Genomic DNA, 86,857 nt, shown 5'->3' on the forward strand with positions numbered 1-86,857 from the left:
CCGCTGCCTGCGCGTGGTGCGCCTGCACCTGGGCATGGACGTGGCGTTCCTGTCGCGCTTCCGGGAAACCGACCGCGTACTGGATCACGTGGACGGGCCGCCCGATGGCCCCATCCACGAAGGCCAGATCCTGCCGTTCGCCGATGGCTACTGCATGGGCGTGGTCCGCGGCGAGTTGCCGCAGCTCATTCCGGACACCTCGTTGGTGCCGGCCGCGCGCTGCATTCCGGCGACGTGGCAGATCCCGATCGGCTCGCATATGAGCGTGCCGATCCAGGTGAATGGCCGGGTCTACGGCACGCTGTGCTGTTTCAGCTTTCTGCCCAGGCACGACCTGGGCGAGCGCGACATCGGCATGCTGCGTGCCTTCGCGGAAATCTTCGCGTTGCGCCTGCACGAGGTGGAGGCGCACAAGCTGGAACGGCAGGCGATGATCGACGAGATCGACGGTGCGCTGGCGGCAGGCGCGCCACGCATCGTGTTCCAGCCGATGTTCGCGCTGCAGGGACTGCGCCTGCATGGATTCGAGTGCCTGTCGCGCTTCGATGTCACGCCGCAGCGCGGGCCTGCACAGTGGTTCCAGCAGGCCGAACTGGCCGGCGTCGGCATCCGCCTGGAGTTGCATGTGCTGGCCAAGGCGCTGGCGTATCTGCGGCGGTTTCCCCCGCAGTACCGGCTCAGTGTGAACCTGTCGCCGGAATTGATGACGTCTGCGGCCTTGGCCGGCCTGCTCGGCGACGATACCGAGGTGGCGCGCCTGACCCTGGAGATCACCGAGCACGCCATCGTGCGCAACTACCAGGCACTGGCACAGGCGCTGGCGCCGCTGCGCGAACGCGGTGCGCAGGTGGCGGTGGACGATGCCGGTGCCGGCTACGCCAGCATGCGCCACATCCTGCAGTTGCAGCCGGACGTCATCAAGCTCGACATGAGCATCACCCAGTGCATCCATTCCGACCGCAACCGCCGTGCGCTGGCCAAGGGGCTGACCAACTTCGCCCATGAGATCGGCACGCAGGTGGTGGCCGAGGGCGTGGAGACGGCACAGGAGCTGGACGCGTTGCGCGAGTTGCAGGTCGACTTCGTCCAGGGCTATTTCCTGTCGCGGCCGCTGCACGAGGACGCGGCGCTGGCGCTGGCGTTGAAGGAGGTCGGTTAGCGCCGTTTCGGCGTCGCGCGGGCAGGTGAAGCACGCCTGGCGCGGTGGCGGGCGACGTTGGACTGCAAGCGTGCATACCGATGGGCACGTCCTGGCGCAGTTGCACCAGGGACGTGCGTTACGCCGCAGGATGCGATGGAGCTGACTCAAGGCTCCCGACGGACTGCACGAGGCGCGACCGTTCTGTGCAGGCCGTCGCCGGAGCAGGCGCCGACGCGGTGCCGCGCATCCGCGTGGCGATGCAGCGCGCGTCGATGCGTGATCACGGCCAACCGACGGCGTGCTGCAGGTAGCTCAGGTGGCCCGGCTGCAATTCGGTGACGAACACCGAGGTGAGGATGGGGTGCTGGCCCCAGACATGGCCGCACCGCGTATTGACCGGATTGACGCCCGCATCGCGCTGCGTGTACTGCACGGCCGGATTGCGTGGTGCGTTGAGGTTGTTGGCCAGGCCCAGCGCCCAGTGTTCCCATGTGTACCAATGATCGGAGGCCATGACGATGCTGTAGCGGGTGGGATGGGCGCTGATGGTCAGGCCGGCGGCGGTGATGCAGAGCCTGGCGAAGGCGCCGGTGCAGACGACCTGGGCGTCGTCGTCCAGGTCGATCAGCGCGTCCTGGAAATGCCGCTCGATCAGGTCCGCCTGCGCCGTCGCGGCGGGGATATGGAAGGTGGTGTCGACCCAGTCGCGAAAGCCGGGCCGCAGACCGACCAGCGCGCCGCTGGCATTGAGCTCCAGCGCCTGCTCGAAGATCGTCGGCGGCGTATTGGCGGCGTTGCCACCGTCGCCGCCGAACAGTGCCCACCCCCAGCATGGGGCATCCGGATAAGGGTCGACCCAAGTGGGGTCGAGTTCGGTACCTGCGTCGAGAGCGGGGCTGGCAAGGCCTTGCAGTTGTGCATCGGTCAGCACGGGCATGGGTGACTCCTGAGGAAGAGAAGACGACGGCCGTCTGTCGCGCGCGTCGGGCCGTGCGGCGTCGAGCCAGTCGATTGCCTAGACGTCGCGGGCACGCGTCTGTGAAGTGCATGCCGCCTGCGCGTCGCGCGGCAGGGACGGGCGGCGTTCACACCTCGCGCCGCGCGACGTCCTAGCACTCGGGAACCGTCCGAGGAGCCGATCGCATGCCGTCCACCGCGACCACCCTGCTGATGTTGCTGTCCTCGCTCAAGCCGGCGCGCGCGCCGCCGCGGGGCACGGCGTCCCCCAGCCCGACACACGCCACGCCAGGCGCTGCGGCGCCACCCACCAAGGAGAGCAAGATGCCCAGCGAATTCGATTTCCTGGAGAAGCACTACGACCGCACCGAGATTCCCGAAGTCGCCGCACAGGCGGCCAAGGAACGCTTTGGCAACTATCCTGGTGCACGGACCAGCACGGTGATCTACGGTATTCCCTGGCAGGAGCTGGTGGACAGCATCGTGCAGGCGGTCGACAACTATTCCTACGGCGCGATCTTCGATACGTCCGCGTTCGCGTATCTCAGCGAGTACAAGGGCAGGCCGCAGTGGAACATCGTGCTGACCGGGCTGCAGTACGTCAACGCAACGCTCAAGGTGGTCGGTGCCACGCCCACCTACACGATCGCCAGCTACAACAACGGCACGGTGGTGGTGACGGCCGAGGTCGCCGGCAACAATCCGCCGATGCTGGGCGAGATCGTGCACCTGCAGGCGGCGGTGGGCGGTTACGTGGAGACGCTGCAGTTGAAGAACTGAGTGCCTGCGCGTTCGAGCGGCCTGGGCGTGTCGCGCGGGAGGCCCAGGCCGGGCGCGATCCGGCCGACCGCCCAGGCCATTGCTGCGGCGAGGCGACATCGGCACTGGCTCGCCGCCGCGACGATGCCGCACACTTGCCGGCTCTGGTCGAAGGCAGGAACAGGCGATGGCACGGCGATACGGATGGAGCGCGATGCTGGTGTGGCTGGTGACGTTCGGCGCGGCAGCGGCCGGCCCGACGCCCGGTGAGTACGCCACCAAGGAAGGCTGGGGCAGCATGCGGGTCACCGACAAGGGCGGGGCGCGTCAGTTCGACCTGCTGTCGGTCGGTGCCAACGGCCACACCTGCACGTTGTCGGGCACGCTGCAGGGCGACAAGGCGGAGGTGAACGACGCCGGCGACGTGCCGTGCAAGCTCGCGTTCAAGCCGGTACAAGGCGGCTTCAACGTGGCCGCGCTGACCGAGGAGAGCTGCCGCGACTATTGCGGCATGCGTGCCAGCTTCGAGGGCGACTACCTGCGGCTGCCGGCCGGCTGCACCGCCGCGGCCAGCAGCCGGCGGCGCGAGGGGTATCTGCAGGACTATCGCGGCAAGCGCTATGCCCAGGCGTTGGCCGGCATGCAGGCGTTCGAAGGCGAGTGCGGCGGCTTCCTCAACTGGCTCGATCGCGACCGTTTCGCCAACGACCGTGCCATCACGTTGCTGCGCCTGGGCCGGCCGCAGGAGTGCCTGGCGGCGCTGGACGGCACCATGGCCGGCCGCAGTCACGACGAGGCCTCGTTCCAGGCGGAACTGGAAAAGCAGAGCACCATGCTGCCGCCCAGCGACTGGGACGCGTACCTGCCCATCGCCAAGTCCACCTGGTTCAACCGCAGGCTGTGCGAGGCGGCCAGGCACTGAGCGGGCGCGTGCGGCGGGTGCCGGCCAGGCACGCGCTGCCATGTGCCGCCTGCGTGTGGCGCACTGCGCGGCAGAGCCGGCGCGGGACGCGGCGCGATGGCATTGCCTGCGCCCGGCGTGCGGCGAGTGCGTGCAGCGGGGGCCGCAGGCTGCTGCCCACCGTGCGACCCGTCGCTGGCCACGGCATCGCCGGTTGCCGTCGCCGCGGGCCACTGCGCATACTTCCGGCGACCGACTGTGCATTGGAATGCCCTGGAGCAAGGATGATCGACCGACTGCGACGCCTGTTGTCCCGCACCTCGCCGAGCGGGCTCGATGCCACGCGCGATGCTGCAGGGTCCGAATCCGCGCCCGACACGCAACCGGGCCAGGCACTGCAGCAACTGTTGCTGCAGGTGCTGCAGCGCGAGGGGCATGCGGCAAGCTTGCACGACGATGCCGTCGAGCTCGGCAACGGCCTGCACCTGCTCACCGAACTGGTGGACCTGGCCGAACTGCGCAGCGGCGTGCGCACGGCCAGCTGCATTCGCGTGCATCACCGCAGCCTGTTCCCCGATGGCATCGTTGAGTTCCAGCACTCCATCGGCGAAGACACCGAAGCAAGCCTGGCCTCGGGCTTCACGACCTGGGCGCGCACCGATCTGGTGGCGTTGTCTGAGGCGGTGACGGCACCGGCCGATGCTCGCTGCATGACGCTGCAGATGGAGTTCCCTGCCACGGCCGAGGCGCAGACCGCGGTGCGGCGCACGGTAGTGCTGGGGCCGGTGGCGCACATGAACGGCGATGCGGCCCGGGCTGCGGCCGGCGACGACACGGAGCACGCGTTCTGCCCGTGCTGCCTGTTCACCAACAGCCTGGATGCCTTGATGCCGCTGCTGCAGCGCGATCGGCGCATGCTCGGGATCCGGCTGTTCGCCTCGCGCGATGCCGACGGCGAGGTCGCGGCCGACTGCCGGGTCAACGGCGAGGACTTTCCCGAGGGCGTGGCGTGCCTGCGCCGCTACGCCGAGACCTGGCCGGCGCTCGGCGCCATGGAGTTCCGCAAGCAGTACGCGGTGGTGCGCCTGCCGGAGCCAGTGGTGGCGGATACCACGCACTGAGGTGCCATCGCGCGCTGTCCGAGCGCAAGCCCATTGGTGTGCGGCGCCGGCCTAGGCCGCAGCGGCATCCGCTGGCGATGCCGGCAGCGCCGAGGCCACGATGCGGTGCAACTGTGCCGCCAGCGCCTTGCGGTCGCTGCCCGGCGCCACCGCGATCGGTGCGTGGAAGGTCACCCTGACCACCGCACCGGACAGGCGCAGGAACTGCGCGACGTGTGCGCCGGCCTGCATCTCGCCGTAGAAGGCATAGGCCTCGCGATCGCCACCCCGCGCGATGGGTTGACCGTCCACGCTGCGCACGTCCAGCGTGAATGGTTGCAGGGTCCATTGCCGCGCGCCCGGATCGGCACTGAGGAACAGCGAGAACAGGCTGGACTTGAACGGCGCCACCCACTCGCCGGAGGAGGTAGTGCCTTCGGCGAACAGCACCACGTCGTGATCCGGACGCAGTTGCGCGGCCACCGAGGCGGCCACCGCGGCCGCATCCTGGCGGCGCCGGCTGATGAACACGGTCTGCGCCAGCGCGCCGATGTGGCGCATACCCGGCCAGCGCTCCATGTCGTTCTTGGCGATGAAGCGCGCACGCAGCAGGCTGCCCAGCACCACGATGTCGAAGTGGGAGATGTGGTTGCCGACGAACAGCGTCCCGCCCGCCTCGCGCGGCGCGCCCACCACCTCGACGCGGAGGCCCAGGGCGCGCCGCAGGCAGCCGAACCACAGCCGCGGCAGCACGAACGCGCCGCGGCCGCGGGTGAAGCGCATCAGCAGCCACTGCGGCGGGATCAGCAGCAGGCTGGCGAGCACGCAGACGGCAACGCGGACGATGGTGCGCAGGCGGCCGACGAGGGCGCCTGCAGCGGGGCGGAGCGGAACGGCGGCGGGCATGGGCGAGGGGGGCTGGGGAGACGGTCGGCGCGCGCGGCGGCGCGCCCGCGGCGATGGTAGCCGAGGCCTGCGTCTTCGGCATTCATGACGTCGCGGTGCCGCGGTGCCGCGGTGCCGCGGTGGGGCGCGTGAGGATGCATCAGGGAATGTGCCGTGTCCGCGCACTTCCAGTCCCGATGCCGTTCCGGCGTTCACGTCGCCCCTTCGCCGCCGTCTTGGATCCCTGCCGTACCGGGGCGCCATGCCGGCCGCAGATCAGCCATCGCCCGATGGGCGTGGCGCCGGCGCCTGCGCATCGTGGCAGCGCCCGCCGCGGCGCCGTTCGCCGGTGGCGGCCATCCCGATCACTTCCAAGGAGCACGTCCATGTCCCGTCCGATCCACGCTGTCCTGCTTGCCGCGCTGCTGGTCTCCACCCAGGCGCAGGCGCAGAAGGCGCCGTCCGCCTGCGGCGCATTGCCCACCTACGTGCGCGAGGCCGCTCGTGACATGGCGTACTGCATCACCATGCCCAACCCGATCGCCGCCTGCGGTCCCACCCAGGTGGACGTGCAGGTGTTCGGCAATGCCGAAGGGCGTCTGCCGAAAGCCGGCAAAGGGCAGACCTACTACGAAGGCAAGGCGCGGCGCGACCCGGGCGGCCCGGCCGGCACCTATCGCCTGGTGTTCCTGGTCACCGACGGCAAGACCAAGTCGACGATCGCGCAGCGCTACTACTCGGCCGATCACTACACGACGTTCTGCGCGGTGCAGTGAGGGCGTCCGGCTGGCGCCGCCTGCGAATGGTCGGTGCCAGTCGATGCGGTGCGCCAGCGCGGCGCGTGAGTATGAGCACCGGGCGGCGGCGGTGCTTGTGCTTTGGCGGTGGCCGGTACCGATGGGGGGCGCGGCGTCGTTCGTCGCGGCTTAAGCGGCTCCTGCAAACGCAATGGTTTGCGATGAGTGTGCTGGATAGGTGGTGGAGGACTTCAATCTCGACGAGGGGTGAAGTCGATCGCCACTGGTGCTTCGTTCGTCGCGCTGAAGCGGGCCTCCAACAGCACTGGGAGGCGCATCCTGTAGGAGCGGCTTCAGCCGCGACGAGGCGTTACCGGTAGAGCCTACAAGGCAATGGGTGCCCTTCGATTCGCAGCAAAAGCCAACTGCCTGGGCTATCGGGAAGCCGCGCCCACGGCACGGTGGAGATTGCAGCGTCAGTGCCTGTCATCGGCCTGCTTGCAGTCCTCAGCCTGCGAGGTGGCGAACGACGCCAGGATCCACGCACCTGTGGGGCGTGCCTCGACGCCGTAGCGCCACGACTGGCGCACGCTGTCTGCGCAACTGGTAATGGCGATGCTATCGCCGGTCGAGCCGTTGGCCGGCAGTGGCAGGGGCGCAGGAAGCCGCTCGCTGGCGGGTGGCAGCGCTCGCGCGTAGGTCAGGACGATGGGGCCGAGCTGGTCGAGATTGCCCATGCGCGCGCCATCGCTACGCGTACGGTGCTGCACCAGCCAGTCGCGCACCTGCCGCCACTCCGGCGTGCCTGCGGCGTAGGTGCTGGTGCTCGACACACGCAGGCTATCCGGCGCGTTCGGCGCAGCGTAGGCCGCCAGCGGCAGCAGGGCGAGCAGCAGGGGGGCAATGCCCCATCGCGCATGCCGAGCGCGCGTCCGTCCGTTTCCGACCGCAACATCGCAGCGCCTGTGCATCCGCCCGCTCCCTGTGGTTGCCGATGGCGCGACGATAGCACCATCGGCGGCCACGTTTTCCCGCGTGGTGCGGACATGTCGTCGGCCGCGCTCGCGCTCAGCGCTTGCCGGGGCGATCGGCCAGCGACGCCTGCAGCGCGGTGGCCAATGCGGCATCGCCGCTGACCAGCGCGCTCCAGCGCAGTTCCAGGCCCTTGCGCCGGCCTTTCTCGGTGAGTTTCAGGCCGTCCGGGTCCAAGGTCAGGGTGTAGTGCACGCCGTCGATCTCGAGTTCGCGGCGCAGGGGTTTGTCGAGCGGAGTCATGCGGCGGCTCCCGTTTTCACGATGCGGCGAGGGTAGCCGGGCGAAGGTGATGGCAGGTTCTGCAGGCGCGCCGGATGAAAACGCTCAAGATCGCCACCTACAACGTCAACGGCATCCGCAGCCGCTTGCCGCAGTTGCTGCAGTGGCTGCAGCGCGAGGCGCCGGACATTGTCGGCCTGCAGGAGCTCAAGAGCGTGGATGCGGGTTTTCCGCTCGCCGAGCTGCATGCCGCCGGCTACGGCGCGGTGTGGATGGGGCAGTCGAGCTGGAACGGCGTGGCGCTGCTGGCCAAGGGCTGCGACCCGGTCGAGAGCCGGCGCGGCCTGCCTGGCGATCCGCGCGACACCCAGAGCCGCTACATCGAGGCGATGGCGCACGGCGTGCTGGTCGGCTGCCTGTACCTGCCCAACGGCAATCCGCGCCCGGGTCCCAAATTCGACTACAAGCTGGACTGGTTCGCGCGCCTGCAGCGGCATGCGCAGCAGCTGGTGGCGCTGCCGCATCCGGTGGCCCTGATCGGCGACTTCAACGTGGTGCCCACCGATGCGGACATCTACAACCCGGCCTCGTGGCGACGCGACGCGTTGCTGCAGCCGGAGAGCCGCCAGGCCTATGCCGAACTGCTGGCGCAGGGCTGGACCGACAGCCTGCGCGAGGTGCACGGCGAACGCCGCGTGTACACGTTCTGGGATTATTTTCGCCAGCACTGGCAACGCGATGCCGGGCTGCGCATCGACCACCTACTGCTGAATCCGCCGCTGGCCGCGCGTCTGCGCGACGCCGGCGTGGATCGCTGGGTGCGCGACCTGCCGCATGCCAGCGACCATGCGCCGACCTGGGTCGTGCTGGGCGTGGTGTCGGCCCGCGGTGCAGCCGCGGCGTCGCTCAAGCCGAGGCGCGGCGACGGGGACGTTGGAGGAAAAACGAAGGGCGGTAAGGCGACGAAGACCACACGCCCCTCCGCGTCTGGCACTCCGTCGCGGGCGGCGAAAGCCGCAGTGCGGACCAGGGGCAAGACGACGGCCAGGGCCGCGGCGAAATCGACGACGCCAGCGCAGGCAACGAAGAAGCGAAGCGCAACAAAGACGACGTCGGCGAAGACTCCGAAAGCGAACACGCCGAAAGCGCGCAAGCCGCGCGCTGCGGCCGAGGTGCCGCCGACGCCCCCGCGCGGCAAGGCGCGCCGGAAACCACCCCTTCTCCCGCCGGGAGAAGATGGCGCGTAGCGCCGGATGAGGGTATGGCGGAAGCGTGGAAGGGGCCGATCCCGTGCTGCCGCCGCGTCCCGGTGACTTGTCTTACTTCAACATCTCGGTGAAGGCGCGATCGGCCTCGATCACGTCCGGCAGCGCGTCGAACAGCGCGTCCAGGTCCACATCGTCCATCAGTGGGCCCGTCACCGCCTGCCGCGCCTGGTCGTTGGCGCTGCCGTGGCGCTCCAGCGCGTCGGCGACCAGCGCGGCCTGGGCAACGAGCTTGGGCATCGGCTCGCCTTCCGGCGCCTGCAGCGGCCGCGCCTGGAAGGCGATGGCGGTCTGGATCACCTGCGGCAGCTGCCAGCGCCGCGCCAGCTCGGCGCCCACTTCCGGATAGCCGAAGCCCAGTTGCACGGTCTCGTCGGCGGCGCGGCCGCTGGAGGAGGCGTCCGGGTGCAGTTGCGCGGCGTAGTCGGGCGCGCCGGTCTGGATCAGCAATTCACCGATGTTGTGCATCATGCCGCAGGTGAACGCGGTCTCCGCGTCCAGTCCCTTCTGCCGCGCCAGCAGCCGGCACACGCCGGCCACTTCGAAGCTGTGCAGCCAGAACGCGCGCAGGTCGAAATGCGCCGGGGCATGGAACGCGCCGGTCACCGAGGAGGCCAGCACCAGGGTGCGCAAGGTGTTGAAGCCCAGGCGCAGCGCCGCGTCTTCCACCGTGGTGGAATCGCGCGCGCCACGGAAGCGCGCCGAATTGGCCAGCCGCAGCACCTTGGCCGCGATCACCGGGTCCCGCTCGATGTTGCGCGCCACCGCGTCCAGGCTGGTGCCCGGCGCATCGAACTGCAGGATCAGGTCCTGCGCCACCTGGGGAATGGTCGGCAGGGTGTGCAACTGGTCGAACAGCGCCTCTAGCTTCATGGGGACCCTCGGAACGGAACGGGAGGCGGGCAGGGCCGGCAGCCGGCCGCGCCGCCACGGTGGCGGAATGCGCGCATCCTACCGATTCGCGATGGCCGGCGTGTGGATGGCCGGCGTCGCGGCGACGGCCGCGCCCTGCTGCAGCGGTGCGCGCGGCTCAGCCGGCGGCGCGCACGCGCAGGGTCAGGCCCTTGAGGAAGTTGCGCAGCAACTGGTCGCCGCACAGGCGGAAATTCTTGTGTTCCGGCTGCCGGAACAGCGCCGACAGTTCCGGCTTGGACACCGGGAAACCGGCGGCGTCGAAGATCTGGTGCATGTCCACGTCCTTGAGCTGGAACGCCACGCGCAGCTTCTTCAGCACCACGTTGTTGGTGATGCGCGCTTCCACCGGGCGCGGCGGCAGGCTGTCGTCGCGGCCGCGGTAGTGGAACACCAGCCCGTCCAGCACGTGCGCCAGCACCGCGTCGCTGCATGCGACGAAGCCGTCTTCGTCTTCCTTCTTCAGCCATGCCGGGATCTGCGCCTTGTCGATCGGGAATGCCGGATCGGCGAGGTGCGCCAGATCGACGAGCTTCTGGTCGCTCAGGTCGAGCATGTAGCGGATGGAGCGCAGGATGTCGTTGTTGAGCATGGCAGGTGCGGGAGTGCCGGCAGGCCCGGCGAGGGCGGCTAGTCTAGGGCCTGTCACCCATTCCCGGGTAGGCCGCGTTGGCGCTGCAAGGCCGTCAGGTTTGCGTCGCGTGGCGCAGGCCTGACTGGCCGTCAGGTCAAGCCGCGCGGCGCGAAGATGGCGGCCTTGCAGCGACAACCCGAAGGGCCGCTCTTGCGCATGCCCGGGACTGCGTCATTGCTCGGTCGTGGACGCACGTCCACTCCCTCGCGCTTCTTTGCCCCAGGCACGCGCAAGGGCGGCGCGACCTACCCGGGAATGGGTGACAGGCCCTAGGCGCTGGCCCGCATCGGCGCGTAGACCGCGCAGGCCCGGGTCATGGCTGCGGTTCACCGAGGGTGTGGACGCGGCGCGGTTGCATCCGCCGGCGCATGCGCCATCATCGGCGCATGGACCATCCGATTCCCAAGCCGAGCGCCGTGTCCGCGCTCAATCCGCGCCAGGAGCAGCTGGTGGCGCTGGTGCGCCAGCAGGGCTATGCCGAGGTGGAAGGGCTGGCGGCGCGCTTCGAGGTGACGCCGCAGACCATCCGCCGCGACCTGACCCTGCTGTGCGAGGCCGGCGTGCTGCGCCGCTACCACGGCGGGGTGAGCCTGCCGTCGAGCGTGGAGAACCTGGCGTATGCGGCGCGCAAGTCGCTGCAGGCGCAGGAGAAGCGGCGCATCGCCACGCTGCTGGCGCAGCACATTCCCGATGACGCTTCGTTGTTCATCAACATCGGCACCACCAACGAGGACGTGGCGCGCGCGCTGATGGGCCACAGCGGCCTGCGCGTGATCACCAACAACCTCAACGTCGCGGTGATGATGAGCGCCAATCCCAGCTTCGAGGTGATGGTGGCCGGCGGACGCGTGCGCGGCCGCGACCAGGGCGTCACCGGCGAGGCCACCATCGAGCTGATTCGTCAGTTCAAGGTGGATTTCGGCGTGATCGGCATTTCCGGCATCGACCTCGACGGCACCCTGCTGGATTTCGACTTCCACGAGGTGCGGGTGGCGCAGGCGATCATCGAGCATTCGCGGCAGGTGTTCCTGGCCGCCGACCACAGCAAGCTCGGCCGCAACGCGATGGTGCGGCTGGGGCCGATCGGGCGGGTGCAGGCCTGGTTCACCGACCGCGCGCCGCCGGCCGAACTGGCTGCGGTGCTGGACGCGGCCGGCACCCGGGTGTTCGTCGCCGAGGGTGATGCCGCCGATCCGGGCGTGCCGGAGCTGGGCGCGGCTGCGGATTGAGGGCGCCTGTAACAACGCCGAAGGCAATTCGTAGGAGCGGCTTCAGCCGCGACGGGCATTCCCGGGACGCCCGTCGCGGCTGAAGCCGCCCCTACGATCGAGACAAGACATCCTGCCGCGCCCCGGCAATAGCGTGTTGCTAGAGGTGTCCTTGAGTCGACCCGCCGGCTCTGGCGCCGACGCCAGCGGCGACGAGACTTATGTTCGAATTATTTCGTTAATGTTGCGTGATGTGGCGTGTTTGGCACGCCGCATCGCCGCCGTGTGCGCGTCTGGCTGTCTACATTCTAAGTCAAAGACGGCTTTCGGCCCGTCTTCCAGGGCGCTTTCGACGCCACGCTGCAGTGCAGCGTGATATGTTCGGAAATGTTCGTTTACGATCTTTTCGTCCTCAGTCCTGAACCCGGTCAGTGTGCCGGCGGCAGGACACGACACTTCCGGAGTCGGCTATGCGTGAGACCTACGATGTGCTGGTGGTCGGTGGCGGCATCAACGGCGTGGGCATCGCCCGCGACGCGGTGGGCCGCGGCCTGTCGGTGTGCCTGTGCGAGCGCGACGACCTGGCCGCGCATACCTCCAGCGCCAGCACCAAGCTGATCCACGGCGGCCTGCGCTACCTGGAGCAGTACGAATTCGCCTTGGTCGGCAAGGCCCTGGCCGAGCGCGAGGTGCTGCTGCGGCTGGCCCCGCACATCATCTGGCCGCTGCGCTTCCTGTTGCCGCACCAGCCGCACCTGCGCCCGGCGTGGATGATCCGCACCGGCCTGTTCCTGTACGACCACCTGGGCCGCGGCCGCCGCACCCTGCCGGGGTCGCGACGCCTGGCGCTGCGCACGCATCCGGTGGGCGCGCCGCTGCGCGAGGAGTTCCGCACCGGCTTCGTCTATTCCGATGCCTGGGTGCAGGACGCGCGGCTGGTGGTGCTCAATGCGATGGACGCCGCGCAGCGCGGCGCGCGCATCCTCACCCGCACCCGCTGCGTCGGCGCGCGCCGGGTCGATGGCCTGTGGCAGGTGCAACTGCAGCACGCCGACGGCCGCCGCGAAGAACTGCGCGCGCGGTCGCTGGTCAATGCCGCCGGGCCTTGGGCGGTGCAGTTCCTCGACGAGGTGGCCCATGTCGGTCACGACCACGCGCTGCGCCTGGTCAAGGGCAGCCACATCGTGGTGCCGCGGCTGTTCGAGCACGATCACGCCTACATCTTCCAGCAGCCGGACCGGCGCATCGTCTTCGCCATCCCCTACGAGCAGGACTACACCCTGATCGGCACCACCGACGTCGACTACCACGCCGACCCGGCCGCGCCGCGCATCGACGGCGAGGAGACGCGCTACCTGTGCGAGGCGGCCAATCGCTACTTCCGCAAGCAGATCGCCCCGGACGACGTGGTGTGGAGCTACAGCGGCGTGCGCCCGCTGCTCGACGACGAGGAGGACAACGCCGCCGAGGTCACCCGCGACTATCTGCTGGAACTGGACGCGCGCGACGGCGCGGCCCTGCTCAATGTGTTCGGCGGCAAGCTCACCACCTACCGCAAATTGGCCGAGGAGGCGGTGGACCGGCTGACCGCGCACGCCGGGCGCAAGGCGCCGGCCTGGACCGCGCACGGTGCGCCGCTGCCCGGCGGCGAGCGCAACGACATCGCCACGCTGGCGCGCGAGTTGCGCGCAGCAAGGCCGTGGCTGGCCGAGGCCACTGCACAGCGGCTGGCGCGCAACTACGGCACCCGCGCGGAAACGCTGCTGGGCGATGCCGCCTCGCTGCAGGACCTGGGCCAGCACTTCGGCGCCGACCTGTACCAGGCCGAGGTCGACTACCTGCGCACACACGAGTGGGTGGTGGAGGCCGAAGACCTGCTGTGGCGCCGCAGCAAGCTCGGCCTGCGGGTGGACGCCGCTAGCCGCCAGCGCCTGGTCGCCTACCTGCAACAGGCGCCGGCCACGCTGGCCGCGGCACCTGCTTGACGAAAACGCTGCCGCCGGCCCGGTTCGGGCCGCGGCGGCGCGTGCACAATCGCGCTGCGCCCGGCCCCCGCCGCGGCGCAGGAACCTGGACGCAACCGTGGAGGGTGGCAGGCATGGGTGGATCGACAGCGGCAACGACGGCAGGCCGGGAGGCACGCGCATGAGCCGGCAACTGGTGGGCGAACTGATTTCCGAGGCGATCGCGATGCTGATCATCATCGCCTTCGGCTGCTCGGTGGCGTGCATGTACGTGCTCTACGACCCCAGCCCCTACCAGCACGCCTATTGGGGCGTGTGCATCGCCTGGGGCCTGGCGGTGACCATCGCCATCTACGTCACCGGTTCGGTGTCTGGCACCCACGCCAATCCGGCGGTGACGCTTGCATTGGCGCTGTACCGCGGCTTTCCCTGGCCCAAGGTGCTGCCGTACTGGCTGGCCCAGGTGATCGGCGCGTTCCTCGGTGCGTGGATCGTCTACCTGCTGTTCGCGCCGGTGATCGATCACTACAACCAGGCCCAGCATCTCACCCGCGCCGGCGGCGGTGCGGCCGGGGTGTTCTTCACCGCGCCGGGTCTGGCGATCACGCCGATGCACGCGCTGCGCGACCAGGTGATCCTGACCGCGTTCCTGATCTTCGGCATCTTCGCCATCACCGAGCGCTACAACGAGGCCGCGCCCACCGCCAACTCCGGTGCGCTGATCATCGGCCTGCTGGTGGCCACCATCGGCGCCTCGATGGGCTATCTGGAAGCCTGGGCGATCAATCCGGCCCGCGACTTCGGCCCGCGCCTGTTCGCCTACCTCGCCGGCTGGGGTTCGTCGGCGCTGCCGTCGGCCGACAACTACTGGTGGATCCCGATCGTCGGCCCGCTGATCGGCGGCGTGATCGGTGGTGCCGCCTACCAGCTGCTGATCTATCCGTTCCTGCCGGCACGGGTGAAGGCGCTGGAAGAAGAGCAGGCCGCCGCGCGTCGCACCTAGCCGGCAGCGCGCTCGTTTCCGCGCGCGGCGTGCGCGCCTCCCCATTCCCCGTTGGCGCCGCGCCCATGCGCGCGGCGTGCATCCCGCAGGAGTCTCCGATGGAAAAGCAGTTCATCCTGGCCATCGACCAGGGCACCACCAGTTCGCGCGCGATCCTGTTCGACCGCCAGGGCCGCATCGTCGGCATGGCCCAGCGCGAGTTCTCGCAGATCTTCCCGCAGCCGGGTTGGGTCGAGCACAACCCGCGCGAGATCATGACCAGCGTCTACACCACGATCACCGAGCTGCTCAACAACCACCAGGTGGACGCCAGCGCGATCGCCGGCATCGGCATCACCAACCAGCGCGAGACCGCGGTGGTGTGGGACCGCGCCACCGGCCAGCCGATCTACAACGCCATCGTCTGGCAGTCGCGGCAGACCAAGGACATCTGCGATCAACTCAAGGCCGACGGCCACGAGGACCTGGTGCGGGCCAAGACCGGCCTGCTGATCGATGCGTACTTCTCCGGCACCAAGGTCAAGTGGATCCTCGATCACGTCGACGGCGCGCGCGAACGCGCGCAGCGCGGCGAGCTGGCCTTCGGCACCATCGACAGCTGGCTGATCTGGAACCTCACCGGCGGCAAGGTCCACGTCACCGACTACACCAATGCCTCGCGCACGCTGCTCTACAACATCCACGAACTGCGCTGGGACGAGGAGCTGCTGCAACTGCTCGACATCCCCGCCTCGATGCTGCCGGAGGTGCGCTCGTCCAGCGAGATCTACGGCAACACCCAGGGCCAGTATTTCTATGGCCACGCGGTGCCGATCGCCGGTATCGCCGGCGACCAGCAGGCGGCGCTGTTCGGCCAGGCCTGCTTCGAACCGGGCATGGCCAAGAACACCTACGGCACCGGCTGTTTCATGCTCATGAACACCGGCGAGAAGGCGGTGGCGTCGAAAAACGGCCTGCTCACCACCATCGCCTGGGGCGTGGACGGCAAGGTCGAGTACGCGCTGGAAGGCGCGATCTTCGTCGCCGGTTCGGTGGTGCAGTGGCTGCGCGACGGCCTGCGCATGCTCGGCAAGGCCAGCGACTCGCAGGCCTATGCCGAGCGCGCTGGCGACAACGACGGCGTGTACTTCGTGCCGGCCTTCGTCGGCCTGGGCGCGCCTTACTGGCGCAGCGACATCCGCGGCGCGGTGTTCGGCCTGACCCGCGGCACCACCAAGGAGCATTTCATCCGCGCTGCGATCGAATCGATGGCGTACCAGACACGCGACGTGCTGACCGCGATGCAGGTCGATTCGGGCATCGAATTGAAGGAACTGCGTGCCGACGGCGGCGCCATCGCCAACGACTTCATGGCACAGTTCCAGAGCGACATCCTGGACGTGCCGGTGCTGCGCCCGGAGGTGGCCGAGACCACGGCGCTGGGTGCGGCCTACCTGGCTGGCCTGGCCACCGGCTTCTGGAAGAATCGCGCCGAGATCGCCCAGCAATGGGCGGTGGACCGCCGCTTCGAGCCGGACATGCCGGCCGAGCGTCGCGAAGCGCTGTATGCCGGCTGGCAGCAGGCGGTGGAAGCGACGATGGGGTTCCGGATTCGCTGAGGCGACTGCCGCGCGAAACACGTAGGAGCGGTTTCAACCGCGACCGGGCGTTCCTGGAAGGCCTGGTCGCGGCTGAAGCCGCTCCTACGGCGGTGGATTCTCTTGCGTCCGTCGGCAACACGGCCGCGTCATCGTTCGTGCTGTCGCTACGTGGCAGCCGCTGCATGCATTTCGTAGGAGCGGCTTCAGCCGCGACGCGCGTTCCCGCGAAAGCCGGGTCGCCGTCCGTCAATCGCGAGGGTCGCCAGTCCCGCAACCGTCTCCCGCATTGCAATGCGAGAGACGGCGGTTCAAACGTACTGCGTCGGCCCACGCGGACCCGGCACCGGCGAGTCGACGTCGCCGACCGGGTCCTGGATCGGCGGGATGGTCGGATCGGTCGGCTGGTCGGGGATCGGATCGATCGGACGGTCCGGGGTCGGGTCCACGCCCGGGTTCGGCACCTGGCCCGGCACCTCGTTCGGTGGCTGCTGCGGATCCTGGCCGGGATTGGGACTCTGCATGTGCATGGGCGTCTCCTGCGATGAGGCCTCAGCGTGCACGTTGTGCCGACGCGCGCGGGTGAAGCGTGCGGCAACGGCGGATGAAAGGCGGGCCGATCCGTGCGCCTTGCCGCCGCGATCGGCACGCCTGCCGCTGGCGCGGACTCCGACGCTCCGGCATGCTGCCGCCGCATGCGCCACTACGACCTGGTCATCTTCGATTTCGACGGCACCCTGGCCGACTCCTTCCCCTGGTTCCTCGCGACCATCAACGGCGTCGCCGACGAATTCGGCTTTCGCCGCTTCGACGTGGAGCGGCTGGAGGAGATCCGTAGCCTGAGCGCACGCGAGCTGATGGCGCGCAGCGGCCTGCGCTGGTGGCGGGTGCCGGCGGTGGCGCAGCGCATGCGCACGCTGATGAGCGCGCAGATCGAGCGCATCGCCCTGTTCGACGGCGTCGCCGAGCTGCTCGCGCAGCTGGCGCAGGCCGGCGTGCAGCTGGCGCTGGTGACGTCCAACAGCCGCGCCAACGTCGAGGGTGTGCTCGGCCCTGCGCTGCTCGCGCAGTTTCGCGACGTGCGCTGCGGTGCAGCGGTGCAGCGGTGCTGGGCAAGCGGCGCAAGCTGCGCGCCAGCCTGCGCGCCTGCGGTGTTCCCCCTGCGCGGGCGCTGTGCGTGGGCGACGAGATCCGCGATGCCGAGGCCGCACGCCAGGCAGGTATCGCCTTCGCCGGCGTCGCCTGGGGCTACACCTTGCCGGCCGCGTTGCAGCCGCAGACGCCGCTGCCGCTGCTGCAGCGGCCGGATGCGCTGGCGGCGCTGCTGCTTGGTCCTGATGGCCGCGCGCAGCCGCCTGCGGCGCAGGCAGATGCGTGCGGTACCTGCGCGGCCATGGGCAGCGACGCATGATGTGGCTGCCCTACGCGATCGGGGCGGTGATTGCGGTCGTCTTCCTGGGCAGCGCGGCAATATTGATCGGAGCGTTGCATCGCATGGGGCGCCGCCAGGTGACGGACCTGCTGGAGGCCTCGTTCCGCGAGCAGGCGTTCCCGGGCGAGCATGGCCCGCTGCGCGGCAGCGACCTGACTGTGGTCGAGAAATCCAAGCAGAACATCGAAAGCAGCTACGGCCATGTGTATTCGATCGCGCCGGGTGCCACGCTGCAGACCGCCGATGCGTTCTGGTACTGCGTCGGGCCGGGACCATGCTGGTTCCTGGCCATTCCGGTGGTGATATCGGGCTTCGGCGAGGCGCAGGTGCGCTGGATCGTGCGGCCCATGACCGAAGGACGCGTGCGCGCGGCACTGCAGTTCGACCGCAAGGCGACCCGGCTGGCGTTCGGCGCGCGACCGGCCGCGCGCTGAACCGACCGGCCAGCGCGGCGGCGAGGTGCGCGCGCGGCGCGAAGGAACCCTGCCGCTAGCGACGTCGCTCTGCCCGCGGTCCGTCGCGGCGCACCCCTAGGGCATGCGCCGCGACCGTGGCTATGGGGTCCAGCGTTGTTCATCGGATGTCACCACGCCTTGGTAGCTGCTCGGGCCTGCCGCCGGCTAAAGCCGGAGCGGGCGATTGCTGCACTGCAGGTTGATTGTTCACTTGTGATTGCTATATTCATATGCGAACAGTCGCGGTGCCCATCGCCATCCCGGGCGTGCATGCTGCGGCTTTAACCCATCGCGCCCGATCCCGGGCAGAGGCGTGCCATGCGTAACCCCAGCACCTCCCGTCCCTCGCGCGTCCGTGGGCGATCCGCTGTGGCCGCCATTCCGGGCGTGCGCGCATGGCGCTGAACGCGGTCGCCGCCGATGCCACCCTGGCGTCGCGCGCGCTGGGTCGCAGTGGCGTGCATCTGTCCACGCTGGGCTTCGGCGCCGCGCCGATCGGCAATCTGTATGCCGAGGTCGACGACGCGGTGGCGCTGGCCGCGGTGGCCGATGCCTATGCCGCCGGCATCCGCCATTTCGACACCGCGCCGTACTACGGCTACGGGCTGAGCGAGCAGCGCCTGGGGCGGGGCCTGCGCGGGCTGCCACGCGCCAGCTACACGCTCTCGACCAAGGTCGGGCGCTGCATCTACGACGACGCCGCGGCGGCGCCGGGACGCGACGGCTTCGCCGTGGCCGGGCGCCGCGCCGAATTCGACTACAGCCGCGATGGCGTCCTGCGCGCGTTCGACAGCAGCCTGCAGCGGCTCGGCACCGATCACATCGACGTGCTGCTGCTGCACGACATCGGCCGCCTGACCCACGGCGAGCGCCATCCGGCGATGCTGCGGCAGGCGCTGGACGAAGCGCTGCCGACGATGGCCGCGCTGAAGGCGCAGGGCGCGTGCCGGGCGATCGGCATCGGCGTCAACGAGGAAGACGTGGCCGTGGAGCTGATGCCGCTGTTCCCGCTCGATTGCGTGATGCTGGCCGGCCGCTACACCCTGCTCGAACAGCACGCCGCGCAGCGGATCATGGCGCAGGCGTTGCAGCGCCAGATCGGCATCCTGGTCGCCGGGCCGTACAGCTCGGGCCTGCTGAGCGATCCGCGCGGGCCGGGCGATACCTACAACTACGCGCCCGTGGATGCGGCCACGCTGCAGCACGCGCAGCGCCTGTTCGCGGCCTGCGCGGCGCACGGCGTGGACGTGGGCGCGGCGGCGCTGCAGTTCCCGCTTGCCCATCCGGCGGTGAGCGCGGTGGTCGCCGGCATGCGCACGCCGGCGGAAGTCGCCAGTGCCGCCACGCGCCTGCGCGCGGCGATTCCCGCGTCGCTGTGGCAGCAACTGCGCGACGACGGCCTGCTGCACGCGCCGGTGCCGACGCCGTGAACGTCATCGACGCCCATGTGCATTTCTGGCGCCTGGCGCGTGGCGACTATGCCTGGCTGACCCCGGACCTGGGCGTGCTGTACCGCGATTACCTGCCCGAGGACCTGGCCGCGACGCTCGACGCGCAAGGCGTGACCGCGCTGGTGGCGGTGCAGGCGGCGCAGAGCGAGGAAGAAACGCGCTATCTGCTGCAACTGGCGCGGGCCGAGCCGCGCATCGTCGGTGTGGTTGGCTGGGTCGATTTCGAGGCCGCCGACGTGGCCGCGCGCATCGCCGCGCTGTGTGCCGAAGGCGCCGGCCTGCTCAAGGGGTTGCGGCCGATGGTGCAGGACCTGGCCGATTCGCAGTGGCTGGCGCGGCCGCAACTGGATGCGGCGTTCGACGCGCTGCTGCAGCACGATCTGGCCTTCGACGCGCTGGTGCGTCCGCTGCATTTGCCGGCGCTGCTGGTGCGGCTGCAACGTCATCCGCAACTGCGCGTGGTGCTGGACCATGCCGCCAAGCCCGCCATCGGCGATGCCGACTTCGGGGCCTGGGCCGACGGCGTGGCGCAACTGGCGCAGCATCCCAACGTGGTGTGCAAGCTGTCCGGCCTGCTCACCGAACTGCCGGCCGACGCCGCCATCGACGATCCCGCGCTTGCCCCCTACGTGGCGCACCTGTTCGCCTGCTTCGGCGCGCAGCGGTTGCTATGGGGCAGCGACTGGCCGGTGCTGACCCAGCGTGCCGACTACGCCGCGTGGATGGCGCTGGCGCAGGCCTGGGTCGCGCAGCACGCCGTCGATGACGCCGAGGCGGTGTTCGCCGGCAACGCGCGGCGCGTGTATCGCCTGTCCGATCCGATTGCTTCCTCCCCCACCTGGAGTCCCGCCCCATGACCACGTTCGCGTTCGTTTCCGGGAGCCGCGCATGAGCGGCCGTCTGCAAGGCAAGCGCTGCCTGATCACCGCCGCCGGCGCGGGCATCGGCCGCGAGAGCGCGCTGGCCTGCGCGCGCGAAGGCGCGCAGGTACTGGCCACCGACATCGACGCCGCCGCGCTGCAAGCCCTGGCCGCCGAGTCCGACGGCATCGTCACCCAGACCCTGGACGTCACCGATGCCGCCGCGATCCAGGCGCTGGTGGCGGCGCAGCCGACCTTCGACGTGCTGTTCAACTGCGCCGGCTACGTGCACCAGGGCAACATCCTCGATTGCGACACGCCGGCCTGGAAGCGCTCGTTCGCGATCAACGTCGATGCGATGTACTACCTGTGCCAGGCGGTGTTGCCGGGCATGCTCGCGCAGGGCCGCGGCAGCATCGTCAACATGTCCTCGGTGGCGTCCAGCATCAAGGGCGTGCCCAACCGCTTCGCCTACGGCGTGACCAAGGCGGCGGTGATCGGCTTGAGCAAGGCCATCGCCGCCGACTACGTGGCCAAGGGCATCCGCTGCAACGCGATCTGCCCGGGCACGATCAAGACGCCGTCGCTGGGCGAGCGGGTCAAGGCGCTGGGCGGCGACGAGCAGGCGGTGTGGAAGAGCTTCACCGACCGCCAGCCGATGGGCCGCCTGGGCGACCCGCGCGAGATCGCGCAGCTGGTGGTGTACCTGGCCTCGGACGACTCCTCGTTCACCACCGGCCAGACCCACATCATCGATGGCGGCTGGTCGAACTGACCGCGCCTTCCCACTACGAGAGGATTTCCCCATGAAACTGCTGCGTTACGGCGAACCCGGCCACGAACGCCCGGCCCTGCTCGATGCCGACGGCCACCTGCGCGATCTCTCCGCGGTGATCGACGACGTCGCCGGGGAGCATCTCACCGCTGCCGGCCTGGCCAGGCTGCGCGCGCTCGATCCGGCCACGCTACCGCAGGTGGATGGCGAGGTGCGCTATGGCGCCGCCGTGGGCCGCGTCGGCAAGTTCATCTGCGTCGGGCTGAACTATGCCGACCACGCTGCCGAGTCGGGCATGGCGGTGCCGGAGATGCCGGTGCTGTTCATGAAGGCCACCAGCGCGATCAGCGGCCCCAACGACACGGTGACGATTCCGCGCGGTTCGCTCAAGACCGACTGGGAAGTGGAGCTGGGCGTGGTGATCGGCGATACCGCGCGCGACGTGTCGGTGGACGACGCGCTGGCGCACGTCGCCGGCTATGTGGTGATCAACGACCTGTCCGAGCGCGCGTTCCAGCTCGAGCACGGCGGGCAGTGGGTGAAGGGCAAGAGCTGCGACGGCTTCGGCCCGATCGGCCCCTGGCTGGTCACCGCCGACGAGGTGCCGGACCCGCAGAACCTGTCGATGTGGCTGGAGGTCAACGGCCACCGCTACCAGAACGGCAGCACCCGCACGATGGTGTTCGGCGTGGCCGAGTTGGTCAGCCACATCAGCCGCTACATGACGCTGCTGCCGGGCGACGTGATCAGCACCGGCACGCCGCCGGGCGTGGGCCTGGGGCAGAAGCCGCAGGTGTACCTGAAGCCGGGCGACGTGATGCGGCTGGGCATCGAAGGCCTGGGCGAGCAGCGCCAGGCCGTCGTCGCGCATCCGCGCGACGCGCAGTAAGCAATGCGCGAGATGCAAAGCCCCTCTCCCATCGGGAGAGGGGTTGGGGTGAGGGTACGGGGCGAAGCCACCTCGCCATGCATGCGGATGTGGATTTTCGCTCGCGGGTGCGCGATCTCGCTCCTAGCTTCGTTCCTGTTTTGCAGGGTCGGTGACATCACTGCACCACCGCACCCTCACCCCAACCCCTCTCCCGGGGGGAGAGGGGCTACTTCACTGCTTTTTTGACTTTCTCACCGCTTCACCCACCAGGATCCCCATGAGCAAAATCGTCGCGCTCGAGACCTTCGATGTCCGTTTCCCCACCTCGCGCGAACTCGACGGTTCCGATGCGATGAATCCGGATCCGGATTATTCGGCCGCCTATCTGCGCCTGCGCACCGACGCCGACGACGGCCTCGCCGGCTACGGCCTGGCGTTCACCATCGGCCGCGGCAACGACGTGCAGAGCGCCGCAGTGGCCGCGTTGGCGCACCACGTGGTCGGCCGCGACGTGGAGACGGTGATCGGCGACCTGGGCGGGTTCGCGCGCAGCCTCACCGACGACTCGCAGCTGCGCTGGCTGGGCCCGGAGAAGGGCGTGATGCACATGGCCATCGGTGCCGTGGTCAACGCCGCCTGGGACATGGCCGCGCGCCGCGCCGGCAAGCCGCTGTGGCGCTTCATCGCCGAGCTGTCGCCGGAACAACTGGTGGCCGCGATCGACTTCCGCTACCTCAGCGACGCGCTGACCCCGGACGAGGCGCTGGCCATGTTGCGCGACGCCGAACCGCTGCGCGCCGAACGCATCCAGACGCTGCTCGAACAGGGCTATCCGGCCTACACCACCTCGCCCGGTTGGCTCGGCTATTCCGACGAGAAGCTGGTGCGCCTGGCCAAGGAAGCGGTGGCCGACGGCTTCCGCACGATCAAGCTCAAGGTCGGCGCCAACGTGGAGGACGACATCCGCCGCTGCCGCCTGGCGCGAGCAGCGATCGGTCCGGACATCGCCATGGCGGTGGACGCCAACCAGCGCTGGGACGTGGGCCCGGCGATCGCCTGGATGCGCCAGCTGGCCGAGTTCGACATCGCCTGGATCGAGGAGCCGACCAGCCCCGACGACGTGCTCGGCCACGCCGCGATCCGCCGCGGCATCGCCCCGGTGCCGGTGTCCACCGGCGAACACACCCAGAACCGGGTGGTGTTCAAGCAGTTGCTGCAGGCCGGCGCGGTGGACCTGATCCAGATCGACGCCGCGCGCGTGGGCGGCGTCAACGAGAACCTGGCGATCCTGTTGCTGGCGGCCAAGTTCGGCGTGCGCGTGTTCCCGCATGCCGGCGGCGTGGGCCTGTGCGAACTGGTGCAGCACCTGGCGATGGCCGACTTTGTCGCCATCACCGGCAAGATGGAAGACCGCGCGATCGAGTTCGTCGACCACCTGCATCAACACTTCGCCGATCCGGTGCGGATCGTGCACGGCCGCTATCTGGCGCCGACGGCGCCGGGCTTCTCGGCCGAGATGCATGCGACTTCGGTCAGCGAGTTCCTGTATCCGGACGGTCCGTTCTGGAGCGCGGACCTGGCGGCGCAGGGCGCCTGACGCCAACGGCATTGGTGCGCTCCCTCGAAGGAAGCGCACCGGTTGCGATGGTTGCCAGTGCATCTGTCGCGGCTGAAGCCGCTCCTACGACGGCGGCGGCAGCGGTGCTGGATCGCTCGCTGTGGGAGCGACTTCAGTCGCGACGCATGAATCTGTGAATGCACCGGCTTCGGCAGCAGTCGGGACTGAAGTCCCTCCCACAAAAAACCACATAGCATCCGCCGCACCTGCCGCACTCTCTGCAACCGTAGGAGCGGCTTCAGCCGCGACAAGCGAAGCGACAAACCAACCGGTCTCGCGCGCACTCGGCACCCGCTTTTCAACATGCGCAAACGCGCACGCAACACCTCAGCCCGCGCCCTTGCGCTCCTGTTCCGCCACCGCCGCCTGCAGCGAAAAGATCTGCAGCGCCTCGCGCCATTTCTCGCCGGGCGCCGAGCCGGGCAGCGGCTTCTGGAAACGCCACATCAACTCCTCCCAGGCCTGCACGCGGGGATCGGCGGCGTCGGCGGCGGCCTTGGCCGCCGGCGAGTAATCCTCGTCCACCTCCATCAGCATCACCAGGCGGTCGCCGCAGCGGTGGATGTCCAGCTCGCGGATGCCGGAGGCGCGCAGCGAGGCGACGATCTCCGGCCACACGGTGTCGGGACGGTGCCAGCGTTCGTATTCGGCGATCAGCGCCGGGTCGTCGTGCAGGTCCAGCAGGTAGCAATGGCGCGGCATGGCTCAGGCTCCGCGGGCAGAGGGGAGGGGCGCCACGCCGCGGCGCGCCGCGTGCAGCGCGAAGCCGAGGATCACCGCGAAGCCGAGCGCCGGCACGGTGATCGCCCAGTGGATGCCGGCATGGTCGGACACCGCGCCCATCACCGCGGTCAGCGCGGCGCCGCCGATGATCGCCATGACGATCAGCGACGCGCCCAGCTTGCGCGCGTCGTCGTCCAGCCCGTCCAGGCCCAGGGCGAAGATGGTCGGGAACATCACCGACATGAACAGGCTGCTGGCGACCAGCGCATACAGGCCAATCCAGCCCGGCAGCGCCACCGCCACCGCGCACAGCAGCAGGTTGAGCAGGGCGAACACGCCCAGCAGCCGCGCCGGCGCGAGGAAACGCAGCAGCGCGGTGCCGATGAAGCGGCCGGCCATGAACAACACCAGCGAGACGGTGAGGAAATCGGCGGCGGTCTTCTCCGGCGTGCCGGGTACGCCATCCTGCAGATAGCGGATCAGGTAGCTCCAGATGCCGACCTGCGCGCCGACGTAGAAGAACTGCGCGATCACCGCGAACACGAAGCGGCGGTTGCGCCGCAACTGGCCGAAGCCGCCGGCGCGCGCGCCCTGGCCATCGGCGCGGGTGGCCGGGAAGCGGGTCAGGCCGATCAGCAGCGCCCACAGCAGCACCACTGCGCCGATGATCAGGTACGGCGTCTGCACCGCCAGCGACTCGGTGGCGAAGAACGCCTCGCGCGCGGCCGGCGCCATCGCCGCCAGCTCTTGCGGGGTGTGCTCCACGCCGGACAGGATGAAGTGCTGGCCGACCAGGATGCCGGTGATCGAGCCCAGTGGATTGAACGCCTGCGCCAGGTTCAACCGCCGCGCCGCGCCCTCGGCGGGGCCGAGCACGGTGACCAGTGGATTGGCGGTGGTTTCGAGGAACGCCAGGCCGCTGGCGATGACGAACAGCGCCAGCAGGAACAGCCAATAGGTGTGCACCTGCGCGGCGGGGTAGAACAGGAACGCGCCGACCGCGTACAGCAGCAGGCCCAGCACCACCGCGGCCTTGTAGCTGTAGCGGCGCATGAACATCGCCGCCGGGATCGCGAACACGAAGTAGCCCAGGTAGAACGCGCTCTGCACCAGCCCGGCCTGCAGGTCTGTCAGCGCGAAGGCCTTCTTGAACTGCTTGATCAAGATGTCGTTGAGGTTGTTCGCCATGCCCCAGAGAAAGAACAGGCTGACGATCAGAACCAACGGCGCAAGTGCGGTCCGGGTGAGACTGGCGGACGCCGGTGTGGCGGATTCGCTGCTGTAGTGCATTGCCGCCTACCCCTCCCAAGGTGTGCCGCGTCGCGTTCGGATTGTCGGCGGAGCGTACTGCGCCGGCGAGTGCCATGCAAATATAAAATTTGAGTTCATATGTGGATGTGGCTGCAGTATCGACTTGTGCGTTGCAGGCCGCCAGCAGTGCGAGCCGGTGCGGCGTCCCTGTACCCTAGTCCTCTTCACCTGCTGCCGGGCTCTCGACGGAATGACCACCCCCTTGCCCAAGTACCGTGCGCCCGCCCTGGACAAGGGGCTGGACATCCTCGAGCTGCTGGCGCGCGATGGGCGGCCGATGAGCATGGGCGAGATCTCGCAGGGCATCGGCCGTTCGCGCGGAGAGATCTTCCGCATGCTGCAGGTGCTGGAAGAGCGCGGCTACCTGACCCGGACCGCAGGCGAGGGCGGCTACACGCTGACCAATCGCCTGTTCATGCTCGGCATGCAGCAACCGCGGGTGCAGAACGTCACCGAAGTGGCGCTGCCGGTGATGCGCGCGCTGGCAGACGCGATCCGCCAGCCCTGCCACCTTGTGGCGCCGTCGGACGACCAGATCGTGGTCATCGCGCAGATGGACGTGCCCAGCGACCTCGGTCTGGTGGTGCGTCCCGGCCACCGCCGCCCGTTCGCGCACTCCACCTCGGGCCTGGTGCTGTTCGCGTTCCAGCCGGTCGACGCGCAGGCGCAGTTGCTGCAGCGCCTGGACGCCAGCGAGGTGGTGTACGACCGCGCCGCGTTCCTGGCAGCGGCGCAGGAGGTGCACGCGCTGGGCTACAGCATCCATCCCAGCGAGGCGGTGGTCGGGGTGATCGACCTCACCGCGCCGATCCTGCAGCACGGCATCGCCCGCTACACCCTGACCGTGCCCTTCATCGAACGCCGCCCGCAACCGATCGACGCGCAGGCGGCGATGCGCGCGGTGTGCGATGCCGCGGCGCAGATCAGTGCGGCGCTGGCGTAGTTGCCGTGATCACGATTCGCCGGTGTGCCGCTGTGCCGTGGCGCCCCTCTTCCCGCAGCGAGTGCGTTCGCGTCCCGTGTCGCATGCGGACAACGGCGCGCGAGACCGGCGGTGCATGTTTCGCTGCGCAGCCGTCGTGATGGTCGGGTGACTGAGGGCGAGTGATGGCGAACGCGGTTTTCTATCTGTTCGCCGCGACAGTGGCGCTGGTGACGGTCAGCCTCTATCGGTACAACAGGCGCCGCATCGACACACTGCTGATGGAGTCCTTCCGCCAGCTGTCCTTCAGCAGCGATGGCGTCGCCCTGCGTGGCGTGGACCTGCAGGTGGTGAAGAAGGCGCAACAGTTCATCCGCACGAACGAAAGTTTTTCGCTCTTGCCGGATCGCCCCGTCGTTCATCAGGGTGATGCGTTCTGGTATTGCCGCGGCCCTGGCGCGCGTTGGTTCGTGGCGATTCCCTCGGTGGTGTCGCGTGGTGGCGAACTGGAGGTGAGTTGGGTCGTGCGCCCCCTCACCGAGCAGCGCATGCGTGCCGCGCTGCAGTTCGATCGCAAAGCCTTTCGTCGTGCGTTCGGCGATCAGGATGTTTCCTGACGCATGCGTCGTACTCACGCGGTGCCGATGCGATGCGCTGCCCCGTGCCGTCGTCGCGTGAGTTGAGTGCGCGCACCGTATCCGTGAAGCGATATGAGGAAGTTGCCAGCAGTGAAAGTGGCGTCTGCATGTCGTGAGTAAGCGTGTTGCGCGCGACCACGCTGCAGTTGCGCTGCAAGCGCGCGTCCGCAGCAGACCGCTGGAATGCGCGCCCATGGTGCGCGTGACTCGATCCCCAGCCTGATCACGTAGTCGCAGCGCGTGCGCGCTAAGCGTTGACCGCGGCGTCACCGCTGCGCAGCCTGCACGGAACACGGCGACACGGACACACGGCATGGCGCGGCGGTTTCCCTGGAGTTGGTTGGCGCTGCTGGCGGCCTGCGCGTTGGTGCTGGTGCTGGCCTGGCAGAACCGTAGTCTGCGCGAGGAACGGCGCTGGTTCGTCACCCGCACCACCGAGCCGTATCCGGGCATGTACGTGCCGCGGATCGCCGTCACCACATTGGACGGTACGCCGCTGACACTCGGCGACCCGACGGCCGAGCGCCAGGTGCTGTTCTTCTTCACCACCACCTGCCCGTACTGCAAGCGCTCGGCGCCGCAGATGGTGCAGGCCGCGCAGCGTCTGGCCGCGCAGCAGCCCGACGTGCAGGTGCTGGGGGTGTGCCAGTGCAGTCCCGCGCAGGCGCAGCGCTACGCCGCCGAGCACGGCTTTACGTTTCCGGTGACCACGCTGACCGATCGCCGCGCGGTGATGCTGTTCCGCGCGCGCAACGTGCCGACGCTGTTGGCGCTGGACCACGAGGGACGCGTGCGCTATGCACGCGTCGGCGTCTTCGACACCACGGAGCGGATGCAGGACCTGATGGCCGCAGTGCGCAGCACGGATGTGCCGCCGGCCTTGGCAACCATCGAGGAGTAAGCCATGAAACAGCGTTGGACAGCGTTACGCAACGGGATGCTTGCGGCCGTGTTCCTGGCCAGCATGGGCTTCGGCGCGATGCAGGCGACCGCCGGCGACGGCATCGAGAAGGAGGCGGCCTGCAGCGCCTGGGCCTGCCAGCAGGAGTGCGCACCGTTCGGCGGTGAGCTGGGGCCGGGCGGGCCCGGAAAGCCACTGGTCTGCTACTGCTGCGGCTGAGCAGTGCCGGGGCCGGTCGCGCCAGGCCGGCTCCGGAATCGCGGATGCGATGGCGGCGACCACGGATCGCAGCGAGCGTACGCCGCGTTGCGACGCCGTGATCACCCCGGTCAACCTGCACGGCGCTCCTGGTACGTGCGATCGCGCCCTGCGTCACCGCCAGCCGCCGACGATTCACGCAGGTTTGCGCGGCGGCTGGGCATGGTGGAACGCAGACCAACCAGGAGCGTTCCATGACCTTACCTCTTCATCCCTTCCGCCTGTCCCTGCTCGCCGCGCTCATCGCCGTGGCGCTGAGCGGCTGCGGCAAGCCCGGCGACCAGGCCTCGCGCACTGCACCGGCCACCTCGCCGGAGCCCACCGCCGCGCCGGTCGGTGGCGAAAGCGGGCGCGCACCGATCGGCGGCGACGCCTCGGCCAAGGCGATGCTGCAGGTGCTGGAGGGCAACGTGGTGGCGCTGTCCAAGCAGGCGCTGTCGCGCAACGTCAGCAAGACCGTGGCCGACTTCGCCCGCGAGACCATCGCCGTGCATCATGATGCCGACCCGGCCACGGCCGGGAAGGGTGGCCCCGGCGATGCGCAGAAGATCGACGCGCAGGTAGCCAAGGGCCGTGCGCAGTTGCAGGCACTGGGCGATGAGAAGGACGACTCCGCCTACATGAACGCCTACGCGGCGGCAGTAGTGCGGCAGTACTCCGACGCACTGTCGGTGATCGATGCAGAGCTGGTGCCGGCCGCCAAGGAAGACGCCACCCGCCAGGAACTGCAGCAGGCGCGCAAGCGCATCGCCGAGCAACTGGAGCGCGCGCAGGCGCTGGCCTCGGCCCGCTACTGAGCGCATCGCCCCTCTCCCGTCGGGAGAGGGGTTGGGGTGAGGGTATGGCGCGAAGCGACTCGTAGAATTGAGGCGCACGAGCCTGCGCCAATAGCATCATCCGCCCCTGCGGGGCATTCCCCGAAAATGAGGGCCATGCTCCCGAGGGGGGAAGAACCAGCCGCCAAGGCGTGCCATCACTCCCCGAGCGTGCCGCGCCGCGATTGCGTGCGCTGTGGCGAGTGCATCGCCCCTCTCCCGTCGGGAGAGGGGTTGGGGTGAGGGTACGGCGCGAAGCGACTCGCAGAATTCAGGCGCACGAGGTGACGCCAGTCTCCTCATTCGCCCCCGCGGGGGCACCTTCCCAGAACATGAGGGCCATGCCCCCGAGGGGGGAAGAACCAGCCGCTAAGGCGTGCCATTCGTCCCCGAGCATGCAGCGCTGCGATTGCGCCCACCTGCCAGGCACAACGCAGCATCCTCAGCAATCGGCGACACGCCCTAGCCGTCGGCGGCTATCGCCTGCAACGCCGGCCGCTCTTCGCGCCCATCCGGATGTCGCGCGAAGCGGGTCGGGTCGCTGCCGTGCACCGGCGCCTCGTCCTGCCATGGCCAGCCGCCGAACTGGGTGCGGCGATAGTCGGCCATGTCCTGGGCGATCTCGGCCTGCGTGTTCATCACGAACGGACCGTGTTGCGCCACCGGTTCGGTGATCGGTCGGCCTTGCAGCACCAGGAACTCGCTCGCCTCGCTGTCACCATTGACCAACTCGACTGCCTGATCGGCGCGCAGCTCGATCGCCGCGTGGCAGGTCACCGTACGCCCGCCCACGGTCACCGCTGCGCCCTTGAAGAAGTACAGGCTGCGGCGCGTACCGCGGCCCTGCGCGGCGGGCAGGGTCCAGCGTGCGCCGGGTGCCATGCGGATCGTCCAGATGGCCACATCGGCATCGTCCTGCGCGGCCCACGAATCCGGTGGCGGCGCGAGCGGGCCGCCGACGCTGCCGGGCGCGGCGTCGACCGGGCCGATGCGGCCGGCCACGCAGGCCACCTCGGTGGTGCGGCCGGCGTCGTCGGTGGCAGTGAAGCGCGGCAGGTCTTCCGACCAGAACATGGTGAAGTGCGGTGCGGCCAGCTTGTTGCGCGCCGGCAGGTTGAGCCAGATCTGGAACAGTTCCAGCGGGTTGGGCGCCGCCGTGTCCAGCAGCGGGAACATCTCCGAATGGACGATGCCCGCGCCGGCCGTCACCCATTGCACGTCGCCGGAGCCGAAGCGCGCCGCCGCACCGAGCGAGTCGGCATGGTCGATCAGGCCCTTGCGCACGATGGTCACGGTCTCGAAGCCGCGGTGCGGATGACCGGGAAAGCCGGGAATCTCCTCGCCGTGATACATGCTCCAGCCGTCCTTGCGGCTGAAGTCCTGGCCGATGGCGCGGCCGTGCAGGGACGCCGCCGGCCCCATCGCGCCGTTGCCGGCGGGGTAGGCATCGTCGTGGTAGACGCAGAACAGGAACGGGTCGATCGTGTCCCAAGGGAAGCCAAGCGGCTTGATCTGGACGATGGGGTCGGTCATGGAGAGATCCTTCGTGCGAACGCCGCCCGAGGTTGGACGCGGCAACTTTCACGATATGGGGCGATGCCGATGGAACGGAAGGCCGGCCCGAAGGACATCCTGTCCCGCACGGGAAACGCTGGGACGCGCCGCTGCCGCTTGCAGGGTGCCCCCCATGCCTTGATCGAGCGAATCCGGCAGGCAGCGGCCTGAACTGAATGCTCGCCGGGGCGCAACCGCTCATCCGCGTCCGCACGACCCGCGCGTCATCGGACTGTCATCGCCGAGGACCAGCATCGCAGCCTTTCCGAATCGCCGGCCGCCGATGGCGCCGGCACTGCGAGTGGCTGGTGCGTTCCGAACCCCTGCCGGCGTTGTCGCGGCTGTTCCTGCAATGGCGGCCGTCGCTGAGCCGCTATTTCCGCAAGCGCCGCGCCGCGGCCTGGGATGCCGACGACCTGTTGCAGGAAGTGTGGCTGCGCCTGCAGCGCAGCGAGGCGCATGCGCCGGAGATCGCCAATCCCGAAGCCTACCTGTTCACCATCGCCGCCAACCTGATGCGCGAGCACGCGCTGCTGCATCAGCGCAGCAGCCAGCGCGACACCTGCCTGGACGACGTGCTGGACCGGCTGGCGGTGCCGTGCGAGGCCGATGCGCAGGTGCACCGCGCGCAGCGCCGGCAGCGCCTGGCCGAACTGATGGCGCGGCTGCCGCCGAAATGCCGCGCGGCGATGACGCTGCGCTACCGCGACGAGTTGGGTTACCAGGAGATCGCCGAGCAACTGCAGATCTCCAGCCACATGGTCAAGAAGTACATCATCAAGGGGCTGGCGGTGTGCCGGCAGGGCATGGCGCGCTATGCGTGAGGAGTCGCAACGCAGCGCCGAGGCGGCCGCGGACTGGTACCTGGCGCAGCGCGAGTCTACGCTGCCGCCAGCGCGGCAAGCCGAGTTCCTGGGCTGGCTGCGGCAATCGCCAGCGCACGTGGCCGCCTATCTCGACATCGCGCGGCTGCACGGCGACCTGCCGTCCGCGGCACAGGCGCAGCAGGCCAGTAGCGCGCAGCTGCGCGCGCATGCCTTGCGCAGCGGCGCGGTGGTGGTGCCGCTGCGCCCGGACGTGGAGGCACCGGCAGTGGCATCCAGCTCGCGTCGCGTCGCATCCCGACGCACGCGCTGGCCGTTGGCGGTGGCGGCCGTGCTGGCAGTGGCCGTGGCCGGACTGGCGTTGCGCCTGAGCGCGCCGGACCCGGTGCAGGCGACGGTGTACGCCGCGCCGGCGGACGCGGCGCGTAGCGTCGCATTGGACGACGGCAGCGTGGTGCAACTGGAGCGCGGCGGCGCGATCGCGGTGCGCTACGGCGCGCAGCGTCGCGACATCGCCCTGCTGCGCGGCAAGGCGGTGTTCGATCTCGGCCACGATCCGGCGCGGCCGCTGCGGGTCAGCGTCGGCACGTTGGTGATGCGCGATATCGGCACCGTATTCGGAGTCGACCCGCAGGCCGGCGGTGCGCGCGTCACCGTGCTGCAGGGGCGGGTGCAGGTGTCGCGGAATACGCCCGCATTCTGGCGCCGCAGCGACCTGCCGTCGGAGGGGGCGACGCTGGCCGACCTGGGCGGCGGCCAGCAGGCGCGGGTGGATGCGCAGGGCCGCGTGCTGGCGCGGAGCGACCATGCCGACATCACCGACGCCACCGCCTGGCTGCCGGCGCAGATCGGCGTGCAGGACCGCAGCCTGGGCGAGGTGGCGCGGCTGTTCAACGCCTACACCACGCAGCCGCTGCGCATCGCCGACCCGGCGCTGGCGGCGCGGCGGGTCAGCGGCGTGTTCCACCTGCGCGATCCGGAGGCCTTCGTCGCCTATCTCGGCAGCCTGCCGGACGTGCAGGTGCAGCGCGATGCGCACGCGGTGACCATCCGCCACGCACCGGCACCGCTGTAAGAAAAAATTCATGCAATCGACGGTAGCCGCACGGCGCACCGGGGCACTCCTAGGAGGAATGGCCGTCGCGCAGCACGCGTGAGGCCGCCCTTCCTCCCCTCCGGTGTGACCGTCATGCGCAAGCCTCTCGTCGTCTCCATCGCCCTGCTGCTCGGCAGTGCGTCCTCGCTGCCGGCCTGGTCGGCGCCCGCCGCCACGGCGCAAGCCATCGCGCCCATGCCGCTGGCGCAGGCGGTGGACCAGTTCGCGCGCAGCAGCGGCCTGCAACTGATGTACGACCCGGCGCTGGCCGAAGGCCTGCGCAGCAGCGGTGCCCCGGCCGGCCTGGCGCCGCCGCAGCAACTGCATGCCTTGCTCGCCGGCACCGGCCTGGACTACCGCATGCTGACCCCGGGCTCGGTCGCCATCGTGCGCAGCAGCGTCGCCGCCGCGCCGGCCGCCGCGCCGCGCGCACCCCGCAGTGCCGCCCCGGCCCGCGCCGAGGCCGACGGCGAGCACGACGGCCCGCGCGAACTGGCGCCGATCAACGTCACCGCCAACAGCGTCGACACACTGGCGCCCAGCGCCGCGCCGCTGGAGGCGAGCCAGCCGACCTCGGTGATCGATGAGCGCTTCATCCGCGACGGCCTGCGCCTGAACTCCAACTACGACGACATCATCAAGTACGCGCCCAGCGTGGTCACCACCTCGCCGGAAGGCCCGGGCCTGGGCAAGAACGAGGGCATCAGCATCCGCGGTTTCCAGGACGGCCAGTTCAACATCACCTTCGATGGCATCCCGTTCGGCGATGCCAGCGACCTGCACCACACCACCTCGGCCTACTTCAACAACCACGTGCTCGGCCAGGCCGAGATCGATCGCGGCCCCGGCGGCGGTGCCACCATCGGCAACGCCACCTTCGGCGGCACCCTGGCGCTGCGCACGCGCAATCCCAGCGAAGTGGACGGCGTGACCGTGTACGGCACCGGCGGCAGTTGGAACACCTGGGCCGGCGGCGTCAGCGCCGACGAGCACATCGGCAACACGCGCCTGTTCGCCGACCTGTCCAAGGAAGCCAGCGATACCTACCTCAAGGGCACCGACGATCGCCGCGAGCATGCCTTCGTCAAGACCGTCACCGACCTGGGCGAGGCGACCACGCTGACCTTCGTCAGCAGCTACAACCAGGAGCACCAGAACACCGTGCAGGGCGCCACCCGCGCGCAGATCGCGCAGCACGGCTGGCGCTACGGCCTGGGCAACGATCCGACCCTGCAGAACTACACCGGCTACAACGCCGCGGCCTACTACTCCAGCTTCACCTACCTGGGCCTGAGCACCCGCCTGGGCGACTGGGACGTCGACAACAAGGTCTACTACAACAGCTTCGACCATACGGCTTCCAAGACCAGCATCCCCACCAGCGAGAGCGCCGCCGACAACGGCGTGACCTTCTACGGCGCCACCGGCAAGAAGCTGTCCAAGGCCGCCAAGGACGTGCCGGGCAAACTGTCGGACAACGATTTTCGCGCCTTCGGCGACGTGCTGCGGCTGGCGCGCGATCTCGGCCCGGGCCAGTTGCAGACCGGCGTGTGGGTGGAGCGCAACCTCGACGAGCGCCAGCAGTTGCCGGTGGACATGAGCACCGGCGCGGCCAGCGGCACCAAGTACGGGCCGCTGTACAACTACAACCTGCACGACCGCACCGACACGCTGCAGCCGTACCTGCAGTACGACTGGAAGCTCAGCGACAGCCTCACCCTCAGCCCGGGCCTGCGCTACGCGCGGGTGCAGCGCCAGCTCGATGCCGAGCTCAACAAGAGCACACCGCCGGCGCCGGCGCATAGCGACGCCAGCTACGACGCCACGCTGCCGTCGCTGAGCCTGCACCAGACCTTCAACGAGCACTGGAGCGGCGATGTGCAGGCCGCGCGCGGCTTCCTGGCGCCGCCGATCGATGTGATCGAACTCAACGGCACGCGCGGCCTGCGCCCGGAGCTGACCAGCAACTACCAGTTCGGCACCAGCTACGCCGCGCGCGGCCTGACCTTCGGCGCCGACGTCTACTACATCGACTTCAGCAACTACATCAGCCAGACCCTGGTCACGACCGACAGCGGCACCGAGAGCGCCTTCGTCAACGGCGGCGGCGCGGTGTATCGCGGCGCCGAGGCCGAGGCCACCTACGCGCTCACGCCGATCCTGAGCCTGTACGCCAACGCCAGCTACAACGACGCCACCTACAAGCACAGCAGCACCCAGGTGGCCGGCACGCCGCGAGTGACCGCCGCCCTGGGCCTGCTGTACAACAGCGGTACCGGCTACTTCGGTTCGCTGATGGAGAAGGTGGTGGGCGCCCAGTACGGCGTGGACAACAGCACCGCGGCCAATGGCACCACCGTGTTCGGCAACGACCAGCGCCTGGGCGGCTACGCCAGCCTGGACGCGGCGCTGGGCTACCGCAGCACGCACGGGCCCTACGGTTTGAAGGGATATTCGATCAGCATGGACGTCAACAACCTGCTGAACCGGCATGCGCTGATCGGCTACGCCGGTACCCGCTCCTCCGACAACCAGCCGCTGTACTTCGGCCTGGCCGGACGCGGCGTGTTCCTCGACCTGTCGCTGAAGTTCTGAGGCCTGCCATGTCCCTTTTCAGATTCGCACGCGTGCGCAGCGGATGCTGCCTGGCGGCGGTGCTGTGCGTCGCCAGCGCCGCCTGGCCGGTGGCTGCAGCGCCCAGGGCGGACGCGGCACCGAACGCCGCGCAGGTGCGCCTGACGATCGTGGTGATGCGCCACGGCGTGCGCGCACCGACGCAATCGCCACAGGACCTGGCCAAGTACGCCGCGCAGCCCTGGCCGCAATGGCCGGTGGCGCCCGGCCAACTGACCGCGCACGGGGCGGCCGGCATGCAGGCGCTGGGCGCGCGCTATCGGCAGCGCTGGCTGGCCACGGCGCTGTTGGCGCCGGACTGCGCCGCGCCCGGCGCGGTGGTGATCGCCGACAGCACGCCGCGCAACCACGACAGCGCGGCGGCCTTCACCGAGGGATTGCTGCCCGGGTGTCAGGCACGGTACCTGGCGTTGCCGACGACGCAGAACAATCCGCTGTTCCACTTCGGCAAGGACGAGGACAAGGACGACGATGCGCCGGCGGCACCGCTGCATTTGGACGCGGCCACCCGCGGGCGCCTGCGCGCGTTGCAGCGGGTGTTGTCCACCTGCGCCGGCTCGGCCTGTGCGGCGCAGGGCGCGCAGCGCCTGGACGATCCGCAGCGGCTACAGGATCCGGCACAGGCGGCCAAAGCGTTGAAGACCGCCGGCAGCCTGGCCGAGAACCTGATGCTGGAATACGCGCAGGGCCTGCCGTTGCCGCAGGTGGCGTGGGGGCGCGCCGACGCAGCGGCGTTGCAGCGGCTGATCGGCCTGCACAACGCCTCCTTCGGCTACAGCAAGCGTGCGGTGCCGGCGGCGCGCGCCGGCGGTTCCAACCTGCTCGCGCACCTGCTGGCGACGCTGCAGGCGGCGGCCGGGCAGCCGACGGCGGTGGCGCCGCTGGCGTCGGCGGACACGCGCGCGCTGGTGCTGCTCGGCCACGACACCAACCTGGCGCACCTGGCCGGCTTGTTCGGCATTGATCCGCTGGTGCATGGTCAGCCGGACGCGTATCCGCCGGGTGGCGCGCTGCTGCTGGAACTGGTGCGACAGGATGGCAAGGATTTCCTGCAACTGCGCAGCGTGGTGCCGACCCTGCAGGCACTGCGGGCCAACCGCTTCGATGGCCGTGGCCTGCGCGAGCGGCGCTGGCCGTTGCCCGGCTGCGGTGGCCGCCTGCGCTGCCCGCTGGCGATCGCGCTGCCGGCGTTGCAGGCGCGGCTGGATCCGCAGCGGGTCGAGGCCGAGGTCCCTGCAATGACGCCATGGCCGGCGCAGGCGGCACCGGTGGGCGATTAGCTGGCGCCTGCGCTTGGCGGCACCCCAGGAGCGGCTTCAGCCGCGACCGGGCGTTCCTGAGTCATGCCTGTCGCGGCTGAAGCCGCTCCTACGAGTGCCACGGGGCCGGGGTAAATGCCGCCTGCCGTCACGGACCACTCAGCGCGGAAGGTCGATCATCGCGGTTCCCCCACGCGCCTGCGCCTGCGTGCGCCGCGCTCTTTGCCAGGATCCCGCCATGTCCCCGACCCGTGCCGCCGCGCTGCCCGATACCATGACCGCGATCGAGATCCGCGAGCCCGGTGCGCCCGAGGTCTTGGTGCCGGTGCGCGCGCCGCTGCCGCACCCCGGGCGCGGCGAACTGCTGGTGCGCGTGGCCGCCGCCGGTGTGAACCGGCCCGACGTGATGCAGCGCCAGGGCAGCTATCCGCCGCCGCCCGGCGCCTCGCCGCTGCCGGGGCTGGAGTTCGCCGGCGAGGTGGTGGGTCTGGGCGAGGGCGTGGAGCGCTACCGCCTGGGTGACCAGGTCTGCGCGCTGGTCGCCGGCGGCGGCTATGCCGAGTACGCGGTGGTGCACGAGCGCAACGCCCTGCCGGTGCCGGCGGCGCTGAGCCTGATCGAGGCCGCGGCGGTGCCGGAAACCTTCTTCACCGTCTGGACCAACGTGTTCCAGCGCGGCCGTCTGCAGTCGGGCGAAACCCTGCTGGTGCACGGTGGCACCTCCGGCATCGGCAGCGTCGCCACGCTGCTCGGACGGGCCTTCGGTGCGCGGGTGATCAGCACCGTGGGCTCGGCCGACAAGCGCGCGGCCAGCCTGGCGCTGGGCGCGGAGGCAGCCATCCTGTACCGCGAGGAGGACTTCGTCGCCGAGACCAGGCGCCTGACCGAGGGCCGCGGCGCCGACGTGATCGTGGACCTGATCGGCGGCGACTACCTGGCGCGCAACTACCAGGCCGCGGCGCTGGACGGGCGCATCGTGCAGATCGGCATCCAGCAGGGCAAGGTGCGCGAACTGGACCTGATGCCGTTGCTGGCCAAGCGCCTGACCCATACCGGTTCGACCCTGCGTCCGCGCTCGGTGATGGAGAAGGCCGCGATCGCGCGGGAGCTGGAGGAGCGGGTGTGGCCGCTGCTGGCGCAGGGCAGGATCAAGCCGCAGGTGGACCGCTGCTTCCCGCTGCACGAGGCGGCGCAGGCGCATGCGCTGATGGAATCCAGCGCGCATATCGGCAAGATCGTGCTGACGACGGCTGCGCAGTGAACCCGGGCATCGGTCGCGGCTAGCCGCCTGCTGCCGTAGGAGCGGCTTCAGCCGCGATGGGCATTCCCGGTAGAGCCCATCGCGGCTGAAGCCGCTCCTGCGCGCGATCCCGGTGGTGAAGGGAGGCAACCCTCGTCGGTGGCCATCGTGCGCGCCGGCGTTCCGCGCCTCCGCAACATACCCAGCGCCAACACGCTGGCCCGGTTCAAGCGCCGCGCCGTATAGTGCGCCGCACGCGCGGTGGTCCGCGCTTACCCATGCCGGTCCCTGCGTGCGCCTGCTGCCCCGTTCCGCATCCTCGTCTTCCCTGTTGCGTTACGCCCTGCTGCTGTTGTGGCTGTGTGCGGCGGTGGCTGCGGCCCAGCCGCAGGATGCCGCCGACGCGCCGCCGGACCCGCAGACCCTGCTGGACAGCGCCGCAAAGTCGCTGAAGGACGCGCGTGGCAAGGAGGTGGATGCAGGCAACCAGACCGCCTTCCAGGACCTGGTCACGCAGGTCTCGGACGCCTCCAACGATGCGCAGACCGCGGTCGACGCCCTTGCGCCGCAGCTGGCACAGGTGGAGGCACGCCTACAGCAGCTCGGCCCCGCCGCCACCGGCGATTCGCCCGACATCGCCGCACAGCGCAAGGCGCTGACCAAGCAGCGCGACAGCCTGGACTCGGGAGTCAAGCGCGGCAAGCTGATGGTGGTGGAAGCACGACAACTGGCCGACGAGATCGAACGCGCGCGCGCCGAGCATTTCAGCCAGGAACTGTCGCTGCGCTCGCCCTCGCCGCTGTCGCCGGCGCTGTGGAAGCAGATCGCCGCCGATTTCCCCGACGACCAGGCCAAGCTGCTGGCGCTGTACACCCTCGGCATGCAGTCGCTGCAGGACGCGATCGCCGAGCATGGCAGCGGTGCGCTCGGCGTCGGCATCGCCATCGCGATGATCCTGCTGTTCCCGTTGCGCTACCTGCTGCGTTGGTTGGGCAAGCGCTATGCGGTGTCGCGCGCGCCGGGCAGCCGCTTGCGCCGATCGGGTCTGGCGATCTGGTTCCTGTTGCTGGGCACGTTGACCCCGGGCCTGGCCGCGCTGGCCCTGGCCGAAGCGCTGCGCAGCATCGAGGCGGTGCCGGAGCGCCTGGACGCAGTGCTCAACGGCTTCGTGGTGGTCAGCTTCGCCGCGGCCTTCATGGGCTCGCTCGGCGCCAGCGTGCTGCTGCCGAACCAGCCGAGCTGGCGCCTGTTCCCGATCGACGACGCGACCGCGCGGCGCCTGCGCAAGTACACCTGGGCCACCGCGGCGCTGGCCTGGCTCAGCAGCATGCTGCTGGTGATCAATCAGGCCGCGCGCACCAGCGACTCGGCCACCGTCGCCGCCGACGGGGTGATCGCGCTGGTCTACGGCGTGCTGATCCTGGCCACCCTGACCAGCCTGTCGCGGCTGCGCCGGCGCCAGTACGCCGAAGCGGCGGAGCAGGCCCTGGCCAACGCGCAACCGCCGCCGCCCGGGCAGCACGGTGGTGCGCTGGCGCTGATCGGCGTGCTGGTCAAGGTCGCGGTGGTGGTGGCGCTGCTGGCGGCGCTGCTGGGCTATCTGCACCTGGGCCTGTTCATCACCCGGCAGATCATCTGGATCACCATGATCGTCGGCGCGGTGCGTCTGCTGATGACCTTCGCCGACGACTTCGCGCTGTGGTTGTTCGCCAGCGAAGGCCGCATCGGCCGTGCCGCCAATGGCGCCTTCGGAGTGCGCTCGAGCCGCCTGGAGCAGGCCGGGGTGCTGACCTCGGCGCTGCTGCGGGTGGTGCTGCTGCTGATCGGGATCGGCGCGCTGCTGATGCCGTTCGGCACCAACGTCTCGATCGTCTCGGACTGGTTCTCGCTGCTGTCCGACGGCATCCGCGTCAGCGACAAGGTGGTGCTATACCCCGGCGCGATCGTCCGCTCGGTGCTGGTGCTATTGCTCGGCCTGGGCGTCATGCAATACCTGCATCGCTGGCTGACCCAGACCTATCTGCCCAAGACCGAACTGGACGATGGCTCGCGCAACTCGATCAGCACGGTGGCGCGCTATGTCGGCATCATCCTGGCGGCCTTGTGGGCGCTGGCCGCACTGGGCATCGGCCTGGAGCGGATCGCGCTGGTGGTCAGTGCGTTGTCGGTCGGTATCGGCTTCGGCCTGCAGTCGATCACCCAGAACTTCGTGTCCGGCCTGATCCTGCTCGCCGAGCGCCCGGTCAAGATCGGCGACTGGATCAAGATCGGCGACCAGGAGGGCGATGTGCGCCGGATCAGCGTGCGCGCCACCGAGATCCAGGTCGGCGATCGCTCCACCCTGATCGTGCCCAACTCCGAACTGATCACCAAGACCCTGCGCAACATGACCCTGGCCGGGCCGCTGGGCCGGGTGCAGATCCAGTTCGCGGTGTCGCTGGGCACCGACGTGACCAAGCTGCGCGCGCTGCTGCTGGAGTTGTACGCGGCACATCCGGGCGTGCTGGACGATCCGGCGCCATCGGTATTCATCGATTCCATCGCCAGTGGCCACGTCACCCTCAACAGCTTCGCCTACGTGGCCTCGCCGCGGCTGACCTACGGCACGCGCAGCGAACTGTTCTTCGCCCTGCTGCAGCGCCTGGCCGAGGAGGGCATCGCCCTGGAGTCGCCGCAGGAAGTGAAGCTGTTACGCGATCCGCGGGAGAGCCGGGATTAGGGATTGGGGATTCGGGATTGGTAAAGCGCGAAGCGGCTTTGGCCGCCAGCTAGCGGCGCTGCAGGTCGCGGCTGAGCCGCTCCCACGAATCCCCAATCCCGACTCCCCAATCCCGGCCCCTCAGCGCCTGCCGCGCTCCTCGCGGGCGCGGATGCGCCGGTCGAACAGTACCGCGCTGACCACGATGCCCAGGCCCAGGATCACGCCGAGCAGGAACAGCACCATCGCGATCGCGGGGTAGCCGAACAGCTTGCTGCCGGTGTCGATGCGCATCATCTGCGTGGAGGCCAGGATCAATGCGGCGGTGACGATGCCGGCGGCGACGCGATTGGCGATCTTCTGCAGGCTCTCCATCAGCCGCGATTCCTCCAGCCCGGCCACGCGCACCTGCAGGCGGTTCTCCGCGGCCAGGGTGAGGATGTCCGAGAGCCGGCGCGGGCCTTCGCGCAGCAGCGCCTGCAACTCCATCGCTTCGCTGGCCAGGTTGGCCGCCGACAGCGACTTCTTCAGCCGCGCGCGCATCACGTGCTGCAACTGGTCCTCCACCACCACGCGCGTGTCCAGGTGCGGCGACAGCGCCCGGCACACCGCTTCCAGGTTCAGCAGGGTCTTGCCGAGCAGGCTCAGCTCGGGCGGCGTGCGCAGCCCGTAGGTGGTGGCGATGCGCACCAGGTCCAGCACCACCCGGCCTTCGGACATGGCGTCGTGCGCGGCGTAGCGGGCGATCATCTGCCCGGTCTCGCGCTGGTAGCGCTCCTCGTCGAAGTCCTCCAGGCGCGTGCTCAGCGCGATGGTTTCCTCGGCCACTTCCTCGCCGCGGCCGTCGACCGCCGCGAACAGCAGCTTGAGCAGGCGTTCGCGCAGCTTCGGCGGCACGTGCGCGACCATGCCCAGGTCGAAGATCGCCAGGCGCCCGTCGGCGAGCACGCGCAGGTTGCCCGGATGCGGGTCGGCGTGGATCTCGCCGTGCACGAACATCTGGTCCAGGTAGCCGCGCACCAGCGCCGCGGCCAGGTCGTCCATCGGTTGCTCGGTGCGGCGCAGCCCGGAGATCTTGTCCACGCGCACGCCTTCGGCCAGCTGCATGGTCAGCACGCGGCGGCTGCACAGGTCCCACACCGGCTGCGGCACCCACAGCTGCGGGAACGGACGCAGGTGCTCGCCGAAGCGCGCAAGGTTCTCGGCCTCGGCCTCGTAGTTCAGTTCCGCCAGCAGCGCCTTGCCGAACTCGGCCAGCCAGTCGGCGAAGCGGATGCGCCGGCCCAGCCCGGTCAGCTTGTCGGCGGCGCTGGCGAAACTGCGCAGCACCTCCAGGTCCGAGCGCACCTGCGCGGCGACCTCGGGCTTCTGCACCTTGATCGCCACCGGGGTGCCGTCGCGCAGCGCGGCGCGGTGCACCTGCGCCAGCGAGGCGCTGCCCAGCGGCGTGTCGTCGAAGGCGGAGAAGGCCTTGTTGATGCCGACGCCGAGTTCGGCCTCGACGATCTCGCGGATGCGCTCGCTCGGAATCGGCGCGGTGTTCTCCTGCATCCGCTCCAGGGCGGTGGCGAACTCCGGCGGCACCACGTCCGGGCGGGTGGACAGCATCTGCCCGAGCTTGACGAAGGTCGGACCCAGCGCTTCCAGGTCGGTGACGAACTGCTCCGGCGTGCCTTCCGGCGGCAGCTCGTGCTCGCCCTGGGCGGTCTCCATGTCCATCCCGGAAAACACCCCGGAGCTGCGGTAGCGCAGCAGCAGGCGCAGGATCTGGGTACGGCGGCTGAGGCCGCCGATCACGTGCGGGGTGTCCGCAGCGTCGTGCGTCGCGCTCAAGGTGGGCTCCGGGCAAGGGTAGGCGCCGTCGAGTGTGGCGACGGCCGGGTCGTTGCGCGGTGAATCCCGCGGCGCGCATCGCCGGTTCGCCGCCGACGGGAGGCGCTTGCATCCACTGCCGGGAGACGGGGCCGATGATCGCTGTCCACGCGACCGGTGCAGTCCCGCACCATGGTCCCCGTACAGCCGGTCTGTCGTCTTCGACACCCGGCCCGCGGTCGCTGGCGATGGCGGCGGCGTCATGGTGATGCGTCGTATCCTGCCGCATTGCGAATAGCGAGGGTCGGAGCGAGCGGAATGCAGCGGAGCGCGTGGGCGAGGTCGATCGGAGTGCTTCAGCATTACCGCGTGTGGCGCGGTCACCGGCGCGACGCGCCAGAGACCACACCACGGGAAGGCGCGATGCGCGCAAAGACACGCGGTCTCGGCATGGCTGTCGCCCGATGAGCAGACGCCGGCTCGCGCTGCTGGTGGCGGTGGTGGTCCTGGCGCTGCTGGTCATGGTCTGGCTGGGCGACGCCGGTGCCGGCGTCACCACCGAGGTGCGCAGCGCCTTGCGGGCCTTCGCGCGTGCCCTGTTCTGACGCCACAGGTGGCCAGCCGCCCCTGTTCCAGTGCCGCGGCTGCGCTTACCCTGGGCGTTCGCTGTCACCTGCCCGGAGCGCCGCCATGTCCGTCCTCGTTTTGCCCGCCGTCCGCCGTGCCACTGTGCTTGTCGCGTGCGCGTTGCTGGCCGTGCTGCTGTCGGCGAACGCGACCGCCGCGGCCGCGCCGCAGCGCTATGCCGGCGAGGATTTCGACGCCAAGGCCTTTGCTGCCAGCAAGCGCCGCAGCTACGAGCTGCAGGACTTTTCCGACCGCTACCGCGCGACGCTAGAGGTCGAGGACAACGACGGGGTGTTCCGGCCCGGGATCGTGCGCGTGTTCGCCCGCGGCAACGCCACGCCGCTGCTCGAAGTGGCCTCGCCAGAGTTGGTGGTGGACACCGATGCCAAGGGCACCAAGGTCAAGGCCAACGTGCACGAGTTGCCGTACGGCGAACAGAGTGTGCTGATCTACGACGATTTCAATTTCGACGGCATCAAGGACCTGGCGGTGATGGACGGCCAGAACAGTTGCTATCACGGCCCGTCCTACCAGGTGTATCTGGGCACGGCCGATGGTTTCGAGGCCAGTCCCGGCTTCACCGAGTTGGCGCAGAGCAACTGTGGTCTGTTCCAGGTGGATGCCAAGGCGCGTGAGATCCACACCATGACCAAGGACGGCTGCTGCTGGCATCAGTACGCGACGTACACGGTGCGCGATGGTGAGCCGCTGCTGGAGCGCGAAGTGGTAGAAGATGCGCGCAGCGAGGGGCCTGGCTTGGCCCAGGAGACGATCTACCGCGACCGTGCCGGCAAGCGCGTGGCCGACACGCACTACCTGTGGGACGACGAAGGCGGCACCACCGCGGGCGAGCGCAAGATCCTGCTCGAGTTCCGCCTGGCGCCGGCCGGCAAGCGCATCGTGGTGTTCGCCAATGTCGGCGACGGTGCCAGCAGCAAACCGTTCTATGCGGCGATCGGCGCGCAGCAACGGGTGGACCTGCTGTATCCGGATGCCGAACGCGAGGCCATGGACTACGACGCGGACCGCCACGTGCTCAGCTTCGAGCGTGGCGACACCACGTACCGCATCGTCGGCAATGCGCAGGGGGGGCCGCAGCGCATGGAGGTGGTGGTGCGCGGCAAGACCCAGCCACTGGCGCTGCAGCCCGGCTCGGTGCAAGGCTCGCTGCAGGCGGTGGCGCAGGTGCTGGAGGCTGCGTCGGCGGAGTAGGGGTGACGGGGCCTTGCTCCCAAGACGCTGGCGATTCCTGCTTGTGCGCGTCGGGACTGAAGTCCCTCCCACAGTGCACCCGGACAGCGCATTGCAGCCCCGATGGCGCCATCTGTAGGAGCGGCTTCAGCCGCGACGGGCGTTCCCGGTAAAGCCTGTCGCGGCTGAAGCCGCTCCTACAAAGGCTGCAGCCGGCGATGGTCCTCGAACTGCATGTGAATCTGCGTGCGTGTGCAGTGATGACGCCACGCATGAGGCATGGGGTTCGTCGTAGGAGCGGCTTCAGCCGCGACAGCCGTTACCGACGATGCCTGCTGCCCTGGTTACCCAGACCTGCCTTGCGCCGCGTTGGCCGACCCGAACGGCCGCTTCACCGCCAGGCCGCGAACGCCCGTGCGACCGCTTCGGCGCCAGGATCGATCACGCCGCGCAGTGCGTCCGCAGGCACCGTGGCGGCGCGGCCGGCACCGGCGCGGGTGAGCTGTGCGGTGGCATCTGCGCCTGCGCGGGCGGCGCGCGCGGCGGCGTCCACGCCCGCGCTCTGCGCCAGGGCATCCAGCGCCGGCAGCAGTGCATCGAGCAGGGTGCGGTCGCCGCGTTGCGCGCCGCCGTAGTGCTGCATCCGCGCCACCCCGGCCTGTAGCGCCTGCACCCAGTCGCGGCCGTCCGCCAGCGCACCTGCGGCGGTGGTGAACAGGATCGACAGCAACACGCCGCTGGAGCCGCCCATGCTGTGTTCGATCGTCGCCGCCAGGCCGCGCGCCAGTGCCGCGGCGTCGCCGGTGGCCAGCGCATCGGTGTCCAGTGCCTGCTGCAGGGCGCGCGCGCCGGCGGCGAAGGTGCTGCCGGCGTCGCCATCGCCGCTGCGCGCGTCCAGCGCGTCCAACTCCGCCTGCGCGGCGATCAGCGCCTGCGCCACCCGCGCCAGCCCTGCGGCGCACTGCGCATCGCGCGTGCCATCGCGGTGGCTATCGTCGCGCTTCAGTGCCGGAGCGAAGGTCTGGACTGCATGCGGCACGCGCACGCCGGGCCAGCCCAGGGTTTGCACCGGCGCCTGCAGCGCGGCGAGCACGTCGGCATCGGCCGGGGCGAGGGTGATCGAGAAACCGTGCATGTCCATCGAGGTCATCAGCGCCGCCGGCAACGGCATCAACGCGACCCTCGCGACGCCGATGCGCTGCAGCGCCAGCCGCGTCAGCACGCCCAGTTCCTGCGTCGAGCAGCCGCCGAGGTCGTTGAGCATCAGCACCAGCGGCGCGTCGGCGCCCAGGCGGGCATCGGCCAGCGCCAGCAGCGGGTCCAGCACCAGCGCCAGCGCCTCCTCCGCCGTGCCGGGCTGCACCGGCCGGGCACCCGGCTCGTTGTGGATGCCCAGGCCCAGTTCCGGCGCGCGGCGGCCGACCTGCTGGCCCGGCACGCTGCAACTGGACAAGGCCATGCCCAGCGACAGCAGGCGGTCGGCGAAGGCCTGGCCGCGCTGCGCCAGCTCGGCCAGCGGCACGCCCTCGCGCGCCAGGTGGCCCACGTACTTGTGCACCAGCACCGTGCCGGCGAGGCCGCGCGGCTGCGCGGCGTCGGGCAGGGCGATGTCGTCGGCGACCAGCACGCTGGCCACGTCGATGCCCTCGGCGCGAGCGCGCTCGGCGGCCAGACCGAAGTTGAGCCGGTCGCCGGTGTAGTTCTTGATCACCAGCAGCACGCCGGGCGCGTCGGCGCAGGCGCGGATCGCCGCCAGCACCGCCTCCACGCCGGGCGAGGCGAACAGGTCGCCGGCGATGGCGCCGCTGAGCATGCCCGGGCCGACGAAGCCGGCATGCGCCGGTTCGTGCCCGGCACCGCCGCCGGACAGCACCGCGACCTGACGCGGATCGCGCGCGGCCTGCAGCACGATGCGGGTGCCGCTGTCGGCCTCCGAGAGCAGCAGCGGTTGCAGCATGGCCGCGGCCGCGAGCACGTCGTCGACGATGGCGCGGGGGGCGGTGAGGAACTGGTCCATGGCGTCTCCTTGGCGATGCGGTGCGGGACTGCGCAGCAGGGTAGCCGAGTGCGGGTGAGGCGGCGACGCGCGGCGCCGGCGCACGATCTCGGCGAGAATGGCGGCGATCTCCCCGGCAGGAATGCGCATGGTCCGCACCAGCCTGTTCACCTTGCTCGGCGCGCTGGCGTCCGCGTTGGACGAGGCCGCGCGCCGCGCCCCGGTACAAGCGCGCGCAGTGGCCGCGGCGCCGATCGGGCGAGCCTGGTGGCTGCTGGGCAGGGCGTTCCGGCGTGCGCTGCTGGTCAAGCTCGTGCTGGTGCCGGCGTTGCTGGCGCTCTACGCCCTGCTGCCGCCGCCCTCGCTGTTCGGGTCGGACGACAGCGGCATGGATCAGCTGACGCTGGGGTTGGTGTGCCTGTGCGGGATGTACCAGGGCTACGAAAGCCTGGAGTGGCTGACGCGCTCCTGGCGCCGCCCGGCGCCCGACCCTGGTGCCGAAGACGACGCCCGGATCGCCCGGCTGCTCAAGGGCGCGATGCGGACCAATGGCGTCGTGTCGATCCAGTGCATCGCCGTGACCAGCCTGCTGCTGTCCAGTGCGCCGTTCGCGATCGGCGCGTTCGGCGTGGCGCTGGTGGCCGTTGCACTGACGCTGGTCATGTACGTGCCGATCGCCACGATCGTCCTGCTCGCCGACCTGGGCCTGCGCGTGCACGACGCGGGCGGCCGCGTCGCGGTGCCCGCCCGCGTCCTGCTGGCGCTGGCGGCGCGGCTGTTGCGTGGCCTGTCGCTGCTCGCGGTGGTGGCATCGCTCGTGTTCGGCGCAGTGGCGGCAATCGGTGCGGCACACGCGTTGCTCTTCCCGTCCTCGCCCGAAGGTCTCATCAAGTAGCGTCATGCCGGCCGTGCAGTGCCGGCTGACGGCGATGGGACACACGCGGCGCCGGATGCATCGGCGGCCGCCAGCCCATCGTGCGCCGGAATCGGCGAGAATCGCCGCTCATCCCGAATGGAATCCCCGCATGGCCGGCGCCAGCCTGTTCACCCTGCTCGACGACATCGCCACCCTGCTCGACGACGTGTCGCTGCTGACCAAGGTCGCGGCCAAGAAGACCGCCGGCGTGCTCGGCGACGACCTGGCGCTGAACGCGCAGCAGGTGACAGGGGTGAACGCCGACCGCGAACTGCCGGTGGTGTGGGCGGTGGCCAAGGGCTCGCTGCTCAACAAGGCGATCCTGGTGCCGGCGGCACTGGCGATCAGCGCGTGGCTGCCATGGGCGATCACCCCGCTGATGATGATCGGCGGCGCGTTCCTGTGCTTCGAGGGCGTGGAGAAGCTGGCGCACCGCTTCCTGCACTCGAAGGAAGAGGACGCGGAGCGTCACGCGCAGCAGGTGCAGGCGCTGGCCGACCAGCAGGTGGACGTGGTGGCGCTGGAGAAGGACAAGGTCAAGGGCGCGATCCGCACCGACTTCATCCTTTCGGCGGAGATCATCGTGCTGTCGCTGGGCGTGGTCGCCGGCGTGCCGTTCGTGCAGCAGGTGGCCGTCCTGGTGGCGATCGCGCTGGCGATGACTGCCGGCGTCTACGGCCTGGTCGCCGGCATCGTCAAGCTCGACGATCTGGGCCTGTACCTGAGCCGCAAGGGCGCCGCCGCCGCGACGATCGGCCGCGGCATCCTGTGGTTGGCGCCGTGGCTGATGCGCACCTTGTCGGTCGCCGGCACCGCGGCGATGTTCCTGGTCGGCGGCGGCATCCTGGTGCACAGCATCGGCCCGCTGCACCACGCCATCGAAGGCATCGCCCCGAGCGGCGGCCTGGGCAGCCTGGTGCTCGCGGTGGGCAATGCCTTAGTGGGAATCGTGGCCGGCGCCTTGGTGCTGGCGGTGGTGTTGGGCGTCAAGAAGATGCGGGATCGGGATTAGGGATTGGAGATTCGGGATTGGGGATTGGCAACAGCGGCCAGGCGCGCCGCTCTTGCCAATCCCCAATCCCGACTCCCCAATCCCGCGCCGGCCACGCCGGCGCTAATCGGCCGAAACCACCCGATTCTTGCCGGCCTTCTTGGCCTCGTACAGCGCACGGTCGGCGCGGCGGATCAATGCGTCCTGCGCTTCGCCGGGCTGGCGCAGGGCGACGCCGGCGCTGAAGCTGACGAACACGCGCTGGTCCTCGTGCACCACCGCGCGCTGCGCCAGCGCACGCTGCACCCGGGTCACCGCCGCGCTGGCCTCGAAGATCGTGCAGTCCGGCATCAGCAGCAGGAATTCCTCGCCGCCGAAGCGGGCGACGGCGTCGCTGGCGCGCAAGGTGGTGCGTGCCACTTCCACCACGTGGCGCAGCGCGCTGTCGCCGCCGGGGTGGCCGTAGGTTTCGTTGAGCTGGCGGAAATCGTCCAGGTCCAGCATCGCCACGCACAGCGGTTGCGCGCTGCGCTCGGTGCGCACCAGTTCGCGCACGAACAGGTCGTCCAGGCCGCGGCGGTTGAGCGCGCCGGTGAGCTGGTCGACCCGCACCAGGCCGCTGACGTCCTGCAGTTCCTGCTCCAGGCGCAGGATGCGCTGTTCGGCCGCATCCACTTCCTGGCGCGCGGCGATCAGGTGGTCGCGCGCGCGCAGCGCCTGCTCCTGCACGTGGCCGGTGTCCTGCAGCACTTCCTGCAGCAAGCGGTTGAGGTCGGCGATGCTGCGCGCGTCGCGGATGGTCTGCGAGTAATCGGCGATGCGGTCGTGGAATTCGCCGGTGCTGGCGGCCATGCCGTCCAGGTCCGCGACGAAGCTCAGCATCAGGTCCTTCATCGCCTCCTTGGATTCGGCGATGCCCTGCTTGAGCAACCCCTGCTTGTAGATCACCTCGCGCAGGCTGCCGCGCGCCTCCTCGATCGAGTAGCGGTCCAGCGGCCCGGCGATCAGGTCGCGCACCACCGCGATCTGACCCTGCAGCCAACTGGTGTCTTCGAGCAGTTCGCCGACGTTCTCCAGCAGCAGGTCGAACAGGCTCAGCAACAGCGCCTGTTGCTCCTGGCTGTCGTTGGCGCGCAACGCGATCTGGTGGCACAGCTCGCGCACCTGCTGCGCCACCGGCTCCAGCGGTTGCCCGGGACGCCATTGGCGCAGCGCCTCGCCGCTGGCCTCGGCCTCGCCGGCCAGTTCGGGCAGGGTGTGCAGCAACGCCGCCAGCGCACCGGCCACGGTCTGCCGCAGCAGGTCGCGCAGGCGCTCGCTGTCGCTGGGCCCGGCCAGCGGGTCTTCGACGTCGATGGTGCGGATGTACTTGTCGATCAGCTGGCGCAGCGCGCGGCCATAGCTGGGCCAATCGCCGCTGCTCGCCGCCGATTGCAAGCGCCGGCCCATGTCGCCCAGTTCGCCGTGCAGCGAGGCCATGCCGTCGGCGAAGGCGCCGAGCAGGCCCTGCGGCTCGTGCGCCTGCTGGAACAGGCGGATCAGCGCGGCGGTGGCGGCGGCCGGGTCGGTCGCGCCCGCCACCGCCGTCGCCGCGTGACCGTGCGTGTGCCCATGGCCATGCCCATGCGCACGCGTCGGCAGCGTCGCGGTCGACGCCGGCGCCGGATCGCGCCGACGTGGCGACAGCAGCTTGCGCAGTCCGCTGATCGGCGGCTCGTCGCGTTGGTCCGACATGCCAGCCGGCTCCTCCCAGTCAATGCGCCGCCCATGCTGGCGCTCAGGATCTGGATATCGGCGCCGGCGGCGCGCGCTTGAGCGGGCGGATGGCGTGCCTGTGAAGAGGACTCCATTGCGCTCGTACCCTCACCCCCAGCCCCTCTCCCGGAGGGAGAGGGGAGCAACGCCTGGCGCGCCGAAGATCGCCGTGTGCCCGCGCGCCGTGCAAGACGCGCACGACGCTGGCACTCTGGCGACCGCGCCTGCCGCGGCGCCGGCAGCGCGGCGCACCCCACCTCCACGGAGACTGAACATGGCCGATCCCCGCGAACCGCTGCTGCACCCCGTGCCGATCCTGTCCTTGCGCCCCACGCAGATGACCGTGGGCATGCGTGAGGTCAAGGAGAAGCGCAAGCGTTGGCGCGCGCACGCCTCCAGGCACAAGCAGGCCGAACTGCTCGGCAAGCACATGATCCCGGTGGTGCTGGGACCTGATGGCAAGTATTACGTGGTCGACCACCACCATCTGGCGCGGGCGCTGCACGACGAAGGGGTGAAGGACATCCTGGTCACGGTGATCGCCGACCTCAGCGTCGTCGACAAGGCTGCGCTGTGGAGCGTGCTGGATCATCGGCGCTGGGCCTATCCCTACGACGCCAAGGGCGAGCGCCGCCCGTTCAAGGACATGCCCACCTCCATCGCGGACCTGAAGGACGATCCCTACCGCAGCCTCGCCGGCGAGGTCCGCCGCGCCGGCGGCTACGCCAAGGACACCACGCCGTTCAGCGAATTCCTGTGGGCCGACCTGTTCCGCCGCCGGCTGCGGCGCCGCGACATCAAGGGCGACTTCGCAAGTGCCATGGAGACCGCGCTCGCGCTCGCCAAGAGTCGGGACGCGAGCTACTTGCCGGGCTGGTGCGGGCCGTCGTCCGACGACTGATCGGTGGTCGCGGTATGGTGCGGCTTGCCGCCCAGGATCCCGTGCAGGGCGCGTTCGACACGTCCGCCGAACAACAGGATGACGAAGGCGATAGCCAGGGACACGGCCACGATCTGCCACTGGCCGGCGCCGCACAGGATGCCGACGCAGGCGGTGAGCCAGACGCAGGCGGCGCTGGTCAGGCCATGCACCCGCACATGTTGTTGGGTGTGATAGATGACGCCGGCGCCGAGGAAGCCGATGCCGGTCAGGATGCCCTGGATGACGCGGCTGCCGGCATCGGTGAAGCCGCCCTTGCCGAGCGGATCGGCCAGCAGCACCACCATCGCGGTGGCCAGGCCGACCAGGCCCAGCGTGCGGATGCCGATCGGCTTGCCGTGCAGGTCGCGGTTCAACCCGATCGCCGCGCCGGCGAGGGCGGCGATTCCCAGGCGCACGACGATGTCGGACAACTCGATCAAGGCAGGTCTCCTGGTGGATGTGGCGCCGTGGGCGGCTGGCCCATCATAGGGAAGCCGGCCGCAGGCATGCCGTGCACGCCGGGGTCGGCCTCAGAGCGCGGCGCGCACGTCGTCCAGGCTCGGCGGGTTGGCGCCGGCGCGGGTGCAGTTGATCGCCGCGGCGGCCACGCAGAACTGCAGCAGGCGTTCCAGCGCGGCCGGCTCGCTGCCCAGCGCCGCCAGCGCGGCCGGGTCGGGCAACTGCTGCAGCAACGCCGCCTGGAAGCTGTCGCCGGCGCCGACGGTATCGACGACCTGCACCACCCGGCCGGGCACGCGCGCCTCGCTGTCGCCGCGCCAGGCCACCGCGCCATCGCCGCCCAGGGTCATCACCACCAGCGACGGCCCCTGCTGCAGCCAGCTGCGGGCGACGGCGAACGGATCCTGCCGCGGATACAGCAGTTCGATGTCCTCCTGGCTGACCTTGACCACGTGCGCCAGCGCGATCCAGCGCGCCAGCCGCGCGCGCCACACCGCCATGTCCGGCTCCACCGTCGGCCGTACGTTCGGGTCCAGCGAGATCAGCCGCTTCCCGCGCTCGCGTTCGGCCAGCGCCTGGAAGGTGCTGGCGGTGGTCTCGGCGACCAGGGTGTAGGAGCCGAAATGCAGGCCGCCGACGCGCGCGTCCAGCGTCGGCAGGTCGACCTCGGTCAGCGCGCGATCGGCGCAGCCGGTGCCGTAGAAGGCGTAGTTGGGCACGCCGCCGGCGTCGAGCGCGACCATCACCAGGGTGGTGGCTTCGCGCTTGTCGATGCAGTAGTCCAGGGCCACGCCTTCGCCTTCGAGGGTGGCGCGCAGCTGGCGGCCGAGCGGATCGGTGGACAGGCCGGTGAACAGCGCCGACGGCGCGCCCAGGCGGGCCAGGCCGATGGCCACGTTGAACGGCGAACCGCCCTGGCGCGCGGTCATGCCGACCGAGGTGCCGGCATAGCCGTCGATGAAGATGTCGTACAAGGCCTCTCCGCACACCACGAACATCGAACCGCTCCTCGTCAGGTTGCAGCGCGCCGGCCGGCGCGATGGGGCGGCTATTGTGGCGTACCTGCTGCGGCGCGGCGACCGGGCGGGATGGGGGGAGCTTGGTGGGTTTAGGTGTCTTGGCACGTGGGTGCCCGGCTGACGCCCGTCCCCTTATCTGGCGGGGATGCCTGGCTGGCGGCCGTACCCTCATCCGCCCCTTCGGGGCACCTTCTCCCGACGGGAGAAGGGAACAGCCTCGCGCCAATAGCCCCTCTCCCCCCGGGAGAGGGTTGGGGTGAGGGTACGGGCGCGCAGCGCCTCATGGATCCTGGCGGCGAGCGGCCGGCGCTGTGCTGGCGCGCTTGGTTGCATGCTGGCGTTTAGCACCGATGCCTGGCTGGCGCCCGTACCCTCATCCGCCCCTGCGGGGCACCTTCTCACGGTGGGAGAAGGGAGACGCCTAAGCCCCTCTCCCCCCGGGAGAGGGGTTGGGGTGAGGGTACGGGCGCGCAGCGCCTCATGGACTGCGCGCCCCACCCACAGCGCCTTGCCACCGCCCCTGCGATAGTCGCCACCTCCCCCGCCAGCCTCCAAGGACGCCCCATGAACATCCTGCTCGCCGGCGCCACCGGCCTGGTCGGCGGCCACGCGCTGCGCCAGTTGCTGGCCGACCCGGCCTGCAGCGTGGTGATCGCGCCGACCCGGCGCGCGCTGGAGCTGACCCATTCCAAGCTGCACAACCCGGTGCTCGACTTCGACGCGCTGCCCGCACAGGCGTCTTGGTGGCAGGTGGAGGCGGCGATCTGCGCGCTCGGCACCACGATGCGCCAGGCCGGCTCGCGCGAGGCCTTCCGCCGGGTCGATCACGACTATCCGCTGGCGATCGCGCGGCTGCTCCGCCAGCACGGCGCCGCGGCGTTCGCGCTCAACTCGGCGCTGGGCGCGGATCCGCAGTCATGGGCGTTCTACAACCGGGTCAAGGGCGAGTTGGAACACGATCTGCGTGCACTTGGTTATCCCTCGCTGACCCTGGTGCGGCCGGGCCTGATCGGTGGTGAGCGCGCGCAACGGCGCCGCGGCGAGCATGCCGCCAGCGTGGTGCTGCGGGCGCTCGGGCCGCTGCTGCCGCGGCGCTACCGGATCAATCCGGCCGAACGCATCGCTGCGGCGCTGGTCGCGGCCGCACTACAGCCGCGACCCGGCGTGCAGGTCATCGACGCGGCGCAGTTGGTTTAGGAGCTGGGATTGGGGAGTGGGGATTCGGGATTGGAGAGGCGTGCGCGAGTCCGCAGCATTGCCAGCCAATGCACGTTTAGGCGACTTCTCTGTGGGTCGTGTGCGACAGACGCCGGCGCTAGGTCACATCAACCACTGCATCGCGTGCAGCCCATGCTCACCGCAGCGAGCTCGCGCGCACGGGACCGGGCCGCACACGCGACCCGCCTCAGGCGCCCAGCGACTGCCCGCCGTCCACCGCCAGCACCTGGCCGGTGATCCAGCGTGCCTGCGGCGAGGCCAGGAACAACGCCGCGTTGGCGACATCGTCGATCGCGCCGAAGGCGCCGAACGGAATGCTGGCGCGGATCTGCCGGTACAGCTCGGGCTGCTGCTGGCGGCGCTGCTCCCACAGTCCGCCGGGGAACTCGATGGAACCGGGCGCGATCGCGTTGACCCGGATCCGCTCGCGCGCCAGCTGCGTCGCCAGCGTGGTCGTGTAGTAGTTCAACGCCGCCTTCGCCGCCGAGTACGCCGGCACCCGCGGCGTCGGGCGCAGGCCGTTGATCGAGCTGATGTTGAGGATGCAGCCGCGGCCGCTGCTGCGCAGGTGCGGCAGGGCGGCGCGGTTGCAGCGCACCGCGGCCATCAGGTCGATGTCGAAGCCGGCCTGCCAGCTCGCATCGTCGTCGCCATGGCCGTAGCCGGAGGCGTTGTTGATCATCACGTCGATGCCGCCCAGTGCATCCGCGGCCTGCGCCACCCAGCTCTCGATCTGTGCGGCGTCGGCGAGGTCGCAGCACTGCGCCGCGACCGGGTGGCCGTGGCGCTGCAACTGCGCGGCGGCGTCGGCCAGCGGCGCTGGACTGCGCGCGCAGATCGCCACTGCAGCGCTGTGCTGGGCGAAGGCATCGGCGATGGCCAGGCCGATGCCGCGGCTGGCGCCGGCGACGAGCACGCGGTATCCCGCGAAGGCGGACGGATCGGTCATCGGTGGCTCCTGCGTGCCGTGGGGCGTGCGCCGATTATCCGCGCAATCCGCAGCGTGCGGCCGCTTCTGGCACCATGGCGGCCGTCGCACGCACCGCCCGTTGGTGCGCCCACCGCGCCGCCGCCTAGCGATGGCCGCATTCCCTTTCCAGGATTTTCCGCAGTGAAGAAGACCTACCGGCTCCGCATCGAAGGCAAGCATCCCGACCGCCTGCTCGACGCCGCCAAGCACGACATCCGCAAGTACATCCGCCGCGAGCGCCGCAAGACCCTGCCGGCCGGTGCGGACTACTGGGATTTCGACACCCTGTTCGGCACCGAGGAAGCCACCGCCGCGGTGCTGCCGCCGGCCGAGCTGCTGCGGGCGGTCGACGCGCTGGTGGCCGCCGGCGGCGAACAGTTCTACGTGGAGATCCGCAGCCGCGCCTGCGCGCGGCCACCGCGGGCCAAGGGCGGGCAGGGCGAAAGCGAGCACGATCCCTTCGAGGACTGAGCCCGCCTGGCGACGTCTGCGCGTCGGTCGCGCGGCACCGGCGACGTCTCCAGCAACGGCTGCAACGCGTTCTTCAGCCTGCACTTTGGCAAGACCGCTGCGCGCAAGATCGGCGACCGCAAGGAACGCACGTGGATCGGCACCGGCACCTCTGCCGGCGCCGCGATGACGCTTTCGACACGCAACACGGCCGGCCCGGGCGCCGTTTAGGCGCCTGTGGGGGGCTCCCCGCCCCGCGCACCCGTCGCGCGCAGCCGGTCCTTCTTGCTCGGGCGCTTGCCCTTGACGCCGCCGGTGAGAACGGCCGCCTCGGTGGCGGGCGTGGCAGCCGGGGCCGAGACCGGCGCTGGCTCGAAACCGGGAATACGTTCGCGCGGCACGCGTACGCCTTGTCGTTTCTCGATCAGGCGCAGATGCGCTGCGCTGGCCGTGTCGACGAAGCTCAGCGCCTGACCTTCGGCACCGGCGCGCGCGCTACGGCCGATGCGGTGGGTGTAGTCCGCGGTGGAACGCGGCAGGTCGTAGTTCACCACCACCGGCAGCGCGGCGATGTCGATGCCGCGCGCGGCCAGGTCGGTGGTCACCAGTACGCGCACCTGCTGCTGGCGGAACGCGTCCAGGGTGCGCTGGCGCCGACCCTGCGCGAGGTCGCCGTGCAGCGGCTGCGCGGCGATGCCGGCCTTGGCCAGGGCCGAGGCGACCTGCTCGGTGCTGCGCCGGCTGGCCACGAACACCAGCGCCCGCGGCCAGGCCTCGTGCTCCAGCAGATGTTGCAGCAAGGCCAGGCGACGGCCGTTGTCGACCTCGATCGCGCGCTGGCGCAGCGTCGCTGGGATCGGCGCGGCGTCGGCGTTGTCGCCGATCCGTCGCGGTGCGTGCAGCAGGCGCGTGGCCAGCGCCGCGATCGGGACCGGCAGGGTGGCCGAGAACAGCAGGGTCTGCCGCGTCGGCGGCAGCAGTTGCAGCAGCCGCTCCAGTTCGGCGCCGAAGCCCAGGTCGAGCAGGCGGTCGGCCTCGTCCAGCACCAGGTGCGCCACCGCGTCCAGTTGCAGCGCGCGCTGCCCCAGCAGATCCAGCAGGCGCCCGGGCGTGGCCACCACCACGTCGGCGCCGCCGCGCAGCGCCTGCATCTGCGGATTGATCGAGATGCCGCCGACCGCCACCACCACCCGCGGCCGCCGCGGCAGTTCCAGGCCCAGCGCGACGAAGGTGTCGGCGACCTGCACCGCCAGTTCGCGGGTCGGCACCAGCACCAACACGCGGGTGGAGCGCGCTGGCCTGGCCGCCTGCGCGCAGGCCTGCAGCAGCGGTAGCGCGAACGCGGCCGTCTTGCCGGAGCCGGTTTGCGCCACCGCCAGCACGTCGTGGCCGGCGACGATCAGCGGCACCGCCTGCTGCTGGATCGGCGTGGGCGTCTGCCAGCCGGCGCGCGCGAGCGCGGCGGCGAAGGCGGGATACAGCGCGGGCGACAGACCCAGGCAAGCGAACGGCATCGGAGGAGACAGCGAGGGTGAGACTGGACAGTATCGCCGACCCGGCGCAGGAGCGGCTTCCGTCGTGACGCTTCTGGTGATCGCGCGTCGCGGCTGAAGCCACTTCCACAAGGGCGTGCGGCGAGCGCACCGGGTGCACTGTGGGAGGAACTTCAGTCCCGACGCATTGCGCCATCGGAACGCACGCCGCTTCGCCCGTCGCGGCTGATCCCGAAAAGGGGACAAGAGCCGCTCCTACGAGGCGATCGGCAAGAGCGGCTGTGGCCAATCCCCAATCCCCAACTGCAACGCACGGCCATCCACGCGGATGGCCGTGCGCGAGTGGACACGTTACTGCGTGCAGCTCACGCCGACGGCGGCGAAGGCGTTGTTGACGGCGGTCACCGAGCGGCCCAGATCGCTGGCGGCGGTGCGCACACCACACGCGCCGCTGTTGAAGCTGGTGCTGGGCGTCCAGTACAACTGGTTGGCGCGGGCGAACACTTCGAAGGCGCTGCGCGTGTTCCAGCCGGAGGTGGTGGCCAGGGTGTAGAACGCCTTGTTGTAGACGCCCGAGGAGTAATGCACGTCCAGGCCGCTGCGGTAGTTGGCGGCGTTGTCGATCGAACTGCCGTCCTGGGTCGGGGTGGCCATGTAGCGCAGCGCACCGTTGGCCTTGAAGATCTCGGTGCCGACCTTGAAGTCGTTCGTGCCCTTGAGGTAGTACTCGGTGGCCTCGCCGGCCATGTCCGAGAACGCCTCGTTGATGCCGCCGGACTGGCCGGAGTAAGTGAGGTTGGAATGCTGCTCGGTGAAGCCGTGCGAGACCTCGTGGCCGGCGACGTCGGCGCTCACCAGCGGATAGAAGCGCGTGTTGCCGTCGCCGAAATTCATCGTCGAGCCGTTCCAGAACGCGTTCTCGTAGCGCGTGCCGTAATGCACGCGCATCACCAGTTGGAAGGTCAGTGGTGCCACGCCGACATAGCTGCGGTACATCTTCTCGATGACGCCGCCGAAGTAGTGCGCGTCGTTGATCGGCGAGTAGGCGCCGTTGATGGCCTTGTAGGTGTTGCGCGGGCAGGTGAACTGGTACGCGGTGGTGCCGGAGCTGCCGCCGTTGAGGTTCACCGACTTGACGTTGGTGTTCTGCATGCGGCAGTTGTCGTCCACCTCCAGGAAGCCGTGGATGCTGTCGCTGCCGTACTCGTACTGGCCGGTCTTGGCGTTGCCGCCGGGGCCGGTGGCATCGCGGGTGGTCAGGCCCTCCCACTGCTTCAGGATGGTGCCATTGCGCGCGTCCACGATCACGAACGGCCGGCTCGGCGCGCCGCCGTTCGGCGCATCGGCGAAGAACGACACCACGTAGGCCAGGTGCGCGCGGTCGCTGTCGTCGAGATAGATCATCTGCGGCGCCTGCGCGCGTTCGATACGGCGCTCGGCCTGGGTCGTACCCAGCGCGACGCGCTGCGCCAGCAGCAACGCGCGGTCTGCGGTCAGCGTGGCGCTGGGCGTATTGGCGGCAGTAGCCGGCAACTCGCTGGCCAGCCCGGCCACCGAGCGGCCGAACAGGCTGCGCACGCTGCCGTCGGCGCGCTCGCTGACGATCACCTGTTCGCCCCACACCGGAATGCCGCGGAAGGTCTGCTGGTAGCGGCGATGCACGGTGCCGTCGGCATCTTCGCTGCTGCCGAGCAGGGTGAGCGCGGATTCGGCGTCCAGCCCGATCAGTTCGGCATGGCGCACGGCGGCTGCGGCCGGAATGCCGCCGACGCGCGCGGCGGCGCTGCGGTATTGGGCACCGAGCGTGTCCGGATTCTTGGCATGCAGATCCACGCGCTGCGCGGCGCTGGCGGAGGAGGCGGCGAGCGCGAGCAGCAGGGAGGGCAGCAGCACCGACGGACGATGACGACTTGGCAGAGTCATGAGCGGAATCCTCGTAACGCGAGAAGGAAGGACACGCCGACGCGGCAGCGGAGCGGCCGTGGCGCGGTGACGTGGCATGACGACCGGGCAGTGCGGCCGATCGGCGCAGTGCCTCCCCCTGTGCAGCGACCATAACTGTGCTGCTGCGCCGCGTGGTAGACAGGTTTTGTTCAGGATTTTTTTGCCATCCAGAGGAGGCGTGCATCGGTTCCCGACATGTGATATGCAGTCGAGGACGTTTGGTGCGTCATCGCAGCGTGACGCGTTCGTTCGTCGCGTCGGGACTGAGGTCCCTCCCTCAATGGCGCATCTGCTGTGCGTGACGCAGCAGATGCACGCTTGGTGTCAGCATGTTGGCTGATATGCACCGAATGCACGCCGAAGTGATCACCAGCGCCGAGCCCAAGCAGCCACATGGCGCTGGTCATTCAAGTAGCGCTGGTCATTGCACTGTGGGAGGTGCTTCAGCCCCGACGCGCTGTGCTGGAGTTGCTCGTCCGCTATCGCTCGGCGACGTGCAGAAGAGTGCAGAAAAACGCGCCTCTCTATGTCGCTTCCGAGGCGTTCGTTGCAGAAGGGCTTGAGCCCCGGCGATTTTTTGTTCGTCGCGTCGGGACTGAAGTCCCTCCCACAATGCTGCATCCGCTGCGTCCGGCGTAGCAGATGCACGGTTTGGTGTCAGCAAGTCGGCTGATGTGCGCCGAACGCGCGCCGAAGCGATCGGTAGCGCCGATCCCAAACAGCCACATGGCGCTGGTCATGCACGTAACGCTGGTGATTGTGCTGTGGGAGGGGGCTTCAGCCCCAACGCGCTGTGCTGGAGTTGCCCATCCGCTATCGCTCGGCGACGTGTAGAAGAGCGCAGAAAACGCGTCTCTCTATGTCGCTTCCGAGGCATTCGTTGCAGAAGAGCGTGAGCCCCGGCGATTTTTTGTTCGTCGCGTCGGGACTGAAGTCCCTCCCACAATGGTGCATCCGCTGCGTCTGATGCAGCAGATGCACGGCTTGGTGTGAGCAAGTCGGCTGATGTGCACCGAACGCATGCCGAAGCGATCGGCAGCGCCGATCCCAAACAGCCACATGGCGCTGGTCATTCACTTAGCGCTGGCCATTGCACTGTGGGAGGGGCTTCAGCCCCGACGCGCTGTGCTGGGGTTGCTCATCGGCTATCGCTCGGCGACGTGCAGAAGAGTGCAGAAAACGCGTCTCTCTATGTCGCTTCCGAGGCATTCGTTGCAGAAGAGCGTGAGCCCCGGCGATTTTTGTTCGTCGCGTCGGGACTGAAGTCCCTCCCACAATGGCGGTGCATCTGCTGCTACAGTCGCAGCAGATGCACCGCTTTGCGTCAGCCAGGTCGGCTGCTATGCAAGGAGTCCGTCGCTCAGCCCTGTAGCGCCAGGTCGTCGATCATCGCGCGCAGGAAGCGCGCCGCTTCGCCGCCGGTGCAGGCGCGGTGGTCGAAGCTCAGCGACAGCGGCAGGATCTTGTGCGTTTCCACGCCGCCCATCACCGGCACCAGTTGATGGCGGGCGCGGCCGGCGGCGACGATGGCCACGCATGGCGGCACCACGATCGGCGTGGCGTAGCGGCCGGCGAACATGCCGAAATTGGACAGCGAGATGGTGTAGCCGCTCAGCTCCGAGGCCGGAATGCTGCGCGCCTCCACCTGCTGGCGCAGACGGTTGATGCCTTCGCGCACGCCGCGCGCATCGAGCATGTCGGCATTGCGCAGGGCCGGCACGAACAGCCCGTCGTCGGTGTCCACGGCGATGCCGATGTCCACGTGCGCGTGCAGGGTGCGGGTCAGTGCCTCGCCATCGAACCAGGCATTGAGCGCCGGCACCGCCTGACAGGCGGCGACGATCGCGCGCACCAGGCGCCCGGTGGTGTCGTTGCCCGGCGTCCATGCGTGCAGGTCGGCATCGTCGTTGAGCGTGGTCAGCACCACCTGGCGCTGCGCCTCGGCCATGACCCGTGCCATGTTGCGGCGCACGCCCTTCAGCGGCTCGGGCTGGCCCTGCACGGCCACGCCGGGCGGCTGCGTGCGCATCGGCTTGCCGGCGGCGGAGAGCGGGGTGCGCGCAGGTGCGGCTTGGGGTGTGCGGGCTGTCGTAGGAGCGGCTTCAGCCGCGACGGCAGGACTGCGTGGCGTCGCGGCGGAAGCCGCTCCTGCAACGGCGCCGGCTTTCGCCGAGCCATCGGCCGCGGCCTGCTTGACGTCGGCCAGGGTGACCGCGCTGTCGGCGCCGCTGGCGCGCACCCGGCTCAGGTCCACGCCCAGCTTCTTGGCCAGGGCGCGCACCGCCGGCATCGCGCGCACGCCGCCGACCGACACGGCCTGCTCGCTGTGCACGGTGTTGGAGCTCTGCATCGCACCGACCACGGTGCCGGCATCGTCGCGCTCGCCTGCGGCCTGCGTGTTGTCGGCGTCGTGCAGTTCGCCGCCGTCGTCGGAGGCGACCACGCGATCGTCGGCCGCGGCAGTGTCCGCGCCGGCGCCCTTGCCGGACGTGGCCTGCGCCGTGCCGCCGTGGTGATGGCCGGTGTCCTGGCCTTCGGCGCGCTGTGGCAGGTTCGGGTCGGGCGCGAACTGCGCCAGCATGCTGCCGGTGACGACGATGTCGCCCGGCGCGCCGGCCAGCTTCAGCACCTTGCCGGACACAGGCGAGGGCACTTCGACCACCGCCTTGGCGGTCTCCATCGACACCAGCGGCTCGTCCAGCCGGATGGTGTCGCCTTCCTTGACGAACCACTCGACGATGGTCGCGTCGGGCAGGCCTTCGCCCAGGTCGGGCAGATTGAAATTCTTGGTTTGGCTCATGTGGTCTCTTCCAGCAGTTCCAGGTCGCGTGCCGGCAGCCAGCCCTGCACGCCATCGGCGCGCTCGGCCCACCACCAGTCGCCGTATTCGTGATGCAGGACGACGGTGTCGCCCTGCGCGGCATCGAGTTCGCGCGCGTCGTAGTCGCGCAGCGCCACGGCATGGCCGTCGCCGGTCGGCTGCAGCCAGGCCAGCGGTGCCCAGCCCGCGCTGCCGGCGGCGCCGGTGATCCAGACGAACGCCGGCCACTCTTCGTCGCGCACGCCCAGCGCGACCCGCTCGCCGGCGGCGATGCGGATCGGATGCGGATAGGCGGCGCGGTAATCGCTGATCAAACGTGCCTGCATATCAACCCGCGGCCATCGCCCGCTTGGCCGCGGCGACGATCTTGTCGGTACTCGGCAGGTACTTCATTTCCAGCCGGAACAGCGGGATGTGGGTGTCGTAGCCGGTCACGCGCTGCACCGGCGCGACCAGGTCGTACATCGACTGCTCGGCCAGGCGCGCGGCGATCTCGGCGCCGAAGCCGGCGCTGCGCGGAGCTTCCTGCACGATCACGCAGCGGCCGGTGCGCGCCACCGATTCGGCGATGGTGTCGAAGTCCAGCGGGCGCAGCGTGGCCACGTCGATCACTTCGGCGCTGATGCCGTCGGCGGCGAGCCGGTCGGCCGCCTCCAGCGCTTCCTTGACCTGCGCGCCCCAGGCGACCAAGGTCACGTCGGTACCGTCGCGCAGCACGAAACACACGTCCAGCGGCAGCGCCTCGCCGTCGTCGGCGACCACTTCCTTGTACTGCCGGTAGATGCGCTTGGGCTCCATGTAGATCACCGGATCCGGCTCGCGGATCGCCGCCAGCAGCAGACCGTAGGCGCGCTGCGGCGAGGACGGCAGCACCACGCGCAGGCCGGGCACGTTGGTGAAGATGGATTCGTTGGCTTCGCTGTGGTGTTCCGGCGCGCGGATGCCGCCGCCCCACGGCACGCGCAGCACCATCGGGCAGTGCAGGCGGCCGCGGGTGCGGGTGCGCAGGCGCGCGGCATGGCAGATCAGGTGATCGACCATCGGGTAGACGAAGCCGTCGAACTGCGCCTCGGCCACCGGCTTCATGCCCTGCGCGGCGAGGCCGACGCTGAGCCCGGCGATGGTGGTTTCGTCCAGCGGGGTGTCGAGCACGCGCTGGGCGCCGAAGCGCTGCTGCAGGCCGGCGGTGGCGCGGAACACGCCGCCGTTGACGCCCACGTCCTCGCCCAGCACCAGCACCGACGGGTCGTGCTGCAGTTCCCAGGCCAACGCCTGGGTCACCGCTTCGATCAGGGTAATGGGCGTGCTGGTCATCGGGCTGTCTCCGCGCGCGGTGGCGGCGCTGTGGGCGGTGCCGGCCGCAGACGCGGCGGACGTGTCGGCGAGGCGGGGGCTCAACTCATCCATGGCGCTGCTCCAGGGCGATGGCCTCGGCGCGCTGCGCGAGCAGGTCCGGTGGGGGATCGGCGTACAGGTAGTCGAACATGGCTTCCACCGGCTGCACCGGGGTTTCCAGGTAGGCGTTGAGTTCGATGTCGGCCAGGCGCGCGCATTCCTGCTTCCACGCCGCTTCCTCTTCTTCGCTCCACAGGCCCTGCGCGCTCAGCCAGGCGCGCAGGCGCAGCAGCGGTTCGCGTTCCCAGGCCTGCTTGACCTCGGCGTCGTCGCGATAGCGGCGCGCGTCGTCGGCGGTGGTGTGGTCGGACAGGCGGTAGGTCATGAACTCGATCACCGTGCCGCCCTGGCCGGCCAGCGCTCGCTCGCGCGCCTGGCGCATCGCCTCCAGCACCGCGATCAGGTCGTTGCCGTCCACCTGCAGGCAATGCAGGCCGCCGGCCAGGCCCTTCTGCGCCAACGTCTGCGCGCCGGTCTGCGCGTTGCGCGGCACCGAGATCGCCCAGCCGTTGTTGATCACGCACAGGATCAACGGCAATTGGTAGGCGCCGGCGGAGTTGAGCGCGGCATAGAAGTCGGTCTTGGACGAGCCGCCATCGCCGCAGGTGGCCACGGCCACCTGTTGCTCGCCACGCAGCTTGAAGGCCAGCGCGGCACCGGCGGCGTGCAGGCACTGGGTAGAGATCGGCACGCAGATCGGGAAGTCGCGGGCGGCGTCGGAATCGCGCTGGAAGTCGTTGCCGCGCTCGTCGCCGCCCCAGTACAGCAGCACTTCGCGCGGGCGCACGCCGCGCATGAACATGGCGCCGTACTCGCGGTAGCTGGGCGCCAGCACGTCGCCGCGGCGCATCGACGCACCGATGCCGACGTGGGTGGCCTCGTGGCCCAGGCAGGAGGCGTAGGTGCCCAGCTTACCGGTGCGCTGCAGGGCCACCGCCTTGCTGTCGAAGGTGCGCACGTACAGCATCTGCTTGAACAGCGCCAGCAGCGTCTGCGGGTTGGCCGAGTCGGCCGGAAGCGCGTCACGGACCGGCTGGCCGCCCGCGTCGAGGTACTGCAGGAACTCAATTTCGAACTGGGCGGCGATGCTCATGGCGATGGCGCTCTCGACAACAAGTTTCAAATGATATGAGTCGGCATGTTAAGGAAGCCGTGCACAAAAGCCGTCGTGCACCGCAGCACGCGGCGATGCCGTATCGCACAAGAAAAGCCTGGTCGCGCCGCGTTGCGGATTGATGGCGTTGGGTATCGACGATGTTGCAGTGCGATGCATGCCGTTCATGTGCGCGTGGGTGTCCACCGGTGGCGGGGGTCAATGCCCGCGGTGCGCTGCGCGTGTCGGCGAGGAGACATCGGGCAAGCACGGAAGGCGCACACGTGTACGCGCGGCGCGCGGGCGCCTCCCATCGCTTTTACGCCGTCATCTCGTAGGAGCGGCTTCAGCCGCGACGGGCTTTACCGGGAACGCCGTCGCGGCTGAAGCCGCTCCTACAACAAAAGCAAAAAAGGGCGTGGCCGCGAGGCCACGCCCTTCCGGTTGCCGCGGTCGCCGCGATCAGCGGCCGAACAGGCGCAGCCCCTCCACGCGGGTGCTGAAGCGCACGCTGTTGTCGCTCGGATCGGCATCGGCCGAGGTCGAGCCGGCGCTGGCGCCGATCACGATCTGGCGGTCGGTCGGCAGCGGCCGCGTCGCCAGGCTCAGGCGGAATGCGGCGCTGGCGCCCGGCGCCAGGTCGGCGCCGCTGCGGCACTGGAAGCGCGCGCTGCGCAGGCCGTGGCTCTGCCGCACGCACTGCCAGCCGCGCGGCGGCACCAGCGCAGTCAGCGCGGACAGGGTGCTGCCGTCGATCTCCACGCTGGCGCCCTGCACCGGCGCATTGCCGTGGTTGCGCACGGTAATGCGGTAGTCGGCGAAGAAGGCGAAGAACGGCAGCGTGGCCGGGCCGTCGATCGACACCGCCAGGTCGCCGGCCGGGCGCGCCTGCACCGCCACCGTGGCGCTGCCGCCGTTGTCGCCGGGGTTGGTGTCCTCGGTCTGCGAGGCCACCGACGCGGCCAGGCTCAGGCTGCGCCCAACCAGGGCGGTGCCGGCCGGCACCGCCACATCGAAGCGCGGTGTGGCGCCAGCGGCGAACTGCGCGGTGCTGCAGGTGACCACGGTCTGCGCGGCCACCTCCGGCGCCGCGCAGTCCCAGCCCGGGGCGGCGGTGACGCTCGGGGCCACCGCCGCGTCCATGGCGAAGGCGACCGCCGCGGCGCGCGCCGCGTCCGGGCCGGCGTTGGCCAGGGTGATGCTGTAGCGGATGGTGTCGCCGGCGTAGACCGACGCGTTGGCGGCGCTCACGCGCAGGCTCAGGTCGGCGCGCTCCAGCGGCTTGAGCTTGATCAGCACCACCGCCGGGTCGTGGTCGGACAGCCGTGCCGGCGAGTTGGCGTCGTTGCGGGCCACCGCCGGGAAGTCGGCGTTGAGCCGCGCATGGGCTTCGCTGAGGCCGGCGATCTGCGCCGAGCGCATCAGCGCGCGGTTGGCGAGGATGTGGTCCAGCGACTGCACGTTGCCGTCGTAGGCGTAGGAGTAGCTCTGGTCCGGCGTCGACAGCAGGGTGAGGTTGTACAGCGCCGGATCGACCAGGGTGGCGCCGTCGCCGGCGACCACGGTCTGCGCGTCGGGTGCCGGCAGGCCGGTGATGGTGCCCATCGCATCGACGTAGCCGTCGTTGAACTCGAAGGCGTTGAAGTCGCCCATCACCAGCAACTGCTCGGTGGGATCGGCGGCTTGCCGCGCCTGCAACAGGTTGGCCAGGAACACCGCCTGCGCCTGGCGCTTGGCGCGGATGCGCTGGCCGCTGGCGTCGTCGGTCTCGGCGCCGTTGAGCGAACGCTGGTGCACCTCGACCACGGTCAGCGGCAGCGCGCGGCCGTCGGCGAAATGCACCACCGCCTTCAGCAGCAGCGGCGGGCGGTCGTTGAGCAGGCTGACGGTGCCGCTGGGTTCGGTCCAGGTGGCTGCCTTGCCTTCCTGGCTCACCGAGACCACCTCGACGCGGGCGATGCCGGCGCCGATCTGCGCGGTCTTGACCAGGAAGCCGACGTCGATACCGCCGACGTCGTTGCCTTCCTGCAGGTAGGCCACGTACTGCGGATCGGGCTGGCCGGCGGCCACCGCGTCGCGGTTGACGCGGTCGGCCAGGGTCTGCAGCACGCTCAGGTTCTCGATCTCCACCGTGCCGAGGATGTCGGGGGTGTTGAGATAGTTGCGGATCGCCAGCGAGGCCTTGTTGAGGCGTGCCTGGTAGGCGGCCGCGGTCAGCACCGGTTCGCCGATCGCCGGATCGTTCTGGTCGTCGAAGAAGCGCTCCATGTTGTAGGTGGCGATGTTGACGTCGTCGGCCTGCGGCGCGGGGGCGGCCTTGGGCTGGTCGGCGCCGTTGCACTGCACGGTGGGCGCGGTTTCCGGGTAGATCGTGTAACGGCGGAAGCTGTAGTCCAGCGGGCCGCTGACGCCAAGCACGGTGCAACCGGCGGCCACGTCGATGCGCTCACCGCCGAGACCGGCGCTGCCGACCGCGATCACCTGCGGGCTGGTGTTCCAGCGCGGCACGTCGCTCGGCGAGCCGGCCGGCAGCGCGTCGGGCTGCTGCACGCCGGCGGTGCGCCAGGCGCGCGGCAGGCCGGTGACCACCGCATGGAACACGCCATTGCTGGTGGCGCTGGCGTTGGTCTCGTTGACGTTGCCCAGGGTCGGCGTGTTGACGGTCAGGCTGGGCACGGTGACGCGCATGCCTTCCAGGCGCTCGAGCTGGTCGTAGGCGCCGTTCGGGTCGGGGAAGCGGGTGGTCAGCTCGACCGCGGCCGGCAGCGGGTTGCCGGTGGACTGCAGCAGCACGGTCGGCGAGGTGAGCTCGGTCAGCGGCGGCTGGCTGGGGTCGGTGCTGGGCACGTATTCGACCACCGTGGCCTGCACCCGCACCGCATTGCCCACCGCGGCCTCGGCCGGCGGCGCACTGCCGGTGTAGACGTAGATGCCTTCGGAGGTGAGCGGGTCGGCGTCGGCCTGGGCGTCGGGCGTCTGCAGGAAGAAGCCGGCGCTGCGCCGCGCGGTGACGATGCCGCTGGTGGCGACCACCTGGCCGACCAGCGGCGAGCGCGCGCCGTTGCCCTGGATGCTGTGGATCGGCACCAGGTTGAAGTCGTCGTTGAGGATCACCCCGCTGGCGGTCAGCGTGGACGGCAGCGCGCCGCTGACCCCGCTGATGTCGAGGTAGAAGGTCTCGTCCGGTTCGTTGCTGGTGTCGCCGTTGACCAGCACGCGCACCTCGGCGCTGCTCTCGCCGGCCGGGATGGTCACCTGGGTCGCGGCCAGTGCCTGATAGTCGCTGCCGGCAGTGGCGGTGCCGTCGCGGGTGGCGACGGTGAAGCTCACGCCGGCGCTGCCGGCCGGCTGGCTCAGGGTCACCGTGAACACGAACGCGGTGCTGCCGCTGTCGCCCTCGGCGCGGCTGACGTTGGCCACGCTGGCCACCGGCAGGTTGCCGCCGCCGCACAGGCTGACCGGCGCGGCGCTGTTGCGCGGGGTCGGCGCGCCGGTGGCGAAGTCGGCGTTGTTGTTGTCGCTGTCGGTGCAGCCGCCGTTGCCGCGCAGCACCGCCAGGGTGTTGCTGGGCGCGGCGGTCGGGGCGCTGCCTTCGGCGCAGCTGGCGCTGCCGCCGTAGCCGACGAAGTCGGCGTTGCCGGCCGGGCAGGCGCCGCTCAGCGCGGCGCTGCTCTTGCTCAGCGCGATCTTGCCGGCGCTGCCGCTCATGGCGATGGTGCCGGTGGCGTCGGGCGTGGGCAGCGCGGTGCTGCCGCCGCTGCCGTCGGCCTGCTTGACCAGGTAGTAGCCGCCCGGCGCGATGCTGCCGCTCAGCGTGGTGACCTGCCAGCTGCTGCCGGCGGCCGAGGCGTACTGCACCGACCAGCCGGCCAGGCTCACCGCCTCGCTGCCGTTGTTGTGCAATTCGACGAAATCGCTCTTGTAGGTGGCGCCGCTGTTGCCGCCACCGCCATAGACCTGGCTGATGACCACCTGCGCCTGGGCGTACCCGGCACACCCCAACGCGCACGACAACACTGCAGCTCGAAGCAGCATGGCTCGCATGAACAAGATCTCCCCATTCCTTGAAGACGTGGACTAAGAGTGGCTAACGAAACGTCGCGAGCAGTCGCCAGGTGGGGTGCGGACGGCGCGGAGAAACCGCCATGTACAAGTGGTACATGAGGATTCCGAGCACCGTCCGCGCCCGCCTGGTGGCTACGCAGCAGGTTTGTTAGCCGCTCTTACGCAGATGAACCGACGGCGCCCCCAGCGCCGCCGACGATTGTGCCGGAGTTTGTCAGTGTGTGCTGACCAATGTGTGACACACATCGCTGCCGGTGCCGGGCGGACGCACTGCAGGGCGGGGCAGGGGCGCTGGGCGTCGCGCCGGGGCGCACCGGGGTCGGCAGGCTCGGCCGCTGCGCGTCGGCCGCTGCGGTACCCTTGCCGGCCCGCAACGCCCACGCCGCCCATGCCCGTCGAACAGAACCAGCGCCCGCTCGAAGCCGGCATCCACACCGACCTGGAAGGCCGCCTGACCTATGGCGGCTATCTGCGCCTGGACCGGCTGCTGTCGGCACAGCAGCCGCTGTCGAACCCGCCGCACCACGACGAACTGCTGTTCATCGTCCAGCACCAGACCTCCGAGCTGTGGCTGAAGCTGCTGGCGCACGAGCTGGGCGCGGCGATCGCGCACCTGCAGCGCGATCAGGTGTGGCAGTGCCGCAAGGTGCTGGCGCGCAGCAAGCAGGTGCTGCGCCTGCTGACCGAGCAGTGGTCGGTGCTGGAGACCCTGACCCCGTCCGAGTACATGGGGTTCCGCGACGTGCTGGGCCCGTCCTCCGGGTTCCAGTCGCTGCAGTACCGCACCATCGAATTCATGCTCGGCAACAAGAACGCGCAGATGCTGCCGGTGTTCGACCACGACCCGCAGGGCCAGGCGGCGCTGCAGGCGGTGCTGGAGGCGCCCAGCCTGTACGAGGAATTCCTGCGCTATCTGGCCCGCTTCGGCCATGCGGTGCCGGCGCCGTACCACGCCCGCGACTGGCGCCAGCCGCATGTCAGCGACCCGCTGCTGCGCCCGGTGTTCGAGCGCATCTACGAGAACACCGACCGCTACTGGCGCGAGTACTCCCTGTGCGAGGACCTGGTGGACCTGGAGACCCAGTTCCAGCTGTGGCGCTTCCGCCACATGCGCACGGTGATGCGGGTGATCGGCTTCAAGCGCGGCACTGGCGGCTCCAGCGGCGTCGGCTTCCTGCAGCAGGCGCTGGCGCTGACCTTCTTTCCGGAGTTGTTCGAGGTGCGGACGTCGGTGGGGCTGGAAGGCAGGGACCCGGAGGCCGGCGATGCGACGGCGGCGGCGCAGGGATCGTCCTCGCAGTAGCGTGCCGGGCACGCGCATAGATACACGCGGCGTCGCACGGGGACGGACCGAGCCGGCGCCGATCCAGGCGCGGCCCGGCCATGTTCGTGTGCAGCACGACATGCCTGCGCGGCCATCGCGTCGCCGCCTCAAAACCACGGTGTTGCGGGGCGCTGGCCAGGAAATCAGGGCCTGCAGGCCGTCTGGGATTTGACGCCACGCCGTCGCTCGGTGATCCTCGCCCGTTGCCCGGCCTGGCCGGACGCACCGCCCCAGCCCATCCTGAATACGCAAGGGAACACCGCATGAGCGTTGACGTCGTCGCGTCGAACCACCCCGCCTCACCGCAGCCGCCGTCAGCGCAACCGCCCGAATTCAAGACCCTGCTGGGGCATCCGCGTCCCCTGTGGATGCTGTTCATGACCGAGTTCTGGGAGCGCTTCGCGTTCTACGGCATTCGCTGGGCGCTGGTGCTGTACATCGTGGCGCAGTTCCACGGCGGCCAGGGCACCGGCCAGGCCTCGGCCAGCGCCACCTACGGCGCGTACCTGGCGCTGGTGTACGCGGCGGCGATCTTCGGCGGCTACATCGCCGACCGGGTGCTCGGCTACCAGCGCTCGATCCTGGTCGGCGCCGCGGTCATGTCCACCGGCCTGTTCCTGATCTCCGTGCCCAACCCGCAGATCTTCGAACTGGGCCTGGCCACCGTGGTGGTCGGCAACGGCCTGTTCAAGCCCAACATCTCGACCATGGTGGGCAAGCTGTACAGCGCCGCCGATCCGCGCCGCGACAGCGGCTTCACCATCTTCTACATGGGCATCAACCTGGGCGCGATGATCGCGCCGTGGCTGACCCAGCAGCTGGCCGAGAAGGTGTTCGGCACCGAAGCGATGCCGTCCTACAAGATGGTGTTCATCGCCTCGGGCATCGGCATGCTGATCAGCCTGGTGTGGTTCTGGTTCGGCCGCCGCCAGCTCAAGGGCATCGGTGCGCCGTTGCCGGGCGGTGCCGGCGGCATGCGCGTGGTCTACGTGCTGCTGGGCATGCTGGTGGCGATCCCGGCGGTGTATCTGGCGCTGGCCGCCGGCGCCGAAGTGCTGCAGTGGATCCTCAGCACCATGTTCGTGGCCCTGGCGATCATGCTGCTGGTGGAAGGCATCCGCAACGGCAAGGTGGCGCGCGACAAGGTCATCGCGATGCTGATCATCTTCGCCTTCAACGTGCTGTTCTGGATGTTCTTCGAGCAGGCCGGCAGCTCCTTCACCTTCCTCGCCGACGAGATCGTCAACCGCCAGTTCGGCGACTGGACCTTCCCGACGGCGTGGTTCCAGTCGGTCAACTCGCTGGCGATCATCACCCTGGCGCCGATCATCGCCTGGATCTGGGTCAAGGCCGGCCGCTTCAATCCGTCGATCTCGCGCAAGTTCGCGCTCGGCCTGATGTTCAACGGCCTGGCCTTCCTGCTGCTGATGTTCGCGCTGTCGAGCCTGGTCAACGACGCCGGCAAGATCCCGTTCTGGACGCTGTTCATGGTCTACGTCATCCAGTCGGTGGGCGAGCTGTGCCTGTCGCCGATCGGGCTGTCGATGGTGACCAAGCTGGCGCCGCTGCGGCTGGTCGGCTTCGGCATGGGCGGCTGGTTCCTGTCCACCGGCATCGGCAACAACCTGTCCGGCATCTTCGCCAGCCATGTCAGCGGCGAAGGCGGCATGACCGTGTCTTCCGCGCTGGGCGGGTATACCTTCGGGTTCTGGGCGCTGCTGGGCGCCGGCGTGGTGCTGTTCCTGATCGCGCCGTTGATCAGCAAGCTGATGCATGGTGTGAAGTAAGCTGAGGACGAGGTAATGGCGATGAACAAGACGATCTGCGCCGCGCTGGCGGCGATGCTGGCGTTGAGCGCGTGCGGGCAGACCGCGGCGCCGCCCGACGCGCAGGCGCCGGCCAAGCCGCTGGACACTTCGGTGCAGAAGCCACCGGTGGCCGACCCCAACCAGCCGGTGGCCTCGGGCAATACCCCGGCGGCCGCCGACATCGCCGCGGCCAAGGCCCTGGGTGCGCAGTTCGATCCGCAGCGCAACCCGGCCGACGACCTGGAGACCGCCATGGTCGAGGCCAAGCGCGGCGGCAAGCGCATCCTGCTCGACGTGGGCAACGAGGCCTGCGACTGGTGCCACACCCTGGACACCTTCATCGAGGGCGATGCGGAACTGCGCAGCTTCCGCGACGCCAACTTCGTGTGGGTCAAGGTCAACGTCAGCGACGCCAACAAGAACGAGGCGTTCATGGCGCAGTACCCGAAGATCGTCGACTTCCCGCACCTGCTGGTGCTCGACGCCGACGGCAAGCTGCTGCACTCGCAGGTGGTCGGCGACCTGCAGAAGGGCAAGGACTACGACCGCAAGAAGTTCTCGGACTTCCTCAAGGAATGGGCGCCGCCCAAGCCCTGAGCGGCGGCGAAGCGCGCTTTTCGTAGGAGCGGCTTCAGCCGCGACGGAGCGTTACTGGGAACGCCCGGTCGCGGCTGAAGCCGCTCCTACAATGTTTTTAAGGCCCGCCGTTCGCGGGCCCCGGCGCCTCAGCGCCCGGTCATGCTCGGCAGGCCCTCGGCCGCCAGGCGGTCGATCAGCCGGTTCAGCAGCCGCTGCTCGTCCTCGTTGAAGGGCGCCAGCAGGCGCCGTTCGCACTCCAGCACCATCGGCGCCACCACCTGGTACACCTCGACCCCGGCCGGGGTCAGGTGCAGCACCGAGCGGCGGCGGTCGTCGCCATGGGTCTCGCGCTGGATGAAGCCGCGCGCCAGCTGCCGCGCCACCGCCCGGCTCACCGCCACCTTGTCCATCGCGGTGCGCTCGGAGACCTCGCCGGCCGACAGCCCGGGATACAGCGCCAGCACCGCCATCACCCGCCACTCGGTCACCGCCATGCCATAGCGCTCGCCATAGACGCGGGCGATGTTGCTGCTGATCCGGTTGGACAGCACGCTGATCCGGTACGGCAGGAACCGTTCCAGATCCAGGGAGGGCGAGTCGGGCGTGGAAGCGGGCGTGGCGATCGTCATGCTGCATTGCACCTTGCTGGTGGTTTCACTTGTAACTACAACGGAGGATACTACGGCCATTCTCGCGAGTCTGGCGTCCGTCCGCACCCGAAATTTCGGCCCGGCCGCCGCGACCCCGTCCTCCAGGAGACGCGTCATGAGTGCACAACCGCAACATCCGTCGCAGCCGGCCAACCTCGGCATGCAGGTCACCACCTTCGAGAACCCGATGGGCATCGACGGGTTCGAGTTCGTGGAGTTCGCCGCGCCCGCCGGGCAGGGCGAGCAACTGCATGCGTACTTCCGCAGCATGGGCTTCACCGCGGTGCTGCGCCATCGCCAGCGTGCGATCACCGTGTACCGCCAGGGCGGGGTCAACTTTCTGGTCAACGAGGAACCGGATTCCTTCGCCGCCGATTTCGCTGCCGCGCATGGTCCCTGCGCCTGCGGTTTCGCGATCCGCTTCCGGCACCCGGCCGACGCAGTGTTCGCCAAGGTGCTGGAGAACGGCGGTGAAGCCATCGCCGACAAGGCCGACACCCGCGCGGTGCCGGCACCGGTGGTCAAGGGCATCGGCGACTGCATGCTGTACCTGGTCGACCAGTACGGCGAGAAGGGCTCGGTGTATACCGAGTTCGAGCCGGTGCCCGGCGCCGAGCAGCACCCGGCCGGCTTCGGCCTGACCTTCATCGACCACCTGACCCACAACCTGTACTTCGGCAACATGCAGCGCTGGTCGGACTATTACGAGCGCCTGTTCAACTTCCGAGAGATCCGCTACTTCGACATCAAGGGCGCCAAGACCGGGCTGGTGTCCAAGGCGATGACCGCGCCGGACGGCGTGGTGCGCATCCCGCTCAACGAATCGTCGGATCCGAAGAGCCAGATCAACGAGTACCTGGACGCCTACCGTGGCGAAGGCATCCAGCACATCGCCTGCTTCACCGACGACATCTACGAGACCGTCGAGCGCATGCGCGCGGCCGGCGTCGAATTTCTGGACACCCCGGACACGTATTTCGACGTGATCGACCAGCGCATTCCCAACCACGGCGAGGACGTGGCGCGGCTGGCGCGCAACAAGATCCTGATCGACGCCGACCTGGAGACCAAGCAGCGCAAGCTGCTGCAGATCTTCACCCAGAACTGCATCGGCCCGATCTTCTTCGAGATCATCCAGCGCAAGGGCAACGAAGGTTTCGGCGAAGGCAACTTTCAGGCGCTGTTCGAGAGCATCGAGCGCGACCAGATGAAGCGCGGGGTGCTCTGAGGGCGGGTTCTGACTGCGAGCGGATGCTGACAGCGAAGCGCGGAGAGTTCCGATAGCCGCGTTAGCCCCTCTCCCACCGGGAGAGGGGTTGGGGTGAGGGTACGGTTGGGTCATGGAACTCAGGCCGCCATTGCCCACAACCACATTGAGAAACGCCCGCGGTTTGCGCCGTGATATGACCGATGCGGAAAGAAAACTCTGGCGCCACCTGCGAAACGGAGGCCTGCTTGGTCTGAAATTCCGCAGGCAGCATCCGATGCCGCCTTACGTCGTCGATTTTTATTGCGAGGCGTTGAAGCTTGTCGTTGAACTGGATGGCTCGCAACATTCGGAAGCGGCCGACGCCGAGCGAACGCGTTACCTGCAGTCGCAAGGGATGCACGTACTGCGTTTCTGGAACAACGATGTGATGCTGCAAGCTGATGCGGTCCTGGAGACGATTCTGTACTTCGTCGGTGCCCGTACCCTCACCCCAACCCCTCTCCCGATGGGAGAGGGGCTTTCAGAAGAGCCCTCTTCATGAACATCCAACCCAACGGCTACATGTCCGGCTTCGGCAACGAATTCGCCACCGAGGCGGTGCCCGGCGCGTTGCCGGTCGGGCAGAACTCGCCGCAGCGCGTGGCCCACGGCCTGTACGCCGAGCAGTTGTCGGGCACTGCGTTCACTGCGCCGCGCGGCGTCAACCGCCGCAGTTGGCTGTACCGCATCCGCCCGGCGGTGGTGCACGGCGGCTTCGCCGCCTACGACCGCGCCGGCGCGTTCCACAACGACTTCCAGCGCGGCCCGGTGCCGCCGGACCAGTTGCGCTGGAGCCCGCTGCCGCTGCCGCTGCCGCTGCCGGAGACGCCGGTGGACTTCGTCGATGGCCTGTATGCCATGGCTGGCAACGGCTCGGCCGAAGCGCAGCATGGCGTGGCGGTGCACCTGTACGCGGCCAATGCCTCGATGCAGGGCCGCTTCTTCTACAACGCCGATGCGGAAATGCTGCTGGTCCCGCAACTCGGCCAGCTGCGCCTGTGCACCGAACTGGGCACGCTGGAGGTCGCACCGCAGGAGATCGCGGTGATCCCGCGCGGCGTGCGCTTCCGCGTGGAACTGCCCGACGGCCCCGCGCGCGGCTACGTGTGCGAGAACTTCGGCGGCCTGTTGCGGCTGCCGGACCTGGGGCCGATCGGCGCCAACGGCCTGGCCAACCCGCGCGACTTCCTGACCCCGGTGGCCGCGTACGAGGAGGACGAGGGCGACTTCGAACTGATCGCCAAGTTCCAGGGCCATCTGTGGCGCGCGCCGATCGGGCATTCGCCGCTGGACGTGGTCGCCTGGCACGGCAACTACGCGCCTTACAAGTACGACCTGCGCCGCTTCAACACCATCGGTTCGATCAGCTTCGACCATCCCGATCCGAGCATCTTCACCGTGCTGACCGCGCCCAGCGATACGCCCGGCACCGCCAACATGGATTTCGCGATCTTCCCGCCGCGCTGGCTGGTGGCGCAGCACACCTTCCGGCCGCCGTGGTTCCACCGCAACGTGGCCAGCGAGTTCATGGGCCTGGTGCATGGCGTCTACGACGCCAAGGCCGACGGTTTCGCCCCGGGCGGCGCGTCGCTTCACAACGGCATGAGCGGGCACGGCCCGGACGCGGCCACCTTCGACAAGGCCTCGCAGGCCGACCTGTCGCGGCCGGACGTCATCGCCGACACCATGGCCTTCATGTTCGAGACCCGCGCGGTGCTGCGCCCGACCGCGCAGGCGCTGGACGCCGCACATCGCCAGCGCGACTACCAGCAGTGCTGGCAGGGCCTGCGCCGGCATTTCCGAGCTCCCTGAGCGGGCGCCGGCGCGGCCGCGTCGTTCCGGCTGGTGCCGAGGCTGCCAATGCCACGGACGACGGCGCTGCCGCTCAGGCGGCCTCCGCCGCGACCGCCAGCGCGCCGTGTAGCGATGCCGGCAGGATCTCCAGTACGCGCTCGTGGATGCGTTGCGCGTAGCGCTCGGAGGTCATCTCCGGCATCGTGCGCAGCGCCAGCGCGACCGCGCGCAGGGTGTCCTGCTCTTCGCGCGCGGCACGCAGTTGCAGCTGCAGCGCCGGCGAGGCTGGATGCCGCTGCAGTTGCAGCAGGTCCAGCAGATACATGCGTGCATTGAGCAGGGCGCGACGCGGGTCGGCCGGTGGTGGTGGCGCGCTCGCGGCCACCGTTGCGGCGGCGACGCTGCGGCCGTCGTCCAGGTAGCCCTGCTCCAGCAGCCCCTGCACGATCGCATCGGCACCGCGGCCGCCCAGCGTGGCCAGTTCCTCGACGCTGCGCTGGCCGTCGGCCAGGATCAGCACGCGTCGCTGGCGCATGTCCAGCGGCGCATCGTGCGATTGCAGTGCCGCAAGGGCGAGGGCGGTCTTGCGCGGATGCATGGCAGCGGGGTCGGTAGGCGCTCAGCGTGGCGCAGCGCGGTGAAATGCCGATGACAGGTGCGATGCGCTGGCGTGTCGGTGCCGCTAGCCGGCTCGCCATCGACATGGTCGAACGCGCGATCCGGGACGTGGTGCTCGGCCGCGCTTGCTCGGCAGCGCGTCGCCGTCGCCGTGCCGTGCAGCGCGAGGGCATGCACGCTAGCCTATGCGCTGGTCCAGCGAGGAAGTGCGATGAAGCTGATTCAACCAGGCGTGGCGGTATTGCTGCTCGCGCTCGTGGCCTGCGACCGGCAGCCGCCCGCGCCGCCGGCCGCGCCTCTCACACCGTCCGCGCCGGCGCAGGCTCCGGCTCCCACCGCGGCCGACGACGGCGGCTTGCCGCCGCCGGACATCGACCAGCCCGACGGCGACGTGCCGCCGGCGCAGGCGCCGGCCTCGGCGCTGCCACCGGAACTGGCCGCGGGCGATCGGCAGCTGGCGCGCATCGACGGCTACGGCGATCTGCGCCTGGGCATGTCCGCGGCGCAGGCGCGCGCGGCCTGGGGCGGGGAACTCGACGGCCAGCCCAGCGCCGGCAGCAGCTGCTACGTGCTGCGTCCGCGCTGGGCCAAGGGCAACCACCAGTTCGGCCTGATGGTCGAAGACGACAAGCTGGTGCGCTACGACGTGCGCACCGCCAAGGAGACCGCGCCCGGTGGCGGCAAGGTCGGCATGGACCTGGCGAAACTGCGCGCACTGTACGCCGGCCGCGTGGAAGAGCAACCGCACAAGTACGTCGAAGGCGCCAAGATGCTGCGCGTGCGCGGCGAGTCCGGCCAGCCCGGCGTGCTGGTGTTCGAGACCGACGCGGCCGGCAAGGCCGTCGCCTGGCGCGTGGGCCTGCCGCCGCAGGTGGATTACGTGGAGGGCTGTGGTTGAGGTGCGGGGATTGGGGAGTCGGGATTAGGGATTCGTAGAAGCGGCTTTACCTAGAGGCTGAGGCGCATCGGGTCACGACAGTCCTAGCGTTGTAAGGATGCCCGCTTTTGCGAATCCCAAATCCCTAATGCCGAATCCCCGCCGCAAGCTGGCGCCGCTCGCGCCGGCGTGCGCGGCGCGCGTACCAGCGCTCGCGCAGGCAGGAGAAGATCACGTACAGCGCCGGGGTGCTGAGCAGGGTCAGGCTCTGCGAGATCAGCAGGCCGCCGATCATCGCGATGCCGAGCGGGCGGCGCAGCTCCGAGCCTTCGCCCAGGCCCACCGCCAGCGGCACCGCGGCCAGGATCGCCACCATGGTGGTCATCATGATCGGGCGGAAGCGCACGATGCAGGCCTCGCGCGCGGCCTCCAGCGGGGTCTTGCCGTGCTCGCGCTCGGCGACCAGGGCGAAGTCGATCATCATGATCGCGTTCTTCTTGACGATGCCGATCAACAGCACCAGCGCGATCATCGAGATCACCGACAGTTCGGTGCCGGTGACCCACAGCGCCAGCAGCGCACCCATGCCCGCGGCCGGCAGGGTGGAGAGGATGGTCACCGGGTGCACCAGGCTCTCGTAGAGCATGCCCAGCACGATGTAGACCACCACGATCGCGGCCAGCACCAGCACCAGCATCGAGTTCGGCTGCAGCTGCACGCCGAAGCCGCCGCCGTCGGCGATGCGGATGTCGCCGGGCATGCGCAGCCCGGCCACGGTGGCGGCGATGATCGCATCGCCCTCGCCGGTGCTCACGCCCGGCGCCAGGTTGTAGCTCAGGTCCATGGTCGTGTACTGGTTCATGTGGGTGATCTGCGACGGCGCCAACCCCGGTACCTGATGGGCGACCGCGGTCAGCGGGATCATCGTGCCGTTGCGGGTGGGCACGTAGATGCGGTCCAGCGCCGCCGGCGTTGCGGTCTGGTCCGGCAGCGCGTTGACCACCACGCTGTACTGGTTGAGGTCGGAGTAGATGGTGGAGATCTGGCGCTGGCCGAAGGCGCCGTACAGCGCACCGTCGATGGCGCCGACCGACACGCCCAGGCGCGCGGCCAGGGCGCGGTCGATGACGATGTTCTGGCGCAGGCCGGCATTGTCCACGTCGGTGCCGACATCGCGCAGCTTGGGGTTCTGCTTCAGCGCGGCCTGCAGCTTGGGCAGCCACTCCTGCAACTGCGCGTTGTCGTTGCCCTGCAGCGAGACGCGGTACTGCGCGCCCTGGCTGGTGCCGCCACCGCCGTCGCTGGGCAGGTCCTGGATCGCGCGCAGGCGCAACTGCAGGTCCGGGTAGCGATCGGCCTTGGCGCTGAGCCGCGCCAGCACCTGCGCGGTGGTGTCGGTCCGGCCTTCGTCGCGGCGCTTGAGTTCGATGTTGAAGCTGGCGCTGGAGCCCTGGCGGCTGCTGCCCAGGCGCGCGCCGACGATCTTCACCGCCGGGTCGGACATCAGCATGTCGGTGATGCGGCGCTGGCGGCTGACCATGTCGGCGAAGGACACGGTGGCGCTGGAGGTGGCGCGTCCCCAGATCAGGCCGGTGTCCTGCGCCGGGAACGAACCTTTCTTGACCGCGCCGGCCAGGAACACCGTCGCCGCGATCAGCAGCAGCGGGGTCAGCGCCAGCAGCAGCGCGTGGCGCAGCGAGAAATCCAGGGCCACGGTGTACACGCGCAGCATGCGTTCGTGCATGCGCTCCAGCCAGGCGCCGAAGCGGCCGGGCCGTTCCGGCTCGGCGTGCGCGGACAGGAAGCGGCTGCACAGCGCCGGGGTCAGCGTGAGCGAGACCACCGCCGAGACGCAGATCGCCGCGACCAGGGTGACGGTGAACTCGCGGAAGAACACCCCGATCATGCCGCTGGCGAACAGGATCGGAATGAACACCGCCACCAGCGAGGCGGTGATCGAGACGATGGTGAAGCCGATCTCGCGCGCGCCGGCCAGCGCCGCCTCCAGCCGCGACATGCCCTCGTCGAGGTGGCGCATGATGTTCTCGATGACCACGATCGCATCGTCGACGACGAAGCCGATCGCGATCACCAGCGCCAGCAGGCTCAGGTTGTTGAGGGTGAAGCCCATCACGTGCATCGCCAGCGCCGCGCCGGCCAGCGACAGCGGCACGGTGGCCGCGGCGATCAGCGTGGGCGCCAGCCGGCGCAGGAACAGCGCCATGGTCAGCACCACCATCGCCAGGCTGATCATCAGCGTGGCCTGCACCTCGTTGAGCGAGGCGCGGATGGTCGGGGTACGGTCGAAGTACGCCGTCATCCTGGTGCCCGGCTGCAGATAGGTGCGCAGCATCGGGATCTCGGCCTTGACCCGGTCCACGGTCTCCACGATGTTGGCGCCGGCGCGGGTGAACACGTACATCACCACTGCCGGCTTGCCGCCGAACCAGGCCGCCTGGTAGGCGTCCTGCTGGCCGTCGTAGACGTTGGCGATGTCGCGCAGGCGCACCGTGCGGCCCTGCTGCTGGCGGATCACCACCTGGCCGAAGTCGGCGGCCTTGGCCACCGCATCGTTGGCGACGATGGCGGTGGTGGTGGCGCCGTCGCTGAGGAAGCCGGTGGGCGAGGTGACGTTGGCCGCGCGCACCGCATTGCGCAGGTCGTCAGGGGTCAGGCCCATGGCGTTGAGCGCACGCAGATTCACGTCCACCCGCACCGCTGGCGTGGAAGCGCCGCCGATGTCCACCGAGGCCACGCCGGTGATCTGGCGCAGACGCTGCGCCAGCAGCGAATCGGCGACGTTGTACAACTCGTCGGCCGATTGCGTGTCCGAGGTAAGGGCGATGGCGATGACCGGATCGTCGTTGGGATTGGCCTTCTGGTAGCGCGGCGTGGCCAGCCCCGAGGGCAGGTCGGCCTGCGCGGCGTTGATCGCGGTCTGCACGTCCTGCGCCGCCGAATCGATGTTGCGGCTGCTCTGGAACACCATGAATACCTGGCTGTTCCCCTCCGAGCTGGAGGAGCGCATGGTGTCGATGCCGGGCACCTGGCCCAGATGCCGCTCCAGCGGCGCGGTGACCGTGGCGGCCATGGTCGAGGCGTCGGCGCCGGCCTGGCTGGCCTGCACGAAGATCACCGGGATCGAGATGTTCGGCAGCGCCGCCACGCCCAGGCGCAGGTAGCACATCATGCCGATCACGAACAGGCCGATGGCCAGCAGCGCGGTGCCGATGGGGCGGCGGATGAAGGGCGCGGAGATGTTCATGGGGCCGGGATTGGGGAGTCGGGATTGGGGATTCGGGAAGCGGCGTTCCTGCGCGCTGCCGGCTCAGTGACTCCATGTGGGATGCCCGGAAGCCCGACGCCGCACGCGCGGCACCACTCCCGAATCCCGACTCCCGACTCCCGGCTCCTCACGCCCGCCCCTCCGCGACCGCCGCATGCCGCGCTGCACGGCGCTCGCGCCAGGCGCGCACGCGCTCGGAGGCGCGTTCCATGTACAGGTAGATCACTGGCGTGGTGTACAGGGTGACCAACTGCGACAACAGCAGGCCGCCGACGATGGAGATGCCCAGCGGCCGGCGCAGCTCCGAGCCGATGCCGTCGCCCAGCGCCAGCGGCAGCGCGCCGAGCATCGCCGCGGCGGTGGTCATCATGATCGGGCGGAAGCGCAGCAGGCAGGCGCGGCGGATCGCGTCGTGGGCGCTGGCGCCCTCGCGGCGCGCGTCGATCGCGAAGTCGATCATCATGATCGCGTTCTTCTTGACGATGCCGATCAGCAGCACGATGCCGACGATGCCGTCCACCGACAGGCTCAGCCCGCACAGCATCAGCGCCAGCAGCGCGCCGACGCCGGCCGGCGGCAGCGTGGAGATGATCGTCAGCGGGTGGATGTAGCTCTCGTACAGCACGCCCAGCACGATGTAGATCAGCACCACCGAGGCCAGCAGCAGCCACACCACGTCGGTCTGGCTGCCGGTGAACTCGGCGGCCTTGCCGATGAACTCGGCATGCAGCTGCGGCGGCAGTTGCAGCTGCGCGCGGGTCTCCTCGATCGCCGCCACCGCCTGCGACAGCGAGTAGCCCGGCGCCAGGTTGAACGACACCGTCACCGCCGGCAGCTGCTGCTGGTGGCTGACCACCAGCGAGGTGGTCGACTGCTTGGCCTCGGCCACCGCCGCCAAGGGCACGGTGCCGCCGCTGCCGACGGTGATGCCGGTGTTCTGCGCGCCGATGCCGGTGGCGGTGGAGGAGTTGCTGGAGGTGGTCTGGCCGAAGCTGGTGGCGTTGCTGGCGGTCAGCGCGCCGCTGCCGTTGCTGGCCACCGCCAGCTGGTTCAGCAGCGCGGTGCTGGTGCGGAATTCCGGCGCCACTTCCAGCACCACGCGGTACTGGTTGAGCTGGGTGAAGATGGTGGAGATCTGGCGCTGGCCGAAGGCGTCGTACAGCGTGTCGTCGATGGTCTGCATCGGCACGCCGAGGGCGCTGGCCTTGTCGCGGTCCACGCGCAGTTCCAGCGCACGGCCCTGGTTGGCCAGGTTGTTGTCCACGTCGGCCAGTTCCGGGCGCTGGCGCAGCGCCTCGGTCAGGCGCGTGGCCTGGGTCGCCAGCTCGGCGCTGTCCACGTCCGAGAGCGAGTACTGGTACTCGGTGGCGGCCACGCGGGTATCCAGGGTCACGTCCTGCACCGGCTTCAGGTACAGCGCCACGCCGGGCAGCCCGGCCACCGCCTTCTGCAGCCGCGGCAGCAGGTCTTCCAGGCTGTCGCGGTCGCTGCGCGGCTTCAGCACGATGCTGAGCTGGCCCTGGTTGAGGGTGGGGTTCATCGAGCCGGCGCCGATGAAGGCGGCCACGCCGGTCACCGCCGGGTCGCGGCGCAGCGCCTCGGCCACCGCCTGGGTGCGTTGCTCCATCTGCGGGAACGCCACGTTCTGGTCGGCCTGGACCACGCCGGTGATCAGCCCGGTGTCCTGCTCGGGCAGCAGGCCCTTGGGGATCACCACGTACAGCAGCACGGTCAGCACCATGGTCGCCAGCGCCACCAGCAGGGTCAGCTTCTGGTGGCCCAGCACCCAGTCCAGGCTGCGCTCGTACACGCCCACGGTGCGCGACCACAGCGTGGTCTTGCCGGCCGCCGCGGTGCGCTCGTGCGCGTCCTCGCCCTCGGGCAGGGCGTCGGGCTTGAGCAGGTAGGCGCACATCATCGGGGTGAGCGTCAGCGACACCAGCATCGAGATCACCACCGCGATGCTCAGCACCCAGGCGAACTCGTGGAACAGGCGGCCGGTGACGCCAGGCATCAGGATCAGCGGCAGGAACACCGCCACCAGCGACACGGTCAGCGACAGCACGGTGAAGCCGATCTGGCGCGCGCCGATCTCCGCCGCCTCGCGGCCGCTCTTGCCCTGTTCGATGTAGCGCACGATGTTCTCGATCATCACGATCGCATCGTCGACCACGAAGCCGGTGGCCACCACCAGCGCCATCAGCGACAGGTTGTCCAGCGACATGCCGGCGAAGGCCATCACCGCGAAGGCGCCGGCCAGCGACAGCGGCACCGCCACCGACGGGATCACCGTGGCCCACAGCCGGCGCAGGAACACGAAGATCACCGCCACCACCAGGCCGATGGTCAGGATCAGGGTGAACTTGACCTCGTGCACCGAGGCACGGATGGTCTCGGTGCGGTCGGAGAACACGTCCAGGTGCACGCCGGCCGGCAACACGCCCTGCAGCTGCGGCAGGATCGCGCGGATCTGCTCCACCGTCTGCACGATGTTGGCGCCGGGCTGGCGGCGCACTTCCAGCAGCACCGCCGGCTTGCCGTCGGCCCAGGCGGCGAGCTGGTCGTTCTCCACCCCGTCCACCACCTTGGCCACGTCCGACAGCCGCACCGGCGCGCCGTTCTTGTAGCTGATGACGGTGTCGCGGTACTCGGCCGCGCTGGAGAGCTGGTCGTTGGTGCCGATGCTGTAGGACTGCGTCTTGCCGTTGAGCGAGCCCTTCGGCGCGTTGACGTTGGTCTGGGTGAGGGCGCTGCGCAGCGCCTCCATGGTCAGGCCCATGTTCGACAGCTGCGCCGGATTGACCTGGATGCGTACCGCCGGGCGCACGTTGCCGGCGATCGACACCAGGCCCACGCCCGGCACCTGCGACAGGCGCTGGGCCAGGATCGAGTCGGCGTAGTTGTTGACGTCGCGCAGCGGCAGCGTGTCGGAGCTGAGCTTGAGGGTGAGAATCGCCGCGTCGGCCGGGTTCACCCGGTTGTAGACCGGCTGGTAGGGCAGCGACGAGGGCAGGGTGGCCTGGCGGATCGCCGCCTGCACGTCCTGCGCGGCGATGTCGATGTCGCGGTCCATCGCGAACTGCAGCACGATGGTGGACAGGCCCGCCGACGAGTCGGAGGTCATCATCTGCAGCCCGGAGATCTGTCCGAGCTGCCGTTCCAGCGGCGTGGTCACCAGCGAGGCCATGGTGCTGGCGTTGGCGCCGGGGTACTGCGTGGTCACCACCAGGCTGGGCGCGTCGATCTCCGGCAGCGCCGACACCGGCAACTGCCGGTAGCCGAGGATGCCGAGCAGCAGCACGCCTGCCATCAGCAAGGTGGTGGCGATCGGGCGGCGGATGAAGATCGTCGAAAAGCCCACGGGGAAGATCCTTGCTGGTGAGAGTCCGGCGCGGCCGTGCCGGCACCGGGAAAGACGGCGGAATCAGCGGCGGTCGTGGCCCTGCACCGCGACCGCGACGCGGGTGGACCGGAACGCCACCGCCTGCAGGCGACCGGCTGCGTGCCGGCCACACGGGCGCTGCACGGCCGCCGTCGCCTGCTGGCGCAGCGCGCTCAGCGCGGCCCGCCGCCGCCGCGGCGTCCGCCGCCGCGCTGCTGCTGCTTGCCTTCTGCGGCCTTCAGCTCGGCCTCGGTCGGCTCCGGCGGTGCCTCGCCCGGCTTCAGCGCGGTCACCTTGGTGCCGGGCTTGAGCCGGAACTGGCCTTCGGTGACCACCCGCTCGCCGGCCTTCAGGCCTTCGGTCAGCTGCACGTGGCTGTCGCCCACTTCCGCGCCCTGCTTGACCGTCTGCATCTTGACCGTGTTGTCGGCCTGCACCACGTACACGTAGTCGCCGTTGGGGCCGCGCTGCACCGCCTGGGTCGGCACCACCACGCCGTCGGCCACGGTGCGCAGGGTCAGGCGCACGTTGACGAACTGGCCCGGCCACAACGCGCGGTCGTCGTTCGGGAACACCGCGCGGACCTTGAAGGTGCCGGTGTCGGCGCTGATCTGGTTGTCGATCACGTCGACCTGGCCGTTGCTGGCGATCGGATGCGCATCGGTGCGGTCCAGCGCGGCCACCGGCAACGGCGCCGCCGCCTGCGCCTGGCGCACGTCCTGCAGCTGGATCTCGGGCAGGTTGAAGGTCACGTAGATCGGGTGCACCTGGGTGATGGTGACGATGGTGCTGCTGGTGCTGACGATGTTGCCCACGTCCACCCCGCGGATACCGGCGATGCCGTCGCTGGGGGCGAGGATGCGGGTGTACTGCAACTGCACCTGCGCCGCGCGCATCTGCGCGTCGTTGGCGGCGACCGCCGCCTCGTACTGCGCCACCTGGTTGCGCTGGGTGTCCAGGTCGGTCTTGGCCACGTACTGGCGGTAGGCCGGCGAGTCGGAGCGCTGGAAGGTGGAGCGCGCGGTGGCCAGCAGCGCCTGGTTCTGGCGCTTGCTTGCCGCGGCCTGGTCGTAGCTGGCCTGCAGCGAACGCGGGTCGATCTGCGCCAGCAGTTCGCCCTTCTTCACTTCCTGGCCTTCGCGGAAGTTCAGGCTCATCAGCTGTCCGCCGACCTGCGGGCTGACGGTGACGGTGCTCAGTGCGGTCACCGTGCCGGTGGCGGTGGCATAGATCGGGACCGTCTGGCTGGTCGCGGCGACCACCGTCACCGGCACCGGCGTGTTGTCGCCATCCTCGCCCATGCCGTCGCCGGCACCACCGCCCTTGTGATGCCCGCCGCCGCGCATGAAGCGCGTGCCCACCACCACCACGGCCACCGCTGCGAGGATCAGCAGCGCAATCTTCCAGAAACGCGACATCCGGGGAAACTCCTGTGGCGAGGCGGGGTGGAGGGCCCTCCCGCAGTGGCTGGTGACGAGCGAGGAAGCATATCGCCGGCGCGTTGCGATTGGACCATGACTGAAGGGACAGAGCCGCGCGTGTGCGGGGCCGATCACACGGTCTCGCAACGCACCGGGGCCGCATCGGTTGACACGGATTCGCAAGGGTTTTTTCCCCGCAGCGGGATCCACGGCGTCCCCTGCCGGGCCGCCGATGCACTACATTGACTGAACGCCCGTTGCGTCCCGACCTGGAGCCTTGCCATGCCGCGCCTGTCCCGCCTGCTGTCCGCGATGCTGTTCGCCGTCCCCGCCCTGGCCTGGGCGCAGAGCGCCGAGCGCCCGGAGGTGACCGCCGCCGCGGCCAAGCTGCAGGCCAAGGTGGTGGAGTGGCGGCGCGACTTCCACCAGCACCCGGAGCTGTCCAACCGCGAGGAACGCACCGCCGCCAAGGTCGCCGAGCGGCTGCGCGCGCTGGGCCTGAAGCCGCAGACCGGCATCGCCCACCACGGCGTGGTGGCGATCGTCAAAGGCGCGCTGCCGGGACCGAAGATCGCCCTGCGCGCGGACATGGACGCGCTGCCGGTGACCGAGCAGACCGGCCTGCCGTTCGCCTCCAAGGCCACCGCCGAGTACCGCGGCGAGACCGTGGAGGTGATGCACGCCTGCGGCCACGACGCGCACACCGCGATCTTGCTCGGCGTCGCCGAGGCCCTGGTGGCGATGCGCGCGCAGCTGCCGGGCGAGGTGATGCTGGTGTTCCAGCCCTCGGAGGAGGGCGCGCCGGGCAACGAGGAAGGCGGCGCCTCGTTGATGCTCAAGGAAGGCCTGTTCCGCGACTTCAAGCCGCAGGCGATGTTCGGCCTGCACGTGTTCTCCAGCGTCCAGGCCGGCAAGATCGCCGTGCGCGGCGGCCCGCTGATGGCCGCCTCGGACCGCTTCAGCATCAAGGTGATCGGCCGCCAGACCCACGGCTCGGCACCATGGAACGGCATCGACCCGATCGTGACCAGCGCCGACCTGATCGGCGCCGCGCAGACGGTGATCAGCCGCCGCGCCAACCTGTCCAAACAGCCGGCGGTGCTCAGCTTCGGCGCGATCAAGGGCGGCATCCGCTACAACATCATCCCCGACGACGTGGAGATGGTCGGCACCATCCGCACCTTCGACGAGGGCATGCGCCAGCAGATCTTCGCCGACCTCAGGACCGTGGCCGAACACACCGCCGCCGCCCATGGCGCCAAGGCCGAAGCGCACGTGCCCGACCAGGACGGCAACCCGGCCACGGTCAACGACCCGGCCCTGACCGCGCGCATGCTGCCCAGCCTGCAGGCGGTGGTCGGCGCCGGCAACGTCTACGAACCGCCGCTGCAGATGGGCGCGGAGGATTTCTCGTTCTACGCGCAGCAGGTGCCGTCGATGTTCTTCTTCGTCGGCGCCACCGGCCCCGGCATCGACCCGGCGACTGCGCCCAGCAACCACTCGCCGCAGTTCCTGCTCGACGAGACCGCCCTGGATGTCGGCCTGCGCGCGATGCTGCAGGTGACGTTGGACTACTTGAAGCAGTGATTGGGGATTCGGGATTGGGGATTCGTAAGAGCGGGGCTGTAGCGACCTGGACAGAATCGCTCATAGGTCCGGTATGGATGAACATCCGTAGGAGCGGCTTCAGCCGCGACAGGCATTACCGGGAAAGCTGTCGCGGCTGAAGCCGCTCCTACAACAGCGGCGCTGGATCGTTCCCGTGGGAGCGACTTCAGTCGCGACGTATGAAACCCTGAGGCGCTGCCTGGGCAGGGGTTGGGGCCGAATCCCTCCCCACACTTATCGCGCCTGCTGCGCGCCCTGCCGCTGTAGGAGCGGCTTCAGCCGCGACAGGCATTACCGGGAAAGCTGTCGCGGCTGAAGCCGCTCCTACAACAGCGGCGCTGGATCGCTCCCGTGGGAGCGACTTCAGGGCACCTCTAAAAACCTCGGCTTTGGCATCATTGGCTTAAAGGACACGCCGAGGAGGCCATGATGATCAGCCTGTTTGCCGGTCACGAACGGGAAGCCAAGCGGCAGCAGATCGGCGATCCGCTG

72 protein-coding genes, 1 other RNA gene and 1 pseudogene (1 of these 74 only partly in view) are annotated in these 86,857 nt (G+C 69.7%); 45 read left to right on the plus strand and 29 right to left on the minus strand.

All coding sequences use genetic code 11. The features are described 5' to 3' along the window. On the plus strand, positions 1-1,159 hold the 3' portion of the coding sequence (locus ACP93_RS04805; protein ID WP_228135953.1) for a sensor domain-containing phosphodiesterase. The gene continues 44 nt to the left of window position 1, outside the view; only the last 1,159 of its 1,203 coding nucleotides appear in the window; its start codon lies off the left edge, out of view; the stop codon is at positions 1,157-1,159. Positions 1,160-1,421: 262 nt separating this feature from the next. Here the strand turns inward: ACP93_RS04805 and ACP93_RS04810 are convergent, their stop codons facing one another. Then, positions 1,422-2,078, minus strand: a complete 657-nt coding sequence (locus ACP93_RS04810) for a hypothetical protein (protein ID WP_048489629.1) — start codon at positions 2,076-2,078, stop codon at positions 1,422-1,424. Positions 2,079-2,284: 206 nt separating this feature from the next. Between ACP93_RS04810 and ACP93_RS04815 the strand changes: the two genes are divergently transcribed. From ACP93_RS04815 to ACP93_RS04825, 3 genes are all read left to right on the plus strand, one after another. Then, positions 2,285-2,878: a hypothetical protein gene (locus tag ACP93_RS04815; protein WP_048489630.1), complete on the plus strand. Its 594-nt coding sequence runs from the start codon at positions 2,285-2,287 to the stop codon at positions 2,876-2,878. A gap of 166 nt (positions 2,879-3,044) precedes the next feature. Beyond that, on the plus strand, positions 3,045-3,779 hold the full coding sequence (locus tag ACP93_RS04820) for a hypothetical protein (RefSeq protein ID WP_204243637.1): 735 nt from the start codon (positions 3,045-3,047) through the stop codon (positions 3,777-3,779). Between the two features lie 263 nt (positions 3,780-4,042). After that, on the plus strand, positions 4,043-4,879 hold the full coding sequence (locus ACP93_RS04825; RefSeq protein WP_048489632.1) for a DUF6348 family protein: 837 nt from the start codon (positions 4,043-4,045) through the stop codon (positions 4,877-4,879). 51 nt (positions 4,880-4,930) lie between these two features. Here ACP93_RS04825 and ACP93_RS04830 read toward each other — a convergent pair whose 3' ends face one another. Then, positions 4,931-5,713 (minus strand): 1-acyl-sn-glycerol-3-phosphate acyltransferase, encoded by a 783-nt coding sequence (locus ACP93_RS04830; protein ID WP_082143376.1) that lies wholly within the window; start codon positions 5,711-5,713, stop codon positions 4,931-4,933. A gap of 416 nt (positions 5,714-6,129) precedes the next feature. Here ACP93_RS04830 and ACP93_RS04835 point away from each other — a divergent pair, with 416 nt between their 5' ends. Then, positions 6,130-6,519 (plus strand): ribonuclease domain-containing protein, encoded by a 390-nt coding sequence (locus tag ACP93_RS04835; RefSeq protein ID WP_048489634.1) that lies wholly within the window; start codon positions 6,130-6,132, stop codon positions 6,517-6,519. A gap of 437 nt (positions 6,520-6,956) precedes the next feature. On the opposite strand, the gene ACP93_RS04840 is transcribed toward ACP93_RS04835, so the two are convergent. Further along, positions 6,957-7,451, minus strand: coding sequence for a hypothetical protein (locus ACP93_RS04840; protein WP_228135954.1), 495 nt, complete (start codon positions 7,449-7,451; stop codon positions 6,957-6,959). Positions 7,452-7,548: 97 nt separating this feature from the next. Then, positions 7,549-7,755: a hypothetical protein gene (locus tag ACP93_RS04845; protein ID WP_048489635.1), complete on the minus strand. Its 207-nt coding sequence runs from the start codon at positions 7,753-7,755 to the stop codon at positions 7,549-7,551. Between the two features lie 74 nt (positions 7,756-7,829). Here ACP93_RS04845 and ACP93_RS04850 point away from each other — a divergent pair, with 74 nt between their 5' ends. Continuing rightward, positions 7,830-8,981: an exodeoxyribonuclease III gene (locus ACP93_RS04850; RefSeq protein ID WP_048489636.1), complete on the plus strand. Its 1,152-nt coding sequence runs from the start codon at positions 7,830-7,832 to the stop codon at positions 8,979-8,981. A gap of 72 nt (positions 8,982-9,053) precedes the next feature. On the opposite strand, the gene ACP93_RS04855 is transcribed toward ACP93_RS04850, so the two are convergent. Both ACP93_RS04855 and ACP93_RS04860 read right to left on the minus strand, forming a co-directional pair. Further along, complete coding sequence (locus ACP93_RS04855; protein ID WP_048489637.1) at positions 9,054-9,872, minus strand: HDOD domain-containing protein; 819 nt, start codon at positions 9,870-9,872, stop codon at positions 9,054-9,056. 157 nt (positions 9,873-10,029) lie between these two features. Continuing rightward, positions 10,030-10,503, minus strand: coding sequence for a YehS family protein (locus ACP93_RS04860; protein WP_048489638.1), 474 nt, complete (start codon positions 10,501-10,503; stop codon positions 10,030-10,032). A gap of 410 nt (positions 10,504-10,913) precedes the next feature. Between ACP93_RS04860 and ACP93_RS04865 the strand changes: the two genes are divergently transcribed. The 4 genes from ACP93_RS04865 to glpK all read left to right on the plus strand — a co-directional run bounded on the left by ACP93_RS04865 (position 10,914) and on the right by glpK (position 16,318). Then, entirely contained in the window at positions 10,914-11,774 is an 861-nt protein-coding gene (locus ACP93_RS04865) for a DeoR/GlpR family DNA-binding transcription regulator (protein ID WP_048489639.1), read from the plus strand. Positions 11,775-12,223: 449 nt separating this feature from the next. Continuing rightward, positions 12,224-13,738 carry a glycerol-3-phosphate dehydrogenase gene (gene glpD, locus ACP93_RS04870; RefSeq protein WP_048489640.1) on the plus strand — a complete coding sequence of 505 codons (1,515 nt, stop codon included), beginning with the start codon at positions 12,224-12,226 and terminating at the stop codon, positions 13,736-13,738. 160 nt (positions 13,739-13,898) lie between these two features. Continuing rightward, entirely contained in the window at positions 13,899-14,720 is an 822-nt protein-coding gene (locus ACP93_RS04875; RefSeq protein ID WP_048489641.1) for an MIP/aquaporin family protein, read from the plus strand. A 98-nt stretch (positions 14,721-14,818) separates the two neighbouring features. Beyond that, positions 14,819-16,318 carry a glycerol kinase GlpK gene (glpK, locus tag ACP93_RS04880; protein ID WP_048489642.1) on the plus strand — a complete coding sequence of 500 codons (1,500 nt, stop codon included), beginning with the start codon at positions 14,819-14,821 and terminating at the stop codon, positions 16,316-16,318. Positions 16,319-16,608: 290 nt separating this feature from the next. Here glpK and ACP93_RS04885 read toward each other — a convergent pair whose 3' ends face one another. Next, positions 16,609-16,827 carry a hypothetical protein gene (locus ACP93_RS04885; protein ID WP_026143701.1) on the minus strand — a complete coding sequence of 73 codons (219 nt, stop codon included), beginning with the start codon at positions 16,825-16,827 and terminating at the stop codon, positions 16,609-16,611. A gap of 165 nt (positions 16,828-16,992) precedes the next feature. On the opposite strand from ACP93_RS04885, the pseudogene ACP93_RS22235 reads away from it, so the two are divergent. The 8 genes and pseudogenes from ACP93_RS22235 to ACP93_RS04920 form a co-directional block, all read left to right on the plus strand. Beyond that, positions 16,993-17,373: pseudogene (locus ACP93_RS22235) on the plus strand (HAD hydrolase-like protein); the annotation flags it as partial. Between the two features lie 29 nt (positions 17,374-17,402). Further along, positions 17,403-17,708: an HAD hydrolase-like protein gene (locus ACP93_RS22240; RefSeq protein WP_228135955.1), complete on the plus strand. Its 306-nt coding sequence runs from the start codon at positions 17,403-17,405 to the stop codon at positions 17,706-17,708. Beyond that, positions 17,705-18,163 carry a hypothetical protein gene (locus ACP93_RS04895; RefSeq protein WP_048489643.1) on the plus strand — a complete coding sequence of 153 codons (459 nt, stop codon included), beginning with the start codon at positions 17,705-17,707 and terminating at the stop codon, positions 18,161-18,163. Before ACP93_RS22240 ends, ACP93_RS04895 begins: the two co-directional genes overlap by 4 nt. Before the next feature lie 416 nt (positions 18,164-18,579). Further along, positions 18,580-19,614 (plus strand): aldo/keto reductase, encoded by a 1,035-nt coding sequence (locus ACP93_RS04900; RefSeq protein ID WP_048489644.1) that lies wholly within the window; start codon positions 18,580-18,582, stop codon positions 19,612-19,614. Next, positions 19,611-20,492, plus strand: a complete 882-nt coding sequence (locus ACP93_RS04905) for an amidohydrolase family protein (RefSeq protein ID WP_048489645.1) — start codon at positions 19,611-19,613, stop codon at positions 20,490-20,492. Before ACP93_RS04900 ends, ACP93_RS04905 begins: the two co-directional genes overlap by 4 nt. A gap of 31 nt (positions 20,493-20,523) precedes the next feature. Beyond that, positions 20,524-21,270 (plus strand): SDR family oxidoreductase, encoded by a 747-nt coding sequence (locus tag ACP93_RS04910; RefSeq protein WP_048489646.1) that lies wholly within the window; start codon positions 20,524-20,526, stop codon positions 21,268-21,270. Between the two features lie 31 nt (positions 21,271-21,301). Further along, on the plus strand, positions 21,302-22,159 hold the full coding sequence (locus ACP93_RS04915) for a fumarylacetoacetate hydrolase family protein (RefSeq protein WP_048489647.1): 858 nt from the start codon (positions 21,302-21,304) through the stop codon (positions 22,157-22,159). A 259-nt stretch (positions 22,160-22,418) separates the two neighbouring features. Continuing rightward, positions 22,419-23,738, plus strand: coding sequence for an L-fuconate dehydratase (locus tag ACP93_RS04920; protein WP_048489648.1), 1,320 nt, complete (start codon positions 22,419-22,421; stop codon positions 23,736-23,738). 348 nt (positions 23,739-24,086) lie between these two features. On the opposite strand, the gene ACP93_RS04925 is transcribed toward ACP93_RS04920, so the two are convergent. Together ACP93_RS04925 and fucP are read right to left on the minus strand one after the other, a co-directional pair. Then, positions 24,087-24,461: an L-rhamnose mutarotase gene (locus tag ACP93_RS04925; RefSeq protein WP_048489649.1), complete on the minus strand. Its 375-nt coding sequence runs from the start codon at positions 24,459-24,461 to the stop codon at positions 24,087-24,089. A gap of 3 nt (positions 24,462-24,464) precedes the next feature. Next, positions 24,465-25,772, minus strand: a complete 1,308-nt coding sequence (gene fucP / locus ACP93_RS04930; protein WP_048489650.1) for an L-fucose:H+ symporter permease — start codon at positions 25,770-25,772, stop codon at positions 24,465-24,467. A 211-nt stretch (positions 25,773-25,983) separates the two neighbouring features. On the opposite strand from fucP, the gene ACP93_RS04935 reads away from it, so the two are divergent. From ACP93_RS04935 to ACP93_RS04955, 5 genes are all read left to right on the plus strand, one after another. Further along, positions 25,984-26,736, plus strand: coding sequence for an IclR family transcriptional regulator (locus ACP93_RS04935; protein WP_048489651.1), 753 nt, complete (start codon positions 25,984-25,986; stop codon positions 26,734-26,736). A 164-nt stretch (positions 26,737-26,900) separates the two neighbouring features. Further along, positions 26,901-27,332: a hypothetical protein gene (locus tag ACP93_RS04940; RefSeq protein WP_048489652.1), complete on the plus strand. Its 432-nt coding sequence runs from the start codon at positions 26,901-26,903 to the stop codon at positions 27,330-27,332. Positions 27,333-27,693: 361 nt separating this feature from the next. Beyond that, complete coding sequence (locus ACP93_RS04945; protein WP_204243640.1) at positions 27,694-28,254, plus strand: peroxiredoxin family protein; 561 nt, start codon at positions 27,694-27,696, stop codon at positions 28,252-28,254. 3 nt (positions 28,255-28,257) lie between these two features. Beyond that, a complete protein-coding gene (locus ACP93_RS04950; protein ID WP_048489654.1) occupies positions 28,258-28,473 on the plus strand; it encodes a hypothetical protein in 216 nt (71 codons plus the stop codon). Positions 28,474-28,706: 233 nt separating this feature from the next. Beyond that, on the plus strand, positions 28,707-29,309 hold the full coding sequence (locus tag ACP93_RS04955) for a DUF305 domain-containing protein (RefSeq protein ID WP_048489655.1): 603 nt from the start codon (positions 28,707-28,709) through the stop codon (positions 29,307-29,309). A 480-nt stretch (positions 29,310-29,789) separates the two neighbouring features. On the opposite strand, the gene ACP93_RS04960 is transcribed toward ACP93_RS04955, so the two are convergent. Continuing rightward, positions 29,790-30,860: a pirin family protein gene (locus ACP93_RS04960; protein ID WP_048489656.1), complete on the minus strand. Its 1,071-nt coding sequence runs from the start codon at positions 30,858-30,860 to the stop codon at positions 29,790-29,792. A gap of 329 nt (positions 30,861-31,189) precedes the next feature. Between ACP93_RS04960 and ACP93_RS04965 the strand changes: the two genes are divergently transcribed. The 6 genes from ACP93_RS04965 to ACP93_RS04990 all read left to right on the plus strand — a co-directional run bounded on the left by ACP93_RS04965 (position 31,190) and on the right by ACP93_RS04990 (position 40,653). Then, complete coding sequence (locus ACP93_RS04965) at positions 31,190-31,705, plus strand: RNA polymerase sigma factor (RefSeq protein ID WP_048489657.1); 516 nt, start codon at positions 31,190-31,192, stop codon at positions 31,703-31,705. Next, positions 31,698-32,780, plus strand: coding sequence for a FecR family protein (locus ACP93_RS04970; protein WP_048489658.1), 1,083 nt, complete (start codon positions 31,698-31,700; stop codon positions 32,778-32,780). The genes ACP93_RS04965 and ACP93_RS04970 overlap by 8 nt, the downstream gene beginning before the upstream one ends. A 114-nt stretch (positions 32,781-32,894) precedes the next feature. Further along, on the plus strand, positions 32,895-35,396 hold the full coding sequence (locus ACP93_RS04975; protein ID WP_048489659.1) for a TonB-dependent receptor: 2,502 nt from the start codon (positions 32,895-32,897) through the stop codon (positions 35,394-35,396). Between the two features lie 8 nt (positions 35,397-35,404). Continuing rightward, entirely contained in the window at positions 35,405-36,715 is a 1,311-nt protein-coding gene (locus ACP93_RS04980) for a histidine-type phosphatase (protein ID WP_048489660.1), read from the plus strand. A gap of 217 nt (positions 36,716-36,932) precedes the next feature. After that, the gene (locus ACP93_RS04985) at positions 36,933-37,955 is read left to right on the plus strand and encodes an NAD(P)H-quinone oxidoreductase (RefSeq protein WP_048489661.1); all 1,023 of its coding nucleotides are present in this window, start codon (positions 36,933-36,935) and stop codon (positions 37,953-37,955) included. 310 nt (positions 37,956-38,265) lie between these two features. Beyond that, a complete protein-coding gene (locus ACP93_RS04990) occupies positions 38,266-40,653 on the plus strand; it encodes a DUF3772 domain-containing protein (protein WP_048489662.1) in 2,388 nt (795 codons plus the stop codon). 120 nt (positions 40,654-40,773) lie between these two features. Here the strand turns inward: ACP93_RS04990 and ACP93_RS04995 are convergent, their stop codons facing one another. Then, a complete protein-coding gene (locus ACP93_RS04995) occupies positions 40,774-42,465 on the minus strand; it encodes an ABC1 kinase family protein (RefSeq protein ID WP_048489663.1) in 1,692 nt (563 codons plus the stop codon). A 443-nt stretch (positions 42,466-42,908) separates the two neighbouring features. Between ACP93_RS04995 and ACP93_RS22105 the strand changes: the two genes are divergently transcribed. Together ACP93_RS22105 and ACP93_RS05000 are read left to right on the plus strand one after the other, a co-directional pair. Next, a complete protein-coding gene (locus ACP93_RS22105; RefSeq protein ID WP_204243638.1) occupies positions 42,909-43,049 on the plus strand; it encodes a hypothetical protein in 141 nt (46 codons plus the stop codon). A gap of 85 nt (positions 43,050-43,134) precedes the next feature. Continuing rightward, the gene (locus ACP93_RS05000; protein WP_048489664.1) at positions 43,135-44,283 is read left to right on the plus strand and encodes an XAC2610-related protein; all 1,149 of its coding nucleotides are present in this window, start codon (positions 43,135-43,137) and stop codon (positions 44,281-44,283) included. 370 nt (positions 44,284-44,653) lie between these two features. Here ACP93_RS05000 and ACP93_RS05005 read toward each other — a convergent pair whose 3' ends face one another. Beyond that, on the minus strand, positions 44,654-46,279 hold the full coding sequence (locus ACP93_RS05005; RefSeq protein ID WP_048489665.1) for a dihydroxyacetone kinase subunit DhaK: 1,626 nt from the start codon (positions 46,277-46,279) through the stop codon (positions 44,654-44,656). Positions 46,280-46,406: 127 nt separating this feature from the next. Between ACP93_RS05005 and ACP93_RS05010 the strand changes: the two genes are divergently transcribed. After that, complete coding sequence (locus tag ACP93_RS05010) at positions 46,407-47,153, plus strand: DUF808 family protein (RefSeq protein ID WP_157862427.1); 747 nt, start codon at positions 46,407-46,409, stop codon at positions 47,151-47,153. Positions 47,154-47,283: 130 nt separating this feature from the next. Beyond that, complete coding sequence (locus ACP93_RS05015; protein WP_048489667.1) at positions 47,284-48,186, plus strand: DUF808 domain-containing protein; 903 nt, start codon at positions 47,284-47,286, stop codon at positions 48,184-48,186. Positions 48,187-48,288: 102 nt separating this feature from the next. Here ACP93_RS05015 and ACP93_RS05020 read toward each other — a convergent pair whose 3' ends face one another. After that, positions 48,289-49,899 (minus strand): GGDEF domain-containing protein, encoded by a 1,611-nt coding sequence (locus tag ACP93_RS05020; RefSeq protein ID WP_048489668.1) that lies wholly within the window; start codon positions 49,897-49,899, stop codon positions 48,289-48,291. A gap of 295 nt (positions 49,900-50,194) precedes the next feature. Between ACP93_RS05020 and ACP93_RS05025 the strand changes: the two genes are divergently transcribed. Continuing rightward, positions 50,195-50,821 (plus strand): ParB-like protein, encoded by a 627-nt coding sequence (locus ACP93_RS05025; protein ID WP_048489669.1) that lies wholly within the window; start codon positions 50,195-50,197, stop codon positions 50,819-50,821. Here ACP93_RS05025 and ACP93_RS05030 read toward each other — a convergent pair. Both ACP93_RS05030 and ACP93_RS05035 read right to left on the minus strand, forming a co-directional pair. Next, complete coding sequence (locus tag ACP93_RS05030) at positions 50,782-51,282, minus strand: MgtC/SapB family protein (protein ID WP_048489670.1); 501 nt, start codon at positions 51,280-51,282, stop codon at positions 50,782-50,784. The two genes, ACP93_RS05025 and ACP93_RS05030, sit on opposite strands and share 40 nt — an antisense overlap. A 90-nt stretch (positions 51,283-51,372) precedes the next feature. Beyond that, complete coding sequence (locus ACP93_RS05035; protein ID WP_048489671.1) at positions 51,373-52,299, minus strand: carbohydrate kinase family protein; 927 nt, start codon at positions 52,297-52,299, stop codon at positions 51,373-51,375. Between the two features lie 585 nt (positions 52,300-52,884). Between ACP93_RS05035 and ACP93_RS05040 the strand changes: the two genes are divergently transcribed. Continuing rightward, the gene (locus ACP93_RS05040; RefSeq protein WP_048489672.1) at positions 52,885-53,517 is read left to right on the plus strand and encodes a Rossmann-fold NAD(P)-binding domain-containing protein; all 633 of its coding nucleotides are present in this window, start codon (positions 52,885-52,887) and stop codon (positions 53,515-53,517) included. A gap of 208 nt (positions 53,518-53,725) precedes the next feature. On the opposite strand, the gene ACP93_RS05045 is transcribed toward ACP93_RS05040, so the two are convergent. Next, on the minus strand, positions 53,726-54,487 hold the full coding sequence (locus tag ACP93_RS05045) for an SDR family NAD(P)-dependent oxidoreductase (RefSeq protein WP_048489673.1): 762 nt from the start codon (positions 54,485-54,487) through the stop codon (positions 53,726-53,728). Positions 54,488-54,649: 162 nt separating this feature from the next. On the opposite strand from ACP93_RS05045, the gene ACP93_RS05050 reads away from it, so the two are divergent. After that, positions 54,650-54,979 carry a DUF6172 family protein gene (locus tag ACP93_RS05050; protein ID WP_048489674.1) on the plus strand — a complete coding sequence of 110 codons (330 nt, stop codon included), beginning with the start codon at positions 54,650-54,652 and terminating at the stop codon, positions 54,977-54,979. A 206-nt stretch (positions 54,980-55,185) separates the two neighbouring features. On the opposite strand, the gene ACP93_RS05055 is transcribed toward ACP93_RS05050, so the two are convergent. Continuing rightward, positions 55,186-56,472, minus strand: coding sequence for a DEAD/DEAH box helicase (locus ACP93_RS05055; RefSeq protein ID WP_048489675.1), 1,287 nt, complete (start codon positions 56,470-56,472; stop codon positions 55,186-55,188). Between the two features lie 330 nt (positions 56,473-56,802). Next, the gene (locus tag ACP93_RS05060) at positions 56,803-58,374 is read right to left on the minus strand and encodes a M4 family metallopeptidase (RefSeq protein WP_048489676.1); all 1,572 of its coding nucleotides are present in this window, start codon (positions 58,372-58,374) and stop codon (positions 56,803-56,805) included. 414 nt (positions 58,375-58,788) lie between these two features. Between ACP93_RS05060 and ACP93_RS22110 the strand changes: the two genes are divergently transcribed. After that, positions 58,789-59,034, plus strand: coding sequence for a hypothetical protein (locus ACP93_RS22110; protein WP_131721587.1), 246 nt, complete (start codon positions 58,789-58,791; stop codon positions 59,032-59,034). A gap of 721 nt (positions 59,035-59,755) precedes the next feature. On the opposite strand, the gene ACP93_RS05065 is transcribed toward ACP93_RS22110, so the two are convergent. From ACP93_RS05065 to ACP93_RS21025, 6 genes are all read right to left on the minus strand, one after another. After that, positions 59,756-61,195 (minus strand): dihydrolipoamide acetyltransferase family protein, encoded by a 1,440-nt coding sequence (locus ACP93_RS05065; RefSeq protein ID WP_048489677.1) that lies wholly within the window; start codon positions 61,193-61,195, stop codon positions 59,756-59,758. After that, positions 61,192-61,542: an SH3 domain-containing protein gene (locus ACP93_RS05070; protein ID WP_048489678.1), complete on the minus strand. Its 351-nt coding sequence runs from the start codon at positions 61,540-61,542 to the stop codon at positions 61,192-61,194. Before ACP93_RS05070 ends, ACP93_RS05065 begins: the two co-directional genes overlap by 4 nt. A gap of 1 nt (position 61,543) precedes the next feature. Next, entirely contained in the window at positions 61,544-62,623 is a 1,080-nt protein-coding gene (locus ACP93_RS05075) for an alpha-ketoacid dehydrogenase subunit beta (RefSeq protein ID WP_048489679.1), read from the minus strand. Then, positions 62,616-63,704 (minus strand): pyruvate dehydrogenase (acetyl-transferring) E1 component subunit alpha, encoded by a 1,089-nt coding sequence (gene pdhA / locus ACP93_RS05080; RefSeq protein ID WP_048489680.1) that lies wholly within the window; start codon positions 63,702-63,704, stop codon positions 62,616-62,618. Before pdhA ends, ACP93_RS05075 begins: the two co-directional genes overlap by 8 nt. 462 nt (positions 63,705-64,166) lie before the next feature. Beyond that, positions 64,167-67,748 (minus strand): lamin tail domain-containing protein, encoded by a 3,582-nt coding sequence (locus ACP93_RS05085; RefSeq protein WP_048489681.1) that lies wholly within the window; start codon positions 67,746-67,748, stop codon positions 64,167-64,169. A 41-nt stretch (positions 67,749-67,789) separates the two neighbouring features. Further along, a non-coding RNA gene (locus ACP93_RS21025) (sX9 sRNA) lies at positions 67,790-67,866 on the minus strand. A 291-nt stretch (positions 67,867-68,157) separates the two neighbouring features. On the opposite strand from ACP93_RS21025, the gene ACP93_RS05090 reads away from it, so the two are divergent. The 3 genes from ACP93_RS05090 (at position 68,158) to ACP93_RS05100 (ending at position 71,498) form a co-directional block, all read left to right on the plus strand. Then, entirely contained in the window at positions 68,158-69,072 is a 915-nt protein-coding gene (locus ACP93_RS05090; RefSeq protein WP_048489682.1) for a tryptophan 2,3-dioxygenase, read from the plus strand. 284 nt (positions 69,073-69,356) lie between these two features. Further along, positions 69,357-70,880 carry a peptide MFS transporter gene (locus ACP93_RS05095; protein WP_048489683.1) on the plus strand — a complete coding sequence of 508 codons (1,524 nt, stop codon included), beginning with the start codon at positions 69,357-69,359 and terminating at the stop codon, positions 70,878-70,880. 15 nt (positions 70,881-70,895) lie between these two features. Continuing rightward, the gene (locus ACP93_RS05100) at positions 70,896-71,498 is read left to right on the plus strand and encodes a thioredoxin family protein (protein WP_048489684.1); all 603 of its coding nucleotides are present in this window, start codon (positions 70,896-70,898) and stop codon (positions 71,496-71,498) included. 128 nt (positions 71,499-71,626) lie between these two features. Here ACP93_RS05100 and ACP93_RS05105 read toward each other — a convergent pair whose 3' ends face one another. Continuing rightward, positions 71,627-72,109 carry a MarR family winged helix-turn-helix transcriptional regulator gene (locus ACP93_RS05105; protein ID WP_048489685.1) on the minus strand — a complete coding sequence of 161 codons (483 nt, stop codon included), beginning with the start codon at positions 72,107-72,109 and terminating at the stop codon, positions 71,627-71,629. 181 nt (positions 72,110-72,290) lie between these two features. Between ACP93_RS05105 and hppD the strand changes: the two genes are divergently transcribed. The 3 genes from hppD to hmgA all read left to right on the plus strand — a co-directional run bounded on the left by hppD (position 72,291) and on the right by hmgA (position 75,191). Further along, entirely contained in the window at positions 72,291-73,358 is a 1,068-nt protein-coding gene (hppD, locus tag ACP93_RS05110) for a 4-hydroxyphenylpyruvate dioxygenase (protein ID WP_106407063.1), read from the plus strand. 112 nt (positions 73,359-73,470) lie between these two features. Beyond that, a complete protein-coding gene (locus ACP93_RS05115; protein WP_048489687.1) occupies positions 73,471-73,881 on the plus strand; it encodes an endonuclease domain-containing protein in 411 nt (136 codons plus the stop codon). After that, a complete protein-coding gene (gene hmgA, locus ACP93_RS05120; RefSeq protein ID WP_048489688.1) occupies positions 73,878-75,191 on the plus strand; it encodes a homogentisate 1,2-dioxygenase in 1,314 nt (437 codons plus the stop codon). The genes ACP93_RS05115 and hmgA overlap by 4 nt, the downstream gene beginning before the upstream one ends. Before the next feature lie 73 nt (positions 75,192-75,264). Here hmgA and ACP93_RS05125 read toward each other — a convergent pair whose 3' ends face one another. Next, complete coding sequence (locus ACP93_RS05125) at positions 75,265-75,771, minus strand: hypothetical protein (RefSeq protein ID WP_048489689.1); 507 nt, start codon at positions 75,769-75,771, stop codon at positions 75,265-75,267. A 231-nt stretch (positions 75,772-76,002) separates the two neighbouring features. Between ACP93_RS05125 and ACP93_RS05130 the strand changes: the two genes are divergently transcribed. Then, a complete protein-coding gene (locus ACP93_RS05130) occupies positions 76,003-76,689 on the plus strand; it encodes a hypothetical protein (RefSeq protein WP_048489690.1) in 687 nt (228 codons plus the stop codon). A 124-nt stretch (positions 76,690-76,813) separates the two neighbouring features. On the opposite strand, the gene ACP93_RS05135 is transcribed toward ACP93_RS05130, so the two are convergent. From ACP93_RS05135 to ACP93_RS05145, 3 genes are all read right to left on the minus strand, one after another. Next, positions 76,814-79,933: an efflux RND transporter permease subunit gene (locus ACP93_RS05135; RefSeq protein WP_048489691.1), complete on the minus strand. Its 3,120-nt coding sequence runs from the start codon at positions 79,931-79,933 to the stop codon at positions 76,814-76,816. A 148-nt stretch (positions 79,934-80,081) separates the two neighbouring features. Next, positions 80,082-83,315, minus strand: coding sequence for an efflux RND transporter permease subunit (locus tag ACP93_RS05140; RefSeq protein WP_048489692.1), 3,234 nt, complete (start codon positions 83,313-83,315; stop codon positions 80,082-80,084). A gap of 194 nt (positions 83,316-83,509) precedes the next feature. Then, positions 83,510-84,754, minus strand: a complete 1,245-nt coding sequence (locus ACP93_RS05145; protein ID WP_048489693.1) for an efflux RND transporter periplasmic adaptor subunit — start codon at positions 84,752-84,754, stop codon at positions 83,510-83,512. Positions 84,755-85,039: 285 nt separating this feature from the next. On the opposite strand from ACP93_RS05145, the gene ACP93_RS05150 reads away from it, so the two are divergent. Next, entirely contained in the window at positions 85,040-86,344 is a 1,305-nt protein-coding gene (locus ACP93_RS05150) for a M20 family metallopeptidase (RefSeq protein WP_048489694.1), read from the plus strand. The last annotated feature ends 513 nt before the right edge of the window (positions 86,345-86,857 follow it).

It is taken from the genome of Xanthomonas sp. NCPPB 1128, from assembly GCF_001043115.1.
Classification (GTDB): Bacteria; Pseudomonadota; Gammaproteobacteria; order Xanthomonadales; family Xanthomonadaceae; genus Xanthomonas_A.

Bases quoted from the DNA above. Each gene is read 5' to 3' on its own strand.
- ACP93_RS04810 (WP_048489629.1), bottom strand. From the start codon at position 2,078: ATGCCCGTGCTGACCGATGCACAACTGCAAGGCCTTGCCAGCCCCGCT.
- ACP93_RS04815 (WP_048489630.1), top strand. From the start codon at position 2,285: ATGCCGTCCACCGCGACCACCCTGCTGATGTTGCTGTCCTCGCTCAAG.
- ACP93_RS04820 (WP_204243637.1), top strand. From the start codon at position 3,045: ATGGCACGGCGATACGGATGGAGCGCGATGCTGGTGTGGCTGGTGACG.
- ACP93_RS04825 (WP_048489632.1), top strand. From the start codon at position 4,043: ATGATCGACCGACTGCGACGCCTGTTGTCCCGCACCTCGCCGAGCGGG.
- ACP93_RS04835 (WP_048489634.1), top strand. From the start codon at position 6,130: ATGTCCCGTCCGATCCACGCTGTCCTGCTTGCCGCGCTGCTGGTCTCC.
- ACP93_RS04840 (WP_228135954.1), bottom strand. From the start codon at position 7,451: ATGCACAGGCGCTGCGATGTTGCGGTCGGAAACGGACGGACGCGCGCT.
- ACP93_RS04845 (WP_048489635.1), bottom strand. From the start codon at position 7,755: ATGACTCCGCTCGACAAACCCCTGCGCCGCGAACTCGAGATCGACGGC.
- ACP93_RS04850 (WP_048489636.1), top strand. From the start codon at position 7,830: ATGAAAACGCTCAAGATCGCCACCTACAACGTCAACGGCATCCGCAGC.
- ACP93_RS04855 (WP_048489637.1), bottom strand. From the start codon at position 9,872: ATGAAGCTAGAGGCGCTGTTCGACCAGTTGCACACCCTGCCGACCATT.
- ACP93_RS04860 (WP_048489638.1), bottom strand. From the start codon at position 10,503: ATGCTCAACAACGACATCCTGCGCTCCATCCGCTACATGCTCGACCTG.
- ACP93_RS04865 (WP_048489639.1), top strand. From the start codon at position 10,914: ATGCGCCATCATCGGCGCATGGACCATCCGATTCCCAAGCCGAGCGCC.
- glpD (WP_048489640.1), top strand. From the start codon at position 12,224: ATGCGTGAGACCTACGATGTGCTGGTGGTCGGTGGCGGCATCAACGGC.
- ACP93_RS04875 (WP_048489641.1), top strand. From the start codon at position 13,899: ATGAGCCGGCAACTGGTGGGCGAACTGATTTCCGAGGCGATCGCGATG.
- glpK (WP_048489642.1), top strand. From the start codon at position 14,819: ATGGAAAAGCAGTTCATCCTGGCCATCGACCAGGGCACCACCAGTTCG.
- ACP93_RS04885 (WP_026143701.1), bottom strand. From the start codon at position 16,827: ATGCACATGCAGAGTCCCAATCCCGGCCAGGATCCGCAGCAGCCACCG.
- ACP93_RS04895 (WP_048489643.1), top strand. From the start codon at position 17,705: ATGATGTGGCTGCCCTACGCGATCGGGGCGGTGATTGCGGTCGTCTTC.
- ACP93_RS04900 (WP_048489644.1), top strand. From the start codon at position 18,580: ATGGCGCTGAACGCGGTCGCCGCCGATGCCACCCTGGCGTCGCGCGCG.
- ACP93_RS04910 (WP_048489646.1), top strand. From the start codon at position 20,524: ATGAGCGGCCGTCTGCAAGGCAAGCGCTGCCTGATCACCGCCGCCGGC.
- ACP93_RS04915 (WP_048489647.1), top strand. From the start codon at position 21,302: ATGAAACTGCTGCGTTACGGCGAACCCGGCCACGAACGCCCGGCCCTG.
- ACP93_RS04920 (WP_048489648.1), top strand. From the start codon at position 22,419: ATGAGCAAAATCGTCGCGCTCGAGACCTTCGATGTCCGTTTCCCCACC.
- ACP93_RS04925 (WP_048489649.1), bottom strand. From the start codon at position 24,461: ATGCCGCGCCATTGCTACCTGCTGGACCTGCACGACGACCCGGCGCTG.
- fucP (WP_048489650.1), bottom strand. From the start codon at position 25,772: ATGCACTACAGCAGCGAATCCGCCACACCGGCGTCCGCCAGTCTCACC.
- ACP93_RS04935 (WP_048489651.1), top strand. From the start codon at position 25,984: ATGACCACCCCCTTGCCCAAGTACCGTGCGCCCGCCCTGGACAAGGGG.
- ACP93_RS04940 (WP_048489652.1), top strand. From the start codon at position 26,901: ATGGCGAACGCGGTTTTCTATCTGTTCGCCGCGACAGTGGCGCTGGTG.
- ACP93_RS04950 (WP_048489654.1), top strand. From the start codon at position 28,258: ATGAAACAGCGTTGGACAGCGTTACGCAACGGGATGCTTGCGGCCGTG.
- ACP93_RS04955 (WP_048489655.1), top strand. From the start codon at position 28,707: ATGACCTTACCTCTTCATCCCTTCCGCCTGTCCCTGCTCGCCGCGCTC.
- ACP93_RS04960 (WP_048489656.1), bottom strand. From the start codon at position 30,860: ATGACCGACCCCATCGTCCAGATCAAGCCGCTTGGCTTCCCTTGGGAC.
- ACP93_RS04970 (WP_048489658.1), top strand. From the start codon at position 31,698: ATGCGTGAGGAGTCGCAACGCAGCGCCGAGGCGGCCGCGGACTGGTAC.
- ACP93_RS04975 (WP_048489659.1), top strand. From the start codon at position 32,895: ATGCGCAAGCCTCTCGTCGTCTCCATCGCCCTGCTGCTCGGCAGTGCG.
- ACP93_RS04980 (WP_048489660.1), top strand. From the start codon at position 35,405: ATGTCCCTTTTCAGATTCGCACGCGTGCGCAGCGGATGCTGCCTGGCG.
- ACP93_RS04985 (WP_048489661.1), top strand. From the start codon at position 36,933: ATGTCCCCGACCCGTGCCGCCGCGCTGCCCGATACCATGACCGCGATC.
- ACP93_RS22105 (WP_204243638.1), top strand. From the start codon at position 42,909: ATGAGCAGACGCCGGCTCGCGCTGCTGGTGGCGGTGGTGGTCCTGGCG.
- ACP93_RS05000 (WP_048489664.1), top strand. From the start codon at position 43,135: ATGTCCGTCCTCGTTTTGCCCGCCGTCCGCCGTGCCACTGTGCTTGTC.
- ACP93_RS05005 (WP_048489665.1), bottom strand. From the start codon at position 46,279: ATGGACCAGTTCCTCACCGCCCCCCGCGCCATCGTCGACGACGTGCTC.
- ACP93_RS05010 (WP_157862427.1), top strand. From the start codon at position 46,407: ATGGTCCGCACCAGCCTGTTCACCTTGCTCGGCGCGCTGGCGTCCGCG.
- ACP93_RS05015 (WP_048489667.1), top strand. From the start codon at position 47,284: ATGGCCGGCGCCAGCCTGTTCACCCTGCTCGACGACATCGCCACCCTG.
- ACP93_RS05020 (WP_048489668.1), bottom strand. From the start codon at position 49,899: ATGTCGGACCAACGCGACGAGCCGCCGATCAGCGGACTGCGCAAGCTG.
- ACP93_RS05025 (WP_048489669.1), top strand. From the start codon at position 50,195: ATGGCCGATCCCCGCGAACCGCTGCTGCACCCCGTGCCGATCCTGTCC.
- ACP93_RS05035 (WP_048489671.1), bottom strand. From the start codon at position 52,299: ATGTTCGTGGTGTGCGGAGAGGCCTTGTACGACATCTTCATCGACGGC.
- ACP93_RS05040 (WP_048489672.1), top strand. From the start codon at position 52,885: ATGAACATCCTGCTCGCCGGCGCCACCGGCCTGGTCGGCGGCCACGCG.
- ACP93_RS05045 (WP_048489673.1), bottom strand. From the start codon at position 54,487: ATGACCGATCCGTCCGCCTTCGCGGGATACCGCGTGCTCGTCGCCGGC.
- ACP93_RS05055 (WP_048489675.1), bottom strand. From the start codon at position 56,472: ATGCCGTTCGCTTGCCTGGGTCTGTCGCCCGCGCTGTATCCCGCCTTC.
- ACP93_RS05060 (WP_048489676.1), bottom strand. From the start codon at position 58,374: ATGACTCTGCCAAGTCGTCATCGTCCGTCGGTGCTGCTGCCCTCCCTG.
- ACP93_RS22110 (WP_131721587.1), top strand. From the start codon at position 58,789: ATGGCGCTGGTCATTCAAGTAGCGCTGGTCATTGCACTGTGGGAGGTG.
- ACP93_RS05065 (WP_048489677.1), bottom strand. From the start codon at position 61,195: ATGAGCCAAACCAAGAATTTCAATCTGCCCGACCTGGGCGAAGGCCTG.
- ACP93_RS05070 (WP_048489678.1), bottom strand. From the start codon at position 61,542: ATGCAGGCACGTTTGATCAGCGATTACCGCGCCGCCTATCCGCATCCG.
- ACP93_RS05075 (WP_048489679.1), bottom strand. From the start codon at position 62,623: ATGGATGAGTTGAGCCCCCGCCTCGCCGACACGTCCGCCGCGTCTGCG.
- pdhA (WP_048489680.1), bottom strand. From the start codon at position 63,704: ATGAGCATCGCCGCCCAGTTCGAAATTGAGTTCCTGCAGTACCTCGAC.
- ACP93_RS05085 (WP_048489681.1), bottom strand. From the start codon at position 67,748: ATGCGAGCCATGCTGCTTCGAGCTGCAGTGTTGTCGTGCGCGTTGGGG.
- ACP93_RS05090 (WP_048489682.1), top strand. From the start codon at position 68,158: ATGCCCGTCGAACAGAACCAGCGCCCGCTCGAAGCCGGCATCCACACC.
- ACP93_RS05095 (WP_048489683.1), top strand. From the start codon at position 69,357: ATGAGCGTTGACGTCGTCGCGTCGAACCACCCCGCCTCACCGCAGCCG.
- ACP93_RS05100 (WP_048489684.1), top strand. From the start codon at position 70,896: ATGGCGATGAACAAGACGATCTGCGCCGCGCTGGCGGCGATGCTGGCG.
- ACP93_RS05105 (WP_048489685.1), bottom strand. From the start codon at position 72,109: ATGACGATCGCCACGCCCGCTTCCACGCCCGACTCGCCCTCCCTGGAT.
- hppD (WP_106407063.1), top strand. From the start codon at position 72,291: ATGCAGGTCACCACCTTCGAGAACCCGATGGGCATCGACGGGTTCGAG.
- ACP93_RS05115 (WP_048489687.1), top strand. From the start codon at position 73,471: ATGGAACTCAGGCCGCCATTGCCCACAACCACATTGAGAAACGCCCGC.
- hmgA (WP_048489688.1), top strand. From the start codon at position 73,878: ATGAACATCCAACCCAACGGCTACATGTCCGGCTTCGGCAACGAATTC.
- ACP93_RS05125 (WP_048489689.1), bottom strand. From the start codon at position 75,771: ATGCATCCGCGCAAGACCGCCCTCGCCCTTGCGGCACTGCAATCGCAC.
- ACP93_RS05130 (WP_048489690.1), top strand. From the start codon at position 76,003: ATGAAGCTGATTCAACCAGGCGTGGCGGTATTGCTGCTCGCGCTCGTG.
- ACP93_RS05135 (WP_048489691.1), bottom strand. From the start codon at position 79,933: ATGAACATCTCCGCGCCCTTCATCCGCCGCCCCATCGGCACCGCGCTG.
- ACP93_RS05145 (WP_048489693.1), bottom strand. From the start codon at position 84,754: ATGTCGCGTTTCTGGAAGATTGCGCTGCTGATCCTCGCAGCGGTGGCC.
- ACP93_RS05150 (WP_048489694.1), top strand. From the start codon at position 85,040: ATGCCGCGCCTGTCCCGCCTGCTGTCCGCGATGCTGTTCGCCGTCCCC.